The sequence below is a fragment of the Nocardia sp. NPDC058499 genome, from assembly GCF_042719915.1.
GTDB lineage: Bacteria > Actinomycetota > Actinomycetes > Mycobacteriales > Mycobacteriaceae > Nocardia.
In genome coordinates this window covers 737,901-824,513 of sequence record NZ_JBHXMZ010000002.1, presented here as the reverse complement: position 1 = coordinate 824,513, position 86,613 = coordinate 737,901, and the positions used below count along the sequence as shown (strand labels likewise).

Below are 86,613 nucleotides of genomic sequence, written 5' to 3'. Positions count from 1 at the left end.
GGTTTTGTCTTGGTGGGGAGGGGGGGGGGAGGGGGGGAGAGGCGGGGAGGGGGGGGGGGGAAAGGAGGGGACGGGGGGGGCCAAAACCCGCGCCGCCGCAGGCGGCGCCAATAGATACAGCCGCCAAAATCTCAGACCAGGGGTTTGCCCTTGCGCATGCGGCGGCGCATATCCCACAGGTAGTAGTTCATCGGGAACTGGCGTAGGAAGCGCGGCTGGAGTTTCAGGCCGAATCCGATGATTTTCATCGTCCGGTCGAACCAGCGCTGGTTGCTCTCGGTCCAGTCCATGTACATCGCCTGCCGGATCTGTGGGGGCAGGCAGCCGGAGACGACGAACCGGTGGAATGTGGCCGATACCCACCGCACCGGTAGCGGCAGCATTTTCAGGTCGATGAGGTCGTTGAAGTAGGCGCGGGTGGTGTCGTCGATTTCCAGGTTGTCCAGGTTGTCTTCCCAGAACTCCCAGAACGCGGCCCGGTTCGGCGGCCACATTTCCGGGCGCACCTGCAGGGTGGTGCCCAGCCGGATGCTGTGCGCGTAGAAGGTGTCGGCGGTGGCTTCGTCCATGGGGCCCTGGACTTTTTCCAGGAGGTCGACGAAGCCGAAGTACAGGCAGGCCGCGACCCAGAGCTGGAGTTTGGGGTCGAAGGCGTTGTATTTGACCGGGCTGGTGGGTTTGGTGCGGATATGGCGGTGGGAGGTGTTGACCGCGAGCCGGTAGGCGTTGCGTTCCTCTTCGGTGCCCAGCATGGCGACCGACAGGTAGGTGAGGGTGGTGCGGAGCCGTTTGAACGGGTGCACCATCACGTTGCCGCTTTTGACGTCGCTCTCCATGACGCCGTAGGCGACCGGCCGCAAACCCAGCTGCATGATCACGTTCGCCGTGCCGCCGAGGAACGCGGTGATTCCGACGATATGGTCTTCGACGTCGAAATCGGGGGCGTAGAGCGGGCGGGGCTCGGGTTCGTTGTGTGATATGGGCCGGGGAGCGGTCATCAGTGACCTCTTTCCTATGAGAAGATTATATGATAACCATCTCATTCACTCGATGTTGCGTCAACCATCATCGTAATTGTGCGATGCTTACTGTGTCATTGCATCACCGAGCGCGAGAGGGTGCCGAGATGGGTGCGCTGGCTCAATTACTGCCACTGGTGCGATCGCCGCGTCGCGATCAAGATCAATCGGTGTTGTCCGCCGCGCTGCAGGCGTTTCTCGATTTCGGGATCAAACGCACCAGCATGGTGGAGGTCGCCCGCCGCGGCGGGCTCTCGCTGGCCACCCTGTACCGCCGGTTCTCCAGTAAATCCGACCTGATCCAGGCCGTGGGATTGCAGCAGACCCGTGAATTCATCGAGGGTGTCGATGCCGCGGTGCAACGGCAGATCGACCGCGATGCGGGTGCCGAAGACCAGATCGTCGAACTGTTCGTCGCCTTCCTCGACGGCCTGCGCAGCAACCAGCTGCTGGACCGCCTGCTCGATACGGAACCCGAGATCGTCTTGCCTTACCTGACCACCAAAGGCGCCCCGGTGATCGAACTCGGCCGCGACTACCTCGCCGAGTTCGTCACCCGCCTGCAGGCCGAAGGAAAATTACCGGCCTACGATCCGCTGCCGGTGGCCGAAATGGTCGCGCGTACCGCATTGTCGCTGGCGCTGACACCGCAGACGGTGATTCCGCTGGACGACGATATCGCCGCCCGGAAATACGCGCGCGATCATGTCGCGGTCTCGTTCCGCGTAGGTCCGCGAAGCGGCGGTGGCGCCGGGCAGTAGGTTGGGGCGCATGTCCCTCGCGCCGCGTCTGCTCCGATCGCTGGACCCACTGGCCGTCGCCGCGGGAGCCGATATCCCCGACGCCGTCACCATCGACGGAACCACCCTCTCCCGCAGTGATCTGCTCGGTGCGGCCACTTCGGTGGCGGAACGGATCGCGCGCGCGGAGCGGGTCGCGGTCCTGGCCCGCCCCACGGCCACCACCGTGCTCGCCGTCATCGGCTGTCTGATCGCCGGAGTAACTGTGGTCCCGGTCCCGCCCGATTCCGGTACCGCCGAACTCGACCATATGCTCACCGATTCCGGGGCGCAGGCGTGGCTGGGTGAGGCCCCGGACGGGACCGCGCTACCGGTGGTCCCGGTCCGGCAACACGCCCGGTCCTGGCATACCTACCCCGAGCCCGACCCCGCCGCACCGGCTTTCGTGCTCTACACCTCCGGCACCACCGGCCTGCCGAAGGGGGTGGTGCTGAGCCGTCGCGCGATCGCCGCCGGCCTGGACGCGCTCGCCGAGGCCTGGTCGTGGACCGCGGCCGATGTGCTGGTGCACGGTCTGCCGCTGTTCCACGTACACGGCTTGATCCTGGGTTTGCTCGGCCCGCTGCGAGTCGGCAGCCCGCTCGTGCACACCGGGAAACCGACGCCCGCGAACTACGCCGCGGCCGCGGGCACCATGTATTTCGGCGTACCCACCGTCTGGACCCGCATCACCGAGGATCCCGACGCCGCGAAACAGTTGAGCGCCGCCCGGCTGCTGATCTCCGGTAGCGCACCACTGCCGGCGCCGGTATTCGAGCGGCTGGCCGAGCTCACCGGCCAGGAGCCGATCGAACGCTACGGGATGAGCGAAACGATGATCACGCTGTCCGCGCGGGCCGACGGCGAACGCCGGCCGGGCTGGGTCGGGGTGCCGGTACAGGGCGTGCAGACCAGGTTGCGGAACGAATCCGGACAGCCGGTACCGCACGACGGTTCGAGCATCGGCGGGCTGCAGGTACGCGGTCCGATGCTGTTCGACGGATACTTCGGCCGTCCGGAGGCCACCGCCGAATGCCGGACCGAGGACGGCTGGTTCCGCACCGGCGATGTCGCGGCGATCGACGCCGACGGGTTCCACCGGATAGTCGGCCGCGAATCGGTGGACCTGATCAAATCCGGTGGGTACCGGATCGGTGCGGGTGAGGTCGAAACCACCCTGCTGGGCCATCCCGGTGTCGCCGAGGTGGCGGTGGTCGGGTTGCCGGACGCCGATCTCGGCCAGCGGATCGTTGCGTTCGTCGTCGCGCGCGATACCGCACCCGGCGAACAGGAGCTGATCGACCATGTGGCCGGCGAGCTCTCGGCCCACAAACGGCCACGGGAGATCCGCTTCGTTGCGTCCTTACCGCGAAATGCCATGGGCAAGGTGCAGAAGAAGCAACTGGGCAGGGCCGGAACTCCGGGCGAGTGAAGCACCGCCGCGCGCCGCGGGTATTGACCTCAACCGGACTCGAGGTCCTACCGTCGGTCCCATGAACGCGACGCTCACGCCCGAACATCTCGACTACCTGGCCGGACAACGGCTGGGCCGGTTGGCCACCGTAGCTCCCGACGGGTCGCCCCAGAACAATCCCGTCGGCTTCCGCTACAACCCCGAACTCGGCACCATCGATATCGCGGGCTGGAATATGGGACGCTCACGCAAGTTCCGCAACCTGGCGAAAAATGCCCGCGTCGCGTTCGTGGTCGACGATATCGCCTCGGTCCAGCCGTGGCGGGTGCGCTGCCTGGAGATCCGCGGCACCGCCGAGGCGCTCACCGGAACCGATTCCTACATCGGAACCGAACCCGGGGAACTCATTCGCATCCACCCGGAACGAGTGATCGCCTTCGGAATCTGAGATACGGCGAGCCGGTTCACCTCGCGTGTACCGCGCGGAGGTGGATTACGACCCGCCGGCGTCCGCTCATCGACTCCGGCATGCGCCGATCAGTTGTGCGCGTGCAACGCTTCGTTCAGCTCGATCCCGGTACCCGAGCGGGGAACGACCTCCACCGCACCGGTTTGCGAATTACGCCGGAACAGCAGGTTGTTCGTGGCGCTCAGTTCGGCCGCCTTGATCACTGTGCCGTCCGGCGTGGTGACCTTGGTGCCGGCGGTGAGGTAGAGCCCCGCCTCCAGCACGCAATCGTCGCCGAGCGGGATGCCCAGGCCCGAGTTCGCGCCGAGCAGCGAGCGTTCGCCGATCGAGATGACTGTGGTACCGCCGCCGGACAGGGTGCCCATGGTGGACGCGCCGCCGCCGATATCGGAGCCGTCGCCCACGACGACGCCCGCCGAGATGCGGCCCTCGACCATGGAGGTGCCGAGGGTGCCGGCATTGAAGTTCACGAAACCCTCGTGCATGACGGTGGTTCCGGCCGCCAGATGCGCACCCAGCCGGACCCGGTCCGCGTCACCGATACGGACCCCGGCGGGGACCACGTAATCGACCATGCGCGGGAACTTGTCGACGCTGTACACGGTGACCGGCCCGCGGGCGCGCAGTTTCGCCCGGGTGGTTTCGAACCCTTCCACCGCGGCCGGCCCATGGTTGGTCCACACGACATTGGCCAGCAGGGCGAACTGCCCCTCCAGGCTCACCGAATGCGGGCGGACCAGGCGATGCGACAGCAGGTGCAGGCGCAGGTACACATCGTGCGCGTCGACCGGGGCGGCGGACAGATCGGCGATGGTGGTGCGGACGGCGATCACCTCGACACCGCGCGCAGGGTCGGGGCCCACCAGTTCGGCCAGTTCGGCGGGCGCCTCGGCGAGCCGCTCGGTACCGGTCTCGGTGAACTCACCCAGCTGCGGGGCGGGGAACCAGGTATCCAGAACGGTTCCGTCGGTGGTCACGTTGGCGATGCCGTTAGCGGTTGCTCCCTGAGTGCTCACGACACCGCAGCCTACCCACCAGCGTCTCCGTAGTGGTGCGGCACCTCTACGCTCGTATCCCGTGACCCTCGACCTGCACGCCGATCCCGTCGCGCTGACCGCGGCCCTCGTCGATATTCCGAGCGTGTCCCGGGAGGAGGACGCGATCACCGACGCCGTGGAAACGGCGCTACGCACCCAGACCAGCGGCTTCGAAGTGGTACGCCACGGCAATGTGGTGCTGGCGCGGACCGACCGGGGCCTGCCCACCCGGGTCGTACTCGCGGGCCATCTCGATACGGTGCCGATAGCGGACAATGTCCCCGGCCGGTTCACCGTCGAGAACGGGTCCGAGGTGTTCTACGGCTGCGGCTCGGTCGATATGAAATCCGGGGACGCGGTATTCCTGCACCTGGCCGCCACCATCGCCGAACCCGCACACGATTTGACCTTGATCTTCTACGACTGCGAGGAGATCGCCGCCGAATTCAACGGCCTGAACACCATCGAACGCGAACTACCGGAATGGCTGGACGCCGATCTGGCGATTCTGGGTGAACCCTCCGGCGGCTGGATCGAGGCCGGCTGCCAGGGCACGCTGCGGGTCCGGCTGAGCACGGCCGGGGTGCGGGCGCATTCGGCGCGTTCCTGGCTCGGTGACAATGCGGTCCACCGGCTGGCCCCCGTCCTGACCCGGTTGTCGGAGTATCGGGCGCGTGAGGTCGATATCGACGGCTGCCTCTACCGGGAAGGTCTGTCGGCGGTGCGTATCGAGGGCGGGGTCGCCGGCAATGTGGTGCCGGACGCGGCCGCGGTGGAGGTGAACTTCCGGTTCGCCCCCGACCGCACGGTCGAGCAGGCCACCGAACACGTCCGGGAGGTCTTCGCCGGCCTGGAACTGGAGTTCACGGTGACCGACGCGGCGCCCGGCGCACTGCCCGGGCTCACCGCCCCCGCGGCGAAGGGGCTCGCCGACGTGGTCCGGGCGCACGGTTCGGCCGGGATCCGCGCCAAGTACGGCTGGACCGATGTCTCCCGGTTCGCTGCCCGCGGGATACCGGCGGTGAACTTCGGCCCCGGCGACCCCAACCTCGCGCATAAACGCGATGAGCACGTCCCGCTGGCCCAGATCACCGCCGTCACCGAGATGCTGCGCGCCTACTTGGAAGGGAACCAGTGAATCCACGACCGTTCGCACTGTGCGTGTACTGCTCCGCGAGCACCACCGACCCCGACCACCTGACCCTCGCGGCCCGGGTGGGTACCGAAATAGCCCGGCGCGGCTGGCAGCTGGTCTCCGGCGGCGGGCATGTGTCGATGATGGGCGCGGTAGCGACCGCGGCCCGCGCCGGCGGCGCCGAGACCATCGGCGTCATACCGAAACATCTGGTGCATCGTGAGGTCGCCGATGTCGACTCCGACGAGCTGGTGGTCACCGACACCATGCGTCAGCGCAAACAGGTGATGGAGGATCGCTCCGACGCCTTCCTCACCCTCCCCGGCGGGATCGGCACGCTCGAGGAATTCTTCGAGACCTGGACCGGCGGCCACCTCGGCCAGCACACCAAACCCATGGCGATCCTCGACCCGGGAGGCCACTACACCGGCCTGTTCAGCTGGCTCACCGAACTCCACGACCGCGGTTTCGTACCGCAGGAAGCTCTCGATCGCATCACCGTCACCCCGGACCTGACCGAGGCCTTCGCCGCGCTGAACCCCCGGCCACCCCAGGACGCGGTGCTACGGGCGATCTGACGACTCCCGCGGGGCGGCCGACCGACTTCTACCCACCTCCGGGAAGCTACCGGCGGGCGTCGGCCGCGGCGAGTGCCTCCGGTGGTACCGCCCTGTCCGCGACCGACAGCGAAATGCCATCGGCCCCGGGTCGCGGGGCTGCGGTTGTTATCAGTCCCACATTGTGTGCAGGCCCTCTCGAGGCCCTCGGGAGTGTTCGGGCCGCTGGAGTCGCCGGGATCAACCGGTTAACTCGACGGTTTCACGCCGTTCCGAATGGAGCGAGCCCAGTGGCGGCGCCGAGTTCAGCGAGGCCCTCGAAGGTTTCGGCCGCGTTGTCGTTCAGACCCCGATGCGATGCGGCGCAGCCGCGAGTGCCGGGGACTGAACGACAACGCCTCATGGGCCGAAACCAGCGCGCCGCAGGCGCGCAAATAGACTCAGCTCATGTTCGATCCAGTCCGTCCGGCGCCGACATTGTGCGGCCGGGCGGTGGCAACGGACCGTGCGCTGGTCATGGCCATTGTGAATCGGACCCCGGATTCGTTCTACGACCGGGGCGCCACCTTCGCTGACAGTGCTGCGCTGGCAGCGGTGGACCGGGCCGTGGGCGAAGGCGCCGATCTCGTCGATATCGGTGGGGTGAAGGCGGGGCCGGGGGAAACGGTGGACGCCGCGGAGGAATCGCGGCGCGTGGTGCCGTTCGTCGCCGCGATCCGTGCGAAATATCCCGAGCTGCTGATCAGCGTCGATACCTGGCGTTCCGAGGTCGCGCGGGCCGCGGTGGCCGAAGGCGCCGACCTGATCAACGACACCTGGGCGGGGGCCGATCCGGAACTGGTGCCGGTGGCCGCGGCGACCGGAGCCGGGATCGTCTGCAGTCATACCGGCGGCGCTGTCCCGCGCACCCGCCCACATCGAGTTCGTTATCCCGATGTGGTGGCCGAAGTGACCGATACCGTCGTGCGTGCCGCGGAAGCGGCGGTGGCCGCGGGCGTACGCAGGGACTCCGTGCTCATCGACCCGACCCACGACTTCGGCAAGAACACCTACCACGGGCTCGCACTGTTGCGCGCAGCGGACGTTCTTGTAAAAACCGGGTGGCCCGTCTTGATGGCGCTGAGCAACAAGGATTTCATCGGAGAGACATTAGGTGTCGGACTTTCCGAACGGCTGGAGGGCACATTGGCAGCAACTGCATGGGCCGCCGCGGCCGGTGCCCGCGTTTTCCGGGTGCACGAGGTCGCCGCGACCCGGCATGTGGTCGACATGATTGCCGCGATCCAGGGTATCCGGCCCCCGGTACGAACTCTGCGAGGTCTCGTATGAAACTCTCACACCACGAGCCCGGCTGGGCCACGACGAATACCTGGGACACACCGGAGTGGGCGGTGAGCGATCTGGTCGCCGCCAAGGCCGGACGCACCGTTTCGGTGGTGCTGCCGGCGTTGAACGAGCAGGACACGGTCGCCGACGTGGTGGCCAGTATCCGACCGCTGCTGGGCAGCCTCGTGGACGAGCTGGTGGTGCTCGATTCGGGTTCGACGGACGCGACCGCCGAACGTGCCCGCGCGGCCGGTGCCGACGTGGTCAGCCGGGAGCAGGCCGTGCCCGAACTCGAACCTGTACCGGGCAAAGGCGAGGTGCTGTGGCGTTCGCTGGCGGTGACCAGCGGCGATCTGGTGGCCTTCGTCGACTCCGACCTGATCGACCCGGATCCGGCCTTCGTGCCGAAACTGCTCGGACCCCTGCTGACCACCCCGGACCTGCACCTGGTCAAGGCCTACTACCGGCGCCCACTCCGTCACGGCGGTGAGGTGGACGCGCACGGCGGCGGGCGGGTCACCGAACTCGTGGCGCGGCCGCTGCTCGCCGCGCTGCGACCGGGGCTGACACCGGTCCTGCAACCGCTCGGCGGCGAATACGCGGGTACCCGCGAGCTGCTCACCGCGGTACCGTTCGCACCCGGGTACGGAGTCGAGATCGGGCTGCTGCTCGATACCTACGACCGCTTGGGCCTGCCCGCCATCGGTCAGGTCAATTTGGGGGTACGGACCCACCGCAACCGCCCCCTGGCCGATCTCGGGGTGATGAGCCGGCAGATCCTGGGCACCGTACTGTCCCGCAGCGGAGTATCGGATTCGGGCGCCGCGCTCACCCAGTTCCCGTTGGTCGGCAACGAGTTCACCCCCCACAGCACCGCCGTGGACCTGGTCGACCGGCCACCCATGAACACGATCCGCCCGGACGTCGCCGCCGCCTGAGCCGTGGGCCGGGTTCACCGTCGGCGGCGGTGATGGCGTATCGACGTCGTCGAAGAATCCGCGGCAGTTGTCCGCCGCCGGAATCCGAACCACGGACCGCGTGGGTAGGTCGGTCATGAGCCGGAGCCGCGCTGCCGCTCAGCTGCGCAGCCGACCGACGAGTTCTCAACGCAAGAAATCCGCAGCCTTCTCGGGACGGCCGTGGTGCCGATCCCGGCGAGATCGAGCTCGGAAGGCCTGGACCGGCCGGGCGCCCCGGCCGGGCGCGCCGGCCGCGGCCGAGGTGTCGTATCGCATGGTTCGCCTATGAAGGCTGGTCGTCCGTGGACTTCTTTGTCCCGGGATCCGGGGCGTCGGGGGCGGGCTCCGCTACGTCCTGATCGGGTCCGGGCTCCTCCTGACCCGCTTTACCCGAGGGCTCGGCTGCGGTCGTCGTTTCGGCGGTGGTCTCCGTGATGTCTCCGTCGGTCCCGGTTTCCGGGGTCGTTCCGGCTTCGGAGCCCGTGGCGGGCGTTGTCTCCGGCTCGGTCCGGGCCGCCTTATCGGTGTCGGTTGCCTCGGGCGGCTCGCTGCCGCCGGTGGTCGACGTGGATTCGGGTGCCGTCCCGGATCCAGGCGTGGGCGATCCCCCGGACGTGTCCTCGGCGGCTGACGTGGCAGGGGCGGCGGGCGGGGGTGTGGTCTCGGGTGCGGTACCGGACTGCGATGCAGCAGCGGCCGGTGCTGTGGTGGTCGGTTCGATATCGCCGTCCGTTCGGCCGGGCGATTCCGCGGCTTCTTCCGGCTCGTCGTGTTCGTGTTCCAGGCGGGCCTGGAGTTCGGCGACCGTGACGTATTCGGTCTCCGCCGTGCCCGGATTACGCAACCACAGGATCACCGAGACCAGCAGCCCGGCAACGACCAGAACCACCGCCACGATGATCAACGCGTCCACCTGCGCCTCCACGAATTACCTTGCCGGAGCCGGACAACGCCGGGGCAATGCGCACCTTTCGGTGCGAGGCTGTTGCACCCTTGCCGGACATTGCACCGAATTCGGCAGAATGCGGGCGGTGAGCCGTATGACCCCAGCGTCAGCGCCAGCGTAGCAATAGCTTTGACAAGCCAATATTCGTTGTCGCTATCGACGATTCCGGGCGTGTCGGGAATTATCGTCCGGGCGTGAATTCATCGCGCCCGGCGAAAGCCGCGGGGCGTGGTGTTCAATGCGCCGGAATACCGGGTGGGCGGTATCGCCGATACGGGCTCAGCGGCGCTGGCGCACCGGCCGCAGCCGCGAATCGACCGGGTCGTGCAGGTAGACCGGTGTCAGCAGATCCGCGTCCACCGGTTCCCCGGTCCCGCGTTCGTAACGCACCCCGATCAACACCGAGAACCGGCGATTGGCCGCCCGCTCGTGCAGGGTCGCCAGCCGGGTGGCCAGCAGCCGGACCGCGCCGAGCGACCCGGGCGGGTGCAGGCCGTCGATCACCAGGACCGTGCCCCGGCCGTCGGGCCGCGGTAGGCGGGCCAGGTAGGCGATATCGTGCGGGTCCGGACTGGCCGGCCGGTAGATTCGGCGGGCGGCTCGATCCTCGATACCGCGCCGCCCGTCGCCGGGCCGGGCCACCGCCCGCCGTAGCCGCGGATCGCCGGCGATGAGCTGGCGCAGGCTGGGCGAGAGTTCCGGGCCGCTGAGTACGATGAGACCGTCGCGTAGGAGGTTCACCGGGCGTCCGGGCGCGAACGGTTCGATGGTTACCCCGAAACCGAGCTCTTCGAGCTGTTCGGCGAGCCGCGGCGCGGCGGCCGGGTCCGGTGCGCCCATCAGCCTGCCCGCACGCGTATCCGGGACCAGCAGCGTGAGCGGGCCGTGGCCGAAGAACAATCCCTCCGGCGCCGGGCCCTGGGTACTCACCTGATGGATCCGGGCGCGGGAAAGACCCGCGGCGGCACCTATTCTGGCGAAAGTCCACCCTTCGGCGTGCAACTCCCGGATTACCGCACGTCGAATTCGAGTGAGCTCGTTGATGGTTTGCTGAGCCGCTGCGACACCCTCCGTTGCGGCCTTGAGTCGCTCGACTTTGTCCTCGATCGCGAATATTCGCGCCACGTCATCGGCCGACATGTGCGAAGTGTAGACATCAGGCCCCTGAACGGCGTCTAGAGCAGTTGACGATCAGGTGGCGTCGGTGTCGATCGGCGGACGCTCATTGTGTCCGAGTGGTTTATCCTGTTGCGCCCGCGGGTAATCTGGCATCCCGCTGGCGGCGCCGAGAATATTCTTGCTGTCCGGCAGCGAACCGTCGAGATCCTTGAAAAGGGAATCGTCGCCGTTCAGAAGATGTTTGGTCACCACCGACCGCGGAGACATCCCACGTAATTCCTGGAGATCGGCAATCGGTTTTCGCAGTTCGTCGAATTCCGGCCCGAGTTCGGAGCGCAATTGCGACGTCGCGCCGGTCGCGTAATCGCGGACCTGGCGCAATGAGCGCGCAGTCCAGCGCGCGGCGCCGGGTAACCGTTCCGGGCCGAGGATTACGAGGGCGGCGACGAGTAGGACGAGTATCTCGCCCCACCCGATACTGCTGAACACCCCCTCAGGTTACCCGCCGCCGCGGGCGATGGATCAGTCGGAGGCCAGCGTCACCGGAATGTCCACCTGCCGGCCTTCCCGGATGAGCTGGACGTTCACCGTCTGGCCGATATCGTTGCTCTGCACCGCCACGACCAGTTCGTCGGGGTTGGTGACCTCCCGGTCGCCCACCCGCACGATCACATCGCCCTCGACGATCCCGGCGTTCGCCGCCGGGCTCCCCGGCTGCACATCGGCGACTTCCGCGCCGCTCATGACCTCGTTGGCAACCGTTTTCTGGCGGGCGCTCACACCGATCACCGGGTGGTGGATCGAGCCGTCGCGGATGAGGGTCTGCGCGACCTCGGTCATCTGGTCGACGGGGATCGCGAAGCCGAGCCCGACCGAACCGCCGCTCTCGCTGCGGATCGCGGTGTTGATGCCGATGACCCGGCCGTCCGCGTCCACCAGCGCGCCACCGGAGTTACCGGGGTTGATGGAGGCGTCGGTCTGCACCGCGTCGATCACGGCCTTGGTATCGCTGCCTTCGCCCTCCAATTTCACGGGGCGATGCAGGGCGCTGACGATGCCGGAAGTGACGGTCTTGCTGAGACCAAGGGGTGAACCGATGGCCAGAACCGCGTCACCGACTTGGACATCGCCGGATTTGCCCAACTCGGCAACAGTGAGATTTTTCACATCCACCTTGAGGACCGCGAGATCGCTCTTCGGGTCCCGGCCGACGATATTGGCCGGTGTGCGGGTGCCGTCGGAGAATGTGATCTGGATCCGGGCGCGGCCGGACGTATCCTGCGCCGCCATCGAGACCACATGGTTGTTGGTGACGATATAGCCGTTGCCGTCGATGACGACGCCGGATCCGGTGGCGCCGTTCTCGCCGACGGTGGTGCGGATGGAGACCACCGAGGGCAGGACCGCATCGGCGACCTGCGCGATCGGCCCGTGCGGCTGCTCGCTGTCGCTCTGTTCGAGGCTGACCTTGCGCGAGGTCAGAGTGGAGGCGGTTTCCGCCGTCAGCCGGCCCACGAGGCCGCCGACCAGGCCTATCACCAGCGCGATCGCGGCCAGTATCAGCAGAGCGCGCGGTGCCACCCGGGAGCCGAACAGAACCTGCCGGGCCGAAAGCCTCTCTGCCTGCGGCATTTCCCGGGCGGTCGGTGCCGGGAACGCGGGTGCGCCCAGCCGGGCCTGTGCGCCGGGATCGCGCCACGGGTCCGCCGGACCCGCTACCGGACGTGTTTCCGTGCTCGCCTCCGGATCGCGCTGGAGCAGCTCGGTGGAACCGGGCGGGCGGCCGAACGCCTCCTCCAGCACCGCCGCCGGGGGGCCCTTGGGGGCGGTCGAGACCGCCTCGGTACCACTGCGGCCGGTGCGCGGGGCGAACGATCCGGACTGCCCGGCCGGGCGGCGGAAGGCATGCGCGGTATGTGAGTCCACATGGGGCCGGTAGACCGGGCGCGGCGCCAGCACCGGCGCCCCGGGCGGGCGCAGCGTGCCGTTATCGGCCGTCGTGCCGTTTTCGTCCGCCGAATCAGGAGTATCGGCAGGGGAATTGTGCGTCGATTCGGAACTCACGCGGCAAACTCTACTTGCGCCACCACGTCGACCACCGGAAGCTGTCGAAGGTCGCGGAAAAGGACTGACCTGTAAATCCGAATACCGCCTCGTTGCGTGGATTTGCGGGGGAATTGGTGGGAGGTTCGGCGAGCGGAATACGCGACAGACTGTCGTGCAGCCCGGTGGGTATCGACACCTGAGTGGCCCGGCGTAGCGCGATCCGGGCCTGCTGCTGCGCCTCCACCTCGGCCGCGCATTCCGGGCATACCGAGAGATGCTGCGCCGCACGCAGGTACGGATTCATCCGCAGTTCACCATCGACATAGGCGGCGACCGCCTCGCTCGCCAGATGTTCGGTGGAGTGGAACTGTGCGGGACGACGACCGGGCGTACTGGAGTCGCCACTCATTCGCTGTCCATCCTTCCCAACCGACATCGCTGACCGCCGGGACCCGGCAGCACGGTCGCCGGATCACCCGAAGCTCGCCTCGACGTCAGCACCGAGGCTCGCCCCGGTGTCTTATACGAGGCTTACCTCTGTGTTCTACGTGAGGCTCGCCTCGGCGGCGAAACGCTCCTGCACTCCATTATGCGCAAGATACTCCCGCAGTGCCTGCCGGCCGCGATGAATACGGCTGCGGACGGTACCCAGCTTCACTCCGAGGGTAGCGCCGATCTCCTCGTAGGAAAGCCCTTCGATATCGCAGAGCACGACCGCGGCTCGGAACTCCGGGGCCAGCGAATCCAGCGCGGACTGCAGGCCGGGATCGAGCCGGGCGTCGTGGAACACCTGCTCCGGGCCGGGGCCCTCGGCGGGTACCCGGTCGTAGTCGTCGGGCAGCGCTTCCATCCGGATCCGGCTACGCCGGCGCACCATATCCAGGAACAGGTTGGTGGTGATGCGGTGCAGCCAGCCTTCGAACGTGCCGGGCTGGTAGCTGGACAGGGAGCGGAACACCCGGATGAACGTCTCCTGGGTGAGGTCCTCGGCGTCCTGCGCGTCACCGGAGAGGCGATAGGCCAGCCGGTACACCCGGTCGGCATGTTCGCGGACCAGTTCGTCCCAGGTGGGCATCACCGTCCGATCGCCGGTGGCGTCGAAGGCGGCGGTGCCGGTGAGGGGGAGTTCGTCCAGTTCCCCGGTCTCCGCGGATACGGCGTCGTAGTCCTCGGCGCTGTCGTCGATAGTGGACATATCGGGCACCTCCATCAGGGCGTCCGGCGAAGCGGGGTGGTCTGTCACCAGGTCTCGGTGTGCGGCTACCTCACGATCGGGCCCGGGAAACGGGGCCGGGCCGAATTCGTCCCCGCCGGGCAGGGTGTACCCGGCAACTGCTGCGGGGGTGCCGGCCGGGGAAAGCTCGGGCAAGGTGGCGGACTCGCGTGCCGCATCGACCATGTGGATGGTGACGACCTCCTTGATCGGGACCGAGGCGTAGGCTCGGAAGAGTGGCCCGGTTCACGGGCCACCTTCACCGGTTACAACAGTCGGGTCGTACTCCGTTGTTCCCGGCCGCCGCATTCGGTCGGCTGGTCTTGCGTGGGGCCTACTCTTCCCTGTTCCCGTGTGGGACGGGTGTGGGTATCCTGAGGGACACCTGAGAATGTTGCGACCAGCTTTGCCGCGTTTGGCATAGCCTCGAGTGCGTGGCATCGAACCTGGAGCGAAATCTCGCCTACGTCGAAGAATCCGTCGTGGAGGACGAGGTACTCATCAGCGCCCGTGAGCGGGCCACCGAACTCGGCGCGGCCCCGGTGCCGCCTTCGGTCGGCGCACTCCTCAGTATGTACGCGCAGTTGCTGGACGCGCGGGCGGTGGTAGAGGTCGGGACCGGTGCCGGGGTCAGCGGACTATGGCTGCTCGACGGTATGCGCGAGGACGGCACCCTGACCACCATCGATCCCGAGCCCGAACATCAGCGGGCCGCCAAGGAATCCTTTCGTGCGGCGGAAATCCCCCTGGCGCGGACCCGCCTGATCAACGGCCGCGCGCTCGATGTGCTGCCCCGCCTCGCCGACGGCGCCTACGACCTGGTCTTCGTGGACGGCGCGCCCATCGAGCACCCGCAGTACATCGCGGAGGCGGTCCGGCTGTTGCGGCCCGGGGGTGCGGTGCTGCTGCACAACGCGCTACTCGGCGGGCGGGTCCCGGATACGGCGCATCGGGACGCCGCCACGCAGGCGGTACGTTCGGCGACCCGGTTCATCGCCGAGGACCCGGGATTGACCAGTGTGCTCATTCCGCTGGGGGACGGACTGCTCTGCGCCTCGAAAGGATAAGCGCTTCACCGGGCTCCGCTCCCGCTGCACTCACTGTCACTCGGTCCATCGGTTGGACCGCTCGGAGGGGTCCGGCCGCTGGTACGTGGCCGGGTTGTCCGGAGCGATCGCTCGAACCGGCACTCGGTTGTGGGCGCGTGCTGCGGTGTGCCGTGGTCGACGGTTGCGTTTCGGGCGGTTGACAGCGCGGCGTGCCCACCGGCTGTGCGCCAGTTGTCGGGGTATCAGTCGCCTACCTGTAGTCGCAGGTAGGCGAGGTTTTCTGTGCTTACGTGGCGGATTCACGGAGCTTCCGCCGGTGGGTGAACTGTTTCTTGACGGAATCTCTACGGCCTGACCCCTTGCGTCCGAACTAAACGACTGTTTAGCGTATTGAACATGCGTTCAAGCGATGATCTGACCACCCGGGCACGTATCCGTGACGCGGCCATCGCGCTGTTCGGCGAACAGGGCTTCGGCGTCGGAGTGCGGGCCATCGCAAAGGCCGCAGGAATATCGCCCGGACTGGTGAACCACCATTTCGGGTCCAAGGACGGATTGCGTCGCGAATGCGACGACTATGTGCGGGGAGTGATCCGTGAAACGAAGATGAGCTTCATGAACCGGCCGTCGGCCGGGAACATGCTGCAGCAACTGGCCGAGATCGAGGAGTTCGCCCCGATCATCGCCTATATGATGCGCAGCTTCCAGGCCGGCGGGGACCTGGCCGGCGCGTTGTTCGAGCATATGGTCGCCGACGTCGAGCAGTACCTGGAGGCCGGAATCGCTTCCGGTGCGCTGCGCAAACCGCGGGATATGAAGGCGATGGCGCGCTATCTGGCCACGACCAACGGCGGCGGCATGCTGCTGTTCCTGCAGACGCATTCCCCACCGGACGGGGTGATCGACTACCGCCGGGCGCTCCGCGATTACGCCGACCAGATGATGCTCCCCGCCCTCGAGATCTACACCGAGGGCCTGCTCACCGACTCCTCGATGGTGGAGGCGTTGCGCGCGGCGGGGACGGGGGCAAGTGCGGCCGACGCACCGCATGACTAGACGCGACCGGAACCCGGCGTCCGCGCCGTAGGCCATCGGCCGGAGAGGGTCGGCTCGGCCCGACTCCGGCGTATCGCACAGTGACCGGCCGTCCGGCGCGTGTGCACAACTTTTTCGAGCTTTCTACTCCGAATGTCTACAAGGAGAGTCGATGATTTCGGCAATCGAGATCCGGGATCTGCACAAACACTTCGGTCCCGTCCGGGCACTCGACGGACTGGATCTGCAGGTGTCCGAAGGCGAAGTCCACGGTTTCCTCGGGCCCAACGGCGCCGGGAAATCCACAACCATCCGGATCCTGCTAGGACTGCTGGCTCGTACCAGCGGCGAAATACGGATGCTGGAGCGCGACCCCTGGACGGACGCGGTATCGCTGCACCGCGAAATCGCCTACGTTCCGGGTGATGTGACCCTGTGGCCGTCGCTGAGCGGTGGCGAGACCATCGATCTGCTCGCGTCGATGCGCGGTGGCCTCGATACCTCGCGGCGGGCCGAGCTGATCGAACGGTTCGAGCTCGACCCCCGGAAGAAGGCGCGCACGTATTCCAAGGGCAACCGGCAGAAGGTGGCGCTGATCTCCGCGTTCTCCTCGCACGCCCGGTTGCTGCTGCTGGACGAGCCCACCTCCGGCCTGGACCCGCTGATGGAGCAGGTGTTCCGCGAATGCGTCGCCGAGGCGGCCGGACGCGGTGCCACCGTACTGCTGTCCAGCCACATCCTGTCCGAGGTGGAAGCCCTGTGTGAGCGGGTCACCATCATCCGGTCCGGGCGCACGGTGGAAAGCGGCACGCTGGACTCCATGCGGCATCTGAGCCGCACCTCCATCACCGCGGAGCTGACCGGTGATCCCGGCGATATCGCGGCGCTACCGGGTGTGGCGGATGTGAGCCTGGAGGATCACACCTTGCGCTGCCAGGTCGACGGCGACAATCTCGCCGAACTGATCCGGGTCCTCGGCGATACCGGTGTGCGCAGCCTGATCAGCCGGCCTCCGACGCTCGAGGAGCTGTTCATGCGGCACTACTCGGTGACCGGCCGGGAATCCGGCGAATTGCAGGAGGTACGGAAATGACCACGGCGGTGGCCGGTGCCCGGCCGGGAATGTTCGATACGACGTCCGCGGGCACCGAATTCACCGGAACCCTCCGGCTGCTACGGCTCTACCTGCGGCGCGACCGGATTGTCGCACCGCTGTGGATATTGCTGCTGTCGGTGCCCCTGGGCTCGGTGTATGTGGCCAGTATCGAATCGGTGTATCCGACCGCGGCCGATCGCGCCTCGTTCGCGGCCACGATCCTGGCGAGTCCGGCGCAGCTGGCGATGTACGGGCCCGTCTACGACACCTCCATCGGTGCCGTGGGGATCTGGAAAGCCGGGATGTTCCACACCCTGATCGCCGTGGCCACCATCCTCACGGTGATCCGGCACACCAGAGCGGAAGAGGAATCCGGCCGCACCGAAGTGCTGGCCTCCACCTCCGTCGGCCGGTACGCGAGCCTGACGGCCGCACTACTGCTGGCCCTCGGTGGCGCCTTGCTGGCCGGTCTCATCGGTGCGTTGAGCTTGACGGCGACAGGAGTTCCGGCCGGCGGCTCGCTGGCCTTCGGGCTCGCGCTCGCCGGGTCGGGCATGGTGTTCGCGGCGGTCGCCGCGGTCACCGCACAGGTCTGTTCGGGTGCCCGGCTCGCCCGCGGGCTGGCGTTCGCGACGCTCGCGGTGACCTTCACACTGCGCGCCGTGGGTGATGCGCAGGCCGGCGCAGGGCCGGTCAACCCGCTGACGTGGCTCTCGCCGCAGGGCTGGTCGTTGCAGGTCCGGCCGTATGCGGGCGATCGCTGGTGGGTGCTGCTACTGCACCTGGCACTGCTCACCGTGACGGTCGCGGTGGCCTTCGCCCTGCTGCGCCGCCGCGATGTCGGCGCCGGTCTGCTCACCGAACGGCTCGGACCCGCGGCCGCCGGCCCCGCCCTGACCGGACCCTTCGGCCTGGCGGTCCGGTTGCAGCGCGGCGCCCTCCTCGGTTGGGGTATCGGGGTCGGGCTCTACGGCCTGGTGATCGGGAGCGTCGTCAACGGTATCGGCGACAGTTTCGGCAGCAATGAAACGCTGCGCGATCTGATCACCCGGATGGGCGGCACCGATTCGCTGGAGGATTCGTTCGTCAGCTACGCGTTCACCATGCTGGGGATCGCCGGCGCGGCCTACGCGATCTCGGCGGCGCTGCGGATATTCGCCGAGGAGAACGGCCACCACGCCGAATCGGTGCTCAGCGGCGCCGTCGGCCGGATCCGCTGGGTGGCCTCACATCTGGTATTCGCCCTCGGCGGCCCGGTGGTGATCATGCTGACCGCCGGTCTGCTGGGCGGGCTCGCCTACGGGATCGCGGCCGGTGATATCGGCGCCACACTGCCCGCGATGCTGGCGGCCGCCCTGGTCCAGTTGCCCGCGATCTGGTTCTTCGCGGCGGTGACGGTCGCGCTGTTCGGACTGGTACCGCGCTGGACTCCGGTGGCGTGGGGGTTACTGACCGGCGCGATCGCGGTCTTCCTCCTCGGTTCCATCTCCGGTGCGCCGCAGTGGTTGCGGAATCTGGAGCCGTTCAGTCACGCACCGAAAGTGCCGGGTGTGGAGTACAGCGCCACGCCCACGCTCCTCGTCACGGCGGTCGCCGCGGTGCTGCTGGCCGCAGGACTGGCCGGAATGCGCGGCCGGGACGTGCGCTGAGCATTGTGCGAGATCGCGGCCGTGTATCCGGGTCGAGCCGACCGGATGCACGGCCGCTTCGGTGCGTTCGGTGCCCGGCGCGCCGCACGGATCAGACCCAGGTGCCCTTGCCGACCGTGACCACACCGCCGTGGCTGATGGCGAACCGGCTGCTGTCGCGTTCCTGGTCCACTCCGATGATCTCGCCTTCGGACACCATCACGTTCTTGTCCAGGATGGCGCGCCGGACCACCGCGCCGCGCCCGATCCGCACGCCGGGCATCAACACACTGCCCTCGACCGTCGCACCCTCATCGACCTGCACATTCGCGCTGAGCACCGAATTGCGGACCGTGGCCGCCGACAGGATGCTGCCGGCCCCGACAATGGATTCCTGGGCCAGTCCGCCGCGGGCGAATTTCGCCGGCGGCAGGTTCTCGGCGGCACCGCGGATGGGCCAGTGCCGGTTGTAGAGGTTGAAAACGGGGTTCACCGACACCAGATCCATATGGGCCTCGTAGAAGGCGTCGATGGTGCCGACATCACGCCAGTAGCCGCGATCGCGGTCGGTGGCGCCCGGGACGTCGTTATCGGCGAAATCGTAGACGGCGGCCTGTCCCGCGGCGACCAGGCCGGGAATGATATCGCCGCCCATATCGTGATCGGAATCGGAATTCTCCGCATCCGCCTTGATCGAATCCACCAGCACCTTGGTGGTGAACACGTAGTTGCCCATGGAGGCGAAGGTCGCATTCGGGTCGTCGGGGATCCCCGGCGGATGGGCCGGCTTTTCCAGAAAACCGACGATACGACCGGATTCGTCGGAATCGATACAGCCGAATGCGCTCGCCTCGCTGCGCGGCACCCGGATACCGGCGACCGTGACCCCGGCGCCCGAATCGATATGGCTGGTGACCATCTGCTCCGGATCCATCCGATAGACGTGATCGGCGCCGAACACCACGATGTAATCGGGATCCTCGTCGTAGATGAGATTCAGCGACTGCATGATCGCGTCGGCGCTCCCGGTGTACCAGCGCGGGCCTAGCCGCTGCTGGGCGGGCACCGGGGTGATGTATTCACCGGCGAAACCCGACAGCCGCCAGGTCTGCGAAATATGACGGTCCAGGGAATGCGATTTGTATTGGGTGAGTACACACAGCCGGAGGAAACCGGCATTGACCAGATTGCTCAGTACGAAGTCGATGAGGCGGTAGGCCCCGCCGAACGGGACGGCCGGCTTGGCGCGGTCGGCAGTCAGGGGAAAGAGTCGCTTGCCCTCGCCACCGGCGAGCACGATTCCGAGTACGTGCGGCTGGCTCCTCACAGTGCCAAACCTACCGAACCCGGTGGTCGGGGGGCGTCGGCCGCTCGGCGGCTTCTGTATATCGGCCACCCGGCGGCTACCGTGAATCCGTGAGTTCCGTTTCCAGCGGTGCGGGCACCGCGCCGGGGTCGCCGGCGGGTGATCCGCTACGGGTGGCCGTGTTGACCCGGGAATATCCGCCGGAGGTATACGGCGGGGCGGGCGTGCATGTCACCGAACTGGTGGCCCGGCTGCGCCGGATGAGCGAGGTGACCGTGCACTGTATGGGGGTGCCGCGGACGGTGGCCCGGGTGCACGATTCGGATCCGGCGCTGGCGGGGGCCAATCCGGCGCTGCAGATGATGTCGGCGCAATTGCGGATGGCCGATGCCGTGGGCGCGGTGGACCTGGTTCATTCGCATACCTGGTACGCCGGGCTGGCGGGGCATCTCGCGGCGACGCTGTACGGGATCCCGCATGTGGTCACCACGCATTCGCTGGAACCGCGCCGGCCGTGGAAGGCCGAACAGCTCGGTGGTGGATACCGGTTGTCGTCGTGGTCGGAGCGTAACGCGCTCGAGCACGCCGATGCGGTGATCGCGGTGAGCGACTGGATGCGCCGCGATGTCCTCGACGCCTACCCTGCTCTGAATCCGGCCCGGGTGCATGTGGTGCGCAACGGGATCGACGCGGAGGTCTGGTACCCCGGTCCACCGGCGCCGGGCAGCCGCCGGATCCTGGACGAACTGGGGGTGCGCGCAGACCGCCCGCTGGCGGTGTTCGTCGGCCGGATCACCCGCCAGAAGGGGGTCGGTCATCTCCTGGCCGCGGCGCGGGAGATCGACCCGGAGATCCAGCTGGTCCTGTGTGCCGGTGCCCCGGACACCCCGCAACTCGAGGCCGAGGTCGCCGCCGCCGTGGCCGGGTTGCATCGGCAGCGCGACAACCTCTTCTGGGTGCGGGAGATGCTGCCCACCGAACAGATCCGCCAGCTGCTCGCCGCGGCCACGGTTTTCGTCTGCCCGTCGGTCTACGAACCCCTCGGGATCGTCAATCTCGAGGCGATGGCCTGCGCCACGGCCGTGGTCGCCTCCGATGTGGGCGGTATCCCCGAGGTGGTCGCCGACGGCGGCACCGGGCGGCTGGTGCATTTCGACGCCGGTGAGACTGCGGCCTACGAGCACGCGCTGGCCGCCGCGATCAACGAACTCGCCGGCGACCCGGCGCGCGCGGCCGAACTCGGGGCCGCCGGCCGCGTCCGCGCCCGGGCGGAATTCGACTGGTACCGGATCGCCGAACAGACCCTGAACGTCTACCGCACGGTTGCCAAACCCTGACCGGATCAGCCGGAGGAGCGCCCGGAGGTGATGTCACCGGCGAGCGGTGCCACCGCGCCGATGATCTCGCCGGCCGTTTCTTCGCCCACGCCGGCGGCAGTGAGCGAATCGGTCAGATGTCCGGCCACCAGGTTGAAGTGGTGCATGGTGATACCCCGGCCCTGATGCACCTGTTTCATCGGTGCACCGGTGTAGGGATCCGGGCCGCCGAGCGCCGCGGCGAAGAACTCGACCTGCTTACCGCGCAGCCGGGACATATTCGTTCCGGTGAAGAACCCGGCGAGTTCTTCGTCGGCGAGGACCCGGGTATAGAAGTCGGCGACGACGGCTTCCAATGCCTCGTATCCGCCGATCCGGTCGAAGATGGTGGTGGGGGTGGTTGTCTTCTTGCCGAATGTCGGTATCCGCATGTACCAAGCACATCAGGCCGGTATTACCCGGCGATCAGCCCCGCATCGCAAGTGGATTGCCCTGTGTGGCAGCGTGATTGCCTGATTCTCACCGGGCATTACCGGTCGCGGTGAGAATCGGCGCCGGCTGCCGCGGTATAGGTGCTCACCGTGACCGATGCCGTCACCTCGAAAGGTTCCGGTAGCCGCTCGCCGGTGGCCGCCGTGTGGTGGGCGGAGGGACCCATCGCCACGAGGTGGGCGATATCGGCGCGGGTCAGTGTCATCGAATACTCGACCGCGCTGGTGTCCACCCGGGTGAACAGACCGGCCATCCCGTCGGCGAGCCGCCGTTCTTTATCGGGGTCTACGGTGACCATTCCGATCGGGTCGATCAACTCCGCCAGATGCCGGACGGTCGGGGTCACCACGAAATACCGGCCACCGGGCGCGAGGCAACGGGCGACGGCCGCCGGGTTCCGCGGTGCGAAAACCGAGAGCGCGGCGGTCAGGGTGTGGTCCCGCAGCGGGAGCCCGCGCCAGGCGTCGGCCACCACGGCCGCGGCGCGGGGATGCGCGCGGGCGCAACGGCGACCCGCAGGTTTGGCGATATCCAGCGCGATACCACGGGCTGTGGACACCGCGTCCAGAACGTGCGCCAGGTAGTAACCGGTGCCCGCGCCGATATCCGCGATCACCTCGGCGCCGGGTGACGGTGCGGTGGCGGATCGAGCGGCCACCGCTGCTTCGGCCACTGCCGCGGCGATCGGCTCGAAAAATCCGGTGCCCTGAAAAGCGGCGCGTGCGTCGAGCATCTCGGCGGTGTCGCCGGTGAGTTTGGTCGGGGCACCGGTGAGCAGACTCACGTAACCCTGCCGGGCGATATCGAAACTGTGGCCGAGTTCGCAGCGCAACACCCGGCCCACGCAAACCAGGCCGCGGCCGCATACGGGGCAGCTCAGTACCTCGGCGACCGCGGCCAGCGCCGATTCCTCGGCGGTATCGCTAGCTGGTGACACTCTTCAATTCGTCACCCAGTGCCGCGGCTTCGTCGGGCGTGAGTTCTACGACCAGACGCCCGCCACCCTCGAGCGGGACCCGCATAACGATCCCACGACCTTCCTTGGTTGCCTCGAGGGGACCGTCCCCGGTACGGGGCTTCATGGCCGCCATCCTCTGCTCCCTCCAGATCTGCGCTGTATGCTGCGCACTTGCTCGGATCTCCGGTTGTCACCAACCGGGCGGTCCGTCGGTTGAGGCGACGGACCGCACTCGATCCATTCTTCCCTATCGCAGGAGATGGCGGATACTCGACGTCCAAATGTGACCGGTCAGCCGAGGCCGGTGTGCCGGGTATCGACCCAGCATTCGGGCAGATGATCGTCCACCATTCCAGTGGCCTGCATCAGCGCGTACGCGGTGGTCGGCCCGACGAAGCGGAAACCGCGCCGCTTCAATTCTTTTGCCAGTGCGGTGGATTCGGGTGTCACCGCGGGAATATCGCCGATTTTGCGCGGGCGCGGCCGCGGCGGGGGAGCGAACGACCAGAGCAGTTCGTCCAGGCCGGTATCGAGTTCGCGGGCGACTTTCGCATTCGCGATACAGGCATCGATTTTGGCGCGATTGCGCACAATCGCCGGATCGGCCAGCAGCCGCGCACGGTCGGCGTCACCGAATTCGGCGACCCGGTCGATCACGAATCCGGCGAACGCCAGCCGGAACGCGGGGCGTTTGCGCAGAATGGTGATCCAGGACAATCCCGACTGGAATGCCTCCAGGCACAATCGCTCGAACAGGGCGTCGTCGCCGTGCAGCGGGCGCCCCCATTCCTGATCGTGGTAGTCGCGGTAGATCTGGGAATCGACCGACCACGGGCAGCGAACCAGTGCATCGGCGGCGGTCACGAGCGGTCCGGGCCTGTTGCCGCGCCGGTGCTCGCGGACTGTGCCTCGGCGAGCTGGGCCTGTAGTTCATCGATCCGGGCGGCCAGCCGGGCCAGTGCCCAGTCGACCTCGCCCGCCTTGTACCCGCGCACGACCTGCTGGAACCGCAGGGCCCGCACATCGGCGCCGGAGATATTCTCCACCGGAAGGATGGTCGCGGTGGTGCCCTCCGGGAGCGGGCCCAGCTCCTCCGACCGGCCGAAGAGCGCACCGGCCAGCAGGAACAACACCGTGGCCACCAAACCCACGATCAGGACGTACAGCAGCAGGGTGAGCATGGACCGAGTCTAGGTGCGCCCGCCGACAAGGGAGCTCGGGCCGCCCGGCCCACCGAGTTCGCACAGGCCGGCCGCCGTCGGGTAGTGACGTTGTCGGCCGGCCGGAAGTGCCGGCCCGGCTCGGCCTGTGGGGACGGTGGCAACGGGTGCCTCCAGCCCTCCTCGCGGGGCCGCTGCCCGGTAACGACGGACACCTGCCATACCCCCGCGTCGCAGCTCGACCGGATCGCGGACGGGCGGCAGGTTCGCTGCTTACCGGTCGATCCGCCGGGCCGCTACCGCGTCCGGACGACTCACCGACAGTGACGGAGGTCGGGTTATCAGAGGTGACGAGTCGTATCGATACCCAGCGACATACCGGCCAGGCCGCGGCGGCGGACCGCGAGCTTATCGGCGACCGCGCGCAGGGCGACGGAGGCCGCGCAGTCCGGGTCGCGCAGCACGATCGGGGTGCCTTCGTCGCCGGCCTCGCGCACGGCCTGCTCGATCGGGATCTGTCCGAGCAGCGGCACCTCGGCGCCGACGGCGCGGGTGAGCCGATCGGCGACCGCCTGCCCGCCGCCGGACCCGTACAGCTCCATCCGGCTGCCGTCGGGCAGATCCAGCCAGGACATGTTCTCCACCACCCCGGCGATCCGCTGCCGGGTCTGCAGGGCGATGGCGCCCGCGCGTTCGGCGACCTCGGCGGCGGCGATCTGCGGGGTGGTGACCACCAGGATCTCCGCGTTGGGGATCAGTTGGGCGATGGAAATCGCCACATCACCGGTGCCGGGCGGCAGATCCAGTAGCAGAACGTCCAGATCACCCCAGAAAACGTCCGCCAGGAACTGTTGCAGCGCACGGTGCAGCATCGGCCCGCGCCACACCACGGGGGTGTTGCCCTTGGTGAACTGCGCGATCGAGATCATCTTCACGTCGTGCGCCACCGGCGGCATGATCATTCGCTCGACCTGCGTGGGCCGGGCATCGGTGCCGAGCATCCGGGGGATGGAATGGCCGTAGATATCGGCATCCAGCACCCCGACCGACAGGCCGCGGTCGGCGAGCGCGGCGGCGAGGTTCACCGTAACGCTCGATTTGCCGACCCCGCCCTTTCCGGACGCGACCGCATACACGCGGGTGAGCGAACCGGGCTGGGCGAACGGGATCACCGGTTCGGCGGAATCGCCGCGCAACTGTTTGCGCAGTTCGGTGCGCTGTTCGTCGCTCATCACATCGAGCTCGACCGATACCGCACCGACCCCGGGCACATCGGCCACCGCGGTACTCACCCGCTGGGTGATCTCGGTGCGCAACGGGCATCCGGCGGTGGTCAGGTACACCTCGATATGCACATTGCTGTCCGGATCGATCCCGATGCTTTTCACCATGCCCAGTTCGGTGATCGGTTTGCGGATCTCCGGGTCGTCGACCTTCGCGAGGGCGCCCCGCACCTCCGCTTCCGTTACCACTGGCATATTACCGATGGTAGTGCCGTCAGATCTTGGGGAGTTCCGCGGGCTGCGGTGCGATCCCGGTCTTGTACGACTGGGCCCAGGCCATGACGTTCGCGACATAGGCCATCGAGTTGTTGTAGCGCAGGATGGCCCTGGTCTGCTGGGCGGGATCGTTCATATCCAGATCGCCCGAGCACAGGTATTTACCGGCGGTCAGGGTCGCGTCGTAGTAGTTCTGCGGATCGGAGATCCCGTCGCGGTTGCCGTCCGCCGCGTAATGGGTCCAGGTTTCCGGCAGGAACTGCATCGGACCCACCGCGCGGTCGTAGCCGCCGAAACCGTCGAGCGCGCCGCCATCGGAATCGTGGATGACATTGTTGCCCGCCAGGCTGCCGTCGAGTGCCGGGCCGAACACCGGGGACAACGCGTTACCGTCGGCGTCCGCCTTGCCGTTGTACATATGGGTGGATTCGACGCGGCCGATACCGGCCAGCATCGTCCAGGACATATTGCAGCTCGGATTCTCGTCGGCCAGGATCTGCTCGGCCTGGAGATAGGCGTCCTGGGCGATCCCCGGAATACCCGATGCGGCCACCGGGAGGTCGTTACGAGCCCTATCCGGAGCCAGCGCAACCGTTTTCACCTCGACCGGCGCCTCCGGCGACTGTTTGGCCATCGCGTGCATCACCGTATCGTCGAACGAGGCGGGTGCCATGGCCTGGCCGGGGGCGGCGCCCACGGCGGACATATGCATCTCGACCGAGGCCGCGGTGGGATCGGTGGCCATCGCCGCGGCGGCATTGGTGGCCACGACACCCGCCGGCACCAAACCGGTGAGTGCGATAACCGAACCTCGGGTGACAGTGGCAGGTTGTTGTTTACGGTGACGCCCCACGTGCTCAAAGCCCTTCATCTCAACCACAAGCCTGCGGCCGCGGCCGGACTCGTTGCCCGGCCGTGACCTTCGCCGTCGAGACTACCGCATCCGAGACCAGTTCGTTACTACCTCGTGACCATCATTTCGGCGTGAATGCGACGTCGATGGGGAAGGAAAGCGGCGGCGCCGCATACGGACCCGGCGCCGGCCGCCGCGGCGCCGGGCTGTGGTCCGCGTGACCGCCCGGTGGGCGAGCCCGCCCGGCGGGTGCGGCAAGTTGCGGTGCGAACCGGGTAATGCCAGGTATCCGGGCCGCCCACCGGAGCCGCGGCCGCCGGAGATGAGCCGCGGGCCGGACTGCCCGCAGATCTTCGGTCCTCCGCCGGCACGCCCGGCACGGTCGATTCCGGAGCAGCCGGCGGCCGGGCGGGCGCAGGTACCGGGGCCTATCGGTGGGTGATGGCGGCGGTGTCAGGTCTGCGGGGGTGAGTGGCGCGGCCGGGAATCATCAGGCGGGCGGGGCGGGTTCAGCCGGAGCCGGGGCGGTACCAGCGGGCGGGGGCGGGGGTACCGCGTCCGCGGGTGTGGGGGCCGCCGGTCCGGGAACCAGTGCGATCGGCAGTGGGATGACCAGCCCGCCCGGCAGCGTGATGGAGGGTGGTGCCGGCGCCGGAGCTGCCTGCGCGTCCGGTTCGTCTGCCGGTGCGGGAGGCGGTGCCTGGTTCTGCGGAGTCCCTTGCGGTGCAGGGGCTTCCGGCGCGGGCGCCGCCGGGGCCGCGGGAGCCGGGGCTCCGGGTGCGGCCGGTGTGCCGGGGGCTCCGGGGGCAGTAGGAGCGCCGGGGGCATTGGGAGCGCCGGGCCCGGGGGCGGGGAGTGCTTGGCCGACCTTCGGCGACCCCGGCGCGGGCGGGCAGAGCAAACCGCAGGGGATGGGCGGCAATCCGGGGATCCGGATCATCGGTTCGGGTCGCGGGGTCTGTACCGCCAGTTCGGGCGGGGGCGGCGGAACCGGCGTATCCGTCTGCGCGGCCAGCAGGTCCGGCGATCCCGGTGGGAGCTGGGTGGGGGCGCTGCCGGGCGGGACGAGGCCCGGGGACGGGATGACCGGCGCGGCCCGGCCGCCGCTGCGGTAGGCGGCCGACCAGCTCAGCACATTGGCCGCGTACGACATCGAGTTGTTGTAGCGCAGTACGGCCCGCAGTTCCTGTTGCGGATCGCGCAGATTCAGCCCGCCCGAGCACAGGTACTTGCCGGCGCCCAGGGCGGCGTCGAAAACATTGTGCGGGTCGCTGTGGCCGTCGGCGTTACCGTCGGCGGCGTAGCGCGACCAGGTGCCGGGCAGGAACTGCATGGGACCCAGCGCGCGGACGTATCCGCCGTCGGTGGACCGGATGACCTCGTTACCCGGCAGTGTGCCGTCCAGTGCCGGGCCGAAGATGGGTGGGTTGGTGGTTCCGGCGGCGTCGGTACGCCCGTTGCTCGCATGCCCCGATTCGATCCGGCCGATTCCGGCGAGCAGGTTCCAGGTGAGTCCGCAGCCGGGTGTCGAGGACTGCAGGGCCAGTTCGGCGTTGCGGTAGGCGGCCAGCACGATCTCCGGGATACCGAACGCGCCGCTACCACTGGGCAGGGCGATGCTCTGTAACGGAACGGTACCGGCGAAGGGTGGGATTCCGTCGGCCGGCACCGGGCTCAGGGCCCGGAGTTTCCGGGGCGTGGAGGGCTCGACCGGCAGCATTCCGAGTGTCTGGGTCAATGGGGCTTCGACGTCTTCGGTAGTGTCTCCGGCCTGTCCGGCGTTCGCTGCGAGTCTGGCTCCGGGAGCTTCCGGCGGTGTCGACGACATGGTGGTGTGGGCGGCAGAACCACTCGCTACCAGGCCCGCCATGACCAGAGCCGACATTGCCACAGGGGTAGGTATCCGCATTCGGCTCCACCGTTCCTCTATGTCACAGGTGAGCGACCGTCTCGGACATTCCCGCACGGCGCGCTCGGGACAACGTGATCCAGGTTACCTACCGGTCAGGAGCATATTGTGGATTTCCGGTCATTCATCGGCGACAGGCGGTGAAATCGGGCCCGTAACCGCCTTGTGACCGGAGGTTTTCTTGCGTTTCGGCTTGGTTGCTTTGTCCGGGCCGCGCGTCGGCCCGACTCCCGTCGTGTACTCGATCCGCTCCAGCGCGTCGCGGATCTCGTCGAGTTCGCGGCGCAGATAATCACGGGTCGCGACCTCGCCCACCGCCAGGCGCAGCGCGGCCAGCTCCCGGGCCAGGAACTCGGTATCGGCCTTGGTCTGCGCGGCCCGCATGCGGTCCTCTTCCAGGGAGACCCGGTCGCGGTTGTCCTGCCGGTTCTGCGCCAGCAGGATCAGCGGTGCGGCATAGGCGGCCTGGGTGGAGAACGCGAGGTTCAGCAGGATGAAGGGGTAGGGGTCCCAGCGCAGGGTGATCACGAAAACGTTCAGCACGATCCAGACGATCACGACCACCGTCTGAATCGCGAGATAGCGTCCGGTGCCCAGGAACCGGGCGACCCGTTCGCTGCCGCGCGCCAATGCCTCCGCGTCCCAATCGAAGCGAAACCGGGTTCCGACGGGGGTTTCCAGTCGCTGCCGCGCACCGGAGAGCGCCCGGCCCGCCGTGGTCTTATCGGTCACGGCCGCACACCTTCGTACAGTTGTTCGTCCTCACGCCAATCGGGCGGCAGCAGATGATCGAGGACATCGTCGACGCTCACCGCGCCCAGCAGATGGTTCTGTTCGTCGACCACCGGCCCGCACACGAGGTTGTAGGTGGCGAAATACCGGGTCACCGCCGCGAGCGGCAGTTCCGGCCGCAGGGTCGCCAGATCGGCGTCCAGGATTCCGCCCACCAGATGCGCCGGTGGTTCGCGCAACAGTTGCTGCAGATGGACACACCCCAGGTAGCGGCCGGTGGGGGTGGCCGTCGGCGGACGGACGACGAACACCACCGACGCCAGCGCAGGCGTCAGATCGGGATCGCGGACCCGGGCCAGCGCCTCGGCCACCGTGGTCGACGGCGACAGGACCACCGGTTCCGGCGTCATGAGCCCGCCCGCGGTATCCGGGGAATGTTCGAGCAGCCGGCGCACCGGCTCGGATTCCTGCGGATCCATCAGTGTCAGCAGGGATTCGGCCTCGTTCTCCGGTAGGCCGCCCAGCAGGTCGGCGGCATCGTCGGGGTCCATCGCCTCGAGCACATCGGCCGCGCGGGTCATCTCCAGCTGGCCGAGCAACTCCAGCTGATCGTCACCGGAGAGTTCCTGGACGACATCGGCGAGCCGCTCGTCGTCGAGGGCGAGCGCCACCTCCAGGCGTCGTTTGGCGGGCAGTTCCCGCAGCATATGCGCGACATCGGCCGCGCGCCGACCTTCGAACTGTTCGAGCAACGCGCTGACGTCCTGGCCGGGACGGTCGATCTCGTACGGCGTCAGGCCCTCGACCCGGGCCCAGTCCACCACATGCACCGTGCGCCGCCGTCCCAGCCGGCGATGCCCGCGCACCGCGACCCGGGCGACCCGCCAGTCCCGGGTGCGGGTCAGCGTGATCCCGAGATCCACCACGAAAACATCCACCCCCGCCAGATCCGGGAGATCGGGATCGTCGACGTGCACCGTGGAATCCACGATCTGCGCCATGGCCAGCAGTTCCCCGGGCCGCTGCGCGAACCGCCGCAGGCTGACGTTACCGGTGTTCAGCGTGACCGAACCAGGTTCGATACTGGTCACTCGCAGCATCGGGACGAAGATCCGCCGCCGGGTCGGCAACTCCACCACCAGACCGTGTACACGCGGTTCCTGCCGGTCGTACCGGACGGCCACCACCACGTCGCGTACGCGGCCGATAGACTCGCCGTCCGGCCCCAGCACCGCCAGGCCGGTGAGCCTGGCGACATACACCCTGGTAGCTGCCATGAGTGCCAGGCTAGATGTTCCGGGGCCGGACCGGGTCGACCACAGGAGTGTTGATGAAGCCGCGCCGTTCCGTCCTTGCCGTGCCGGGCAGCAGCCCGAAAATGATCGCCAAGGCCAAGGGCCTGCCGGTCGACGAGGTGTTCCTGGATCTCGAAGATGCCGTCGCACCCGGGGCGAAAGCCGCCGCCCGCGCCAATATCGTGGCCGCCCTCAACGATTCCGGTTGGGGTGAGCAGCTGCGAGTGGTCCGGGTGAACGACTGGACCACCCAGTGGACCTACGCCGATGTGATCTCCGTGGTCGACGGCGCCGGTACCGCGCTCGACGCGATCCTGCTGCCCAAAGTCACCGACGCGGGTCAGGTGCGGGCCCTCGATCTGCTGCTGAGCCAATTGGAGCGCGCCAACGGGATCGAACCCGGCCGGATCGGGATCGAACCGCAGATCGAGAACGCGCTGGGGCTGCGCAATATCGACGAGATCGCCACCGCCAGCCCCCGGGTGCAGACGCTGGTCTTCGGCCCCGCGGATTTCATGGCGAGTATCAATATGCGCACCCTCGTGGTCGGCGAGCAGCCCGAGGGCTACGACACCGGCGACGCCTACCACCACATCCTGATGACCATCCTGCTCACCGCCCGCGCACACGGCCTGCAGGCCATCGACGGCCCCTACCTGCAGATCCGCGATATCGACGGTTTCCGGCGCGCGGCCGGACGCACCGCAGCCCTCGGCTTCGACGGCAAATGGGTGCTGCACCCCAGCCAGGTCGACGCCGCCAACGAAATCTTCAGCCCGCGCCAGGCCGATTACGACCACGCCGAAATGATCCTCGACGCCTACGCCTATCACACCTCCGCCGAGGGCGGCGCGCGCGGAGCCGTGATGCTGGGCGACGAAATGATCGATGAGGCCAGCGCGAAAATGGCGGTCGTCATCGCAGAAAAAGGCCGCGCGGCAGGAATGAAAAGAACGACGACCTTTACTGCGCATGAGTAAATAGATCGCCGATACGACTACAGGTGCTCACTCCGACCACGCATCCGTCCTGTTCGGGCATGACGCAACCAGCAGCCGTGCCGAGTCTTACGAGGCCCTGAGAGGTTTTGGCCCGTCCCTGCTTTCCGTGCTCGATGCGATGCGGCGCAGCCGCGAGCATCGAGTGCGGAAAGCAGGGACCAAGGGGGGCCAAAACCCTGTGCCGCCGGAGGCGGCACAATATATACATGACTAATCCCCTGGGGAGTTCGAATCGGGGCAGACAGGGTCTGCCCACGCCGCCTTCGGGATGGCCGGTCGGTTCGTATCCGACCTATGCCGAGGCGCAGCGTGCCGTGGATTATCTGGCGGACAATCAGTTCCCGGTGCAGAACGTGACCATTGTCGGCGTCGATCTCATGCAGGTCGAGCGGGTGCTGTACCGGTTGAACTGGGGCAAGGTCATCGGCGGGGGTGTGGTGTCCGGGGCCTGGCTCGGCTTGTTCCTGGGTTTGCTGCTGAGCTTGTTCACCACCAACGGCATGGCGGGTCCACTGCTGGTGGGTCTGGTCGGCGGCATCATCTTCGGGGTCATCTCGACCACCATCCCGTACGCCGCGACGCGCGGTCAGCGTGATTTCGCGTCGACCATGCAATTGGTTGCGGGCCGCTACGACGTGCTGTGCGATCCGAAAACCGCCGAACAGGCGCGGGATATGCTCGCCCGGCTGGCCATCTAGCGGATGGATGTGGTCGAGCGGGTGCGCGCCGCGGTAGCGCGCCATTTCGAGGTGGATACGGCCGCTGTGGACACCGCGTCGGTGACGTTCCTGGGGCTCGAACCCATCGAGATCCTGCGGATCCCCGGCGACGGTGTGGTGCATTACGCGACCGTCGGCGGTTCCCGGCATCCGATGGGTGACCCGTCCGCCGTTCTGGCGGACCCGGTCCGCGGGCCCCGGGCCGAACTACTGCTCACCTTGCGGGCCGAATCGGGCAGTGGCGCCGGGGTGGCCCGGTCGCTGGGTGTGCTCGCCGCGTCGCCGGCAGTGGAAGGGGTTGTTCTGCAGGCGGATGCTCTGCTGGATATGGGCGAGCCGCTGTGGCGCGACGCCCCGTTCACCGCTGTACTGCTGGGCTCCGGGGAGATACCGGACGTGGAGTTACCCGAACCCGCTGAGCCGGTCCAGTACTTCGCGGTGACGCCGGTGACGGCCACCGAGGCCGCATGGGTGCGTGTGCGCGGTGCGCAGGCGCTGCGCGACGCCTGGGCCGAAGCCGGGATCGATGTGCTCGACCCGGCCCGCGGCGCGGCCTCATTGTGATTACCTGCGGCGCGGCCGGGCTGTGATTCAGAGCCAGTTGTTGCGGCGGAACAGGGCCAGGAGGGTGCCGCAGACGGCGAAGATGAACAGGAGCACCACCGGGTACCCCCAGGTGGTTTTCAGTTCCGGCATATGTTCGAAATTCATCCCGTAGATTCCGGCGATCATGGTGGGTACGGCGGCCACCGCCACCCACGCCGATATCTTGCGCATATCCGTATTCTGCTGAACGGTGATCTTGGCGAGGGCCGCGTTGATGAGTGAGCTCAGCGCATCGTCGAAATCGGTGATCCGTTCCGCGACCGTGGTGTGATGGTCGGCGACGTCACGCAGATAGCGCCGGATCTCCGCGTCCAACGGCAGGTCGGTGTTGTGGACAAGTGTGTGTAGCGGCAGGGCCAGCGGATTCACCGCCCGGCGCAGTTCCACCACTTCTCGTTTGAGCTGATAGATCGATTCGACGGTGACCGGGGACCGGGGAGTGAAGATTTCCTCTTCCATGGCGTCGATATCGAATTCCACCGATTGCACGACCTCGATATAGGAGTCGACCACATGGTCGGCGATCGCGTGCAGGACCGAGCCGGGGCCCAGGCGTAACCGCTGGGGATCCGCCTCCAATCCGCGCCGCACGACCGCAAGCGGCGAATGTTCACCGTGCCGGACGGCGATGACGAAATCCGGCGCGATGAATATCAGCAGCTCGCCGGTTTCCACGATCTCGCTGACGGTGTGCAGTTCGTGTTCCCGGTAGGCGACGGTGCGCATGACCATCACCAGCGTTGTGTCGTAGCGTTCCAGTTTCGGCCGCTGGTGGGCCTGTACCGCATCCTCGACGGCCAGCGCGTGCAGCCCGAACGTCTCGGCGACCTCGGCCATCTGGGCGGCATCGGGATCGTGCAGGCCGAGCCAGACGAATCCACCGTGTTCGCGCGCGGCGGTCAGCGCGCTCTTATGGGTGTGCCGTCCTGGGAGCCGCTCACCCTCCACATAGACAGCGCAATCGACGACCGCGCGGGCGGTGGGTATACGGATATGTGAGGCCGAACGGGAATGCCGCGACCGTCCCGGACTGTGGAACGGCAGCGGTAGTGAGGGCACGCCGCCGATGCTAGTCCGCCCGCGCGAACCGCAGCGGAAGCCCGCACTGACAGACTGGGTGGCGTGCGCATCGACCTGCATACCCACACCACCGCTTCCGACGGCACCGATACCCCGGCCGATCTGGTGCGGAACGCGGCTGCTGCCGGTCTGGACGTGGTCGCGATCACCGATCACGACACCACCGCCGGCTGGGCCGAGGCCGAGGCGGCGCGTCCGGCCGGGCTGTCGCTGGTCCGGGGGATGGAAATGTCGTGTATCGGCCGCGGCGTGGACGGCTGGCCGGTATCGGTGCATCTACTGGCCTACCTGTTCGACCCGGCCGACGCCGGTTTCGCGGCCGAACGTGAACGACTACGCGGCGAACGGGTCCAGCGCCTACGCGCCATGGCCGGGCAGATGGCCGCCGACGGATTACCCGTGGACCCGGACGCCGTGCTCGCCTCGGCCGGCCCGGCCGCCGGGCGCCCGCATCTGGCCCGCGCCCTGGTGGAGGCGGGTGTGGTGCCGAGTGTGGAAGCCGCATTCGCGCAGTTGCTGGCAGCCGACGGCCCTTACTACGTCGAGAAGGCCGATACACCGCTGCACCGGGCGGTGGAGATGATCGCCGACGCGGGCGGGGTGAGCGTGCTCGCGCACGGCCGGGCCCGCTCCCGCGGCCGGCTGCTCGACCTCGCGGAGATCCCGGACCTCGCCGCGCTCGGGCTGGGCGGGCTGGAAATCGACCACCCCGACCACAACACCCGGGACCGGGCCGCGCTGCGCGAACTGGCCGGCGAATACGGCCTGCTGACAACCGGGTCCTCGGACTATCACGGTGCGAACAAAACCATCGCGCTGGGCGCCTGCACCACCGACCCGGCGCAGTTCGAGAAGCTCGCCGGCCGAGCCACCGGCGTGCCGGTGCTCGCGTCATGAAAGTCGTGCGCGGACTCAGCGGGTCCATTGCGGCGGGGTTGGTCGTCCTGGCTTGCGTGGTGGTGGGTGCGGCAATGATCGGCGCCCGCCGCGGATTCCCGGGGCCGGGCACGGAATCGGTCGGCTGGCATATCGCGATCGCAGCGATGGCCGTTGCGGCGCAGGTCTATTCGGACCGTAAACGCGGCGCCACCTCCGTAGCCGTCGCCGCGCTCGTCCTGGGTGCCGCAACATTCCTGCTCTGGACCCAATGGTGGAGCTGACCCGTAGCGTCCGGCCCGGTGCCCCCACCACCCGATCGGCAACGTCGAGTCGGCCCCAACTCACAACCCCAACGCAACCAGCGGCACCGCCGAGAACAGCGAGGCCTGAAAGGTTCCGCCCCACCACAACCCCAACGCAACCACCGGCACCGCCGAGAACAGCGAGGCCTGAAAGGTTCCGCCCCACCACAACCCCAACGCAACCACCGGCACCGCCGAGAACAGCGAGGCCCGAGAGGTTCCGCCCCACCACAACCCCAACGCAACCAGCGGCGGTGCCGAGTCCAGCGAGGCCCTGAAAGGTTTCGGCCCGTCCCTGCTGTCCGTGCTCGATGCAATGCGGCGCAGCCGCGAGCATCGAGTGCTGACAGCAGGGACCAAAGGGGCCGAAACCCGCGGCGCCGTAGGCGCCGCAAAATAAACACAGCTCACCCCGGGCTTCCCGGAGCCGGGAGTTTCCTCTTACGGGAAGGTAATGCCCGCCACCTAGGCTGAGCCCGTGGTGTTCGATACACGATCCGCGGTGCCGGTTTGGCGTTCCGCACCGGACCTGGCACAATGTTGCGGATTCCCGATCGTTGCCACCGCCGGGTCGGGGATATCGGGCGCCCACCGCCACGCGACGCACCATCGCAGCCGGAGCCGGGCGCCGGTCGAGTTCTGCCGGACCAACCCGTCCGAAATCCGCCCGGAGGGCAGCTGCCCGAAATCAGTGCTGCCACCTTTCGTCTCGCCCCGGACTCTCCGGGCCTCCGGGTTACGGCTCCACCGGGAAACATCCTGGTCGCGCCACCGATGAACGATATGACGCAGATAACACCAAATACCCGGCGGTAACCGTCCACCGGTTACGACCGCAACCAGCAGGAGTGAAAACGTGTCCTCTGTGACTGACGCACCGAATGCCACCGCCAGCAAAAAAGAGGCAGCAGACCTCGCGGCGATCACTCACGAGGAGATCTTCGCCGGTCACCTCGGGGGCAAGCTCTCGGTTGAGCTCAGCTCGCCCCTGGAGACCCAGCGCGACCTATCGATCGCCTACACCCCGGGAGTGGCGCAGGTGAGCCGCGCGATCGCCGAGGACGAAAAACTGGCCAAGCGCTACACCTGGACCGACCGCCTGGTGGTCGTCGTCAGCGACGGCTCCGCGGTGCTCGGCCTCGGTGATATCGGCCCGCGCGCCTCCCTGCCGGTGATGGAGGGTAAATCGGCGCTGTTCAAGAAGTTCGCCGGCCTCGACTCCATCCCGATCGTGCTCGACACCAAGGATGTCGACGAAATCGTCGAAACCCTGGTCCGCCTGCGGCCCAGCTTCGGCGCCGTGAACCTGGAAGACATCTCCGCGCCGCGCTGCTTCGAAATCGAGAAGCGGGTCGTCGAAGCGCTGGACTGCCCTGTGATGCACGACGACCAGCACGGCACCGCCATCGTGGTGCTGGCGGCGCTGAACGGCGCGGCCAAGGTGCAGGGCCGGCCGACCTCGGGCCTGAAGGTCGTCGTCTCCGGCGCCGGCGCCGCGGGTGTCGCCTGCACCAATATCCTGCTCGCCGCCGGAATCCCCGACGTCACGGTGCTGGACTCCAAGGGCATCGTCAGCCGCGACCGCACCGACCTCAACGCGGTGAAAGCCGACCTCGCCGCACGCACCAACCCGCGCGGCCTCACCGGCACCGCCGCGGACGCGCTCACCGGCGCCGATGTGTTCCTGGGCCTGTCCGCGGGCACCATCGCCGAAGACCTCATCGCCTCGATGGCACCGGAATCGATCGTGTTCGCCATGTCCAACCCGGACCCGGAGATCCACCCGGACCTCGCCCGCAAATACGCCGGGATCGTCGCCACCGGCCGCAGTGATTTCCCGAACCAGATCAACAATGTGCTGGCCTTCCCCGGTGTGTTCAAAGGTGCGCTCGACGCGGGCGCCCGGCGGATCACCGAGGGAATGAAGATCGCCGCCGCCGACGCGATCCTCGGCGTGGTCGCCGACGAACTCGCGGCCGACAAGATCGTGCCCAGCCCGCTCGACCCCAGGGTCGCCCCCGCGGTCGCCGACGCGGTCGCCGCCGCCGCCCGCGCGGAAGGCGTCGCCTGATAGATCGTTCCGCCTTACCCGGGCGGTAACCCAGCTGCAGCACCCGGTCGTCACCAATGACCGGGTGCTGTAGTTTTGGCGCCGCCTCCGGCAGCGCGGGTTTTGGCCCCCTTTGGTCCCTGCTTTCCGCGCTCGATGCTCGCGGCTGCGCCGCATTGCATCGAGCGCGGAAAGCAGGGACGGGCCAAAACCTCTCAGGGCCTCGTAAGACTCGGCGGCGTTGTTGGTTGCGTGAGGGGCGGGTCGAAACGTTTCGGGGTCTCGCTGGGCTCGGCGGCGTTGTTGGTTGCGTGAGGGCCGGATCGAAAGTTTTCAGGGCTCCGCGGGGCTCGGCTGCACTGTTGGTTGCGTGCGGGGCTCACACGATGTGCGGACCCGGACCTCGTCGAACGAGTCACCGAGATGGCCGGTACTCGGGTACTGAATGAGATTGGCGGCCGCCGCCTTCCCTTGTCCGGGATGACCGGGGAGGCGAGCTGATCCGGGGGCTTGTGCGCGTGTCAGGGGGTCGCGGCAGCGGCGTGGACGGTCGTGGGGGTGCGAGTTGTCGGGAGCGTGGGCGGCGGTAGATTCGGGCTGTCGGGCGCCCGGGATCGGGTGCGGCGGACTGGTTACGGGAAGTGGGTGTCGCGCGCGATGGTGCTGGCCGCGTCGGTGCGTGTGGTGGGGCGGATGCTGGTGCCGGCGCTTGCCGTGCTGGCTGTTTCCTGCGGTTCCGGGGAGGCGGCCGATCCGCTGGTGGTGGGGGCGCAGCAGTCGGCGCAATCGCGGGTGCTGGCCGAGATCTATGCGCAGGCGCTGGCGCGGACGGGGACGGCGGTCCGGGTGGAGCCCGGGGTGGGGGAGCGCCCCGAGATGCTGGCCGCATTGTCGGCGGGGACGGTCGCGGTGGCGGCCGATCACAATGGTGCGTTGCTCGCCGAACTGAATATCGGGGCGGACGCCGAGACGGTTGAGGCCGTTACCGAGGAATTGAACGGTTCGCTGCCTCAGGACACCGTCACCACCGATCCCGCCGACGGCACCGATTTCGAACCCCGGGTACTGATCGCCACCCCCACCGCCGAACAACGCGGAATCGAGTCGGTCGAAGATCTCGCGGAGCAGTGTTCCGGGCTGACCGCGGGGACGGCGGCGGTGCCGGGTCTGCTGGACCTTCCCGCGGTGGCGGCGCGGATATCGGGCTGCGAATTCAGCGCGACCCAGCAGTTCACCGACCCCGCCGAACTGCGGCGCGCCCTGGTCGACGGCCGGATCCAGGTGGCCGTGCTGGGTGGTCCGGCCGAATTCCTGCCCGGCGGCACCGACGGCCTGGCCGTGCTGGCCGACTCGGGTGAGGCGATCCGCGCGCAGAACCCGGTGGCCGTCCTCCGCAAGGGTGTGCTGGACGAGCGGCAGACCGAGAAACTGAACTATGTGGCGGGTGAACTGACCACCGATGAACTCGCCACGCTGGTGCTGCGCGTGCGCGACGAGGCCGCCGATCCGGCGGAACTGGCGCGAACCTGGCTGGACGCGCACGGTCTGTAGGACTGGTTACGATCGGTCCGAAATGCCCGGAATGTTGGTGCGGCCCGCGACGTCGTACATGTAGTCCGGAGTGACACGGCATGAACCGTTGCCGCGTGCCACCGGCCGGTGGCGAGCCGGGTGATGCGGCGCACCGCGACAGATCCATGAGCCGGCGCATCCCGCGCCGCCGGGACAGGAATGGAATCTATGCCCACTCAACGTAATCCGTGGCTGGCCTTGGGGGCGCTGGTCGTCGGATTCTTCATGATCCTGCTCGATGTGACCATCGTGGCAGTCGCGAACCCGGCGATCATGACCGATCTGCACGCCGATATCTCCAGCGTCATCTGGGTGACCAGCGCCTATCTGCTCACCTACGCGGTTCCGCTGCTCATCACGGGACGGCTCGGGGACAGATTCGGCCCCAAGAACATCTATCTGATCGGCCTGACGGTGTTCACCCTCGCCTCGCTGTGGTGCGGGCTGTCGGGCACTATCGAAACCCTGATCGCGGCGCGCGCGGTGCAGGGGCTGGGCGCCGCGCTCATGACACCGCAGACCATGGCGGTGATCACCCGGACCTTCCCGCCGGACGGTCGTGGCGCGGCGATGGGCCTGTGGGGTGCCGTCGCCGGGCTGGCGACCCTGATCGGCCCGATTCTGGGTGGGGTGCTGGTCGACGGTCTCGGCTGGGAATGGATCTTCATCGTCAACGTGCCGGTCGGGATCGTCGCCTTCGTGCTCGCGGTCTGGCTGGTGCCGTCCCTGCCGACCCATGAACACAAATTCGACCTGCTGGGGGTCGTGCTGAGCGCGACCGGCATGTTCCTGCTGGTGTTCGGCATCCAGGAGGGCAACGCCAACGATTGGTCGGCCACCATCTGGTTGATGATCGTTGCGGGGCTCGCGGTGCTGGCTGTTTTCCTGGTGACCCAGGCGCGCGGATCCGGGGAACCGCTGCTCCCGTTGAACCTTTTCCGCGATCGCAATTTCTCGATGTCGAATCTGGCCATCGCGAGTATGGGCGCGGCGACCACTGCCGTGATGGTGCCGATCTACTTCTATCTGCAGGCCGTGCACGGTATGACGCCCACCCGGTCCGCGCTGGTGCTCGCCCCGATGGCGATCCTCTCCGGTGTGGCGGCACCGGTGGTGGGCAAGCTCTCGGGCCGGTGGCATCCACGGCTCATCCCGACCACCGGATTCCTGTTGTTCGCGATAGCAGTCGCCTGGCTGGCTCTGGTGATGCGGAACCCGCACGCGAATATCACCTGGATGGTGCTCGCGGGTGCGGTCGCGGGCCTGTCCAATGCGTTCATCTGGGCGCCGCTGGCCACCACCGCCACCCACAACTTGCCGATCCACCAGGCCGGCGCCGGTGCCGGCGTCTACAACACCACGCGCCAGGTGGGTGCGGTGCTCGGCAGTGCCGCGATCAGCGCGCTGGTGGCGTCCCGGATGAGCGCCCAAGGGCTGGGCGGGGCTCCGGCCGGGGAAGGGATGGGCGCCGGCCAGGTCCCCGAACCTGTACAGCAGTCGTTCAGTACCGCGCTGAGTGAGGCGACGTTCCTGCCCGCGGTGCTGCTGCTGGCCGGTGTGGTGGCCTCCGCCCTGTTCATCCGCCACCCCGCCGCCGGGCCCGCGGGTCCGGCGCAGGCACCGAAGGCGGATTCCCTCACCCGCTGATGTACTGAAACGCGGCCCCGGTGGGCGTACCGTCCACCGGGGCCGCGTTCGTGCCGATCGACTAGCTGTAGATCTTGTCGACTTCGTCGGCGTACTGCTTCATCACCACGGAACGCTTCAGCGACATCTTCGGGGTGAGTTCACCGGTTTCCTGGGTCCAGTCCACGGTGAGGATATTGATCTTCTTGATCTGCTCGGCCTTGGACACCTTCTTGTTGGTATCGGCGACCGCGGTCTCCACCTCGGTGATCAGCATCGGGTTGTTGACCAGCCGCGCGATATCGACATCGGCGGCGACGTTGTTGCGTTCCTTCCAGCCCGGCAGTGCTTCCGGGTCGAGGGTGATCAGCGCGCCGATGAACGGTTTACCGTCGCCGACCACCATCACCTGGCTGATCAGCGGATGGGCACGCAGCGAATCCTCGAGGACGGCGGGGGAGACGTTCTTCCCGCCGGCGGTGACGATGATTTCCTTCTTGCGGCCGGTGATGGTGACGAACCCGTCCGCGTCGATGGCGCCGAGGTCGCCGGTTTTGAACCAGCCGTCCTCGAACGCGTCGGCGGTGGCTTCGTCGTTGCCCCAGTAACCGTCGAACACCACGGAACCGCGCAGCAGCAGCTCGCCGTCCTCGGCGATCTTGGCGGCATGGCCCTCGATCGGGCGGCCGACCGATCCCACGCGGATATGTTCCGGGGTGTTGACCGTGATGGCGGCCGTGGTCTCGGTGAGGCCGTAGCCCTCGTAGATGGTGACGCCGATACCGCGGAAGAAATGGCCCAGCCGGGCGCCGAGGGGGCCGCCGCCGGAGACGGCCGCCTGGCAGTTACCGCCGAGTGCGGCGCGCAGTTTCCCGTAGACGAGCTTGTCGAACAGGGCGCGCTGAGCGCGCAGCCGCAGTCCGGGTTTGCCCTTTTCCAGAGCCTCGCTGTAGGCGATCGCGGTGGCCGCGGCGGCGTCGAAGATCGCGCCCTTGCCTTCATCGTGCGCCTTCTGCTTGGCCCCGTTGTACACCTTCTCGAAAACGCGCGGTACCGACAGCACGAAATCGGGCCGGTGCTCGGCGAACTGCGCGACCAACGTGCTCCAGTCGGAGGTGTGTGCGACGGTGCACCCGGCATCGAACGCGGCCAGTGCCACGGCACGGGCGAAGACATGTGCCAGCGGCAGGAACATCAGCGTCTTCTTACCGGGCGCCAGGAAAGCTGCCATCGCGATCCGGTCGGACCGGGATTCGGCGTACAGATTGGCGTGGGTCAGCATGACCCCCTTGGGCCGGCCGGTCGTGCCCGAGGTGTAGATCAGCGTCGCCGGGGAGGCGGCGGTGACCTGGGCGCGGCGGTCGTGCACGGCCTGGTCGTCGAGTTCGGCGCCGCGTCCGATGAGGGTGTCCAGCGCGGCCGAATCGATCTGCAGGGTTTCGCGTAGTTGCGGCAGTTCGCCCGGATCGATCTCGGCGATCACGCCGCGGTGCTTATCGTTCTCCACGATCAGCAGCGCGGTGGCCGAATCCTGCAGGATCCAGCGGGCCTGCTCGGCCGACGAGCTGTCGTAGATGGCCACGGTGCAGCCACCGGCCGCCCAGATGGCGTAGTCGAGCAGCGCCCATTCGTAGCGGGTGGCGGCCATGATGGCGACCCGGTCGCCCAGTTCGACACCGGAGGCGATCAGCCCCTTCGCCACATCGGTGACCGATTGTGCGAACTCTTCCGCCCGCACATCGCGCCAGCCGCCCCGGCCGTCGGGGACGTTGAACACGACCGCGGCGGGGGATTCCTTCGCGTGCCGGAACACGGCATCGGAATTGTTCGCGTCCTCCGGGATGGTGTAGGAAGCCGGGGCTTCGAACTCGCGCATCATTGCCTTTCCCTGTGTGCTTACTGGTCGGTAATTTACGCCACCGGCGCCGTCCGGTGGCGAGCCACCCGTGAATGCGCAGAGTTCACGTCATGGCCGGGGTTCACGAGTCCTGATCAGTTCATCCTATGTCGCTCGCCGGTTGCTGATCCACGGCGTGCCGCAGAAAGCCGGCCATTTCGCCCAGGACGGTGGCCGCCGGGCCGACCAAGCCGGCCTGTAGCTGGGCGACATGCCAGAGCCCGCGGCTCTCGGTGAACTCCACGCTGACCCCGGCTGCCCGCAACGCGGCGGTGAGGTCGACACACTGCGGATGCAGCAGTTCGTCGATATCGGCCTGGACATACACCGGGGGCAGTCCGGTGAGGACGCCGTGCAGTGGGGCATAGCCCGAATCGTTGCAGTCGCCGCCGCCCAGATAGGCCGCGGCGCACGCCCGCGACCAGGAACCGGGAGAACCCACATGGCATCGGGCGGTGTCTTGACCACGAGGTCGCGCGGGCGTTCGGAGAGCTGGTTCGGATCCACCCACGGGGCGATAAGGCCGAGCGCGGCGGGGGTGTGCCCGTGCCGGGCGATGAGCCGCTGGGCCAGCGCCAGGGAGAGGCCGCCGCCCGCCGAATCACCGGCGATTGCGATCCGGTCCGGCCGGTAGCCGTATTCGGTGACCAGTTCGAGGTAGGCAGCCTCGGCGTCGTCGAGCGCCGCGGGATACGGGTGCTCGGGCGCGAGCCGGTAGTCGATGGCATAGACCGGCAGTCCGGTCGCGGCGGCCAGGCGGCCGTTGAGCGAGCGGTGGGTGGCCAGGGAGCCGACGGTATAACCGCCACCGTGCAGGTAGAGCACGGCGGCGGGGCCGGTCGCCGCGGGCGTACGCGGGGCGAGCCGTTCGGCCGGGCGCCCGCCCAGCCGCAACTTCTCCACCCGCACACCGGCAGGTACCGGCTGCAGCACCGAGGCAGCGTCGATCAGCGCTCGCTGCGCCCGGAACGGTAGCCGGTGATCGAACGACATCCGGTACAGCGGGCCCATGAACGCCCGGATCAACGGCAGTGGGAGGGCGATATCTCGCATATCGGTCTTGCTCCCGGTCAGGGTAGGAAACGGCGTTCGACGGCGACCGCGATGCGCTGGTAACCGGAGGCGGCGGTGCGGACGAACAGATCCAGCAGCTTGGCCTCCCAGCCGATCAGCACTCGCCCGTGGCCCTTGCGCACACCGTCGACAATGGTTTCCGCCGCCATTTCCGGGCTGTGAATGGCGAGATACTTGTCGAATTTCGAGCTGGCGTCCGCGCCGTCGATATCCTCGGTGTAGGTGGCGTTGCGGGCGACCGCGGTCTTGATACCACCGGGATGGACGCAGGTGACCTTGACCGGCGCCTTGTCCACCAGCATTTCCTGGCGCAGCGCCTCGGTGAATCCGCGGACCGCGAATTTGGCCGAGTTGTAGGCGGCCTGGCCGGGGACGGCGATCAGGCCGAACAGGCTGGAAATGTTCACCACGTGCCCGTCACCGGATTCCAGGAGGTAGGGCAGGAACGCCTTGGTCCCGTTCACCACACCCCAGAAATCGACGTCCATGATGCGTTCGATGTCTTTGAAATCGGTTTTCACGATATCGCCGTGATGTGCGATACCGGCGTTGTTGTAGATCTGGTGCACGACACCGAAATGCTGTTTCACCGCATCGGCGTACAGCAGGACGGCCTCGCGTTCGGCGACGTTGAGCCGGTCCGATTTCACCTCGGCGCCCAGCTGTTCGCAGCGGCGCGCGGTTTCGGCCAGGCCCTCGGTATCGATATCGGAGAGCGCCAGCTTCGCACCGCGGCGCGCCAGGTTCACGGCCAGTGCGCGGCCGATACCGGACCCGGCACCGGTGATGACGCAGACCTTGTTGCGGAAATAAGCTTCGTTGCTCACTGTGCAGTCACTACTTTCAGCTCGGGGCGGGCGGGGGCGTCGGCCGCCGTGGTCGTATCGTAGGCGGCCATATCGAATTTCCTTGTGATCCGGCGGAATTCGAAGGTGAAGTCCGGCCACAACGTGGTGTTGTTACCGTGTTTGTCCAGGTACCAGCTGGCGCAGCCACCGGTGCTCCAGACGCTCTTGGCGAGTTTGCGCTGCAGGCCCGCGTTGAAGGTGTCCTGGGCGTCGCGGCGGACCTCGACGGTGCGCAGGTTCCGGTTCTCGAAGGTCGCCAGGGCATCGGCGATGTAGTTGATCTGCGATTCGATCATGTACACCATCGAGGTGTGGCCGAGCCCGACGTTCGGGCCGAGCAGGAAGAACATATTCGGGTAGTTGGCGATCGCCGACCCCTTGTACCCCTGCTGGCCGATCTCGTCGAAGACGTCGGAGAGGCTGCGGCCGTCGCGGCCGAAGATGGTCTGGTAGGTGGGTGAATCGGTGACGTGGAACCCGGTGGCGACCACGATCGCGTCGACCTCCCGCTCGGTGCCGTCCTTCGTCACGATCGAGTTCGAACGGATCTCGGCGATCCCGTCGGTGACCACATCGACATTGTCGCGATCCAGCGCCGGGTAGTACTCATTGGAGATCAGCATGCGTTTGCAGCCGATCCGGAAGTTCGGGGTGACCTTCTTGCGTAGTTCCGGGTCGCGGATCTCCAGCTGTAGTTTGGCCTTGGCCAAGGCTTCGAAACCGCGCATCAGCGCCGGGAATTTCGCCAGGCCGACCACCTGGGTTTCGCGGGCGGCGTAGATACCGGCCCGGGACAGCCGCTGTACGCCGGGAATGTGTTTGAAGGCGAGCCGTTCCGGCAGGGTGTAAGGCCGGTCCAGGCGGGGGAGCAGCCACGGCGCGGTGCGCTGGTAGACGTCGAGGTGGGAGACCTCCCCGGCGATGGCGGGGACGATCTGGATGGCCGAGGCGCCGGTACCGATCACCGCGACCCGTTTGCCGGCGAGGTCGGAATCGTGGTTCCACCGGGCCGAGTGGAAGATCTCGCCGGAGAAGCTGTTGATGCCCTTGATATCGGGCAGATTCGGTTCGCACAGTGCGCCGACAGCGGAGACCACCGTATCGGCGGTGAAATCGCCCTGGCTGGAGGAGATCTCCCAGCGGGCGGTGTCGTTGTTCCAGTGGGCGCTGGTGACATCGCAGTCGAAGACGTGCTTATCGCGCACGTTGTACTTCTCGGCGACGCCCTGGATATAGGACTGGATCTCGCCCTGCCGGGAGAACGAGCGTGACCAGTCCGGGTTCAGCGCGAAGGAGTAGGAGTACAGGTGCGACGGCACATCGCAGGCGGCGCCCGGGTAGGTGTTGTCCCGCCAGGTGCCGCCGACATCGCTGCCGCGTTCCAGCACCAGGAAATCATCCCGGCCCTGCTGGGTCAGCCGGATGGCGAGGCCGAGGCCGGCGAAACCGCTGCCGATGATGATCGTCCGCAGGTGGCGGACCGTCTGGTTGGCGACAGCTTTGTCTGTAACCTTACGACTCATATACTCAGACTAGAGCTCTATTGAGCCGGAGTCAACAGTATTGAGCAGCGTTCAGTAGGATGGACGAAGTGAGTATCAGCCAGGGAGAAACCGCCAAGCGCGTGCGCCTGAGTCCGGACGAGCGACGGGCACAGCTGATCACCCTCGGCGTGAAAATGCTCGGCGAACGGGCAATCGAAGACATCTCGATAAGTGAAATCGCAGCTCGAGCCGGTATTTCCCGCGGTCTGCTGTTTCACTATTTTCCGACGAAACAGGACTTCCAACTAGCAGTAGTGCAACAGGCGAACGCGGAACTGCTGGTGCGGGTCGTACCGGACCCCAGCCTGGGCCTGGCCGATATGCTGCGCGATTCGGTAGGCCGCTATATCGACTACGTCAGCGAGAACCGCACCTCGTACCTGGCGTTACTGCGCGGTCCTACCAGTTCCGACCCCGCCCTGGCGGACATGGTGGCGCAGACCCGGCGAGCGATCGTCGGCATCATCCTCGCCGAGGTGCCACTATCGGATCAGGAACGCGAAGACCCCCGGCTACTGCTGTCGGTCCGGGGCTGGGTCGCCTTCACCGAGGAAACCACCCTGTCCTGGCTGAGCGAGGAAACCATTACCCGAGACGCGCTGATCGACCTGCTGGTGGAGTCGCTGATGGCGCTGTCGACAGCGGTGAACCCGGCGCTGGCCGCCGCCCTCCGTTCCTGATCTGCCGAGTTGTTGCACCTACCGCCCTGCGACCCACACGGTTGCGGGAAGGTGCACGGCGAGTGGCTGCTGTACCCCGGCGCCCGCGGGAACGGCCCAGAAATCCGCATACCGGCCGCCCCGGCGCAGCAGTTCGTCGTGGTTGCCGTCCTCCGCTATGCGCCCGCGATCGAGGAATACGACGCGGTCGGCGCGCTGGACCGTAGCCAACCGGTGCGCTACCAGCACCACCGTCCGGCCTGCCATCAGCCGTTCGATCCCTTCGTGGACCGCTGCCTCGTTCACCGGATCCAGCGCCGAGCTCACCTCGTCGAGCAGCACGATCGGCGCGTCCTTGAGCAGGGCACGGGCGATCGAGACCCGCTGGCGTTCCCCACCGGACAGCAGGGCGCCGCCCTCCCCGACATTCGTGTGCCGGCCGTTCGGGAGCCGGTCGATCACCTCGTCGAGCTGAGCCGCCGACGCCGCCGCCCGGACCTGCGCGTCCGTGGCATCAGGCCGGCCGAGGCGGATGTTCTGCTCGATCGTGCCGTCGAAGAGGTACACGTTCTGGAAGACAAAGGAGATCTGCGATATGAGGTATTCGGTGTCGATGGCGCGGATATCCACGCCGCCCATCCGCACCGCGCCCGCGTCCACGTCGTAGAACCGTGCGATCAGTTGCAGCAGTGTGCTCTTCCCCGCGCCGGAGGGCCCGACGATCGCGAGCCGCTGACCCTGCGGCACCGACAGCGAGAGATCATCGACAACCCGGCGGTCGTCGTGCGCGAAGGACACGGATTCGAACGCGAGGTCGTGGCGTGCCGGGCGGACCGGGTCGGCCGGTTCCGGCAGCGGTGGGGTGCGCAGCAGCGTGTCGAGCCGGGTCAGCTCGGCCCGTGCCGCACGCAACTGCCCGCCGAGTTCGGCGAGAGACAGCAGCGGCTCGGTGCAGCGCGCCGCCAGGACCAGCACCGCGAGCAGTTCCGCCGCGCCGATATCGCCGCCGAGAGCCAAGTATGCGCCCAGGGCCAGTAGCGCGGTGAAGGTGATCTGCACGACGAGCGTCAGGCCCACCACCCCGGTCAGCGCGGACAGGGTGCTGCGCCGGGCGGCGCGTTCCATCCCGCGCAACGCCTCGTCCAGCAACCCGAAACGTTCGGCGGTCCGGCCGCCGGCGCGCAGTACCGGCTGGGCCTGGAGATATTCGACGACCCGCCCGGCGGCCTCCTGATCGCGGGCGTGGCGTTCGGCATCACCGGCGGCCATGGCGCGACCGGACCGGATCTGGATCAGCACCACGATCGGCACGGCGGCCAGAGCGACCAGGCCCAGGCGCCAATCGAAGACGAGCATGACACCGACGACGGTCAGCGGGGTGACGGTGGCCGAGACGAGCGGAGACAGCTGATGGGCGATCACACTCATCGCCTGCAACACCCCGCGGCCGGCGAGCACCGAGATCTCGCCGATCCGATCGGCGGTGTACCAGCCGATGGGTAACCGCGCCAGATGATCGCCCAGCCGGTGATACACGCCGCGCAGCAGCGTGGTGCCGGCGCGGAAGCCGGACAGATCGCTGAGATAGCGCAGCAGCGCGTATCCCGCGACCGCTACTCCGAACGCGAGCAGCGGTGTCCGGGCGGCGGCAGGCTCCGCGCCGAACAGCGCGCGCAGCACCGGAACCAGCAGCGCGTAGGACAATCCTTCCGCGATCGCGGTGATGGTCATCAAGACGATGGTGCGGCGGACCGGGCGGGCGTAGGAATGGCCCAGTACCCGTAACAGCATGCGGATCATCTGAATTCGTGGCGCGGAAACCTGGCCCTTCAAGGCCGGGTGGAGCGCGTCGAGTCCGAGCTCGCCGCGGCCGCGCCGTCCTCCTCTCGACTATCTGTGCCCAGTGATGTGGGGTGGGACCGCCAGAACGCGGCGAATTCGCCACCCGCGGCCAGCAGTTCGGCAGGCCGGCCGGATGCGGCGATCTGCCCGTCGCGCAGCAGCACGACCGTGTCGGCGCCGGCGACCGTCTCCCAGCGGTGGGCTATGACGACGGTCGTCCGGTCGCCGGCCGTGGCGGCCAGCGCGGTGCGGACGGCCTGTTCGGTCTGCGGGTCGGCGAAGGAGGTGGCCTCGTCGAGGACGAGCACGGGAGTGTCGGCGAGCAGAGCGCGGGCGATCGAGACCCGCTGTGCCTCACCGCCGGACAGTCCCGCATCCACGCCGATCACCGAGTCGTAGCCGCGCGGCAGTTCCAGGATCCGGTCGTGGATATTCGCCAGCCGGGCCGCCCGGATCACCGCGGCACGGTCGGCATCGGGGACCGCGAGCGCAATGTTCTCGGCGACCGAGGCGCGCAGCAGCCGCACGTCCTGGAAAACGAACGACACCGTGCGGTAGAGATCGCGGTCGGCGATCTCGCGCAGATCCACACCGCCCACCCGGACCGATCCGGCCACCGGGTCGAAGAATCGGGGCAGCAACTGCACCAGCGTGGATTTGCCGCCGCCGGACGGTCCGGCGATCGCGGTGACGGTGCCCGGTTCCAACGTCAGGTCGATACCGCGTAACACCTCGTGCCCGGCGTCGTAACCGAACCGCACATCACGTAGTTCCACGCGATATCCCCGAGGCGTCACCGGGTGGGCCGGTTGCGGGAGCGGCGGTTCGGCGAGCACGTACCCGATGCGGCCCACCGCGCGCCGGGCCGTCTGCATATCGTCGAAGCCGTGGCCCAGGGCCGCCACGGGCGCCGTCAGACCCAGTCCGAGCAGCAGGAACGGTAATAGATCGGCAGGTGCCATACCCCCGTTCGCGATCAGCGCCGCCCCGCCGATCAGCACCACCAGCAGCACGAACGGCGGCGACGTCGCCACCTGCATGGCGGCGCCGACCGGCGCCAGGCCCCGCACCATCCGCAGGAAGATATCGGCGAACTCGTCGGCGGCGGTGCGGAAACGGCGATGTGCGCGCCCGGATTCACCGAACGCCTTCACCACCGCGATCCCCTGCACGAACTCCACCACCGAATCCGCGATCCGTCCCATAGCCGCGTCGAAGGCCCGCTGTTCGCGGAGCCGGGCCGGGGTCATCATGAGTGGCACCAGCGCAAGCGCGAGTGCCACCGGGATCAGGGTGATCAGGGTGAGCCGCCAGTCGACGGTGAACAGGTAGATCAGCGAGACCAGCGGCACCACGAACGCCGAGACGAGCTCGCCGGGGGTATGCGCGATGAACGGGTGTACGGCGCTCACGTCCTCGCCGACCACTTTGGCCAGCTCACCGGTCCGGCGGCGGGAGAACCAGCCGAGCGGCACCCGGCCCAGCCGCTCGGCGAGGAGGCGGCGGAACGCCAGTTGCACCCGGGTGTCGACCAGATGCCCGATTCCGGTCGCCGCGCCGGTGAACAGGAGTTGCGCGAACAAACCGAGTGCACCTGCGAAGACCACAAACCAGATATGTCCCTCGTCGAGCGGGCCGGGCGACAACAGGGTGCGCCCCAGTTCGACGACCGCCAGCAGCGGTGCGAGACCCGCTACCGCGCCGGCGATCTGCAATACGACCACCGCGGAGAAACTGCGCAGGTGAGCGCGGAGTACACCGGCGATGTTGTGGCGCGCCGAGGTATCCGCCGCCGCGGGCACGGATTGCCTCGCCGGCTCGGCGATTTCCGCGGTGGTCATCGCCGCACCTTCTTTACCGCTGTGATCGAGCGTCCCCCACCAGCCGGCGGGCCGGCGAGCCGATTGCGGAGGTGCTCGACTATTTCGGCGCGAGCCGCCCGGGCGGCCGGGACCGCGCCCGGCATGCTCAGGAAGGCATGTGTCGCTTCGGGATACCGGGTCAACGTCACCACGGCTCCGGCGCAGCGTAGACGGTCGGCGTAGGCCGCGGACTGGTCCTCGAGCGGGTCCAGACCCGCGGCGAGGATATGCGTCGGCGCGGCCCCCTTCAGTCCCTCGCTGTACATCGGGGAGATCGTCCGGCGATCGAAGGATCCGGGTACCGCGAGGCGCGGGAGCGCGCGGCATTCGGCCGGTGACGCTGTCGGACTGTCTGCGTTCTCGCTGAACGAGGGGTACTCGAATGCGCGGTCGGTCCAGTCGAGCAGGGGGTTGATCAGGATCTGTGCGCGCAGTCGGGGGCCCAGCTCTGCGGACCGGATCGCAACGAGGGCCGCCAGCGTGGCGCCGGCGCTGGACCCGAGCAATGCGATCCGGTGCCGGTCCGCACCCCAGCCGGCAGCGAGCTCGGCCAGCCGGGGGACGGCGTCGTAGGCGTCCTGGACCGGCGCAGGCACCGGGTGTTCGGGTGCCAGCCGGTAGTCGAGCGAGACCACCACGGCCGGACAGTGCGCGGCCAGATGAGCGAGCAGCCAATCGTCCTGATCCGCGGCACCGCTGATTAGACCGCCACCGTGGAAGGCGATCACCAGCGGCAGTGGTGGACCTTGCCGCGCGGGCCGGTACACCCGGACGTTCAGCCGTCGCCCGGGGAGATCGAGGGTGCCGCCGGCGATCCGGGTCGCGCGATCAGGCCGGCCGGTGAGGGGGCGCAGCAGCACCGACCCGCGCAAGCGATCCTGCGCCGCGCGGAATTCGATGAACTGCTCCGGGGTGACCGAATCCCAGTCCGGGGCCGGCCGCAGCTTGGTGACGATACGCATTCGCAGTGGAACTCTGCCTCGCATGGTTATGCCTTTCGTGCCGAACCGGATCGGTCCCCCGCGGGGTCGATCGCGGAGTACCTCGATGGTGGCGCCGGCCGGATGGCTCGCGCTTCCGGCGGCGGGAGGCACTGTCTACGTGAATTCGCGTACCAGCGGCCCGGCCGGCTACTGCCCCTGTCGTAGTCCCGCGAGCCAGGTAGGACCCGCAGCGCAACGTGGGCCGGGTGGGATCGTGGACTCCCCGCCGCGCTGAGCCGTCCGGCGCGGGCCAGCGAAATGGCTTGGGGTCGACACATTTCGATGAGTCCGAATCGCGCGGCAGCAGATTTCCGGCCCGGCGGCCGGCAGTGGAAGTAACCGATTCGGATCTGCACTCATACCGACGGAACTCGTGCTCGGTGGGCGTGGTCCGTGTCCGGCGGAGATCGGCGGCGACTACGTGAGAGCGTGTACCGCAGTAGCTTTCGGCGACGCTCACTGTCGTAGCCGCAGTTGGCTGCCTGCGACAGGATCGGCAGGGGCCGGTTCCGGCGGGCAGTAGCTGTTCCGGCGCGTCGGTCGGGCGCTGATCGCAGGCGCTTGGAGGAGCCGGTGGGCCGCCGGGGAGTCCGGCCTCGCGGGAGCCTATCGCCGTGGCCGTCTACGGAGCCGAATCACACAACCCGGTCTGATAGGCGATCACGACCAGTTGCGCCCGGTCCCGGGCACCCAGTTTCACCATGGCGCGGCTGACGTGGGTGCGGGCGGTGGCCGGGCTGAGAAACAGGGTGGCGCCGATCTCGTCGTTGCTCATACCCTGCCCGACCAGCGCGAGAACCTCGCGTTCCCGGTCGGTGAGCACACTCAGCCGGTCCTCCGCGGACCGCGCGACCCGCCGTGCCGCGGTGAACTGGCCGATGAGCCGCCGGGTGATACGGGGCGCGAGAAGGGCGTCACCGGCGGCGACAACGCGGATCGCGTGCAGCAGTTCGGCGGGACCTGCGTCCTTGAGCAGGAATCCGCTCGCACCCGCCTGTAATGCTTCGAAGACGTTGTCGTCGGTGTCGTAGGTGGTGAGGATCAGCACCTTGACCTTCTCGAGTCCGGCCGTTTCGGCGATCCGGCCGGTGGCGCGTATCCCGTCCAGCGTCGGCATCCGGATATCCATGAGCACGACATCGGGCCGGGTGCTGCGGGCCAGCTCGACCGCTTCGGCACCATTGGTGGCTTCCCCGACCACCGTGATGTCGTCCTCCAGGTCCAGCAGGACTTTGAAACCCGAACGAACCAGCCGCTCGTCGTCGGCGAGCAGAACTTTGATCGGTGGTGTGTTCACAGGCGCGGACCCACCGGGGCGAGCGGCAGACTGGCGGTGACCTCGAATCCGCCGCCGGGGCGCGGTTTCGCGTCGAGTTCACCGCCGAGCAATCGGCAGCGTTCGCGCATACCGGCGATTCCGCGACCCGAACCGGTGTGGCCGGGTCCGGGGGTGCGGCGTCCTTCGTCGATCACTCGGATGTACAGGGCATCGACCACGGGTTCCAGTATCACCGTCACCCGGGTCGGTCCGGCATGGCGGATCACGTTGGTGAGGGATTCCTGCACGATGCGGTACGCCGCACTGCCCACCGCGCTCGGCAGCGCCGGCACCGGTTCGGGTTGTTCGACGCTGATATCGAGTCCGGCCTCGCGGGCCTTTCCGGTGAGTTCGCGGATCTGGTCGAGCTTCGGGAACGGTTCACGCTCATCGCCGTCACGGAGCACACCGAGGATCGCGCGCATCTCCTGCAGCGCCCGGGAACTGGTCTGTTCGATGGTGTGCAGCGCATCGCGGGCCTGTTCCGGCCGTTTGCCGAGCACATGCGCGGTGACCCCGGCCTGGACATTGATGATCGCGATGGCATGGGCGACGGTGTCGTGTACCTCGCGGGCGATCCGTAGCCGTTCGGCGTCGACCCGGGCGCGGGCCTCCTCCTCACGCGAGCGTTCCGCGAGCTCCGCGCGGTTTTGCGCATCGGCGGCCATCACCTGCCGCGACCGCGCGGATTCGCCCAGCATGGTGGCGATCACCGCCCCGCCGATCCGGAAGAACACCCAGCCGATCGCCGATACCGGCTCCACATCGGCGCCGGCGATCACCCAGCCGACCGAGAGCACCGCGATCCCCGCGCCTGCGATCCGCAGTGAGCGATGCCCGTCGCCGTATGCGGCGACGGTATACAGAGCGACGAAAAGTCCGAGGTAGGAAGCACGATCGGGAAAGTCGAAAGCGAAATAGATCAGGCTGGCCACACCGGTGATCGCGAAAACCGCGACGGGCCGCTGCCGGCGCGCCACCACGGCCACACCGCTCACGACCAGCAGGACGTACCCGATCCCCGATACCGGTGTCGATGCCGGCTCGACCGGCACCGGAACCATCGCGCCGAGCACCTGGATCACCGTGACGAACAACCCCAGCGCGATATCCGGGAACCACGCGGGCCGCCGCGTGAAACGCGCGGACAGCTCTCGTGACACCGTCCGCAGATCCATATCGTGACAGTACGTGACCCCCGCCGATTCAGGCTCCCGTCGGGAGGCGTCACCGGCTACGGCAGGCGACGTACCCGAGCGTGCCCGCTCTACGCGCACCGACGTAGGCGGCGGCAGGTTCGACCTGTTTCGCCCATTCGGTACCGGCGGTCCTCAGCAGCGGGAAGGCATACCTTCGGCGCCGTGCATTCCGGACCGTCGTACGCATGGACGGGCCTCGGCAGCCTCGATATCGCCGTGCCGGAATCCGCCTGTCTACGGCAGGATCGCCGGTATGTCTACGCAGAAGCAGCGCATGCTGGCCGGAGAGCTCTACCGGGACAGTGATCCCGAACTGGTCGCGGAACGGCGGGCCTGTCAGAAACTGCTGGATCGTTTCAACGAGACGAAATCCGGCGACGAGGCGCAGCGGCGCGACATTCTGGAGAACCTGCTCGGTGCCGTGGGCGAGGGTTCGTGGATCATGCCGCGGTTCCAGTGCGATTACGGCTACCTGATCGAATTGGGGCGCAACAGTTTTCTCAACTACGACGCGATAGTGCTGGATTGCGCGCCGGTGCGGATCGGTGACGACGTCTCGATCGGCCCACGAGCTCAGCTGCTGACCGCGTTGCATCCGATGGACGACCACGAACTGCGGCGGCAGCGCTGGGAGACCGCCGCGCCGATCACCATCGGCGACAATGTCTGGCTCGGCGGGGGCGTGCTCGTCTGTCCCGGCGTCACGATCGGGGCGAACGCCGTTGTCGGCGCCGGCAGCGTCGTGACCAGGGATGTGCCGCCGCAGGTGTTCGCCGCGGGCAATCCGTGCCGGGTCGTCCGGCACCTCGCTCCGGCAGCGGCCACCCAGACCGGCGCGGTGTAATTCGCTGTGCGACCACGACGAATGAACAGACACCCCACGGGTGGCCGGGCCGGGGTGAGCATCGCATCGTCGCCCCCAGCCGGGGCGCTCCCACCCTCGGTGGTTGACCTTGACCCTGGGTCAATCTCGCAGCATGGGCGTCATGACCTGCAACATCGACGGTATCCGGTCCGGCGGCGGTCACCGCCCCGGCCTGCAACACTTCTCCATCGATCACGAAGGTGGCACCGTTTCGGTGTCCCGCGGCGGCCGTGGGCGAACCGTCGTACTCTGTCCCGGCCTGTATTCCACACAGGCCGGACTGCATGTTCTGATCGAGTTGCTGCGGCGCGACCACGATGTGGTGGCCTTCGACCTCCGCGGGCACGGTCTCAGCACCCCCGCCGCGCGTTACTCGTTCGCAGACTTTCTCGGGGATCTGGCCGCCGTCGTGGCGGCTGTGCGGCTCTCCGATCCGGCACCCGTGCTCGCGGGCTACTCACTCGGTGCGGACCTGGCCGCACACTATGCGTCTGTACACCCCGGCGGTGTGGGCGGGCTGGTACTCGTCGACGGAGCGAATCCGATACCCGAACCGTTCCTCTCCGCGGCCGATATGCCGGAGTTCCGGGCGATGTGGGAGAACTCGGCGGCGCCGGACCGCGACGATACGCGCGACGCCGCGGACCGGGTGTCGCTCACCGCGCAGCAGATACTCGACCTGAACCAGGAACTCGATATGATCCGCACCCGAACCCTTCTCGGCCGGTACCGCGATATCGACGCTCCGATCAGCATGATCATGTCGGCCTCGATGGCCGGCGGCGGTGCCGGCGAACGGACCCGGTGGCGCAATCGCAACTGGCGGGAGGGGATCGAACGACTCTCCCGGGCGCGGCCGGATATCACGACTCACTGGCTGGATGCCGATCATGGGCTGGCGTTCACTCATGCGCCGGAAATCGCCCGGATCGTCGCGGATCACATCGGTCGGCTGCCGGGTCCCGGACACTGAACCGATGCTGACCATCGGCGAACTGGCGTCGTATGCCGGAGTGACGGTGCGCGCGGTCCGGCACTACCACGCGAAAGGACTGCTGGCGGAACCGGAACGCGACCATTCCGGCTATCGGCGCTACGACGCCGGCGCGGTGATCGAATTGCTCGAGATCCGGACGCTCGCCGAAGCCGGAGTGCCGCTGGTGCGCGTGCGGGAACTGCTGGGGGCCGGCGAAACGGAGTTCGCCGCGGCAATCGCCGAGATCGACCGGCGGCTGCGCGCGGAGATCCGGGAGCGGCAGCGGCGGCGGGAACGTATCGCCCGCCTCACCGCCGGCGAGGGCCTGGTGTTGCCGCCGGAGGTGGTCGAATTTCTCGATCGCCTCCGTTCGCTCGGGATCGACGAACGTATCGTGCGCTTCGAGCGTGACGGTTGGATCCCGTTGGTGGCGCATTCGTCCGAGCGGATACCGGAGTGGATCGCCCGCAAACATCAGCAGTTGGACGATCCGCGTCTCATCGATTTCTACCGCACCCTGGGCAGCGCGCTCGACCTGCCCGACGACGACCCCGCACTCACCGAACTCGCCGACTCCATGGCCGGCTACATCACGGAGCTGGCCGATGAACTGGGCGAGGACCACCTGGGCGCCACCGGTATCGAGCCGCCGTTCGCCGAACTGCTCGACACCCTCGCATTCGATACCGTGCCCGCGGCACGGCGGCTGATCGAACTACTCCGGAAACGTGGCTGGACTGGGTGGACCACGCTCAGGCGATGGCCGCCGAGCCGCGTGAGCGGCGGGCGACCAGGGAACTGTAGAGATACCACCAGGTGCGAGAGTTCGTGGGATCGAGGCCGGTGAGTTCCCCGATGCGCTGCATGCGGTAATCGACCGTGTTCGGGTGCACTGCCAGTTGCCGGGCGGTGCGGGTGCGGTTGCGATCGGTGTCGATGTAGGTCTGCAAGGTCTGCAGCAGCTCGGGGTGGCGGTCCAGCGGGTCGAGTAGCCGGTCGAGGCGGGCGCGGCCGACGCCCGGGCGGGTCAGCTGGTATTCCAATGCCAGTTCGGCGAAGCGGTGGACCCTGGCCCCGAGTCCCAGCTGTTCGACGATATCGAGCAGTTCGTGAGCCTGCCGGGTCGCGGCCGGTACGTCGTCAGTGCCCGCGGATACGACGGTCGCGGTGATATCGACATAGGTTGCGGCGGAGAGTTTCTGCACGAGGTCATCGATTCCGTCCTCGGCGCACGCATCGGCGGGAACGAGGATGGTTCCACCGTCGACCGAGAGCAGCGGCAATGCCTGGCGGTCGAGCAGCGTGGCCAGCGCGGACTGTAGCCGGCGCAGTTTGCGGCGGGCGACGACCTGGCGGTCCAGGCGCGGATCGTTCTCGTCGCGGTGCGCGGGTACGGCGAGCGCGAGCACGTAATAGCGGTCCGCGATGGGGATACTCGCGTCTCGGGCCATGGCGGTCGCGGTATGCCCGCCGAGCAGGGCCGAGGTCACTGTGTGCACATCGGTGTGGTGTGCGCCGGCAGCGCTTTTGAGTTCCCGGACATAGGCTTTGCTGACGGTGGACGTGATCAGGGCGAGCAATTCGACCGAGGCGGTGATCGCGACGGTGATATCGATGCCGGACTTCTGTCCGGCCGACGGAACCAACCGCTCTACACCACCCTTCACCGCCCGGTGGGCGGCGTGCAGCACGGTGCCGATCTCGACGTCGTCGCGTGCCCAGCCGCCGGCGGCGGCTTCGAGCCGGTCGAGCCGCTGCGGCGGGCATTCGCCGCGCAGTCGCTGGATCAACCAGCCGAGGCAGACCCGGACCACCGCGGTGAGCTCACCGCGCAAGGCATCGCCGGGGATTGCCGGGCACAGCGTTCCGGATCGCGTGAGGTCGGCCACGATCTCACGCGCCAGCCGATGCACATCGGGTGCCGGTGGGGCGGAGGGGTAGATGCCCGAAGCGAGTTCATGGCGATCGGCGCTCTCGATAATCACCGGGGGACCTCCTTGTCACCGCATGGTCGATCAGCCCGGCGCGACGGCCGGGGAACGAACCGTCGCCGGTCACGGTGCGGCGGGCGCCGGTTCCGAACCCACGGTAATCTGAGCTATCACTCACCTTCTACTCCGCTTCCGGTGACCGTCGGTTACGCGTAAATGGGTGGGTTTACCAGCTTGAATGGAAGTCCTGATTCGAGAGACGAGCGTTATGCGGAGCTGATCGCCGCAACTGCTCACTTTTCGCTCGAACCGCTCAGGCGGCGAGACGCCGCTCTATCTCGGATTCGATCCAGCGACCGATCATCCGGGCGGTCATCCCGACGGCCGCCCTGCGCTCGCCGTCGTCGACCTCGAGGGCGGACACCCGCAGCACGGCCGCGAACATGGTATTGATCAGGACGAAGCTCATCGTGTCGTACTCGCGGTCGTCACCCGGGCCCAGTAGCTGGATCAGCATCACCTTGACCAGGATGCGCAGGCGGGGTTCGAATTCCGGTATACCGCTGTTGTAGAACTGCACTCCCGCCACCAGCGCGCGGACCAGCGGCGCATTGGCCACCAATTCTTCGGTGATGATCTCGAGGACTCCGGCGATGATCTCCTCCGGTGAGTTCTCCGAGAGGCCGGCCAGGTGATTGGTGATTCGCTGCTCGATGGTCTCCAGTAGCCGTTCGAGCAACTCGTCGACGATGACAGCGCGGTCGGTGAAATAGCGGTAGACGGTGCCGATGCTGACGCCGGCCGCCGCCGCGATCCGATTCGTCGAGGTATCGGCGATACCGCGTTCGCCGAAGAGCCGGGCAGCGGTGTCGAGAATATGCTCGCGGGTCGCCCGCGCACGCTCCTGGGTCGGGCGCCTGCGCTGACCTGTTCTGGCGGGCACCGCTGCCTCCTGTTCCTGCGCACAACGACGAGCTCGACCAGCTTAGTGCGGCAGAAGGCCCCGGCCCGTGAAATCGCCTGTTCGCCGGCCCATCGAGGTGCCGGGAGCCCGGTCGAACGCCTCTCGCTCGCGGCAGCTACTCGCGGTCGGGCCGCGCCGGCAGTAGTGTGGCCGCCGTTACACCGGGGAGTTCTGGAGGCGCGGATGGCAACAGATCGGGTTCCGCACGGACGTCTCGCCCGGGGAAGCACGCTGGGCAGACTGGCCGCGGGCCAGGCCATCCGGGAGGCCGGGACAAAGGTCGCGATGCTGGGCAAACCCGAACAGGCCCGGCGGGCGCTCGCCGAACGATCCACGCTGCAGGCAGCGCAGCAGATGGTGACGGTGCTGGGCGGTATGAAGGGCGCCGCCATGAAACTCGGGCAGATGCTGTCGGTGCTCGATATCGACCTCGTGCCGGAATCGCACCGCGAACTGTTCCGGCACAAACTCGCCGAACTGCGTGATCGTGCACCCGAATTTCCCTTTTCGGCGATGCGCACCGTGATCGAGGACGATCTCGGACGCCTCTCGGCGATCTTCGCCGATATCGACGAGACACCGATCGCCGCCGCCTCCATCGGGCAGGTCTACCGTGCCCGGCTGCGCGACGGGCGCACCGTGGCGGTCAAGGTCAAATACCCCGGTGTCGACGAGGCCGTGCACGCCGATATGCGCAACCTGAAACTGTTCGCCAAACTCTGGAAAGCTGTGCTGCCCAGCGCCGCCGACGCGGGAGTGCTCGATGAGATCGCCCGCACCATCGGCGGTGAACTCGACTATCCACGCGAAGCGCGCAACCAGCGCCGCGTCGCGCAGCGTTACCGCGGGCATCCCTTCCTCACCGTTCCCGACTGCCTCGGCGAGCACTGCGGACCCAACGTTCTGGTCACCGAGTTCGTCGACGGGCAGCCGTTCGATGCCCTGCGGGCCCTGCCCGCCGGCGACCGGGCCCGGCTCGGCGAGCTCATCTACCGCTTCTACATCAACTCCCTGTTCACCGACTACGAATTCTGTGGCGACCCGCATCCGGGGAATATGTTGCTTGCCGCGGACGGTCGGCTGGCCTTCATCGACTTCGGTCTCTACCACCGGATGGATCAGGTGCACGCCGATTTCGAACGCGACTGTCTGCGCGCCGCCGGGCAGATGCGCGGCCGGGACCTCTACGACGCCTGGGTGGGCCGCGGGATCATCGACCCGCACGCCGGGGTCGCCGTGGACGAATGCCTGAGCTACGTCTGGGCGGCCGCGGGCTGGCATCTGCTCGACGACGAGATCACCATCACCCCCGAACTCGCCACCGGGGCGGTGATACTTGCCATGGACCCGCGCGCGGCCGAATTCCGCGGTATGCGTCGACAGTTACTGCCACCCGAGCACGTGTTCTCGCGCCGTGCGGACCTTTTCACCTTCGCGGCGCTCGGCCAGTTGGGCACCACGAACAACTGGCACCGGATCGCCCGTGAATGGCTCGAAGGTGAGGCCCCCACCACCGAGATCGGACGCGCGATCGGGGATTGGCGGGCCGCCTGCTGAGCTGACGATCGAGCCCGGTCAGCGCAGAGCGGTGGCGAGGGCGGCGATCTGGTCGGTCGGTGGGTCGTAGCCCGGGAAGTAGCAGCACACCCGGTCCGCGACATCCGCGAAGCGGCGTTTGATCTCGGCGGCACACTCTTCCGGGGTGCCGCGCACCGCGAGCGTTTCGAGCACCGGTTCCGAGATCCGATCGAACATGGTCATGATGTCGCCGGATTTCGAGAGGGCGTTGAGTTCCGGCTGGAGCTCACCCCAGCCTTCGATATCCAGGACGGGCCGGTACGCCGGGGTCGAGCCGTAGAACGCGAGCAGCCCGCGCACCCCGGTCGAAGCCGCCGCGCGCTCGTCGGCGGAGCGGCCCATCGCGACGATCACCTGTGGATACAGTGGAAATTCTGTACGCCCCGCGCGTTTCATCCCCGCCGCCACCGCGGGTAGCGTCCGCTCCCGGAAATGACGGTGGCTGTGGAACGGCATCACCAGCAATCCGTCCGCGACCTCCGCAGCGGTGCGGGTCATCACCGGTCCCAGCGCGCCGAGCAGCACCGGCGGGGGGCCGTACGGATTGGGGCCGGGCACGAACGTCGAGGGCATCAAGGTGTGCCGGGTGTACTCACCTCGGAACTCCAGCGGGGTGCCGTCCTGCCAGGAGGTGAGAATGGCCCGCACCGCCAGCACGCTCTCCCGCATCCGGGCCGCCGGAGCCGACCAGGTCGCGCCGTAGCGTTTCTCGATATGCGGCCGGATCTGGGAGCCGAGCCCGAGCCGGAACCGCCCGCGCGACATCAGCTGCAGATCCCACGCGGCGTGCGCCAGATGCATCGGGCTGCGGGGCATGGCGATCGCGACATTGGTCATCAGATCGGTATCCACCCGGCCCGCCACCGCCGCCAGCGGCAACAGAACATCGTGCGGGCCTTCGAATGTGAACAGGCCGGCGGCTCCGGCCCCGGCCAGGGCGTGCGCGCGCTCCTCGCAACGGTCCGGGCGGGCATCCAACTGGAGATCGAGCAGCATCAACCCATCCAAATACATGCCGGACCGGACCGCTGCCGAATCGTCAGGAGTCGGCGTTGTCGACGGAGCGGAAGTCGACCTGCAACGGCAGGGTGCGGTGGCGGCGGACGAATAGGCTGGGAAGCCAGCCGGCCGCGGCATTTTCGGAGATGGTGAACCGGCGGGTGTTGCCGAGCAGTGCGGTAAGGGCCGCAGTGGCCTCGAGTTTCGCCAGAGCCGAGCCGATGCAGTAGTGGGCGCCTTTGCCGAAGGCCAGGTTGCTCCGGTGGTCGGGTCGGTGCAGGTCGAGCGTGTCGGGGTCGGGGTAGACGGCGGGATCGCGGTTGGCGGCTCCCCAGAGGAGTAACAGGTGGCTTCCCGCAGGTAGGTTCACCCCGCCGAGTTCGGTATCGGTAGTGACGTGCCGGTGGTGGCCGCGGAACGGTGACTCCAGCCGGAGCGTCTCATCCAGGAAAGCAGGGATCAGGCCGGGCTGTTCGCGCAACTGCTGTTGGAGGTCGAGGTCGTGGGCGAGGAGACGGGCGCCATTGGCGATGAGCCCGGCGGTGGATTCGCCGCCCGCGCCGACGAGTTGTACCAGGATCAGGACGGCGACATGGTCTTCGATCCGGCCGTCGCGGGCGGCGTCGGCGAGGACACCGAGCAGGCCGTCGTCGTGCGCGCCGGGACGGGCCTTGGCTGCGGCAAAAGCCGTGTGCAGATAGCCGGCGAGTTCGGCGGCCGAGGTCATCAGCTGCGGCAGGCGTTCGGCGGGGGCGACTCCGCCGAGCATCTCGGTGGAGTCGTAGGCCCAGCGCAGCAGTTGGGGGTGGTCGGTCTCGGGGAGACCGATGAGGCCCGCGACGACCGCGAGCGGAAGGCGGTCGGCCATTCCGGTGGCCCAGTCGATGCGCCCGGCCTGGACTTCCTGCCGCCACAGCCGGTCGACCAGCGTATCGACCGTCGCGCCCAGAGTGCGGATTCGTCTGGCGAGGACGGGCCCGACCAGTTTGCGGTGCGCCGCGTGGACCGGGTCGTCGGCCGTCGCCAACACATGCACGGCCTGCCCGGCGGCGTCGATATCGAATGTCGCGGCCGAACCATCCGGTTCCCTGACCAGTACAGAGGTCAGGTTCGAGGAGAACTCGCCGGCCCGGGTCGCGGCTTCGACGAGCAGTTCCCAGGTGGTGACCAGGAAGAAATCGGTGCCGGGTACCCGATACACCGGCGCCTGCTCGCGGAGTGAGCGGTACAGCGGGTAGGGATTGTCGAGGTATACGGGATCGAATACATCGATTGCCTGTTTCGAGGTCATCGTTCACTCCGGGGTTCGGTGGTCGAGTGCGATCACCAGCTTCTGCGGTGCGTGGCACTCGAAACAATCACCATCTCGCACTGAGACATGAGCCGCTCTTCGTCGGGGCAGAATCTCGAGATCGGCTGCTTGCGACTGGACATATGCTGCAGTAACCCGTAGACGCGGACTAGACGATATCGGTCAAGTGTCTCACCATGAGACAGTATTACCGAGGGTTGTCGTCGGACAGGTTGGAGCAGGTGGCAGGTAGCGTGGATTGGCTGGCAGGGGGTGACCGGCGCACGATCGCCGTAGACCGGATCGAGCGTGCGGCCATGGCGTTGTTTCTCGAACAGGGCATCGACAAGGTGACCGTCGACGGTATCGCCGCCGCGGCAGGGTGCTCCCGGGCGACGCTGTACCGATACTGCGGCGGGAAGACTCAGCTCGTTCATTCGGTGCTGGCGAAGGCCGCCGCGACGGTGGCCGAGCGCGTCGCGGCGGCCATCGAACCGTTTCAGGGATCTCGCCGGCTGGTGGAAGCCGTTCTCGCCGCCGTGGCCGCCATCCGCGCCGACCCCACGCTGGCCCAATGGCTCACCCGGCACCGTTCCGCGGCCACCGACGAGCTCCTGTCCACCGCCCCGGAACTGGGAAAAATCGCGTCGACGCTGACCCGGATCGCCCCGGATGCCGAGGCGGCGCAGTGGATCGTGCGGATCGTGCTCGCGCTGCTGAGCTGGCCATTACCGGATTCCACCGCCGAACGGCGCATGGTCGAACGATTCGTTGCGCCCGCACCCGTGAATCGGTGAGCACCGCGCGGTTCGCCCGGCAGCGAAGGGATCCTTGCTGCACCTTTGCCGATCAACCCGGCGTGTCCGATGGTCGAATCGATCAGACCTCGAGATCGATCTCAGTGGCGAAGGGAGCCGAGACCTTGACGACGCCCGTATGCATTTCTCCGGTCCGGTACGTTCCGGTCGCCGGGTCGAGCACGTACGTGTAGATCAGCGGGATCCCGGTCGCGGCCTGCTCGACCCGCCAGTAGAAGGCGATACCCGCTTTCGCGTACTGGTCCACCTTCACGATCCGGTCGGTGGTTTCGGAGCCGGGTGAGACCACTTCCACGACCAAGAGCACGTGTTCGGGGCGGGTGGGCGCGATATCGATCGTGTCCGCGCGGTACACCACCACGTCCGGGCGACGGTTGGTGAGCGGGACATCTTGGAGCCGCACATCGAAGTCGGTATCGGCGTTCCAGTCCGGTCCACCCGCGGCATCCAGTGCATTCGCGAGGATACGAGCCAACCGGTTGTGCCGTTTGGACGCGCTGGGGCTCACGACGACCATCCCGTCCACGACCTCGATGCCCGCACACTGCTCTTCGGACCAGGAGTCGTACTCCGCTGCCGTGATCTGCTGGTGCATCCAGGCCGGCGTTATCGACTCGACAGACATGACACAGCTCCTCCCGTACCGCACGGGGCGGGGCAGTTCCCGCTGGGCTCAGTGTACAAGCGCGCGTCGACCGACCTGTTGTACGCAGCCCTTCCGGAAACGCACGACGCCGGGCTGACCCACCTTCGAGAGAGGGGCGCCCGGCGTCGTGCGAATCGACGATCAGCTGGTGGGCTCGAATGCCTCGTCGATGATCTCGGCCTGCTCCACCGCGTGCACCTTGCTCGAACCCGAGGACGGGGCCGACATGGCGCGGCGCGAGATACGACGCAGGCGGCCGAGGCGCTGCGGCAGCAGCTCCGGCAGGTTCAGGCCGTAGAACGGCCAGGCACCCTGGTTCGCCGGTTCCTCCTGCACCCATGCGATCTCGGTGGCATTGGAGTAGCGCTCCAGCGCCTCGTTCAACCGGAACTTCGGCATCGGGTAGAGCTGCTCGACCCGGACGATGGCGATATCGTCACGCTTACGCTTGGCCTTCGCGGCGGCCAGCTCGTAATAGAGCTTGCCGCTGGTCAGCAAGATGCGCTTCACCGCGGCGCGATCGCCGACGCCCTGTTCGTAGGTGGGCTCGTCGAACACCGAGCGGAACTTGGACTCGGTGAAATCCTTCAGATCGCTGACCACGGCCTTGTTGCGCAGCATCGACTTCGGGGTGAAGACGATCAGCGGGCGGCGGATACCGTCCAGCGAATGCCGGCGCAGCAGATGGAAGTAGTTCGCCGGGGTGGACGGCATCGCGACCGTCATCGAACCCTCCGCGCACAGCTGCAGGAAACGTTCGATCCGGCCCGAGGTGTGGTCGGGACCCTGGCCTTCGTGCCCGTGCGGCAGTAGCAGCACAACCTCCGAAAGCTGGCCCCATTTCGCCTCACCGGACGAGATGAACTCGTCGATGATCGACTGGGCGCCGTTGACGAAATCGCCGAACTGCGCCTCCCACAGCACCAGCGCTTCCGGGTTACCCAGCGAATAGCCGTATTCGAAACCGACGGCGGCGAATTCGCTCAACGCCGAATCGTGCACGGCGAACCAGCCCGGGTTGGCGCTGTTGATGTTGTGCAGCGGGGTGTACTCGGCGGCGGTCTTGCGGTCGATGATCACCGAATGCCGCTGGGTGAAGGTGCCGCGCCGGGAATCCTGCCCGGTCAACCGGACCGCGCGACCCTCGTCGATCAGTGTGCCGAAGGCGAGCAACTCGGCGAACGCCCAGTCGACTTTGCCCTCGTAGGCCATTTCGCGGCGCTTCTCCAGCACCGGCTGCACGCGGGGATGCACACTGAAACCGTCGGGCACGTTCAGGAAGGCGTCACCGATCCGCTGCAGCACCGATTTGTCCACGGCGGTGAGCACGGTGGACGGGATCTGCTGGGCGTCTTCCACCGATTCGCTCGGTCCCGGCGGGTACTTCTCCAGTTCACGGACCTCGTTGAAGACCCGCTCCAACTGCCCCTGGTAATCGCGCAGCGCGTCCTCGGCCTCTTTCATCGAGATATCACCGCGGCCGATCAGGCTTTCGGTGTAGCTCTTGCGGACGCTGCGCTTGGTATCGATGACGTCGTACATGTACGGCTGGGTCATCGACGGGTCGTCGCCCTCGTTGTGACCGCGGCGGCGGTAGCAGATGAGGTCGATGACGACGTCCTTGCGGAACTTCTGCCGGAAATCGACCGCCAGGCGGGCCACCCAGTCGCAGGCCTCGGGGTCGTCGCCGTTGACATGGAAGACCGGGGCGCCGATGAACTTGGCAATATCGGTGGAGTATTCGGTGGAGCGGCTGTTGTCCGGCGCGGTGGTGAAGCCGATCTGGTTGTTCACCACGATATGGATGGTGCCGCCCACGCGGTAGCCGCGCAGACCCGACAGGTTCAGCGTTTCGGCCACCACACCCTGACCGGCGAACGCGGCATCACCGTGCAGCATCAGCGGTACGACCGAGAAACCCTCTTCGCCGTCGCCCTTGTCCAGCAGATCCTGTTTGGCGCGCACCAAACCCTCGAGCACCGGGTCGACCGCTTCCAGATGAGACGGGTTCGCGGTCAGCGAGACCTCGACCTCGTTGTCGCCGAACATCTGCAGGTAGGTGCCGCGGGCGCCGAGGTGGTACTTCACATCGCCCGAGCCATGCGTGGCGGCCGGGTTCATATTGCCCTCGAACTCGGTGAAGATCTTCGAGTAGGGCTTGCCGACGATATTGGCCAGCACATTGAGCCGGCCACGGTGCGGCATACCGATCACGACCTCGTCGAGCGAATGCTCGGCGCACTGGTCGATCACCGCGTCCATCATCGGGATAACCGATTCGGCGCCCTCGAGAGAGAACCGCTTCTGGCCGACGTACTTGGTCTGCAGGAAGGTTTCGAAAGCCTCGGCCGCGTTGAGCCGGTTCAGGATGTACTTCTGCTGGGCGACCGTCGGCTTCACATGCTTCTGCTCGACCCGGTCCTGGATCCACTTCAGCTGGTCGGGTTCCAGGATGTGGGTGTATTCCACACCCACGTGCCGGCAGTAGGCCTCGCGCAGCACCGACAGCACATCGCGCAGCTTCATCCGTTCCTGGCCGTGGAAACCACCGACGTTGAACTCGCGGTCGAGATCCCACAGGGTCAGGCCGTGCTGGATGACATCCAGGTCGGGATGGCTGCGGAACTTCTCCTTGACCAGCCGCAGCGGATCGGTATCGGCCATCAGGTGCCCGCGGTTGCGGTAGGCCGCGATCATCTCCAGTACGCGGGTGCTCTTGTCGACCCCGCGCTCCTGGATATCCTTGCGCCAGCGGATCGGCTCGTACGGCACGCCCAGGCCGTGGAAGATCTCGTCGTAGAACTCGTCGGCGATGAGCAGTTTGTGGATGGTGCGCAGGAAATCACCGGATTCCGCGCCCTGGATGATGCGGTGATCGTAGGTCGAGGTCAGCGTCATGAGCTTGCCGATACCGACCTCGGCGATCCGCTCGTCGCTCATGCCCTGGAACTCGGCCGGGTACTCCATGGCGCCCGCGCCGATGATCGCGCCCTGGCCCTGCATCAGTCGCGGCACGGAATGCACGGTGCCGATGGTGCCCGGGTTGGTCAGCGAAATGGTCACCCCGCTGAAATCCTCGGCGGTCAGTTTGCCGTCGCGGGCGCGGCGGACGATGTCCTCGTAGGCGGTGTGGAACTGGGCGAAGTTCATCTCTTCGCAGCCCTTGATGGCCGCGACCACGAGGGAACGGCTGCCGTCCTTACCGGGCAGGTCGATGGCCAGGCCCAGGTTGGTGTGGGCGGGGGTCACCGCGTTCGGCTTCCCGTCGACCTCGGCGAAATGCCGGTTCATGTTCGGGAAGGCCTTCACGGCCTGCACGATCGCGTAGCCGAGCAGATGAGTGAACGAAATCTTGCCGCCGCGGGTGCGGGCGAGGTGATTGTTGATGACGATCCGGTTGTCGATCATCAACTTGGCCGGGACGGCCCGCACGCTGGTGGCGGTGGGGATGGCCAGCGATGCCGACATATTCTTGGCGACCGCCGCGGCGGCACCGCGCAGCACCTTCTTCTCCTCGGCGGCCGACGGCTTCGGTGCGCCCGAGGTGGGGGCGGCGTTCGAGGTCGGCGCCGGGGTGGTCTTCGGCGCGCGCTGCTGCTGTGCGGTCGCGGTGGTCTTCGCCGCGGTGGTGGCGGGCGTGGCCGGCTTGGGGGCGGCGGCCGGGGTGGCCGCGCCGGCCGGGGCGCCGGGGGCGGCGGCGCGGGTCTTCACGGAGGCCGCCTCGGCGGGGACGGGGGCGGGGGCGGAATTCACCGTGCGGGCCGCCGGTGCCGGGGCGGACTGCGTGGTGTTACCGGTATCACCGGAGGTCTCGGGGGTGTAGTCGGCGAGGAACTCGTGCCAGCTGGCGTCGACCGAGGATGGATCCTGTTTGAACTTCTGATACATCTCGTCGACCAGCCACTGGTTCTGACCGAACTGGGATTTTGAGCTGCTCACAGCAGGTGTTCGCCTCATTTCGTTCTTCGCGCTGCGACGTTTGTGACGTGCCCGGCACCGGGGATCGGTGGATGGGTACCGATACGCCCTCTGACGAGGATAGGCCCCTGTGCCCATCGGCAACGTCACCGACCACCGGTCTGCCCCGACCTCATAGTTGACGACTCGTGTCCTATCGAGAATATTCCTTCCGTGTTACCCGCGGCTGTCCACAGGCGGGCATACTCCCCGCCGGCCGCCAGCAGCTCGGCGTGTGTCCCGAGTTCCACGATCCGGCCGTGCGCGACAACGGCGATACGGTCCGCGCGTGCGGCGGTCGCCAAGCGGTGCGCGACGACCACCGTTGTCCGGTTGCGCGCCAGCGAACCGGTCGCTGCCAGCACTTTCTCTTCCGCGTCGGGGTCGAGGGTGGCGGTGGCCTCGTCGAGCAGCAGCACATCGGGATCGACGAGCTGGGCGCGTGCCAGGGCGATGAGCTGGCGCTGACCGGCGGACAGCCCGCGCCCGCGTTCCCCGACCGCCCGGTGCATTCCGCCGGGGAGACCGGCGATCATCTCCGCTGCGCCCACCGCCCGGGCGGCCGCGGCGATCTCGGTTTCGGTCGCGGATGGTTTCCCGAATGCAATGTTGCTCGCGATATCGCCGGTGAACAGGTGAGCTTCCTGCGGGACCATGCCCAGCCGGGAGCGGTACCGGTCCAGCCGGTAATCGCGGATATCGACCCCGTCGGCCCGGACCGCACCGGAATCGGTGTCGGCGAGGTCGTAGAGCCGGGCCAGCAGTTTGACGATGGTGGATTTCCCGGCGCCGGTAGCGCCGACCAGCGCCAGCGACCGGCCCGGCGCCACGGCCAGCGATACCTCGTCGAGTGCGGGGCGTTCGGTGCTCGGGTAGCGGAAGCGGACGGTGTCGAGCTCGAGGTCCCCGCGCAGGCCGGCGGTGAGCGGGTCGGCGCCGGGCGGGTCGGCCCGGATCGACGACGGCGTGCGCAACAGTTCGCCGATCCGCCGCAGGCCGACTCGTGCCTGCTGGTAACCGTCGAAGACCTGCGACAACTGCTGCACCGGGCCGAACAGCAGTTCCAGGTACAGCACGAACGCGATGAGAGTGCCGGCGCTGGTCTCTCCGGCGGCCACCGCATGCGCTCCGGTGAGCACCACCAGGGCCAGCGCCAGATCGGTCCACGACGCCATGAACGCGAAGTACAGCGCGATGGCCCGCTGGGCCCGCATCCTGCTGCGGCGGTAGCCGGCGGAGTATTCGGCGAACCGGTGTGCCGAACGCCGTTCGTGCCGGTAGGCCTGGACGGCGCGCAGGCCGGCGATGTTCTCCTGGAAATCGGCGTTCACCGTCGACACCCGTTCCCGGGAGATGCTGTAGGCCACCGAGGAGACCCGGCGGAAGATCACCGTAGCGATGATCAGCGGGGGGAGTACGCCCAGCAGTACCACGAGGGCGAGCTGCGTATCGATCACCAGGAGGGCGAGTGCGATCCCGGCCAGCGAGAGCCCGCTCACCATGGCGGTCGACACACCGGTCTGTAAGAAGGTGGACAGCGCGTCGACATCGGTGGTCATCCGCGTCATGATCCGGCCGGACAGTTCCCGCTCGTAGTAGTCGAGCCCGAGCCGCTGCAGATGGGCGTAACTGCGGATTCGTAACCCGTAGAGCACTCGCTCGCCGGTACGGGAGGTGAGCAGGGTGGTCGCGGCGGCCACCACCCAGCCGGCCAGGACCAGTCCCGTACCCAGGAGCGCGGTGACGGCGAGGGCACCCGGGTCGGATCCGGCGACACCGGTATCGATGGCATGCCGCACCAGCGGTGGGAAACCGATTCCGATGAGGGCGTCCAGGGCGAGGAGCAGCACCGAGGCCAGGACCAGGGTGCGTACCGGGCGCAGCAGGCGCATCAGCCGGAAATCGGGATCGGGCCGGCGCAACCGGGCGGGATCCAGCCGGGGTTGCTCGTCGGCCGCGGGCAGGCGGGCGATCTCCCGGCGCAGCTCGGGTGTTTCGCTGAGATTCGCCGCGGCGGCCATCCGGCCCCTGGATTGTGGGACCGGCAGGCGCTCGGATACGACGGCGGGTCCGCTCACCACGGTTGTTGCCGGTTCCGGCAGGCGGATCACCCGGTCGGCGTGGGCGAGGGTGGATTCGCGATGCGCGAGGATGACCGTGGTCCGCGACCCCTGGTCGGGCAGGGCGCCGAAAATGGCCGCCTCGGTCACCGCGTCCACCGCCGAGGTGGCGTCGTCGAGAACGAGGATCCGTGGCCGGGCCAGCAGTGCCCGGGCCAGCGCGATCCGTTGTCGCTGACCGCCGGAGAGGGTGAGCCCGCGTTCCCCGACCACGGTGTCGTAGCCGTCGGGCAGCGCTTCGATGAAATCGTCGGCGGCGGCCTGGCGGGCGGCCTCCCGGATCTCGGCGTCGTTGGCATCCGGCCGGCCCAGGGCGATATTGGCGGCGACGCTGGAGCTGAACAGGAACGGATCGTCGAAGACGACACCGACGGCCGCGCGTAATTGCGCCGCGGCGACCTCGGCGATATCGACGGGCTCGGTGGCGCCCGTGCCGAGCAGCCGGATCCGGCCGGAATCGGGGGCGTAGAACCGGGGCAGCAGCAGTGAGAGCGTGGTCTTCCCCGACCCGGCCGGACCGATAACCGCGACGGTTTCGCCGGGGCGTACCCGCAGGTCGAGATCGCGCAGAATCGGTTCCCCGGGGTCGAAACCAAAGGTCACCGATTCGAGTTCGATGCCCAGTGGGCCATCGGGAACCGGCGCCGGCTCCGGCGGATCGGCCACCGCCGGACCGGCGTCGATCACCTGGTACACGCGTTCGGCCGCAGCGCGGGTGAGCTGGGCCAGGATGATCACCGACGCCATCGTGCGTGCGGTGGTGGTCATCGTCGTGACATAGGCGCTGAAGGCGAGGAAGGTGCCGAGGCCGATGCTGCCCTGCAGGGCCAGCCAGCCGCCGAGCGCGATCACCACCACCAGGCCCGCCTGCGGTATCGCGGCCAGGGTGGGGGAGAAGCGGGCGTTGATACCGGCGGCGCGCATCCGCTCGCCGAACAACCGGCGCCCGTGCCGCTCCAGTACGTCGACCATGCGCGATTCCTGGCCGAACCCCTTGACCACCCGGACCCCGGTGACGGTTTCCTCCACATGCTGGGCCAGCTCCGCCGCCCGCTGCTGGGCCGACCAGGTCGCGGCATGCAACCGGGGCCGCATCCGGTAGACCACGGCGATCACCAGCGGCACCATCGACAACGCCGCCGCCGCCAGCGGCGGGGACAGCCACAGCATCACTCCGGCCGCGAGCACGAACTGCAGCAGCGACATCCCCGACAGCGGTGCCATCGCCAGCAGTGATTGCACCAGCTGCAGGTCGGTGATGGAGCGGGACACCACCTGGCCGGTGCGCAGGGCGTCCTGGCCCGCGCCGTCGAGCCGTTGCAGCGAGCCCAGCAATTGCAACCGCAGCCCGTGCTGGACATCGAGGGAAAGTTTCCCGGCGAGCATCCGCCGCCCGAACGATGCGGCGAACCGGCCGGCCGCGAGCAGCGCCAGCAGCCCGGCGACGATACCGATGGCCCGGGTGGCGCCGGTGGTCGCCGAATCCACAGCCCACTTTGTGAGCAGCGGGGCCACGATCTCGGCCGCAGCCCCGGCCACCAACGCCAGCGCGATACCGGTCAGCGTGCCACGGTGACGCCGGCACTCCGACCACAGCCTGCGGATCCACCCGGCTTGTGCGCCGCCGCCGGCACGCTTTGCGGCGGGCTCCGAATCGCTCATGCTCCGTCGACCGGACGGGCGCGCGGTCTCTGCGCGGTCACTTTTCGCCGCGGCATCCGGATACGAGTCGCTCATACCGCGTCCACCGGGCACGCAGGCGGACCCGCCACGGTTATCCGTCGCGCTATCGCCTCCGGGGCCGACTCCGCCTCCGGGTTCGACTCGCTCATCCGCCCCTCCCGTACACCCCCGCTTTCACCTGCCATCGACCATAACGACGCCCACCGACAGGGTCTTGTTCCCGAGGGCGCGGCTGGGCGGTCGGCGAGCCCGCCGTGTCCACAGCGGCGGACTCCGGAGACGCAGGTGTCAGAGTTCCGTACGCCTCAGCGACCACCAGCTCCAGCCGCCGATTCCCACGGTCCACAGCAGCAGCACAACGATCGCCGCGGGCGCCGGGGCCAGCAGGTCCGCATCGGCGAAGGATCCGGAGAGCAGGGTGCTCAGCGTGGCGGATCCGGGCAGCAGTGTCACGACACCCGGGATGCCCATACCCGCGGTGACCACCCACAGCAGGGGTTCGACGAGCAGCAGCCACCCGAGGACGGCGCCGACCGCGAGCAGCGGCGCACGCACCAGCAACCCGATCCCGGTGCCGATCAGCGCCCAGCAGACGGCTGCGATCAGGCCGCCGCCGAGAACGGCGAACAGCGAACCGGTGAACTCGAATTCGTCCCGCCCGAACAGCAGCAGGCAGAGCACGGCCACGATCTCGACCGCCAGTGCGGCGGCGAGTGCCGCGAGACCGGTGACCAGGAATTTCGCGCCGGCCAATTTGTCGCGGTCCACGGTGAACAGGGCAGTGATCATGAGGGTGTCGTGCTGATGTTCCCCGGCCGCACCCGCGGCGCCGAATGCCGCGGCCCCCAGCACGACGGCGAACAGCGCTATGTAGAGCCCGATGGTCGCGGCACCCGTCACCGGCTGGCCCTCCGGGTCCCGCGGGCCGGCCAGGATGGCGCTCATGGCGGGCGCCGCGATAGCCACCGCCACCGCAAGACCGGCGAGGACCCGGGTATAGCGCAGCGTGACGGCCTTGCGATATTCGGAGAGCACAGGCGGAATCAGTTCCGCGGGGACGACGTCGATCATCGGGAAACCCCGTACGGCAGAGAAGTGGACGGCGGCATACCGGGACCGGCCGGCCGGGATGCGGCGGCATGGGTCAGTGAGGCGAGAACGCGGTCGGGATGGATCCGGTCGGCGACGATCGCGTCCAGCCGGACCTCGGCGGCCCGGGCGGCCTCGACGATATCGTCCTCGGTCGCGCCGGCCACGGCGAGTTGATCGTCCGGCCGGATCACCGCGTCGGTGAAACCGCGGGCGGCCAGGGCCGTGGCAATCGCGATCGATGACGAGGACGCGACCACCAGCCGATCGGGGTTGCGCCGCCGCAGCCGCGCCGGGCTGCCCTGGTAGGCGACCGTTGCGGTGGTGCCGAGCACGATCAGATGGTCGGCGATCGGCAATGCCGTGACCAGGCTCTGCGCGGTGAACAACGCGGTCCCGCCGCGGCGGGTGTGCTGCCGCAGGAAACCCTGCAGCCAGGAGATCTCGGTGAGCTGCATACCGGCGGTGGGGTCGTCGAGGATCAGTAGTGGCGGGTCGCCGAGCAACGCGGTCGCCAGGGCGGCGCGGGCTTCCTCCCCGGGCGTCAGCTCGTCGGGGACGGTGCCGGCGCGCTCGGTGAGACCGGTGATCTCCAGCACGGCCTGCACCCGCCGATCGGGGTGCCCGCCGGCGGCGGCGTACACCCGCAGATGGTCACGGACAGTGCGCCGGGGATGCAGTCCCCGGGGCGCGAGGACCGCGCCCACCGCCGAACTACCGCGCCCACCGCTCAGCGTCACCGACCCCGTGGTGGGCGGGAGCAGTCCCAGCAGGGCTGCGACGATCGTCGATTTCCCGGAGCCCGGGGGGCCGACCAGCGCGGCGCAGGTACCCGAGGCGATATCGAACGACACGTCCTGCGCGCCGATCTCGAAGTCCGGGAAGCGTTTGGTCAGGCCCCGGACCGTGATCGCGGGCCTCATCGGGGACCGGCCGGTGGTTGCCGGGGGTCGGTCGGAAGTGCTGCCGGTGCCCCCTGCGGCGGCTGCCGCCGGCCGTCCTCCGGCGTGACGCGAGGTGATTCCGCCGCCGGCGGTAATTGCGAATCCGGCTGTGCCACGGACTTGTCCGGCTGCTCGGTGCCGGGCGCGAGTTCGGCGTCCAGCACCATCTCGTCGGCGAAATAGTGCGGTGCCGGTCCGAAAGCCTTGCGGGCGTTGTTGATCGTGGCCTTACCGAGCGCCCGGTTGCCGACACCGCCGATCACGGCGCCGATCCCGGCGGGCACCACCTTGCCGGCCATCAGCGCGGCGCGTTTGGTGAGGAACCGCACGATGAACCGTTTGAGCAGCGAATCGTTCATACCGGACAGGCCGGGAACCTTGTCCGCGAAAACGGTGCCCCAGTTCTTGGCCGAGGACCCGACGCTTTTCTGCACGATCTCCATACCGCTGTCACCCAGGACCACGGCCAGCACCATGGCGCGGCGCTGCGGGGCGTCCTCGGGCCGGACTCCGTGTACGGCGGCCACCGCGAGTGTGAACAGCGCCGAGGCCTCCATGAAGAAGGTGGTCTCGGCGCTCACCGCGGCAAGCGCGGCGATCGTGCCGACCCCCGGAACCGCGGCCGAGGCACCGACCGCGCTACCGCTACCCGTGACCGCCAGCAGATACTGGCGTTCCAGGCGTTCGACGATCTGGGCGGGCGTTTCGTCCGGATGGGCCCGCCGCAGTCGCGCGACGTACTTGGCGACGGCGGGTGCTTGTAGCCGGGAACCGTGGTCGAGCGCCTCGATCACGGCTTTTTCCACTGCCCCGTTACGCACGGCGTCATCCTCCTTTGCGAGCCCTATGCACTGTATGGCACGGGGCCGACCTTCGTCCGTTCCGACAACGGATTACCCGGCTTCCGGGTTCCGTATCTTTGGCGCCGCCTTCGGCGGCGCGGGGTTTCGGCCCTTCAGGTCCATGCTTTCCGCCCGCGATACTCGCGGCTGCGCCGCATCGTCTCGCGGGCGGAAAGCATGGACGGGCCGAAACCCTTCGAGGGCCTCGCTGAACTCGGCGCTGCCGTTGGTCGCGTGGAGGTCGGTTCCGGGTGTCGTTGCCGGTCCTGTTCGGACTCGAGGGGCGTCGCGGATGTTCGCTCAGGTGTGGGTCCGGACTCGGCCGCCCGGGCCGGTGCGGCAGTGCGAAATCACAGCGCGCCGTGTCCTTCGGGGACCTCTTCGTCTGGGGCAGGTGGCTCGGGTGGGGTGCCGTCGCCGAAGGGGCGTCCGCGGAGGGCTTCGCGGCCGTGGGGGGAAAGCCAGTCGGACAGTTCCGGTCCCTTGGGGACGGTCTGCGTCGGGTTGATATCCGTATGGACCTTGTAATAGTGGTCCTTGATCTGGGTGAAGTCGATCGTGTCGCCGAATCCGGGGGTCTGGAACAGGTCCCGGGCATAGGCCCACAGGACCGGCATCTCGGTGAGTTTGCTCCGGTTGCATTTGAAGTGGCCGTGATACACGGGGTCGAAGCGGACCAGGGTGGTGAACAGCCGGATATCGGCTTCGGTAATCGTGTCACCCACCAGGTAGCGCTGGCCGGACAGGCGGTCGCTCAGCCAGTCCAGTGCCGTGAACAGGCGGTCGTAGGCGGCGTCGTAGGCGTCCTGGGCGCCGGCGAACCCGCAGCGGTACACCCCGTTGTTCACTTCGCGGAAGACCCGGGCGTTCACCTCGTCGATCTCGGGACGCAACGGTTCGGGGTAGAGCTGTGGTGCCCCGGCGCGATGGTGGGCGGACCACTCCAGCGAGAAATCGAGGGTGATCTGCGCGTAGTCGTTGGTGACGACCTGCCCGGTGGGCACGTCCACGATCGCCGGCACGGTGATTCCGCGCGGGTAATCCGGGAACCGGGCAAGATAGGCGTCGCGCAGCCGGGGGATCCGCAGGACCGGGTCGAGGCCGCCGGGGTCCAGGTCGAAGGTCCAGCTCAGTTTGTCGTGGGTGGGCCCGCACAGGCCCAGCGAGATCGCCGACTCCAGGCCGAGCAGGCGGCGCACGATCAGGGTCCGGTTCGCCCACGGGCAGGCCCGGGCGGCGACGAGCCGGTAGCGGCCCGGCTCCACCGGGTAACCGTCGCGACCGTCGGCGGTGATCCGGGTCGTGATGTAGTTGGTATCGCGCTTGAACTCACCCGGTTCGACGTAGCTGCCCTGTTCGGTTTCGGTCATGTTCCCAGTCTGGCAGGACCGGGCCATAAGCTGCCGGTATGAGCGCTACCAAACCCACTCGTCTGCACCGTTCGGTCACCTCGGGCGGCGCCGAGATCGCGACACTGACGTTGGCGGCCCCGCCGCTCAACCTGTTCGACAAGGCCATGTTCGACGCGCTGACCGGCGATATGGCCGAGCTCACCGCGCGGCCGCCGCGGGCCCTGCTGATCCGCGCGGAGGGGAAGGTGGTTTCCGGCGGTGTGGATGTGCACAGTTTCGACGGGCTGACCGCCGACCAGGGCGCGCAACTGTGGCAGGACCTGTTCGACCGGATCAGCCACCCGATCGAGGCACTGCCCTGCCCGGTGGTGTTCGCGGCGCATGCGCTCACGCTCACCGCCGCGTTCGAGATCGCACTGGCCTGTGATCTGATCCTGGCCGCGCCGAAGGCGAAGTTCGGCCTGGTGGAGATCGTGGTGGGGCTGACTCCGTCGATGGGCGGTCCGCAGCGGCTGGCCGAACGCGCGGGGTCGGGACGGGCGCGGGAACTGGTGATGACCGGCGATCTGTACGACGCGGCCACTATGCGGGAGTGGGGTGTGGTCAACCAGGTCCACGACGATGTGGAGTCCGCCGCGGTGGCGCTCACCCATCGGCTGGCCGAGGGACCGACGCGTGCGCACGCGGCCACCAAACGGATCGTGGAGGCGTGGCGTTCGGGCGGGGTCGGGCACGCGGATTCGGTGACACCCGAGGTCTCCGGCGAGTTGTTCGATACCGAGGATCTGCCGCGCGCGGTACGCAGCTTTCTCGAGGTCGGCCCTGGTAAGGCCGCCTACAGCGGCCGCTGAGTTGCGGGAAAGTTGCCGGAAAACCACTTCCGGATCTCGATTCGATCGGATTCGCCGACTCCGCACCCATTTTTGTGATCTGGGTCATATAGTCACAGGTGCCTGACTGTTCGACTGTGCGGAGGTTCGATGCAAGCCGGTACCACCACGACCATCGGGCCTGCTGCCGGTCCACTACTCCGCGCGACCACCGGGCAACCGGCCCCGGCGGAGCCCGCCCCGGCGGGCGCCGAACGCCGTGACCGGGCGGCGGAATCGCTACCGCAGGATCTCGAAGGCCCGTGCCGCCGGGCCGATTCGCCCGCGATCTCGCTGGTGGAGTTCCCGCTCGCCGATCCGGCTTCGGCGGCGCCGCTGTCCCGCGGGGCGGACGGCATCCTGCGGTACGGCAATCTGAGTCCGGCGCTGACCGAACTGCTCGATCTGCAGGTCCACGCGTTCGCCGACCGGGAGGCCGTGGTAGAGGTCGGCGGCGGCCGGCTCACCTATCGGGAACTCTGGCATTCGGCGTCGCGGGTGGCCGGTGGTTTGCAGGAGCACGGGATCGGCTACGGCGACAGAGTCGCGGTGCATATGCCGCCGGGGGTGCGCTGGGTGCAGGCGTTCCTGGGCGCGCTGCTCAGCGGTGCGGTGCCGGTACTGGTGCATCACGGTCTGCCGGACGGGCCGGCCGAACAGGTCATCGCCGACAGTGATGCCGATTTCGTCCTGGGTTCGGCGCAGCGCGGCTGCGGTGCCACCCGCAGTGACGGGCCGTGGTCCACCGATCTTCCCGACGGCGCGGCGTTCATCGACGACGGTGCGGCACTCAACGATCTGGCGTTGCTCTGCTACACCGACGGAGCGGGCGGGAGCGAGCTACCGACCGGTGTCGAACTGACCAACGAGAATCTGCTGTCGGCGATCAGATCGATGGTGGCTGCGCTCGATCTGCCCACCGACGGGATGCGCAATCTGGTACTCCAGCCGCTGGCCCACGCCGGTGGCTGTGTGGATCAGCTGCTGCCGACCTTCGCGGTCGGTGGCACGGTGGTGCTGGCGCAGGGCGGCGCCGGAGTCGCCCGGGCCATCGCCGGTGAAGGCGTGGATACGGTGGCCGCGAATACCCGCATCCTCGCCGGGTTGCTCCCCGAGCTCGCGGTGGGCCGGGCCGGTGGACTGCCGACCGATCGCGTGGTCCGGATCAGCAGGTCGGATCAGCGCCTCCCCGCTGCCGGCGGCGCCGCCGATCCCGACTTCCTGGCGGAGCTGTGCCAGGTCTTCCCGTCCGCCCGGCAGTGGTCGGTGTGGGGCGCCACCGAGACCAGCGGTATCGGTCTCGCGCTCGGTCCCACCGCCGGCCTCGTCGGCGGTGTGGACGGTACGGTGCTGGGCTTTCCGTTCGGCGGCACCGAGCTGGCGCTGTGCGGGCCACGGGCCGCGGCCGGTCACGGTGAGCTGCTGTGCCGCGGGCCGAATGTGTCCCGGCGGTATTGGAAAGATCCGCAACGCACAGCCGACCGGTTCACCGGCACCTGGTTCCACACAGGTGATCAGGTGAGTATCGGCCGCGACGGGCTGGTTCGGCGCAGTGCCTGAAGCCCGGCCTCAGGCGACCAGCCGGTTACGCAGCCGTTCCCGCAGGTCCGCGGTGAACCCGACCGCCCGCAGGTAGGAGTCGAAATCCCCGTGCAGTTCCGTGCCGGCCTCCAGGCCGGCGCGCAGGTATTCCTCGCGGACTTCGAGTACCGCCTGCGGCAGGTCGGCACCGAACTCGTCCTTCAGCGAGGAGCGCAGTTCGGCGACGGCGTGGTTGCTCAGCAGGTAATCGGTGAGGATCTCGGTCTCCGGAACACCCACCGCCCGCAGCAGGGTGGCCACCGACCATCCGGTGCGGTCTTTACCGGCCGCGCAGTGCACCAGAACGGCGCCACGGTCGGCGACGATCGCCTCGGCGAGGGCCAGGAGAGCGGCATGCGCCTCCGGACTGGCCGGAAAACCCCGGTACACGTCCATCATGTAGGCCAGCGCCGCGCCGGGTGCGTCCTCTCGGCCGGCGGCCGCCTCATGCGGCGGGGCGGTGGCGGTTTCGCCGTGGAACGGGGTGACCCGGAGCTGGATATCCGGCGGGAGGTGGTCGGCGCCCGCGCGCTCGATCTCCCGGTATCCGCGCAGATCGTGGACCGCGCCGACGCCGAGTTCGCGCAGCGTCGTATGGCCGGGGTCGCCGAGGCGGCTGAGCTGGGCCGACCGGAGTAGGACCCCGGGCCGGATGGTTCCGCCGCCGTGGACGGGCAGGCCGCCGAGGTCTCGGAAATTGAAGGTGCCGCTGATCCGTAGATGGTCGGCGAGGGGAGAGCTGGTCACCGAATCAGGCTAACCGGCCGGACAGAAATGGGAGGCAGTGTGTGATGAGGCACAGTGATCGGGCTACGCGGTGGCGTCGTCGTAGACTGACCGATGGCCTCTGCCCGGCGGGCGGCAGGTCGGTGCCGGTACCGAGTGCCCCGGGTCCCGGTTGTGAAAAGCCGCGGTTGCGGAGGGGTCACAAAACAGGCTTCGAGTACGGGTTTCCCCGTGTAGCTGTTCTCAAACCCCGAAAACGTTTCTAATATTGAGTTGACGGATTGGTTGGGCGGTAACTTCCCGACCTTGCGCCTGCCGATCCGACCGGCCTCTTCGGTGCCGGTTGCGGTGCCGAAGTGTGCGATGTGTTTTGCGAGGGAGCTTGCGTTGGGCGTACGTGGAGAAATAGCGGAGGGTCGTATGCGATCGGCCATGCGTGAAGCGGTCGAAAACGCCGACGCGGTGCTGGATATCACCGGGTTACGAGCGTTGCGAGTGTTACTGCATGCGGGTTTCAGCGCCTATTGGCCGCTGGTCAAGTCCCGGCCGGTCCAGCAGATCCACGCTTACGAGAAGACGGTGCAGACGCTGTCCCGGCACTGGGATTCGCGTGCGGATTACGTCCCTGACCCGGTGGTATCGGAGCGGCAGCGGACCCAGCAGCAGCATGTCGTGGAATGGCTCGAACTGTGTGCGCAGCGCTCGGGCACTCGCTGGATCGAGCCGGTCGATTCGGTGGCCGGGTATGTGATCACCGTGGTGCAGGGGTCGGTGCTGCGCTGGCTGGCCGATTGTGACGACGAGGCGATTCTGGTGGCCTTCGACGATCTGGTGTCTAATCTGCTCACCCGCGCTGTCGACGCCTGATCCCGGAAAAGCTGGACGTATGACCAGTCCGGTGGTTGAGTGGGCGGGGTGAGCACGACCCCGCCGATTGCCCACCTGCACGCGGCCACCGCCGACCTCGATCCGCCGCTGGCCGCGGTGGACCTGACCGTATTACGCGCGAACGCCGCCGACCTGGTCCGCCGTGCCGGCGGCAGGCCGCTTCGCGTCGCCAGCAAATCGGTGCGCTGCCGGGCTGTGCTTTCGGAGGTGCTGGGTCCGGAGCTGACGGCCGCGGGCGGTTTCGCCGGGATCATGTCGTACTCGCTTGCCGAGGCGCTGTGGCTGGTCCGGTGCGGTGCCCGCGATGTGCTGCTCGGCTATCCGACCGCCGATCGCGCGGCGCTCGCCGAGCTCGCCGGCGACGAGACCGCGCTCGAGGCGATCACCCTGATGGTCGACGACACCGCTCAGCTCGACCTGATCCGCGCCGCGATGGGTAACCACCGCGTGGCACCGCGCCTCTGCCTGGATGTCGACGCCTCGCTGCGGATCGGCCCGCTGCATCTGGGGGTGCGCCGATCGCCGGTGCGCACGCCCGAGCAAGCCGCGGCCCTCGCCGCGCGGGCCCGTGCGGCCGGGTTCCGGGTGGTCGGGCTGATGACCTACGAGGCGCAGATCGCCGGGCTACCGGATTCCTCGCTCGCCGTGCGGCTGGTGAAAAAGGCCTCCGCTCGCGAGATCGAACGCCGCCGGGCCGCTGTGCTGGCGGCCGTGGTCTCGGTGACCGGCGAGCTGGAGATCGTCAACAGTGGCGGCACCGGATCCGTCGAGCTCAGTGCGGCGGCGGCCGGGGTTACCGAGATCACCGCCGGCTCAGGGCTTTACGTGCCGACACTGTTCGACGACTATCGTTCGTTCCGTCCGCGGCCCGCCCTGTATTTCGCGCTGCCGGTACTGCGCCGGCCCGCATCCGATATCGCCACGGTTTTCGCCGGCGGATATATCGCGTCCGGCCCGGCCGGAGCGAGTCGTGTGCCTAGACCGGTGTGGCCCAAGGATTTGCGGATGCTGGGTACCGAGGGGGCCGGCGAGGTGCAGACACCGCTGTCGGGACCGGCCGTACCGGATATCGGAGACCGGGTGTGGTTTCGTCATGCCAAGGCCGGTGAGCTCTGTGAACGGTTCGATCGGTTGTACCTGGTCGACAGTGACGGGTCGCGCACCGAGCTGCCGACCTACCGCGGTGAAGGGAAATGCTTCGGGTGATTCCCGGCGAAATCCGGTCGACCGGAAAATAGCGGTGAGCCGGATTTCCGGACGAAATTCAGTGGGTCCGGCGAATTTATTTCCCGTGCTCACAACCGGATGAAATCGGCCAGTGCCGATAATTCGCGGAGATTTTCCGGAAGGAATTCCGTCAGTAACGGGGAACGGACGATGATCGCGCGGCGCCGGGCGCGGCACAACGTATCGTGCACCACGGCGGCCGACAGCAGTGCACCGACCGGAACGGGGGCATCCTCGGGAGTGGAAGTCGCCGGTGACACCAGCACCACGGCCGCCTCCCGGCCACGGAACAGCTCGGGGGTCCCGACCAGCACCTCTTCGATCCGGGCCCGGGACAACAGGGTCCGGATCACGCTCACCTGTGCCCGGTGCGGCGAGACCACGACGATATCGTGCGGCTGCAGCGGCCGGGTGCCGGTGCCGTCGTTCCAGGTCCGCCCCAGCAGATCGCGGATCTGCTGCAGAACCTCCCGGGCCTCGGCATCGGAAGAGGTGGCGTTGCCGTGATGCTCCACGAGGACGGTGGCGATACCGGGTTCCAGGGTCACCGCGGGATCAGCGGGCACCGGCGCGGCACGTAAGCGGTCGTCGAAGAACAGGCGCGAGACCGGATCGCTCACCTGCGGAGACATTCGGTGGGTCCGGCCCAGGAAGTAGCCGTGCGTTGCCGGCAGCGTCCGCCGGCCACCGGTGAGCCAGGTGAGTGCCGGAGTGTCCACCGGTTCCGGATGCGGACCGAGACCCGGCCGGTGGCGTTCGGTGGGGTCGCCGATGAGCAGTAGATTGCGGGCGCTGACCGACACCGCGGCGGTCGCCGCCAGGGAGAAACTGTTCGCATCGGCGATGACCAGCAGGTCCAGGGCGTCCCGGGGCACGCGGTCCGGATCGGTGAAATCGCCCGGGGCGCCACCCAACACACATCCGCGGATCGCATTCGACAGGAACCGGGCGTAGCGGGCCGAGTCCAGCACCAGCCATTCGGGTGCCACGGCCGCGGCATTGCTTTTCGCGACGAGTTCCGGGAGCACCCCTGCTCGGACGATGGCATCCAGCAGGTTCTCCACCGGGACGGCGGTAGGCGCGACGATCCCGATACGCCAGTTGTCCAGGGTGACCAGTGCGGCGATCGACTCGGCGAGGATGGTGGTTCGCCCCGTGCCGGTGGGGGCTTGGACTGCCAGGTAGGAGCGGTCCAGTGCGCGCAGGGCCGCGGTGATCGCGGTCGCGTAGTCACTGGGGGCCGCAGACGGATCCGTAGATACCGGGTCTCCGTGGTGCGAGGCCTCAGGGGTTCCGGATCCGGGGATACCTCCGCCGGGATGTAGGGAGCCGGGCTGCCTGGTCGCCGCGGCTTCGCCCCGCGCGGGCCGCCCTGAGTCGGCAGAAACGGGAGAGCCGGGCCGCCGGATCGGGGATTCGGGAGTAACGGGCGCGACCCCGTAATCAGGTGCGCTGGACCCGGTTGTCTGTGCTGCCGGTGAGCTGGTGCCGGTTGCGGGTGTCGCGGCGGCGATGGACGATCCGGGGTTTGTCGCGCGGTCCGCGGGCGAGCGGGACTCGTCCGGTTGCGCGGCCGGTGACCCGGACCCGGTCGCGGGGGAGCCGGAGTCCTCCGCGGCTGTTGTAGATACTGGGCTGTCGACGGCGGGAGCCCCGGAGGACGTGGGCAAGCCGCCGAGTGTGGGTGGCGCGAGCTGGGGGCTCGTGGTCGCACCGGGCGGACCGGTGTGCGCCGCGGCGGCCGGTGTGAGCCCGGTTTCCCAGCTGGGTGCGTCGGCATCGGTGGGGAGTAAGCGGGGTGGGCGGCGAGCCAGGAGGTCGAAGACCGGGGTATCCGGTAGCCCGGGCAGGGTGATCAGTAGTTGCTCGCCGAGCTCCTCGAGCGCTTCCGAATCGGCAGTGTCCGCATCGGGCAGCGCCGGTGCGAGTGCGACCGGAAGTGCGTCGTGTGCCGCGGCCCCCGGCAGGAGAGTTTCCTCGAGGCGAACGGTATCGGTCAGATCGGGTTCCATCGCACAGCCCAGCACCGTGGCCGGACCGGTGGTGCGGATGGCCCGGGGCGCGCGGTGTTCCGGTTCGTAGACGACGTAGACCCGGGTGCCGGGCGCCGGTCCCGGGCCGGTGAGCCGTCCGCGCAGGCGCAGGAAGCGGCGCACCGTATCGCCCGGGCCGATATGCCATTTCGTATCCACCGTGCACGAATCCGCCACCATCACGCCGTGATCCGGAGCCCACTCGGGCAGGGGATGGGTGAGCCGGTCGATATGGGCCCACCAGGACGTCTGTTGTTCGCGGCGGTGAAAGCCGAGCAGGGCGGCCGTCAGTGCCGCGACCCGGTGTGGATCGGCGTCGGGGGTGCCGGGCGACCGGCCGGCGGCGAGTTCGGCGCGGCCGGCGTATTCGGCGAGCGCCGCTTCGGTGGACGACGGACATACGGCGGGGGTGTCCCGCAGTAGCCGGTCCAGGTCGCCCGTGTGGGCGCCGGGCGGTCGGGCGGCTGCGCCCGCCTCTTTGCGCAACCGGTCGGCGAGCCACAGCACAGTACTGCCGTCCGTCTCTCCGGGATGACCGAGCGTTGCCGCGACCGAGTGCAGGGCATAGGAGCGGGTGCCGAGGACGAAGGCGCCGCGCACGATCGGATACAGGTCCACCAGAACGCCGGCCCGCAGCAGCGCGTCCACGGTTTCCTCCCCGGCGCCGAGACGGCCGGCGGTGTGCAGCAACAGGGTCCGGGCGGCGGCCGTGTAATGGAAGATACGCAGGCCCGGTTCGGTCAGCAGTGGTTCGGTGAGTGCGGCCAGCAGATCGGCGAACGCGCGGCGGGCGCCGTCGCGCAGAGCCGTACGGTGTTGCGGGGACAGTGCGTCCGCGGGTGGTTCGACCGGTAGTTCGCAGGAGAACCGCAGGGATTCTCGGGAGGCCACCGTCACCCGCAGGCGATCCGGTGCCACCGGGTGGGTGTGCAGGGCGAGGTCGCCCGGTGTGGCGGGCGGAAGCATATCCAGGGCCGCGGGATCGGCCGGCAGCAGTTCACCGCGACCGCAATGTTCCTGCCGCAGCTGGACAACCGCCTGGGCGCGCAACCGTGCGAGGGTGGGTGCGGGTACACCGGACGGGGTCGCGATGCGGGTGGTGAGCCGGTCGATGGTGGTGATACCGGCCGCACGCAGCGCCGTCCGGGTGGCCGGATCCATCCCGGCCACCAGCAGCAGATCGCGGGCCTCGGCGCGGGCGGCGATGCAGACCGCGCAGCGGCCGCAGGCCCGGAAGCGCGGATCACCCCATTGCACCGGCAGGAGTTCGGTCGAGTGTTCGTCCAGGATCCGGTGCATGCGGCGACGGCGTGCCAGGTACACCGGCGCTGCATCGGCTACCTCGGTGGTAGGTGTCTCGCCGCCGACATGGATGTGCAGGCGCGGATCGACCGGTACCGGCAGCGATTCCAGGAACAGCGCGGCCGCGGCGAGCCGCAGCGCGGTGGGCACCGGCCGAGTCCGGGTGGTCCCGTGCAGCCGCAGCCCGTGCGGGGTCTGCGTGGCAACGTCCACATGGGCGAAGAAGTCCCCGTCGAAGAACACCGCACCCAGCACCGCCGGGGCGCCCGCGCGGATCGCGGCGACGGAGGCACTGTGCGCGGCGGCGAGGGCACCCAGCGGATCGGCCGGGTCGGCGGGCGGGGGGAGTTCGACCACCCCGGCGCCGTGGCGGTGTCGCACGGCAGTACGCAGCGCGGCGAATTGCGCGTATCCGGAAGCGGTTTCCGGCGGTATCCCGCACTCGCCGAAACCACTTGTCCCGGCCGATCTTCCGTTATCGGTGCCGGGGACCGTGCCCAGTTCGGCGTCGAGTCCGCGCAGCAGCGCGAACTCACAGCGCGCGCCACGCTCCAGATCTGTGGCGCCGCACACCACCTGATCACCGACAACGAACACCCACGGCCCTCCTGCGACCCAGCGATACACCCGGCGAGCGGATACGCGCACACCGGACGCGGCCCACTGTAATCACCGGCTCCGGCCTGACGGGAGGGACCGTGGAAACTACGAACGCGGTTTACGCCGCTCGTGCCGTTTGGGCCCGTCGCGCCGCGGCCCGCGGCCGATCGAGCGGGGCGGCCCCTGGTCGAGCTGCAATTGGATCAGCACACCGCTGATCCGGGTGCTCCGCAAGGCGTCCAGGGTTTCCGGCGGCAACTGGGCCGGCAATTCCACGAGACTGTGATCGGGGCGGATACTGATATGCCCGAAATCGCTGCGCCGCAGACCACCCTCGTTGGCGATGGCACCCACGATCGCGCCCGGTACCACGCGGTGCCGTTTGCCGACGCTGATGCGGTAGGTGGCCAGTTCGGCACCGGTGGCGCGATGCCGGCTCGGGCCGCGACGGTCGTCGAAGCCGCCGTCGTCGAAGTTGCGCGGTGCACGCTCCCGGCGCGGCCGCTCTACCGGCTCCGGTTCGGGTTCGAGGAAGAAGCTCTCGCCGTCCTGCGCGGCGACCGCCAGGGCCGCGGCGATATCGGCCAGCGGGGTGTTGTGCTCCTGTTCGTAGTCCTCGATGAGCTTGCGGAACAGCGACAGATTGTCCGAGCTCAGGTTCTCGGTGATGGCATCGCCGAATTTGGCGACCCGCTGCGCGTTCACATCGTCGACGCTGGGCAGCTGCATCTCGGTGAGCGGATGCCGGGTCGCGCGTTCGATGGATTTCAGCAGATGCCGTTCCCGGGGGGCCACGAACAGCAGGGCCTCGCCGCTGCGGCCCGCCCGTCCGGTGCGGCCGATCCGGTGCACATAGGACTCGGTGTCGTGCGGGATATCGTAGTTCACCACATGCGAGATGCGGTCCACGTCCAGACCGCGGGCCGCGACATCGGTGGCGACCAGGATGTCGAGGGTGCCCGCCTTCAACTGACCGATGGTGCGTTCACGCTGTGCCTGGGCGATATCGCCGTTGATCGCCGCGGCCGAGAACCCGCGGGCGCGCAGCTTCTCGGCCAGCTCCTCGGTGGCCTGTTTGGTACGCACGAAAATGATCATGGCCTCGAATGCCTCGACCTCGAGGATTCGGGTGAGGGCATCGAGTTTGCGCTGATGGGAGACCAGTACCCAGCGCTGGGTGATATTGGTCGCGGTGCTGGTCTTGGACTTGACCGTGATCTCGACCGGCTCACGCAGATACTGCTTGGAGATCTTGCGGATCGCGGCGGGCATCGTGGCGGAGAACAGCGCCACCTGCTTCTGCGCGGGGGTATCGGCGAGGATGCGTTCCACATCCTCCTGGAACCCCATCTTCAGCATCTCGTCGGCCTCGTCGAGCACCAGGTAGCGCAGCTGCGACAGATCCAGCGTGCCCTTCTCCAGGTGGTCGATCACCCGGCCGGGGGTGCCCACCACGACCTGCGCGCCGCGGCGCAGACCGGACAACTGCACGCCGTAGCTCTGCCCGCCGTAGATCGGCAGCACATGCGTATTCGGCATATGCGTGGCGTAGCGGCCGAACGCCTCGGCGACCTGGATCGCGAGCTCCCGGGTCGGGGCGAGGACCAGGGCAGCCGGCTGTTTGCCGGTCGGCCGGTCCTGCAGCAAACCCATCAGGATCGGGATGGCGAACGCCGCCGTCTTACCGGTACCGGTCTGCGCGAGACCCACCACATCCGCCCCCTCGAGCAGCGGGGGGATGGTCGCGGCCTGGATGGGGGAGGGGGATTCGTAGCCGACATCGGCGATGGCCGAGAGGATTCGGTCATCGATCCCGAGATCGGCGAAGGTCGGTCCGGCGGATTCGGCGTTCTCGGCTTGTGCGTCGCCAGGGTCTCCGCCGAGGCTGCCGTCGCCCTGATTGGTGCTCATTGACCTGGAGTTT

The 86,613-nt window shown here is 68.1% G+C and carries 72 protein-coding genes and 2 pseudogenes; 30 read left to right on the top strand and 44 right to left on the bottom strand.

Annotated elements, in window-relative coordinates; translation table 11 throughout:
- Positions 1–131 precede the first annotated feature (131 nt).
- Positions 132–998 (bottom strand): oxygenase MpaB family protein, encoded by an 867-nt coding sequence (locus ACFWPH_RS08845; protein WP_378748974.1) that lies wholly within the window; start codon positions 996–998, stop codon positions 132–134.
- 128 nt (positions 999–1,126) lie between these two features.
- Here ACFWPH_RS08845 and ACFWPH_RS08840 point away from each other — a divergent pair, with 128 nt between their 5' ends.
- From ACFWPH_RS08840 to ACFWPH_RS08830, 3 genes are all read left to right on the top strand, one after another.
- A complete protein-coding gene (locus ACFWPH_RS08840) occupies positions 1,127–1,780 on the top strand; it encodes a TetR/AcrR family transcriptional regulator (RefSeq protein ID WP_378748973.1) in 654 nt (217 codons plus the stop codon).
- A gap of 10 nt (positions 1,781–1,790) precedes the next feature.
- Positions 1,791–3,230, top strand: coding sequence for an acyl-CoA synthetase (locus ACFWPH_RS08835; RefSeq protein ID WP_378748972.1), 1,440 nt, complete (start codon positions 1,791–1,793; stop codon positions 3,228–3,230).
- 61 nt (positions 3,231–3,291) lie between these two features.
- Complete coding sequence (locus ACFWPH_RS08830) at positions 3,292–3,660, top strand: PPOX class F420-dependent oxidoreductase (protein ID WP_378748971.1); 369 nt, start codon at positions 3,292–3,294, stop codon at positions 3,658–3,660.
- Between the two features lie 89 nt (positions 3,661–3,749).
- Here ACFWPH_RS08830 and dapD read toward each other — a convergent pair whose 3' ends face one another.
- Entirely contained in the window at positions 3,750–4,697 is a 948-nt protein-coding gene (gene dapD / locus ACFWPH_RS08825) for a 2,3,4,5-tetrahydropyridine-2,6-dicarboxylate N-succinyltransferase (RefSeq protein ID WP_378748970.1), read from the bottom strand.
- A 61-nt stretch (positions 4,698–4,758) separates the two neighbouring features.
- Between dapD and dapE the strand changes: the two genes are divergently transcribed.
- From dapE to ACFWPH_RS08805, 4 genes are all read left to right on the top strand, one after another.
- Positions 4,759–5,856, top strand: coding sequence for a succinyl-diaminopimelate desuccinylase (gene dapE / locus ACFWPH_RS08820; RefSeq protein ID WP_378748969.1), 1,098 nt, complete (start codon positions 4,759–4,761; stop codon positions 5,854–5,856).
- Positions 5,853–6,431 (top strand): TIGR00730 family Rossman fold protein, encoded by a 579-nt coding sequence (locus ACFWPH_RS08815; protein ID WP_378748968.1) that lies wholly within the window; start codon positions 5,853–5,855, stop codon positions 6,429–6,431. The genes dapE and ACFWPH_RS08815 overlap by 4 nt, the downstream gene beginning before the upstream one ends.
- 426 nt (positions 6,432–6,857) lie before the next feature.
- Positions 6,858–7,739 (top strand): dihydropteroate synthase, encoded by an 882-nt coding sequence (folP, locus tag ACFWPH_RS08810; RefSeq protein WP_378748967.1) that lies wholly within the window; start codon positions 6,858–6,860, stop codon positions 7,737–7,739.
- Positions 7,736–8,674, top strand: a complete 939-nt coding sequence (locus ACFWPH_RS08805) for a glucosyl-3-phosphoglycerate synthase (protein ID WP_378748966.1) — start codon at positions 7,736–7,738, stop codon at positions 8,672–8,674. The genes folP and ACFWPH_RS08805 overlap by 4 nt, the downstream gene beginning before the upstream one ends.
- Before the next feature lie 304 nt (positions 8,675–8,978).
- On the opposite strand, the gene ACFWPH_RS08800 is transcribed toward ACFWPH_RS08805, so the two are convergent.
- From ACFWPH_RS08800 to sigE, 6 genes are all read right to left on the bottom strand, one after another.
- Positions 8,979–9,620 (bottom strand): hypothetical protein, encoded by a 642-nt coding sequence (locus tag ACFWPH_RS08800; protein WP_378748965.1) that lies wholly within the window; start codon positions 9,618–9,620, stop codon positions 8,979–8,981.
- Positions 9,621–9,920: 300 nt separating this feature from the next.
- Positions 9,921–10,781, bottom strand: a complete 861-nt coding sequence (locus tag ACFWPH_RS08795; protein ID WP_280460969.1) for a hypothetical protein — start codon at positions 10,779–10,781, stop codon at positions 9,921–9,923.
- A gap of 51 nt (positions 10,782–10,832) precedes the next feature.
- Positions 10,833–11,249: a Sec-independent protein translocase protein TatB gene (tatB, locus tag ACFWPH_RS08790; RefSeq protein WP_378748964.1), complete on the bottom strand. Its 417-nt coding sequence runs from the start codon at positions 11,247–11,249 to the stop codon at positions 10,833–10,835.
- A gap of 33 nt (positions 11,250–11,282) precedes the next feature.
- Positions 11,283–12,824 carry a trypsin-like peptidase domain-containing protein gene (locus ACFWPH_RS08785; protein ID WP_378748963.1) on the bottom strand — a complete coding sequence of 514 codons (1,542 nt, stop codon included), beginning with the start codon at positions 12,822–12,824 and terminating at the stop codon, positions 11,283–11,285.
- Positions 12,825–12,834: 10 nt separating this feature from the next.
- Complete coding sequence (locus ACFWPH_RS08780) at positions 12,835–13,215, bottom strand: hypothetical protein (RefSeq protein WP_280460968.1); 381 nt, start codon at positions 13,213–13,215, stop codon at positions 12,835–12,837.
- Between the two features lie 135 nt (positions 13,216–13,350).
- Positions 13,351–14,016 carry an RNA polymerase sigma factor SigE gene (gene sigE / locus ACFWPH_RS08775; protein ID WP_378749471.1) on the bottom strand — a complete coding sequence of 222 codons (666 nt, stop codon included), beginning with the start codon at positions 14,014–14,016 and terminating at the stop codon, positions 13,351–13,353.
- 437 nt (positions 14,017–14,453) lie between these two features.
- On the opposite strand from sigE, the gene ACFWPH_RS08770 reads away from it, so the two are divergent.
- The 4 genes from ACFWPH_RS08770 (at position 14,454) to ACFWPH_RS08755 (ending at position 18,848) form a co-directional block, all read left to right on the top strand.
- Positions 14,454–15,086, top strand: a complete 633-nt coding sequence (locus ACFWPH_RS08770; RefSeq protein WP_280418634.1) for an O-methyltransferase — start codon at positions 14,454–14,456, stop codon at positions 15,084–15,086.
- Positions 15,087–15,464: 378 nt separating this feature from the next.
- On the top strand, positions 15,465–16,124 hold the full coding sequence (locus ACFWPH_RS08765; protein ID WP_378748962.1) for a TetR family transcriptional regulator: 660 nt from the start codon (positions 15,465–15,467) through the stop codon (positions 16,122–16,124).
- Positions 16,125–16,275: 151 nt separating this feature from the next.
- Positions 16,276–17,196, top strand: a complete 921-nt coding sequence (locus ACFWPH_RS08760) for an ATP-binding cassette domain-containing protein (RefSeq protein WP_378748961.1) — start codon at positions 16,276–16,278, stop codon at positions 17,194–17,196.
- Positions 17,193–18,848 carry an ABC transporter permease gene (locus tag ACFWPH_RS08755; protein ID WP_378748960.1) on the top strand — a complete coding sequence of 552 codons (1,656 nt, stop codon included), beginning with the start codon at positions 17,193–17,195 and terminating at the stop codon, positions 18,846–18,848. The genes ACFWPH_RS08760 and ACFWPH_RS08755 overlap by 4 nt, the downstream gene beginning before the upstream one ends.
- A gap of 91 nt (positions 18,849–18,939) precedes the next feature.
- Here the strand turns inward: ACFWPH_RS08755 and glgC are convergent, their stop codons facing one another.
- Positions 18,940–20,154, bottom strand: coding sequence for a glucose-1-phosphate adenylyltransferase (gene glgC / locus ACFWPH_RS08750; protein ID WP_280417122.1), 1,215 nt, complete (start codon positions 20,152–20,154; stop codon positions 18,940–18,942).
- A gap of 89 nt (positions 20,155–20,243) precedes the next feature.
- Here glgC and glgA point away from each other — a divergent pair, with 89 nt between their 5' ends.
- Positions 20,244–21,470 carry a glycogen synthase gene (gene glgA / locus ACFWPH_RS08745; RefSeq protein ID WP_378748959.1) on the top strand — a complete coding sequence of 409 codons (1,227 nt, stop codon included), beginning with the start codon at positions 20,244–20,246 and terminating at the stop codon, positions 21,468–21,470.
- A gap of 5 nt (positions 21,471–21,475) precedes the next feature.
- On the opposite strand, the gene ACFWPH_RS08740 is transcribed toward glgA, so the two are convergent.
- The 10 genes from ACFWPH_RS08740 to ACFWPH_RS08695 form a co-directional block, all read right to left on the bottom strand.
- Complete coding sequence (locus ACFWPH_RS08740; RefSeq protein WP_378748958.1) at positions 21,476–21,880, bottom strand: group 1 truncated hemoglobin; 405 nt, start codon at positions 21,878–21,880, stop codon at positions 21,476–21,478.
- A 98-nt stretch (positions 21,881–21,978) separates the two neighbouring features.
- Positions 21,979–22,878, bottom strand: coding sequence for a putative RNA methyltransferase (locus tag ACFWPH_RS08735; RefSeq protein WP_378748957.1), 900 nt, complete (start codon positions 22,876–22,878; stop codon positions 21,979–21,981).
- Positions 22,865–23,032 (bottom strand): DUF3117 domain-containing protein, encoded by a 168-nt coding sequence (locus tag ACFWPH_RS08730; RefSeq protein ID WP_011211259.1) that lies wholly within the window; start codon positions 23,030–23,032, stop codon positions 22,865–22,867. Before ACFWPH_RS08730 ends, ACFWPH_RS08735 begins: the two co-directional genes overlap by 14 nt.
- A gap of 158 nt (positions 23,033–23,190) precedes the next feature.
- Positions 23,191–23,763, bottom strand: a complete 573-nt coding sequence (locus ACFWPH_RS08725) for a DNA-3-methyladenine glycosylase I (protein ID WP_378748956.1) — start codon at positions 23,761–23,763, stop codon at positions 23,191–23,193.
- Complete coding sequence (locus tag ACFWPH_RS08720; RefSeq protein WP_378748955.1) at positions 23,760–24,080, bottom strand: DivIVA domain-containing protein; 321 nt, start codon at positions 24,078–24,080, stop codon at positions 23,760–23,762. Before ACFWPH_RS08720 ends, ACFWPH_RS08725 begins: the two co-directional genes overlap by 4 nt.
- A 320-nt stretch (positions 24,081–24,400) precedes the next feature.
- Complete coding sequence (locus ACFWPH_RS08715; protein ID WP_378748954.1) at positions 24,401–25,537, bottom strand: Mrp/NBP35 family ATP-binding protein; 1,137 nt, start codon at positions 25,535–25,537, stop codon at positions 24,401–24,403.
- Positions 25,538–25,556: 19 nt separating this feature from the next.
- A complete protein-coding gene (locus ACFWPH_RS08710) occupies positions 25,557–26,411 on the bottom strand; it encodes a lytic transglycosylase domain-containing protein (RefSeq protein WP_378749469.1) in 855 nt (284 codons plus the stop codon).
- A gap of 490 nt (positions 26,412–26,901) precedes the next feature.
- Positions 26,902–28,296: a lytic murein transglycosylase gene (locus ACFWPH_RS08705; protein ID WP_378748953.1), complete on the bottom strand. Its 1,395-nt coding sequence runs from the start codon at positions 28,294–28,296 to the stop codon at positions 26,902–26,904.
- A 144-nt stretch (positions 28,297–28,440) separates the two neighbouring features.
- The gene (locus tag ACFWPH_RS08700; RefSeq protein WP_378748952.1) at positions 28,441–29,052 is read right to left on the bottom strand and encodes a DUF1003 domain-containing protein; all 612 of its coding nucleotides are present in this window, start codon (positions 29,050–29,052) and stop codon (positions 28,441–28,443) included.
- Positions 29,049–30,329: a magnesium transporter MgtE N-terminal domain-containing protein gene (locus ACFWPH_RS08695; protein ID WP_378748951.1), complete on the bottom strand. Its 1,281-nt coding sequence runs from the start codon at positions 30,327–30,329 to the stop codon at positions 29,049–29,051. The genes ACFWPH_RS08700 and ACFWPH_RS08695 overlap by 4 nt, the downstream gene beginning before the upstream one ends.
- Before the next feature lie 53 nt (positions 30,330–30,382).
- On the opposite strand from ACFWPH_RS08695, the gene ACFWPH_RS08690 reads away from it, so the two are divergent.
- The 3 genes from ACFWPH_RS08690 (at position 30,383) to ACFWPH_RS08680 (ending at position 32,631) form a co-directional block, all read left to right on the top strand.
- On the top strand, positions 30,383–31,327 hold the full coding sequence (locus ACFWPH_RS08690) for a CoA ester lyase (protein WP_280417132.1): 945 nt from the start codon (positions 30,383–30,385) through the stop codon (positions 31,325–31,327).
- 227 nt (positions 31,328–31,554) lie between these two features.
- The gene (locus ACFWPH_RS08685; protein ID WP_033243303.1) at positions 31,555–32,046 is read left to right on the top strand and encodes a general stress protein; all 492 of its coding nucleotides are present in this window, start codon (positions 31,555–31,557) and stop codon (positions 32,044–32,046) included.
- Positions 32,047–32,049: 3 nt separating this feature from the next.
- On the top strand, positions 32,050–32,631 hold the full coding sequence (locus ACFWPH_RS08680; protein ID WP_378748950.1) for a suppressor of fused domain protein: 582 nt from the start codon (positions 32,050–32,052) through the stop codon (positions 32,629–32,631).
- Positions 32,632–32,658: 27 nt separating this feature from the next.
- Here ACFWPH_RS08680 and ACFWPH_RS08675 read toward each other — a convergent pair whose 3' ends face one another.
- Entirely contained in the window at positions 32,659–33,732 is a 1,074-nt protein-coding gene (locus tag ACFWPH_RS08675; protein WP_378748949.1) for a magnesium and cobalt transport protein CorA, read from the bottom strand.
- 63 nt (positions 33,733–33,795) lie between these two features.
- On the opposite strand from ACFWPH_RS08675, the gene ACFWPH_RS08670 reads away from it, so the two are divergent.
- From ACFWPH_RS08670 to ACFWPH_RS08650, 5 genes are all read left to right on the top strand, one after another.
- On the top strand, positions 33,796–34,650 hold the full coding sequence (locus ACFWPH_RS08670; protein ID WP_378748948.1) for a PHP domain-containing protein: 855 nt from the start codon (positions 33,796–33,798) through the stop codon (positions 34,648–34,650).
- Positions 34,647–34,913 carry a hypothetical protein gene (locus ACFWPH_RS08665; RefSeq protein ID WP_378748947.1) on the top strand — a complete coding sequence of 89 codons (267 nt, stop codon included), beginning with the start codon at positions 34,647–34,649 and terminating at the stop codon, positions 34,911–34,913. Before ACFWPH_RS08670 ends, ACFWPH_RS08665 begins: the two co-directional genes overlap by 4 nt.
- An 886-nt stretch (positions 34,914–35,799) precedes the next feature.
- Complete coding sequence (locus ACFWPH_RS08660) at positions 35,800–37,005, top strand: NADP-dependent malic enzyme (RefSeq protein WP_378749467.1); 1,206 nt, start codon at positions 35,800–35,802, stop codon at positions 37,003–37,005.
- A 624-nt stretch (positions 37,006–37,629) separates the two neighbouring features.
- Positions 37,630–38,535, top strand: coding sequence for a glycine betaine ABC transporter substrate-binding protein (locus tag ACFWPH_RS08655; protein WP_378748946.1), 906 nt, complete (start codon positions 37,630–37,632; stop codon positions 38,533–38,535).
- 189 nt (positions 38,536–38,724) lie between these two features.
- Entirely contained in the window at positions 38,725–40,203 is a 1,479-nt protein-coding gene (locus tag ACFWPH_RS08650) for a DHA2 family efflux MFS transporter permease subunit (RefSeq protein WP_378748945.1), read from the top strand.
- A gap of 61 nt (positions 40,204–40,264) precedes the next feature.
- Here the strand turns inward: ACFWPH_RS08650 and ACFWPH_RS08645 are convergent, their stop codons facing one another.
- From ACFWPH_RS08645 to ACFWPH_RS08625, 5 genes and pseudogenes are all read right to left on the bottom strand, one after another.
- Positions 40,265–42,058 carry an AMP-dependent synthetase/ligase gene (locus ACFWPH_RS08645; protein ID WP_378749465.1) on the bottom strand — a complete coding sequence of 598 codons (1,794 nt, stop codon included), beginning with the start codon at positions 42,056–42,058 and terminating at the stop codon, positions 40,265–40,267.
- 121 nt (positions 42,059–42,179) lie between these two features.
- On the bottom strand, positions 42,180–42,521 hold the full coding sequence (locus tag ACFWPH_RS08640; RefSeq protein ID WP_378749463.1) for an alpha/beta hydrolase: 342 nt from the start codon (positions 42,519–42,521) through the stop codon (positions 42,180–42,182).
- Positions 42,522–42,598: 77 nt separating this feature from the next.
- A pseudogene (locus ACFWPH_RS08635) lies at positions 42,599–43,072 on the bottom strand (alpha/beta hydrolase fold domain-containing protein); the annotation flags it as partial.
- A 77-nt stretch (positions 43,073–43,149) separates the two neighbouring features.
- Entirely contained in the window at positions 43,150–43,980 is an 831-nt protein-coding gene (locus ACFWPH_RS08630; RefSeq protein ID WP_378748944.1) for an SDR family NAD(P)-dependent oxidoreductase, read from the bottom strand.
- Positions 43,977–45,524 carry a flavin-containing monooxygenase gene (locus ACFWPH_RS08625; RefSeq protein WP_378748943.1) on the bottom strand — a complete coding sequence of 516 codons (1,548 nt, stop codon included), beginning with the start codon at positions 45,522–45,524 and terminating at the stop codon, positions 43,977–43,979. The genes ACFWPH_RS08630 and ACFWPH_RS08625 overlap by 4 nt, the downstream gene beginning before the upstream one ends.
- Positions 45,525–45,583: 59 nt before the next feature.
- Here ACFWPH_RS08625 and ACFWPH_RS08620 point away from each other — a divergent pair, with 59 nt between their 5' ends.
- Positions 45,584–46,225 (top strand): TetR/AcrR family transcriptional regulator, encoded by a 642-nt coding sequence (locus tag ACFWPH_RS08620; RefSeq protein ID WP_378748942.1) that lies wholly within the window; start codon positions 45,584–45,586, stop codon positions 46,223–46,225.
- An 18-nt stretch (positions 46,226–46,243) separates the two neighbouring features.
- On the opposite strand, the gene ACFWPH_RS08615 is transcribed toward ACFWPH_RS08620, so the two are convergent.
- The 5 genes from ACFWPH_RS08615 to ACFWPH_RS08595 all read right to left on the bottom strand — a co-directional run bounded on the left by ACFWPH_RS08615 (position 46,244) and on the right by ACFWPH_RS08595 (position 53,387).
- The gene (locus ACFWPH_RS08615) at positions 46,244–48,004 is read right to left on the bottom strand and encodes an ABC transporter ATP-binding protein (RefSeq protein WP_378748941.1); all 1,761 of its coding nucleotides are present in this window, start codon (positions 48,002–48,004) and stop codon (positions 46,244–46,246) included.
- A gap of 29 nt (positions 48,005–48,033) precedes the next feature.
- A complete protein-coding gene (locus ACFWPH_RS08610; RefSeq protein WP_378748940.1) occupies positions 48,034–49,887 on the bottom strand; it encodes an ABC transporter ATP-binding protein in 1,854 nt (617 codons plus the stop codon).
- Entirely contained in the window at positions 49,884–50,870 is a 987-nt protein-coding gene (locus ACFWPH_RS08605) for an alpha/beta hydrolase (protein WP_378748939.1), read from the bottom strand. The genes ACFWPH_RS08610 and ACFWPH_RS08605 overlap by 4 nt, the downstream gene beginning before the upstream one ends.
- A 643-nt stretch (positions 50,871–51,513) precedes the next feature.
- Positions 51,514–52,188, bottom strand: coding sequence for a response regulator (locus tag ACFWPH_RS08600; protein ID WP_378748938.1), 675 nt, complete (start codon positions 52,186–52,188; stop codon positions 51,514–51,516).
- Positions 52,185–53,387: a sensor histidine kinase gene (locus ACFWPH_RS08595; RefSeq protein WP_378748937.1), complete on the bottom strand. Its 1,203-nt coding sequence runs from the start codon at positions 53,385–53,387 to the stop codon at positions 52,185–52,187. Before ACFWPH_RS08595 ends, ACFWPH_RS08600 begins: the two co-directional genes overlap by 4 nt.
- Positions 53,388–53,661: 274 nt before the next feature.
- Here ACFWPH_RS08595 and ACFWPH_RS08590 point away from each other — a divergent pair, with 274 nt between their 5' ends.
- The 3 genes from ACFWPH_RS08590 to ACFWPH_RS08580 all read left to right on the top strand — a co-directional run bounded on the left by ACFWPH_RS08590 (position 53,662) and on the right by ACFWPH_RS08580 (position 56,096).
- Positions 53,662–54,252: a sugar O-acetyltransferase gene (locus ACFWPH_RS08590; protein WP_378748936.1), complete on the top strand. Its 591-nt coding sequence runs from the start codon at positions 53,662–53,664 to the stop codon at positions 54,250–54,252.
- Between the two features lie 142 nt (positions 54,253–54,394).
- Positions 54,395–55,246: an alpha/beta fold hydrolase gene (locus ACFWPH_RS08585; RefSeq protein WP_378748935.1), complete on the top strand. Its 852-nt coding sequence runs from the start codon at positions 54,395–54,397 to the stop codon at positions 55,244–55,246.
- 4 nt (positions 55,247–55,250) lie between these two features.
- Positions 55,251–56,096: a MerR family transcriptional regulator gene (locus ACFWPH_RS08580; RefSeq protein WP_378748934.1), complete on the top strand. Its 846-nt coding sequence runs from the start codon at positions 55,251–55,253 to the stop codon at positions 56,094–56,096.
- On the opposite strand, the gene ACFWPH_RS08575 is transcribed toward ACFWPH_RS08580, so the two are convergent.
- Both ACFWPH_RS08575 and ACFWPH_RS08570 read right to left on the bottom strand, forming a co-directional pair.
- The gene (locus ACFWPH_RS08575) at positions 56,002–57,234 is read right to left on the bottom strand and encodes a PucR family transcriptional regulator (protein WP_378748933.1); all 1,233 of its coding nucleotides are present in this window, start codon (positions 57,232–57,234) and stop codon (positions 56,002–56,004) included. The genes ACFWPH_RS08580 and ACFWPH_RS08575 overlap by 95 nt on opposite strands.
- 259 nt (positions 57,235–57,493) lie before the next feature.
- Positions 57,494–58,123, bottom strand: coding sequence for a TetR/AcrR family transcriptional regulator (locus ACFWPH_RS08570; RefSeq protein WP_378748932.1), 630 nt, complete (start codon positions 58,121–58,123; stop codon positions 57,494–57,496).
- A 204-nt stretch (positions 58,124–58,327) separates the two neighbouring features.
- Here ACFWPH_RS08570 and ACFWPH_RS08565 point away from each other — a divergent pair, with 204 nt between their 5' ends.
- A complete protein-coding gene (locus ACFWPH_RS08565) occupies positions 58,328–59,701 on the top strand; it encodes an ABC1 kinase family protein (RefSeq protein ID WP_378748931.1) in 1,374 nt (457 codons plus the stop codon).
- Positions 59,702–59,719: 18 nt separating this feature from the next.
- Here the strand turns inward: ACFWPH_RS08565 and ACFWPH_RS08560 are convergent, their stop codons facing one another.
- Both ACFWPH_RS08560 and ACFWPH_RS08555 read right to left on the bottom strand, forming a co-directional pair.
- Positions 59,720–60,718, bottom strand: a complete 999-nt coding sequence (locus tag ACFWPH_RS08560) for a TIGR03617 family F420-dependent LLM class oxidoreductase (protein ID WP_378748930.1) — start codon at positions 60,716–60,718, stop codon at positions 59,720–59,722.
- Between the two features lie 43 nt (positions 60,719–60,761).
- A complete protein-coding gene (locus ACFWPH_RS08555) occupies positions 60,762–62,012 on the bottom strand; it encodes a cytochrome P450 (protein ID WP_378748929.1) in 1,251 nt (416 codons plus the stop codon).
- Positions 62,013–62,254: 242 nt separating this feature from the next.
- Here ACFWPH_RS08555 and ACFWPH_RS08550 point away from each other — a divergent pair, with 242 nt between their 5' ends.
- Positions 62,255–62,809: a TetR/AcrR family transcriptional regulator gene (locus ACFWPH_RS08550; protein WP_378748928.1), complete on the top strand. Its 555-nt coding sequence runs from the start codon at positions 62,255–62,257 to the stop codon at positions 62,807–62,809.
- Positions 62,810–62,891: 82 nt separating this feature from the next.
- On the opposite strand, the gene ACFWPH_RS08545 is transcribed toward ACFWPH_RS08550, so the two are convergent.
- The 7 genes and pseudogenes from ACFWPH_RS08545 to ACFWPH_RS08515 form a co-directional block, all read right to left on the bottom strand.
- Positions 62,892–63,455 carry a Uma2 family endonuclease gene (locus ACFWPH_RS08545; RefSeq protein ID WP_378748927.1) on the bottom strand — a complete coding sequence of 188 codons (564 nt, stop codon included), beginning with the start codon at positions 63,453–63,455 and terminating at the stop codon, positions 62,892–62,894.
- A gap of 162 nt (positions 63,456–63,617) precedes the next feature.
- Positions 63,618–67,433 carry a multifunctional oxoglutarate decarboxylase/oxoglutarate dehydrogenase thiamine pyrophosphate-binding subunit/dihydrolipoyllysine-residue succinyltransferase subunit gene (locus tag ACFWPH_RS08540; protein ID WP_378748926.1) on the bottom strand — a complete coding sequence of 1,272 codons (3,816 nt, stop codon included), beginning with the start codon at positions 67,431–67,433 and terminating at the stop codon, positions 63,618–63,620.
- 107 nt (positions 67,434–67,540) lie between these two features.
- Positions 67,541–71,215: an ABC transporter ATP-binding protein gene (locus tag ACFWPH_RS08535; protein ID WP_378748925.1), complete on the bottom strand. Its 3,675-nt coding sequence runs from the start codon at positions 71,213–71,215 to the stop codon at positions 67,541–67,543.
- A 309-nt stretch (positions 71,216–71,524) separates the two neighbouring features.
- Positions 71,525–72,307, bottom strand: a complete 783-nt coding sequence (locus ACFWPH_RS08530; protein ID WP_378748924.1) for an ABC transporter permease — start codon at positions 72,305–72,307, stop codon at positions 71,525–71,527.
- Positions 72,304–73,248, bottom strand: a complete 945-nt coding sequence (locus tag ACFWPH_RS08525; protein WP_378748923.1) for an ATP-binding cassette domain-containing protein — start codon at positions 73,246–73,248, stop codon at positions 72,304–72,306. Before ACFWPH_RS08525 ends, ACFWPH_RS08530 begins: the two co-directional genes overlap by 4 nt.
- 185 nt (positions 73,249–73,433) lie before the next feature.
- Positions 73,434–74,075: pseudogene (locus ACFWPH_RS08520) on the bottom strand (hypothetical protein); the annotation flags it as partial.
- A gap of 386 nt (positions 74,076–74,461) precedes the next feature.
- Entirely contained in the window at positions 74,462–75,481 is a 1,020-nt protein-coding gene (locus ACFWPH_RS08515) for a glutathione S-transferase family protein (RefSeq protein WP_378748922.1), read from the bottom strand.
- Between the two features lie 38 nt (positions 75,482–75,519).
- Here ACFWPH_RS08515 and ACFWPH_RS08510 point away from each other — a divergent pair, with 38 nt between their 5' ends.
- The gene (locus ACFWPH_RS08510) at positions 75,520–76,314 is read left to right on the top strand and encodes an enoyl-CoA hydratase/isomerase family protein (RefSeq protein ID WP_378748921.1); all 795 of its coding nucleotides are present in this window, start codon (positions 75,520–75,522) and stop codon (positions 76,312–76,314) included.
- A gap of 129 nt (positions 76,315–76,443) precedes the next feature.
- Positions 76,444–77,892: a class I adenylate-forming enzyme family protein gene (locus tag ACFWPH_RS08505; protein ID WP_378748920.1), complete on the top strand. Its 1,449-nt coding sequence runs from the start codon at positions 76,444–76,446 to the stop codon at positions 77,890–77,892.
- A 9-nt stretch (positions 77,893–77,901) separates the two neighbouring features.
- On the opposite strand, the gene ACFWPH_RS08500 is transcribed toward ACFWPH_RS08505, so the two are convergent.
- Positions 77,902–78,660, bottom strand: a complete 759-nt coding sequence (locus tag ACFWPH_RS08500; protein WP_378748919.1) for a tyrosine-protein phosphatase — start codon at positions 78,658–78,660, stop codon at positions 77,902–77,904.
- Positions 78,661–79,071: 411 nt separating this feature from the next.
- Between ACFWPH_RS08500 and ACFWPH_RS08495 the strand changes: the two genes are divergently transcribed.
- Complete coding sequence (locus ACFWPH_RS08495) at positions 79,072–79,506, top strand: TetR family transcriptional regulator (protein WP_378748918.1); 435 nt, start codon at positions 79,072–79,074, stop codon at positions 79,504–79,506.
- A gap of 39 nt (positions 79,507–79,545) precedes the next feature.
- On the top strand, positions 79,546–80,733 hold the full coding sequence (locus ACFWPH_RS08490) for an alanine racemase (RefSeq protein ID WP_378748917.1): 1,188 nt from the start codon (positions 79,546–79,548) through the stop codon (positions 80,731–80,733).
- 89 nt (positions 80,734–80,822) lie between these two features.
- Here the strand turns inward: ACFWPH_RS08490 and ACFWPH_RS08485 are convergent, their stop codons facing one another.
- Together ACFWPH_RS08485 and ACFWPH_RS08480 are read right to left on the bottom strand one after the other, a co-directional pair.
- Positions 80,823–84,686 carry an AAA domain-containing protein gene (locus tag ACFWPH_RS08485; protein WP_378748916.1) on the bottom strand — a complete coding sequence of 1,288 codons (3,864 nt, stop codon included), beginning with the start codon at positions 84,684–84,686 and terminating at the stop codon, positions 80,823–80,825.
- 108 nt (positions 84,687–84,794) lie between these two features.
- Complete coding sequence (locus ACFWPH_RS08480; protein WP_378748915.1) at positions 84,795–86,600, bottom strand: DEAD/DEAH box helicase; 1,806 nt, start codon at positions 86,598–86,600, stop codon at positions 84,795–84,797.
- Positions 86,601–86,613: the final 13 nt, after the last annotated feature.

Excerpts from the sequence above, each read along its gene's own strand:
- ACFWPH_RS08755 (WP_378748960.1), top strand. The coding sequence starts at position 17,193 with ATGACCACGGCGGTGGCCGGTGCCCGGCCGGGAATGTTCGATACGACG.
- ACFWPH_RS08545 (WP_378748927.1), bottom strand. The coding sequence starts at position 63,455 with ATGTCTGTCGAGTCGATAACGCCGGCCTGGATGCACCAGCAGATCACG.
- ACFWPH_RS08765 (WP_378748962.1), top strand. The coding sequence starts at position 15,465 with ATGCGTTCAAGCGATGATCTGACCACCCGGGCACGTATCCGTGACGCG.
- ACFWPH_RS08615 (WP_378748941.1), bottom strand. The coding sequence starts at position 48,004 with ATGATCCGCATGCTGTTACGGGTACTGGGCCATTCCTACGCCCGCCCG.
- ACFWPH_RS08580 (WP_378748934.1), top strand. The coding sequence starts at position 55,251 with ATGCTGACCATCGGCGAACTGGCGTCGTATGCCGGAGTGACGGTGCGC.
- ACFWPH_RS08530 (WP_378748924.1), bottom strand. The coding sequence starts at position 72,307 with ATGATCGACGTCGTCCCCGCGGAACTGATTCCGCCTGTGCTCTCCGAA.
- ACFWPH_RS08680 (WP_378748950.1), top strand. The coding sequence starts at position 32,050 with ATGGATGTGGTCGAGCGGGTGCGCGCCGCGGTAGCGCGCCATTTCGAG.
- ACFWPH_RS08480 (WP_378748915.1), bottom strand. The coding sequence starts at position 86,600 with ATGAGCACCAATCAGGGCGACGGCAGCCTCGGCGGAGACCCTGGCGAC.
- ACFWPH_RS08665 (WP_378748947.1), top strand. The coding sequence starts at position 34,647 with ATGAAAGTCGTGCGCGGACTCAGCGGGTCCATTGCGGCGGGGTTGGTC.
- ACFWPH_RS08505 (WP_378748920.1), top strand. The coding sequence starts at position 76,444 with ATGCAAGCCGGTACCACCACGACCATCGGGCCTGCTGCCGGTCCACTA.
- ACFWPH_RS08495 (WP_378748918.1), top strand. The coding sequence starts at position 79,072 with ATGCGTGAAGCGGTCGAAAACGCCGACGCGGTGCTGGATATCACCGGG.
- ACFWPH_RS08525 (WP_378748923.1), bottom strand. The coding sequence starts at position 73,248 with ATGAGGCCCGCGATCACGGTCCGGGGCCTGACCAAACGCTTCCCGGAC.
- ACFWPH_RS08685 (WP_033243303.1), top strand. The coding sequence starts at position 31,555 with ATGACTAATCCCCTGGGGAGTTCGAATCGGGGCAGACAGGGTCTGCCC.
- ACFWPH_RS08645 (WP_378749465.1), bottom strand. The coding sequence starts at position 42,058 with ATGCGCGAGTTCGAAGCCCCGGCTTCCTACACCATCCCGGAGGACGCG.
- ACFWPH_RS08695 (WP_378748951.1), bottom strand. The coding sequence starts at position 30,329 with ATGGCAGCTACCAGGGTGTATGTCGCCAGGCTCACCGGCCTGGCGGTG.
- ACFWPH_RS08705 (WP_378748953.1), bottom strand. The coding sequence starts at position 28,296 with ATGTCGGCTCTGGTCATGGCGGGCCTGGTAGCGAGTGGTTCTGCCGCC.
- ACFWPH_RS08730 (WP_011211259.1), bottom strand. The coding sequence starts at position 23,032 with ATGGCGGCCATGAAGCCCCGTACCGGGGACGGTCCCCTCGAGGCAACC.
- ACFWPH_RS08830 (WP_378748971.1), top strand. The coding sequence starts at position 3,292 with ATGAACGCGACGCTCACGCCCGAACATCTCGACTACCTGGCCGGACAA.
- ACFWPH_RS08715 (WP_378748954.1), bottom strand. The coding sequence starts at position 25,537 with ATGCCAGTGGTAACGGAAGCGGAGGTGCGGGGCGCCCTCGCGAAGGTC.
- ACFWPH_RS08650 (WP_378748945.1), top strand. The coding sequence starts at position 38,725 with ATGCCCACTCAACGTAATCCGTGGCTGGCCTTGGGGGCGCTGGTCGTC.
- ACFWPH_RS08620 (WP_378748942.1), top strand. The coding sequence starts at position 45,584 with ATGGACGAAGTGAGTATCAGCCAGGGAGAAACCGCCAAGCGCGTGCGC.
- ACFWPH_RS08780 (WP_280460968.1), bottom strand. The coding sequence starts at position 13,215 with ATGAGTGGCGACTCCAGTACGCCCGGTCGTCGTCCCGCACAGTTCCAC.
- ACFWPH_RS08840 (WP_378748973.1), top strand. The coding sequence starts at position 1,127 with ATGGGTGCGCTGGCTCAATTACTGCCACTGGTGCGATCGCCGCGTCGC.
- ACFWPH_RS08510 (WP_378748921.1), top strand. The coding sequence starts at position 75,520 with ATGAGCGCTACCAAACCCACTCGTCTGCACCGTTCGGTCACCTCGGGC.
- ACFWPH_RS08540 (WP_378748926.1), bottom strand. The coding sequence starts at position 67,433 with ATGAGGCGAACACCTGCTGTGAGCAGCTCAAAATCCCAGTTCGGTCAG.
- ACFWPH_RS08560 (WP_378748930.1), bottom strand. The coding sequence starts at position 60,718 with ATGCTGCTCGATCTCCAGTTGGATGCCCGCCCGGACCGTTGCGAGGAG.
- ACFWPH_RS08595 (WP_378748937.1), bottom strand. The coding sequence starts at position 53,387 with ATGGATCTGCGGACGGTGTCACGAGAGCTGTCCGCGCGTTTCACGCGG.
- ACFWPH_RS08690 (WP_280417132.1), top strand. The coding sequence starts at position 30,383 with ATGAAGCCGCGCCGTTCCGTCCTTGCCGTGCCGGGCAGCAGCCCGAAA.
- ACFWPH_RS08795 (WP_280460969.1), bottom strand. The coding sequence starts at position 10,781 with ATGTCGGCCGATGACGTGGCGCGAATATTCGCGATCGAGGACAAAGTC.
- ACFWPH_RS08610 (WP_378748940.1), bottom strand. The coding sequence starts at position 49,887 with ATGACCACCGCGGAAATCGCCGAGCCGGCGAGGCAATCCGTGCCCGCG.
- ACFWPH_RS08515 (WP_378748922.1), bottom strand. The coding sequence starts at position 75,481 with ATGACCGAAACCGAACAGGGCAGCTACGTCGAACCGGGTGAGTTCAAG.
- sigE (WP_378749471.1), bottom strand. The coding sequence starts at position 14,016 with ATGGAGGTGCCCGATATGTCCACTATCGACGACAGCGCCGAGGACTAC.
- ACFWPH_RS08605 (WP_378748939.1), bottom strand. The coding sequence starts at position 50,870 with ATGCGTATCGTCACCAAGCTGCGGCCGGCCCCGGACTGGGATTCGGTC.
- ACFWPH_RS08555 (WP_378748929.1), bottom strand. The coding sequence starts at position 62,012 with ATGACCTCGAAACAGGCAATCGATGTATTCGATCCCGTATACCTCGAC.
- ACFWPH_RS08805 (WP_378748966.1), top strand. The coding sequence starts at position 7,736 with ATGAAACTCTCACACCACGAGCCCGGCTGGGCCACGACGAATACCTGG.
- ACFWPH_RS08760 (WP_378748961.1), top strand. The coding sequence starts at position 16,276 with ATGATTTCGGCAATCGAGATCCGGGATCTGCACAAACACTTCGGTCCC.
- ACFWPH_RS08835 (WP_378748972.1), top strand. The coding sequence starts at position 1,791 with ATGTCCCTCGCGCCGCGTCTGCTCCGATCGCTGGACCCACTGGCCGTC.
- folP (WP_378748967.1), top strand. The coding sequence starts at position 6,858 with ATGTTCGATCCAGTCCGTCCGGCGCCGACATTGTGCGGCCGGGCGGTG.
- ACFWPH_RS08535 (WP_378748925.1), bottom strand. The coding sequence starts at position 71,215 with ATGAGCGATTCGGAGCCCGCCGCAAAGCGTGCCGGCGGCGGCGCACAA.
- ACFWPH_RS08845 (WP_378748974.1), bottom strand. The coding sequence starts at position 998 with ATGACCGCTCCCCGGCCCATATCACACAACGAACCCGAGCCCCGCCCG.
- ACFWPH_RS08590 (WP_378748936.1), top strand. The coding sequence starts at position 53,662 with ATGTCTACGCAGAAGCAGCGCATGCTGGCCGGAGAGCTCTACCGGGAC.
- ACFWPH_RS08565 (WP_378748931.1), top strand. The coding sequence starts at position 58,328 with ATGGCAACAGATCGGGTTCCGCACGGACGTCTCGCCCGGGGAAGCACG.
- ACFWPH_RS08625 (WP_378748943.1), bottom strand. The coding sequence starts at position 45,524 with ATGAGTCGTAAGGTTACAGACAAAGCTGTCGCCAACCAGACGGTCCGC.
- ACFWPH_RS08740 (WP_378748958.1), bottom strand. The coding sequence starts at position 21,880 with ATGCGGATACCGACATTCGGCAAGAAGACAACCACCCCCACCACCATC.
- ACFWPH_RS08720 (WP_378748955.1), bottom strand. The coding sequence starts at position 24,080 with ATGCTCACCCTGCTGCTGTACGTCCTGATCGTGGGTTTGGTGGCCACG.
- ACFWPH_RS08585 (WP_378748935.1), top strand. The coding sequence starts at position 54,395 with ATGACCTGCAACATCGACGGTATCCGGTCCGGCGGCGGTCACCGCCCC.